A 111,551-nucleotide genomic window follows, 5' to 3' on the forward strand; every position below is an offset into this window, starting at 1 on the left:
TCTGCAAGGCCTGCCACCGCCTCAAACACCAATCCAGCTTCACCACCCGCCAAGGCCCCGGCGGCGCCCTCACCTGGACCACCCCCGCCGGCAAGACCTACACCTCAGCCCCCACCAACACCGACCCCACCACCTACGACCCCGCCAGCTACGTCACCGCCCGCCACGACAGCCGCACACCGAGACTCGGAATCGACGGCCCTCCCCCGTTTTGACCGCCGCCTCTGGCCGGATTCCGGTGCACGCGCTACAACTAGGGCATGAACGAGCCCGTTGATACCCCGGACGCCACCACCCGATGGATGCAGGGGTACCTCAAGGCCTGGTCCTCGAACGATCCCGATCACATCAACGCACTCTTCACCGAAGATGCCGAGTACTACACCGACCCGTTCGGGGAACCACGGCGCGGACGCCCAGCGATTGTCGCTGGGTGGCTGGATCACGCCGACGAGCCCGACAGTTTCACCTTCGAGTGGTCGCCGCTGATGATCACCCCCGAGATGTCCATCATCGACGGCGTCACGCGCTACGCGGCCGGTCCGGTCTACAGCAACCTCTGGGTGATCCGCTTCGCTCCAGACGGCCGGGCCCGGGAGTTCATCGAGTGGTGGATGGACCAGGCCCGGCCGACCGAAGACAGCTGAGGGCCACGCCCGACTGGAGTCGTGACACTGGTGAATCGTCCCGGCACACGCTACAACAGGGGTGACACAGGAACCCGCCGCAGAAAGGACACCGTCATGGGAATCGTCTCCTCAGGCTTTTTCGGCCGCGGCCGCCGCGACGACCCGACTCTCCCACCCGGCCAGCACCTCACCGACGGGTTCCCGGTGCTTTCAGCCGGCCCCACCCCGCGGATCACTCCGGAGGAGTGGGAGTTCACCATCACCACCGAGACCAGCCAGGTGCACCGCTGGAGTTGGACGGAGTTCCTCGCGCTCCAGCAGGATGACGTGAGCCGCGACATCCACTGCGTCACCAGTTGGTCGAAGCTCGGCACCAGCTGGCGCGGCGTCTCGCTCGACACCCTTTTCGAATCGGTCGAGTCCGACTGCGAATTCACCATGGCGCACTCCTACGGCGGTTACACGACCAACGTTCCGCTCGACGACCTGCTCGACGGCAAGGCCTGGATCGCGCACGAGTTCGACGGTGAGGCACTCGAACCGGCCCATGGCGGCCCTGCCCGCCTGCTGGTTCCGCACCTGTACTTCTGGAAAAGCGCCAAGTGGGTGCGCGGACTCGAGATGCTCCGGCAGGACGAACCCGGTTTCTGGGAGAGCAACGGCTACCACATGTACGGCGACCCCTGGCGCGAAGAGCGCTACTGGTGAGAACCGGTTGGAGAGTGGCGGAGGTGATCGGCGTGACCCCGGAGACCCGGACCGCCCGCACCCTGCGTCTGCGCTTGCCCGGCCTGACCGGGCACCGCGCCGGCCAGCACGTCGACGTGCGCCTCACCGCCACAGACGGGTACACCGCCGTGCGCTCCTACTCGGTCGCGTCGGCGTCACCCGGGGACGAATTCGACCTCACGGTGGAGGAGCTGGCCGACGGTGAGGTGTCGCCCTATCTTGTGCACCAGGTTGCCGTGGGCGACCAGCTGGAGGTGCGGGGCCCGGTCGGCGGCTGGTTCGTCTGGGACCCGGCCGATCCCTCGCCCGTGCAACTCATCGCCGGCGGCTCCGGAGTGGTGCCGCTGATGGCCATGCTCCGCGCCCACGCGGCCGCCGACCCCGCCTCCCCCGGCGCCGCCGCCCCGTTCCGCCTGCTCTACTCGGTGCGCGCACCCGATGCCGTCTACTACGGTGCCGAACTCGACGACCTGGCCCGCTCGCCGCTCGCCGATGTCTCCGTCGTGTACACCCGCCAGGCACCGGCCGGCAGTGGCCGGCCACCCCGGCGCCTGGATGCGGCGACCCTGGTGGAGAGCGTGCTACCGGCCGCCGACAACCCCGCCGTGTTCGTCTGCGGCGCCACCGCCTTCGTCGAAAGCGTCGCCGACTGGCTCGTGCAGGCCGGCCATTCCCCCGATCGGATCAAAACCGAACGCTACGGCGGCACCGGGACCAGACCGTGACCGACAACCTCGACGACCTCGACTACCTGGACGGCAACGCCGCCGCCGGTCCGCTCAGCGAGTTCTTCGCCATCGACGTCGTCAGCGCCCGCGGCCGCTGCGCCTCCTGCGGCCGCATCGATGCCCTGGCCACCGCCCGGTTGTACCCCAACTCCCACGGACTGCTGTTGCGCTGCCCAGGCTGCGCCGAGATCCTGATGCGGCTCGTCGACACCGGCGACAGCGTCTGCCTCGACCTGCACGGCCTGAGCTTCATCGAGCTGCGCCGCGGCTGACGGGCTTCCCAGCTAATACCCGCTTCCACCCGCTTAGGCTGAGTTCGGCGGTTCCTCCGCCCTTCGAGCTGGAGTGTGCATGCAGGGATCGGTCATTCTCGACGTCATTCTGGTCGTGCTGCTCGTCGCCAGTCTGGGCGCCGGCTACCGCAGCGGCCTGATCGGCAGCCTGAGCGGCGTGCTGGGCCTCGTCGCCGGCGCCGTCGCGGCGTACTTCGTGGTGCCGCTGGTGCCCACCTGGGTGTCCGCCGCCGAGTGGCGCACTCCGGCCTCCATCGCCGCGGCGCTGCTGCTGGTGATTGCCGGGCTCACCATCGGTGAGTCGATCGGTCTGGCCCTCCGCCGCCGCACCCCGCGCAAGCTGCGCGGCGTCGACAGGCTCTTCGGCGCCGTGATCGGCGTGGCCGCCGCCGCCGCCGTGATGTCGATGGTCGCGTTCAGCGTCGGCGCCCTGGGCATTCCCCCGCTCACCTCCGCCATCGCCTCGTCGGGGGTCGTGCGCACCATCGACTCGGTCACCCCCGATCCAGTGAAGAGCTTCCTCGCACAGCTGCGTTCCACCGTCGTCGACGACGGCCTGCCCCTTATCGCGGATGCCTTCGGCGGCCAGAGCCCGACCCTGCCAGAGGCCCAGCTCGACAGCGCCGCGCTCGACACTGCCGCGGCATCCGTGCTGCGTATCACCGGCAACGCCGTCGCCTGCGGCCAGAGTCAGTCCGGGTCGGGTTTCGTGATCGCCCCCGAACGCGTGATGACCAACGCCCACGTTGTGGCCGGGGTCACCGAAGCCGTCGTGGAGGTGCCGGGAGCCGGTGCCTTGACCGGCGAGATCGTCTACTTCGACCCCGTCGACGACCTCGCGATCATCGCCGTACCCGGTCTGGCCGCCGCACCGCTGACCCTGCAGGGTGACCTGGCCGTCGACAGCGAGGGCGTCAGCCTGGGCTACCCGTTCGGCGGGCCGTTCGACTCCGATCCGGCCAGGGTCATGTCGGTGGGTTCGGTGCTCGTCGCCGACATCTACGGCCAGTCCCCCACCGCCCGGGCCGTGTACACGCTCGCCGCGGACGTGCAGCAGGGCGAGTCGGGCGGGCCGCTGCTCAGCGCCGACGGCCGGGTGGCCGGCGTGATCTTCGCCAAGGCGGCCAATACCGCCAACGTGGGCTACGCCCTGGCTATGTCCGAGGTTGCCCCGGTCGTCGACCAGGCCGACGGCCTCTCCGCTATGGTCAGTTCCGGTACCTGCATCCAGGGCTAGGTCCACCGGAAGCGGGGGTATGGTGACCGCATGACTTTTCGGCCAGAGGACTACCGGGCCCCGCTCGAGCAGGCGGTTCGGTCCGCCGCCGAGTGGTTGGATTCGCTGCCGTCCCGGCCCGTGAAACCGGCGGCGCCGGTCGACCAGCTGGCGGCGGCCTTCGCTCGCGCCCTTCCAGAGGAACCTGCCGATCCCGCCGCGGTGGTGGCCGAGCTGGCCACGCTGGCCGAACCCGGACTGATGGCCATCGGCTCCGGCCGCTTCTTCGGCTGGGTGATGGGCGGCACCCTGCCCGCGGCCCTGTCGGCGGACTGGCTGGTGAGCGCGTGGGACCAGAACGGCGGACTGCGCTATGCGACACCGGCGACCGCGGCGATCGAGGAACGAGCCGGTGCCTGGATTCTCGACCTGCTGCATCTGCCAGCCTCGAGCGCAGTGGGCTTCACCACCGGCGGCACGATGGCTAACTTCGTCGGCTTGGCCGCCGGCCGAGGCGCGGTGCTCCGCGCGGTCGGCTGGGACGTCAACCGGGATGGCCTGACCGGCGCACCACGGGTGAGCGTACTGGCCGGCGCCGAGGTGCACAGTTCGGTGATCCTCGCCCTGCGCTACCTGGGCTTGGGCGAACCGACCCTCGTCGCCGCCGACCCGCAGGGGCGCATCCGTCCCGACGCCCTGGCGGACGCACTGGCGACGGTCACCGGTCCCAGCCTGGTCGTCCTTCAGGCCGGCAATCTGCACTCGGGCAGCTTCGACCGGATGCGCGAGTCGATTCGGTTGGCCCACGATGCCGGGGCCTGGGTGCACGTCGACGGCGCCTTCGGGCTGTGGGCGGCAGCGAGCCCCCGCTGGGCTCCCGCCCTGGCCGGACTGGACACCGCCGATTCGTGGGCGACGGATGCCCATAAGACCCTCAACGTTCCCTACGATTGCGGCATCGCCATCGTCGCCGACCCGGCCGCCGCGCGGTCCGCGTTCGCGGCACACACCAGCTACTTCGTGCGGGACGACGCCGGCACCGCCGACCCGATGGATCTGGTGCCCGAGCTGTCCCGACGCGCGCGCGGCGTTCCGGTGTGGGCGGCGATGCGCTCCCTCGGTCGCAGCGGCACGGTGGCCCTCGTCGAGGGACTCGCCGACAACGCCAGCGCCCTCGCCACAGGGTTGGCGGCGCTGCCCGGTGTCGAGGTGCTCAACGACGTGGTCTTCACCCAGGTGTCGGTCTCGTTCGGCACCGATGACCGCACGGTCCGGGTGACGCAGGCCCTCATCGCGGACGGGGCGGTCTGGATGTCCGGGTCGGTCTGGTCGGGGCGGGCGGTGTTGCGCATCTCGGTCAGCAACTGGTCCACGGATGCCGCCGATGTGGCTGTGGCCGTCGACGCCGTCGCGCGCGCCCTGGCCACGGTCACCACCGCCGACCGGGAGTGACCCCACTCGCCCAGCTGGCAGACTGGATTCATGACTATCACCGCCGCCGCAGACGGCTCGGCCCTTGGCAACCCCGGACCGGCCGGCTGGGCCTGGTACATCGACGACAACAACTGGGCCGCCGGCGGCTGGAAGCACGCCACCAACAATCAAGGCGAGCTCAAGGCCGTCCTCGAACTGTTCCGCGCCACCGCGCATGTGGACGACGACCTGCTCGTGCTCTGCGACAGCCAGTACGTCATCAACGCCATCACCAAGTGGATGCGCGGCTGGAAGGCCAAGGGCTGGCGAAAGGCCGACGGCAAGCCCGTGATGAACCTCGACCTGTTGCAGGAGCTCGACGAGGCCCTGGTGGGCCGCAAGTACCGGTTCGAGTGGGTCAAGGGCCACGCGAACCACCCGCTCAACGAGGCCGCCGACTCCCGCGCCCGTGCCGTCTCCGAGGCGTACCAACGGAATGCCACGATCCCCACCGGGCCGGGCTTCGTGGCCGGCGGGCCGGTGCCGGCTGCCGCGGTTGTGAAGACGGCCCCAGCAACGACCCCGGCTGCGAAGACCGCGCCGGCGAAATTTGCCGCACCACGTGCATCCGCCGACCTCGGCCTGTTCGACTTCGAGGTCGAGCGCCCGCACACCGTGCAGGTCTCGCTGAGCGCAGAGGAACTCGGCCGGCTCAAGCGCCGGGCGAGCGGCCGCGGAGTCAGCCCGGAAGAGCTGCTCCGCGACCTGATCTGACTAGCGCCGCGGCTTGACCTTCGGCTTCGCGGCGTTCTTGTTCGGCAGCAGCGTATTGGCCTCGTCCAGCGACATCCCGTTGGTCTCCGGCACCTTGGTGAGCACGAATAAGAAGGACAGGCCGGCGAACAGGGCGTACATGCCGTAGGTGAGCGGCAGCGACCAGGCCGACATCGGCGGGAACGTCACGGTGATGAGGAAGTTCGCGATCCACTGCGCGGCCGCGGCCAGGCCGAGAGCCTTGGCGCGGATGGTGTTCGGGAAGATCTCCCCGAGCAGCACCCAGACCACCGGTCCCCAGGAGGCACCGAAGGAGATCACGAAGACGTTCGCAGCCACGAGGGCGATCGGTCCCCACGCACCCTGCAGCGCGAGCTCGCCATCGACCATGACCGATTGGCTGAACGCCACGGCCATAGTCGCCAGCGACACCGTCATGCCGATGGAACCGGTCAGCAGGATGGGCCGGCGGCCGACCCGGTCGACCAGCGCGATCGCCACCAGGGTGACCAGAATGTTCGTCACGGACGTCGCGACCGAGATGGCCAGCGAACTGGACTCTTCGAAGCCCACCGCGCTCCAGAGCGTGGTCGAGTAGTAGAAGATCACGTTGATGCCCACGAACTGCTGGAACACCGACAGGATGATGCCCACCCAGACGATGGGCTTGAGACCGAGCATCGGGCCGCGCAGCGACCCGGTGCGCTTGGCGCGGGTGTCGTCCTCGATCGAGGCCTTCATGTCGCGCAGCTCACGGTCCACGTCGCCGTGCGGCCACACCTTGTGCAGCACCTCGCGCGCCTTCTCCTCCTTGTCGTGCAGCACCAGGAAGCGCGGCGATTCGGGCAGCAGCAGCGCGATCACGCCGTACACGACCGCGGGGATGGCCGCGACCAGGAACATCCAGCGCCAGGCCTCCAGCCCCCACCAGAACATCTCGCTGGCGCCGCCGGCCGTCGACGCGAACACGGCGTCGGAGAGCAGGGCGGCGAAAATACCGATGGTGATCGAGAGCTGCTGCAGGGAGCCCAACCGGCCACGCATCTGCCGTGGCGAGATCTCGGCGATGTAGGCGGGGGCGACCACCGAGGCGAGCCCGATACCGATACCCCCGACGACGCGCCAGACGATCAGATCGACCACCCCGAACGCGAGTCCGGAGCCGATCGAGCTGGCGAAGAACACGATCGCGCCCACGAGCATCACCGGGATGCGCCCGAACTTGTCCGCGAACCGTCCGCCGAGGAAGGCGCCGGTGGCCGCGCCGAGCAGGGCACTGGCCACGGCGAACCCGGTAATGGCCTCGGTGAGGCCGAACTGCCCCTGGATGGCCTCGACCGCACCGTTGATCACCGAAGAGTCGAACCCGAAGAGGAACCCTCCGAACGCGCCGGCGATGGCCAGCGCGATGACCTTACGATTTGTCGCTGGTTTGCCATCCCCGCCAGCCGATGTGCCGGCCGGCGTCCGGTCCTTCTTCGGTTCTGTCCTGTTAGTCATCGCCACTTCCCCCGCATTCGCTGGTGTCTTCGCCGTCTGGGCAACCCGAAAATCCTACGCCTGCCTCGCACCAGCGGATGACACACAGCGGGATGCCGCCGTTCCGACGATCACCCGACTAACGCCGCAGCACCGGCTTCGCCTTCGTCGCTGCCTTCGGCTTTGCGGAGTTCTTATTCGGCAACAGAGTGTTTGCCTCGTCCAGCGACATCCCGTTGGTCTCGGGCACCTTCGTGAGCACGAACACGAACGACAGCCCGGCGAACAGGGCGTACACGCCGTAGGTGAGCGGCAGTGACAGCCCTGCCATCGGCGGGAATGTCACGGTGACGAGGAAGTTCGCGACCCACTGGGCGGCGGCAGCCAGGCCGAGGGCCTTAGCACGGATGGTGTTCGGGAAGATCTCCCCGAGCAGAACCCAGACCACCGGTCCCCAGGAGGCACCGAACGACATGACGAAGACGTTCGCCGCGACGAGGGCGATCGGTCCCCAGGCGCCGTGCAGGGCGAGTTCGCCGTCGATCATGACCGACCGGCTGAACGCCATCGCCATGGTGGCCAGCGACACCGTCATGCCGATGGAACCGGCCAGCAGGATGGGGCGGCGGCCGATCCGGTCGACCAGGGCGATCGCCACCAGGGTGACCAGGATGTTCGTCACCGACGTGACCACCGAGATGGTCAGCGAGCTGGACTCCTCGAAGCCCACCGCGCTCCACAGCGTGGTCGAGTAGTAGAAGATCACGTTGATGCCCACGAACTGCTGGAACACCGACAGCAGAATGCCCACCCACACGATGGGCTTGAGGCCGAAGACCGGGCCACGGAGCGAGCCGGTGCGCCTGGCCCGCACATCGTCCTGGATCGAGGCCTTCATCTCGCGCATCTCACGGTCGACATCTCCGTGCGGCAGCACCCGTTCGAGCACCTCGCGGGCCTTGTGCTCCTTGTCGTGCAGCACCAGATAGCGCGGCGACTCGGGTAGCAGCAGAGCGACGACTCCGTAGATGAGGGCCGGTACCGCGCTGACCAGGAACATCCAGCGCCAGGCCTCCAGGCCCCACCAGAACATCTGGCCGGCGCCGCCGGCGGTAGCGGCGAAGATGGCGTCGGAGAGCAATGCGGCGAAGATACCGATGGTGATGGAGAGCTGCTGCAGCGAGCCCAACCGGCCACGCATCTGCCGTGGTGAGATCTCGGCGATGTACGCGGGCGCCACGACCGAAGCGAGCCCGATGCCGATGCCGCCGACGACCCGCCAGAGGATGAGGTCGACGACGCCGAAGGCGAGCCCGGATCCGATAGAGCTGGCGAAGAAGATGATCGCGCCGACGAGCATGACCGGGATACGGCCGAACTTGTCCGCGAAACCGCCGCCGAGGTAGGCGCCCGTCGCAGCTCCGAGCAGGGCGCTGGCGACAGCGAACCCCGTGATGGCTTCGGAGAGGCCGAATTGACCCTGAATGGCCTCGACCGCCCCGTTGATCACGGAGGAGTCGAACCCGAAAAGGAACCCTCCGAACGCCCCGGCGATGGCCAGCGCGATGACCTTACGATTTGTCGCCGGCGTGACCGTCGGTGTCGCTTCTCTCGTCAATTCCGTCGTGGCTTGCATAGAAACTTCCTCGTTTTCGCTGGTCATCGCCGTCTGGGCAATCCGTGAAGACTACGCCTGGCCCGCACTCGGGGGGACCAAGAGATGGAGTCAAACGCCCTAAATGTTGCGGGAGCCGCTATATTCGGTCATCTTTCGCGGGCGCACCGAGCGTGGTAGGTATGGCCCATGACGCGATTCCTCGGGGTGGATCTGGCTTGGGCAGAAGGCACGGCCGCGAAACCGGCCAATGAGAGCGGGCTCGCCTGCATCGACGAGACCGGCCGGGTGATCGAGGCAGGGTGGGCCCGCGGCATCGACGAGGTCGTCGACTGGATCCAGCGGCTAGGCGAGCCGGGCGCAGTCCTCGCCATCGACGCACCGCTCGTGGTGAACAACCCCACCGGAATGCGGGAGTGCGAACGGGAAACCGGGTCTCGCTACGGTCGCTGGCACGTGGCGGCCAACACCTCAAATCAGGCCCTGCCGCGTCTCGGCGGGGTCACCCTGCGCGGCCGGCTGGAGCAGCTCGGCTGGGCCTACACCGATGGCCTTGCCCCCGTCGGTGCACAGATGTGCAGTTTCCTGGAGTGCTACCCCTACACCACCCTGGTTGGCGCGCCGGAGTTCGGCTACGACGACAAACGGCCCCGATACAAGCGGATGGGGTCTGCCCTCCCGGTCCTCGAACGTCGCGCCGAGCGTGCCCTGGTCTGCGACGACCTCATCGAGCGGATGTGGCGACTGCACGCGGCCTCGCCGCCACTGGACCTGGCCACCCACGCGGCATCCGACAGCCTGGTCACCGAGCCGACACCGTTGGCCGATGCCGCCTACAAGCACCGCGAGGATCTCATCGACGCGCTGCTCTGTGCCTGGACGGCGTCGCTCTGGCACCGCTACGGCACCGCACGCAGCCAGGTCCTCGGTGCCGCTGACCCGCTGGTCGTGGACGGTCGCCGGGGCACCATCATCGCGCCGGCCCGCCTTGAGCAGCGTCGCGGCGACGACCGTGTCCGGGCCGCCGCACTCGCTGCCGCCGCGTTCAGCGCACCGGCAGCCAGCGCCCCTTCACACGTTCGGTGACCAGCCAGCTCACCGGGGCGGCGACCCGCCGGGTCTTCGCAACGACGTGGTCGCCGATGGCCAATGCGGCGGTGCCGTCGTCGGCGGTGAAACGCACCGTGGCGCGGGCCGACCCGGCCACCACGGCCAGGTCGGAGGCCTCCACGGTGGTGAGCTCCGCGGCGGCGCCGGCGGCGGCGGGCAGTACGGCCTCCGGTCGCACCCCAGGCTGCCGGGCGCCGATAGACATGATCACGCGGTAGGACGGCATTGCCCCAGAGTACGGGGCCTCACTCAGGCGGCGGCAGCTGCTGCAACGACCAGGTGTTGCCGTCGGGGTCGGAAAAGTACACGAATCGACCCCAGTCCTGCTCGTCCACCTCGCTGGCCTCCACGCCCGCGGCCACCAGCTGGGCCCTCGCGGCATCGGCGTCGGCGACGACCATCTGCACGCCCCGCTGCGAGCCGGGCGGCATATCGGTCATGCCCTCGCCGAGCACGATCGAGCACGCGGATCCCGGCGGGGTCAGTTGCACGAACCGCATGGCCTCGTTGACCCTCTGGTCGTAGTCGGCGTTGAAGCCGACCTGGTCGACGTAGAACGCCTTGGCCCTGTCGACGTCGGTGACCGGGATACTGACGAGTTCGATCTTCATGTCCATGGCGAACCTCCGGTGATGGGCTGAGTGTCACTCGAACGGCGCCAGCCTACGACGGAGCGGGTGCCGCCGCTAGAAGCGGATGTCGCTGCGCGACCGGGTGACCTCGGCCAGCACGTCGGGCAGCACCTGCACCCCGGTGCCCGGGCCGGTCGGCACCCGCAGGTGCCCGTCCTCGAGTACGAACGGGGCGGTGAGGTCCTGGGCGTAGTAGCGGTCAGAGGCCGAGGTGTCCCCCGGCAGCACGAAGTTGGGCAGGCCGGCGAGGGCCACATTGGCGGCCCGGCCGATTCCCGTCTCGAGCATCCCGCCGCACCAGACCGGCACCCCGTGCGCGGCGGCCACGTCGTGGATGCGGCGGGCCTCGAGGTAGCCGCCCACCCGCGACGGCTTGACGTTGATAATGCTGCACGCGCCCAGGCTGATCGCCGCAGCGGCGTCCTGCGCCGACTCGATCGACTCGTCCAAGCACACCGGGGTGCCAATCAGCCGGGCCAGCGCCGCGTGCCCGAGCAGGTCCCGCTCGCCCAGCGGCTGCTCGATCAGGAGCAGGTCGAACGGGTCGAGCCGGGCGAGGTGCCGGGCATCCGTCAGCGTGTATGCGGTGTTCGCATCGACCTGCAGCAGCAGGTCGGGGCCGAACCTCTCGCGCACGGCACGCACCGGGGCGAGGTCCCAGCCCGGTTCGATCTTGAGCTTGATGCGCAGGTAACCCTGGGCGAGGTAGCCGGCCACGGCCTCGAGCAGCTCGTCGACGGTGTCCATGATGCCCACCGAGACGCCGGCCGGCACCGTGTCGTGCACTGCGCCGAGGTAGCCGCCGAAGGATTGGCCGCTCTGGCGCAGCTGGGCGTCGAGGATGGCCGCCTCCAACACGGCCTTGGACATCTGGTGGCCCTTGACCGGGGCGAGGGCGGAGCCCACCCGCTCGGCGGTGAGGTCGTCACCGAGGGCCTGCAGCCGCGGGATGAGGTGGTCGCGGATCACCAGGTCGCTGGCATCGATGAACTCCGAGCTGTACAGCGGCCGCACCTCGGCGGCACACTCCGCCCAGCCCTCGGCGTGGGCGGTCGACACGTGCACCAGGGTGATTTCCCGTTCGGTGATGGTGCCGAACGAGGTGCGGAACGGCCGCACCAGCGGCAGGCTCACCCGGCGCAGCTCGATGTTCTCGATTCTCATGTGCCGGCGCTTTTCATGAACGGAGTCTAGCCACACCGGATTTCGGAGCGCATGCCCAGCCATCCGCACGGGATCGTCGATTAGGGTTCGAAGAATGAGCAGCCTCGTTGATGGATTCGTGAGCAGTTGGCGTTCGCACCTGCTTGTCACCCTCTCGGGCAACGACGAGGGCCGACCGGCTTGGGTCGGCACCATGGAGCTGGGCGACGATGCCGGCTTCTTCGGCCCGGGTTCGGCGTCCTGGGCGGTGCACGGCGGCATGGCCACCATGGTCGCGGGCATCCGGGCGCTGCTCATGCAGACCCTGCACCCTGGCGCGATGGCCGGCGTGCACGACTGGTCCAGGTACCGGGAGGATCCGCTCGGCCGGCTCAGCGGCACCATCCAGTGGCTGGTCACGGTGACGTTCGCCGCCACGGAACAGGCCGAGCGTGAGTCGGGCCGGGTGGGCCGGTTCCACGAACGGGTCGTGGGTAGCTACGTCGACGCGCAGGGTGTTCAGCGGCCATACTCTGCCGGCGACCCCGAGCTGCTGTCCTGGGTGCACGTGGTGTTCACGGATGCCTTCCTGGCCAGCCACAGGCTCTGGGGCGGCCCGATCCCCGGCGGCGCCGACAGATACGTGCGGGAGTGGGCCAAGGCCGGCGAACTCGTCGGCGTGCAGGACCCGCCCCGGACGGACGCCGAGCTCGCTTCGCAACTGCGGGCGTTTTCCGACGCGGGTGTGCTGATGGGCGGCGACCGGGTCGCGGAGGCCGTGCGGTTCATCAGGCACCCGCCGCTCCGGCGCGGCATGCTGCCGTTCTACCGCATCATGTTCGCCGGCGCCGTGGCATCGATCCCGGTCGAATACCGACGGATGCTGGGCCTTCGCCGCAGCCCCCTACCCGTGGTCTGGGCCACCGGCGCTGTGCTCGGCCTGGTGCGGCTGCTGCTCGGCGCGTCCTCCACCTCGGAGGACGCGGCCCGGGCCCGTATCGCCCGCCTCGCCGTGTCCTAGCCGCGCGCCCGGCGGGATTCTCGGAGGAGGGTGCGGGTGATGGCTCCGGCGGTGGCGGCGACCAGGGCCGCCGCGATGGCCAGGACCGGCGCACTCGGCTGCACGATCGACTGGCCGGCGAGGGCCTGGCCGGTCACCAGGGCCAGCACGCCCAGGTAGAGGCCGACCAGGGCGCGCAGAATGCCGCGGCGCGCGAGCGGACGGGCGAGGGCGGGCATCCGTCGGGCGAGGGCTTCGAGCAGCAGGGCCGCCAGCGGCAGCACCTGCAGGGCGTGCATACCCACGAAGTGCGGGATGCGCAGGTCGCCGGCCACGGTGCTCCAGCCCAGCAACGGCAGGCTCGGACCGCCGTCGGCGACTCCGACGGTGTGCGCGCCCACGATGCCCTGGTAGTCGTCGAGCTGGGCCGCGGTGGGTCCGGTCATCAGGAACGCCAGGCCCATGCCAACCAGGGCGATGAGCAGCCCGGAGCGGATCGCGAGGGCCCGGCCCGCGTCGCCGAGGTCGGCGCGGAGCAACAGGATGGCGATGGGCACGGCGGCGACCCAGACCGTGACGATGGATGCCGCCATGACCGACCAGAGGGCAGCGTGGAACCCCGTCGACACGTTGAAGTGGCTGGTCAGGCCGGCCGCGGCCGCTCCCACGATGATCACCATCTCCACGACCAGGAACACGGCCGCGACGGTGCCGGCCCACCAGGCCAGTCGACGAGACCGAGCCTTAGCCGCTGGCAACAGCCCGATCAGCCAGGACAGGGTCACGGCGTAGACGCCCACCGAGATGGCGAACTTGAGCGGCTTGGCCCAGAGGGGCGCCCCGGTGACGGTGCGGGGATCGACAGCGAGGCCCACCAGAGCGCCGGCGGCGACCACGGCCATCGTGAGAGCGAGCCAGAGCAGCGTTCGGTGCCACCTGATGGTGGGCGGGGCGCCGGACGCGGGGCCGGTGAGCAGGGTGCTGCGAAACGCGGTTCTGGTTCCGGTGCGAGTACTGGCCATGATGACGAACTCCTGACGGGATGGGGGGGAACTTACGGGTTGGGCGGTGCTGGATACCGGCGGGCGGAGACGTGCTCCTGCGCCGCTCGGCGGAGGGCGGCAAAGAGGGCATCGCCGAGCACTGTGCCCACGACCACCATCTCCGTCTTGGATTCGCGGTCGGTGCGGGCGTCGATCTCGTCGAGGTCGGCCTCGGCCACGGCGAGCGCCGCGGCCGCGTAGCCGGGCACCCAGCCGCTGAGGTCGGGCTGGCCGAGCTCGGCGAAGGTCTGCAGCACCCGGGCCGCGGCCAGGCGGCCGGGATTGTCCGGCGACACGTGCCATCCGCTCAGCACCGCATCGACCTGGGCCACGGCCTCGGGCGACAGCGCCGCACCGTCGATCTGGGGCGAGACCGTGCGCTGGGCGATGTCGAATGTGTGGGACAGGCCCAGGTCCGAGTCGATGGCATCGATCACCTGGTGGGCGGCGGCGATGCTGAGTCCGCCCACCTCCAGCAGGCCACGGATGACGCGCAGCCGGCGCAGGTGCTCCGGCCCGTACAACGACTGGTTCGGACCCTGCCGCTCCCCCGCCGGCAGCAGGCCCTCCCGCAGGTAGTACTTGATCGTCGCCACCGGGATCCCACTGGTCGTGCTCAGCTGCGCCATCCTCATGCAGATAGTTTAGCTATCGGATAGTGACACTGTCTATACCTGGGAGCTGCGGCGCGATCACAGTTACACCGCGATTACAGTTGCACAGTGTCCCAACGCCCCGCCATCCCCATCCCGCCGACAGTGCGCGCCACCCTACGTCGGCCGAAGGCCCTCAGCGTCGAGGTGCTCGCCGGAGTGGTCACCACCCTGGCGCTGATCCCCGAGGTGATCTCGTTCTCGATCATCGCCGGTGTCGACCCGAAGGTGAGCCTGATCGCCTCGGTGGTTCTGGCCATCTCGATGTCGTTCCTCGGCGGCCGCTCCGCCATGATCACCGCAGCCGCGGGCGCCGTGGCCCTGGTGGTGGCGCCGCTCGTGAAGGACCACGGGGTGGAATACCTGCTGCCCGCGGTGTTGTTGGCCGGGATCGTGCAGATCCTCTTCGGTGTCACGGGCCTGGCCCGGCTGATGCGGTTCATCCCGCGGTCGGTGATGATCGGCTTCGTCAACGCGCTGGGCATCCTGATCTTCGTCGCCCAGGTGCCGCACCTTCTGGATGTTCCGTGGCTGGTCTACCCGCTGTTCGCCCTCACCATCCTCATCGTGCTCGGGCTGCCCCGATTCACCAGGGTGGTGCCCGCCCCGCTGGTGGCCATCGTGGTGGTCACCGCGATCGCCATGACCTGGCACCTGGCCGTGCCCACCGTCGGCGACCAGGGCGACGTGTCCGGCGGCCTGCCCGGCATCACCCCGCTGCTCGTACCGCTGAACCTGGAGACCCTGCAGATCATCTGGCCCACCGCGCTGAGCGTGGCCTTCGTGGGGCTCGTGGAGACCCTGCTCACCGCCAAGCTCGTCGACGACATCACCGACACCCGCTCCCCCAAGGGCCGCGAGGCGTGGGCGCTGGGGATCGCGAACATGCTCGCGGGCCTCTACGGCGGCATCGCCGGCTGCGCGATGATCGGCCAGACCGTCGTGAACGTGAAGCTCGGCCGGGCCCGCACCCGCATCTCCACCTTCGTGGCCGGGGCCTTCCTGCTGTTGCTGGTCACCGCGCTCAGCGGCCTGATGGAGCAGATCCCCATGGTGGCCCTGGCCGCCGTGATGATGGTCGTGGCCATCACCACCGTCAACTGGCACAGTGTGCGTCCGGGCACGCTGCGCCGGATGCCCGTGCCCGAGACCGTCGTGATGCTCACCACGGTCGCCGTGGTCGTGGCCACCCACAACCTGGCCATCGGCATCGGCGCCGGCGTCGTGCTGGCCATGGTGCTGTTCGCGCGGCGGGTGGCGCACGTGGTGCGTGTGGACCGGGTGCTCGCCGACGACGGCCAGTCGGTGCGCTACGCGGTAAGCGGACCGCTGTTCTTCGGCAGCAGCAACGACCTCGTCGAGCAGTTCTCCTACGGGGTCGACCCCGCCGTCATCGAGGTGGACCTGTCCCAAGCGCAGATCTGGGATGCGTCCACCGTCGCGGTGCTCGACTCCGTCGAAACGAAGTACCGCCAGCACGGCGCCACGGTCACCTTCCACGGCCTGGACGAGCGTAGCCGGGCCATGCACGGGCGACTCACCGGGCAGTTGTAGCCCGGCCAGGTTGCCGCCACCCGCTCGTGACATGTGACGTGCGCGGCGGCACGTGTTGTGCGTCGCGGCACACGTTGTGCGCGGCGGCACATGTTCTAGCGCGTGCCGCCGGAACTAAGGTGTGCCGCGGGAGCCAACGCGTGCCGCGAGCCGCCCCTATGCCCCGGCGAAGAACGCGCCGATCGCGGCGGACAGCGAGAACGGGTCGTTCACATGGGCAAGCTCCCGCGCCGAGTGCATCGACAGCAGCGGGATGCCCACGTCCACGGTGCGGATGCCCAGCCGGGTGGCCGTGAGCGGCCCGATCGTGGAGCCGCAGGGCACCGTGTTGTTCGACACGAACTCCTGAAACGGCACGCCGGCAGCGGCACTGCAGCGAGCCCAGAGGGCCGCACCGGCCGCATCCGTCGCGTAGCGCTGGTTACCGTTGATCTTGAGCAGCGGGCCCCGGCCGGCCAACGGCACGTTGGCCGGGTCGTGCCGCTCCGGGTAGTTCGGGTGCACGGAATGGCCGGCGTCGGCCGAGACGCACCAGGAGTCGGCGTAGGCGCGCTTCCGCTCCGACATCGTGGCACCGAGGTCATCGCCGATACGGCTGAGGATGTCGTCGAGCATCGGCCCGCTCGCCCCCGACCTGGACTGCGACCCCAGCTCCTCGTGGTCGAACGCGGCGAGCACGTTGATGGTCTCCTCGCTGCCCGAGGACCGGATCAGCGCCACCAGGCCGGCGTGCACCGAGGAAAGGTTGTCCATCCGGCCCGCGGCGAAGAGCTCGTTGTGCAGGCCGAACCGGGCCGGCGGGTTGGTGTCGGCGGTGAGGATGTCGTAGCCGGCGACGTCCTCAGGCGCCACCCCGGCGAGCGCGGCCAGATGCCCGACCAGGTCGGCCTGGCGGAGGTCACCCACCCCGAACACCGGGTTGAGGTGCCGCTGCCGGTCGAGGCTGAGAGCCTCGTTGGCGGTGCGGTCCAGGTGCACGGCCAGCTGCGGGATGCGCAGGAACGGGCCGGTGCGCACCAGGTGCGCCACCCCGTCGGTGCTGACCAGCCGGCCGGCGAGCTCGAGCTCACGGTCGAGCCAGGAGTTGGCCAGCGGACCGCCGTACACCTCGACGCCGGCCTGCAGCCAGCCGTAGGACCCGGTGGTGGGCTTGGGCTTGAGCTTGAAGCCCGGTGAGTCGGTGTGCGACCCGAGGATCCGGAACGGAGTGGTCGGCGTGGCCCCGGCCGGTTGCACCCACGCGACGATGGCGCCGTCCCGCACGACGTAGAAGCGGCCGGCGCTCGTGCCGGCCGTCCAGTCATCCGCCTCGTCGCGGCGCTCGAATCCGGCGTCGTCGAGCCGCCGGGCGGCCTCGGCTGCCGCGTGGTACGACGACGGCGACGCGGTGATGAAGCTGGCGAAGTCGTCGATGTATGCCGAGAGTGAAGTCATGACTCCATCCAACCACCCGCACCTCGACAAGCGCGGCCAGCGGTGCGACTCTCGGGACCAGACGAGGAGGCCACCGTGACCGAGACCGAGGACGAGAACGACAACCCGGTCGACCCGTGGCTGCTGCGCTTCGACGGGTTCGACCCGGAGGCGGAGGGCTACCGCGAGGCGCTGTGCACCCTCGGAAACGGCTACTGGGGCACCCGCGGCGCCGCTCCGGAGGCGCGCACGGATGCCGTGCACTACCCGGGCACCTACCTCGCCGGGGTCTACAACCCGTTGAGCACCGAGGTACACGTGGGCGAAGCCATCGGCGAGACCGTGGCCGCCGGCGAGCCCGGTATCCGCACCCCGTTCGAGCCCTCGCCCGGCGCGCCGACGGCGGGGGTTCCCGGTGAGCACGTGCGCGACGACGAACACCTGGTGAACGCCCCCAACTGGCTCTCCCTCTGGTTCCGCACCGGCGGCGGCAGCAGCAGTGTGGGCGACTTCACCGCCCCCGACACCGGCTGGTTCCATCCGGAGACCGCGGACCTGCTCGACTACAACCAGGAACTCGACCTGCGCCGTGGTCTGCTCACCCGGCTGATGCGGTTCCGTGACGCGCGCGGCCGTGTCACCCGGGTGCAGAGCCGGCGGTTCGTGTCCCAGGCGTCGCCTCACGTTGCGGTGCTCGAGACCACCTTCGTCGCCGAGGACTGGTCGGGGCCGCTGACCGTGCGTTCGGCCATCGATGGCCGGGTGGCCAACCGCAACGTGGCCACCGACAGACTGCTCGCCCACCTGCACCTGATGCCTCGCACCACGCGGGAGCTGAGGGGGGACGCGGTGCTGCTCGAGGTGGAGACCACCCGGTCGGGCATCCACATCGCCATGGCCGCCCGCACCCGCGCCTATTCCGGCGACACCCTGCTCGAACCCGAGAGACGATTTCTCACCGACTCCAGCCGCTGGGTCGCCCACGAGTTCGACCTCACCCTCGAGAGGGGCGTCCCCCTCCGGGTTGAGAAGGTCGTCGTCGTGAGCACCTCCAGGGACCGTGCGATCCTCTCCCCCTCGATGGCGGTGGCCACCTGGCTCGGCCGGCTTCCGGAGACCGCCGAGCTCCTCGCCGCGCACGAGCGGGAATGGGAGATTCTCTGGGACGAATTCGCGGTGCACCTGCACGATGGTTCGCGGCAGTCGCTCGCGCTCAACGTCAACACCTTCCACGTTCTGCAAACCGTGGCCGCTGTGGATGCCGACCTCGACGCCGGTGTGCCCGCCCGCGGACTGCACGGTGAGGGGTACCGCGGCCACGTCTTCTGGGATGAGATGTTCGTCTACCCGGTGCTCACCCTGCGCCGGCCCGACCTCAGCCGCATCCTGCTGGGCTACCGGTACCGTCGGTTGGGCGAAGCCAGGGCCGCCGCGACTGCCGCCGGCCACGAGGGCGCCAGGTTTCCCTGGCAGAGCGGCATCGATGGCCGCGAGGTCACCCCCACCGAGCTCTTCAACCCGCGCACCAACCGGTGGATGCCGGACCACTCGGGCCTGCAGCACCACGTGGGCCTGGCGATCGCCTACAGCGTGTGGGGCTACTACCAGGCCACCGGAGATGTCGAGTACCTGATCGAGCAGGGCGCCGAGCTGCTGCTGGAGATCGCCAGGTTCTTCGCGTCCCTCACCGACTACGACGACGTGTTCGACAGGTTCGACATCGGCGGGACGATGGGGCCCGACGAGTTCCACGACGGGCTCCCCGGCCACCCCGGCGGGGGTGTGCGCACCAACGCGTACACCAATGTGATGGTCGCCTGGCTGATGCGTCGCGCCGTCGACACCGTCGCCGTGCTCGAGGGCCGGGCCTGCCGGCCGTTGTGGAACCGGCTGCGGCTCGGGCCCGACGAGGTGGACACCTGGGAAAGGATCGGCCGGCGCCTGCGGCTGGCCTTCCATGCCGACGGGGTGATCAGCCAATTCGACGGGTACGAGGCCCTGCCCGAGCTGGACTGGGCGCACTACCGGGACACCTACGGCAGCACTGACCGTTCGTTGGGCCGCCTGGACCTGATCCTCAATGCCGAGGGTGACAGCAGCAACAACTACAGGGTCGCCAAGCAGGCCGACGTACTGATGCTGCTCTACCTGTTCTCGGCCGAGGAGCTGCGCGACCTGGTCGAGGAGCTGGGCTACTCGCTCTCCCCCGACCAGATCCGGCGCACGGTCGAGTTCTATCGCACCAGGTCGACGCACGGCTCGACGCTGAGCAATGTGGTGCATTCCTGGGTGGATGCCCGCGCCGACCGCGAACGCTCCTGGGACTCGCTCTGCCGGGCGCTGACCAGCGACCTCGACAACGGCCGGGGCGGCACCACCCACGAGGGCATCCACCTGGGCGCGATGGCGGGGTCCGTCGACATGGTCGTGCGCTGCTACACCGGCCTGGAGATCCGCGACGACATGCTCTGGCTGCACCCCGTGCTGCCGGCCCGGCTCGAGAAGATCGCCTTCAGCATCAACTACCGAGACCAATCGGTGCACGTCGAGGTCACGCCGACCACCCTCAGGCTTCAGCTGCCCAGCGGCGGGGCCACGCCCATCCGGGTGCGCGTCGAGGGGCGGGAGGCGCAGCTGTATCCGGGGCAGACCCACGATTTTGTACTCGGCACGGCGTGAAGCGTGTCAGGGGGTCCCGTTAGCCTGAGGGAATGGCCAGAAACGTCGCAACCAGCACCACCGTCTCCCTGCCCGACCTGCTCGATTTTGTGCGGCCGCGGCACCGGATGCTGCTCGCCACCACCCGCAGCGACGGCCGGCCGCAGATGTCGCCGGTCTCCGGCGGCGTCGACGATGCGGGCCGCCTGGTGATCTCCTCCTACCCGTCGCGGGCAAAGACCCGAAACGCCGAACGCGACCCGCAGACGTCAGTGCTCGTGCTCTCGGACGAGTGGGACGGCGCCTGGGTGCAGGTCGACGGCACCGCCGAGATCCTGCACATGCCGGCCGCCGGCGACGGACTGGTCGATTACTACCGCTGCATCGCCGGCGAACACCCGAACTGGGTGGAGTACCGCCGGGCCATGGCCCTGCAGGACAAGTCCTTGATCCGGATCACGCCCACCCGGTGGAGCCCAATCGCGACCGGCGGGTTCCCCGCCGATGTGGCCGCCAGGCTCGACGCGCTGTGACGCCGAATACCCGCGAGGCCGCCCTCGAGATCCTGCGCACCCTGGTGGGCCGGCCCGACGCCGACTTCCACGAGGGCCAGTATGAGGCCATCGAAACCCTCGTCGACCAGCGCCGCCGGGCCCTCGTGGTGCAGCGCACCGGCTGGGGCAAGTCGGCGGTCTACTTCGTCGCGACCCTGCTGCTGCGCCGCCAGGGTGCCGGCCCCACCATCCTGGTGTCCCCGCTGCTGGCCCTGATGCGTGACCAGGTGGCCGCCGCTGCCCGCGCCGGCGTGCGGGCCGTGTCGATCAACTCTGCCAACGCCCACGAGTGGACCGACGTGCTCGCTGCGCTCCGCGCGGACGAGGTCGACGTTCTGCTGGTCTCCCCCGAACGCCTGAACAACCCGTCCTTCCGCGACGAGCAGCTGCCCGCGCTGCTCGAGCGGGTGGGGCTGCTCGTGGTCGACGAGGCGCACTGCATCTCGGACTGGGGCCACGACTTCCGGCCGGACTACCGGCGCCTGCGGGACCTGATCGCGGCGATGCCGGCCGGGGTGCCGGTGCTGGCCACCACGGCCACGGCCAACAGCCGGGTGGTGACGGATGTGGCGGAGCAGGTAGCGGTCGGGGGCAGTGACGTCGTCACCATCCGCGGCCCCCTCGCCCGCGCGTCACTGCGCCTGGGCGTGTTGCGCCTGCCGGACTCCCGCGCCCGGTTGGCCTGGCTGCTCAGCCACCTCGCCGAGTTGCCCGGCAGTGGCATCATCTACACCCTCACGGTCTCGGCCGCAGAGGACACCGCCCGGCTGCTGCGGGATGCCGGCCACGCCGTCCGTGCGTACACCGGCCAGACCGACACCACCGAACGCGAGGAGTCCGAGGGGCTGCTCAAGGCCAACCAGGTGAAGGCCCTCGTGGCCACCAGCGCCTTGGGCATGGGCTTCGACAAGCCCGACCTGGGCTTTGTGCTGCATCTCGGCGCCCCCAGCAGCCCGGTCGCCTACTACCAGCAGGTCGGCCGTGCCGGCCGTGCCACCGAGAATGCCGACGTGTTGCTGCTGCCGGGTGTCGAAGACGAGGCCATCTGGCAGTACTTCGCCACCTCGTCGATGCCCAGCCAGCACAAGGCCGAGGCCGTGCTGCAGGCGCTACACGCCAACGGTGGCGCCCCGCTGTCCACGCCCGCCCTGGAGTCCCGGGTCGACCTCCGGCGTTCCCCGCTGGAACTGCTGCTCAAGGTGCTCGACGTCGACGGCGCCGTGCGCCGGGTGACCGGCGGCTGGCTGGCCACCGGACAGCCCTGGGTCTACGACAGCGATCGCTACGAGCGCATCGGCGCGGCAAGGGTGGCCGAGCAGAACGCCATGCTCGACTACGAACGCATCGCCGGCTGCCGGATGGAGTTCCTCCAGCGCGCTCTCGACGACGACACCGCCGTGCCCTGCGGCCGCTGCGACAACTGCACGGCCCCCTGGTACCCCACCGACGTTCAGGCCGATGCGGCGAGCACCGCGGCCTCGGCCCTGGACCGGGTGGGCGTGGCCCTGGAACCCCGCGCCCAATGGCCCACCGGCGCCGACAGGCTCGGCGTGAGCGCCAAGGGCCGCATCGACGCCGGCGACAGGGTGCTGCCCGGTCGCGCTCTGGCCCGACTCACCGACCTGGGCTGGGGCAACACCCTGCGCGATACTTTCGCGCCCAACACCCCGGATGCGCCCGCCTCGCCGGCGCTGCTGGCCGCCTGCGTGCGGGTGCTCGCCGAGTGGGGCTGGGCCGAACGGCCCGTGGGGGTGGTGGCCATGCCGTCCCGCCGGCATCCGCTACTGGTGGCTTCGGTGGCCGCCGAACTCAGCCGGGTGGGGCGGCTGCCGCAACTGGGCACGCTGAGCCTGGTGGGCGCAGGGCCCACCGGCGAATCCGGCGGCAACAGCGCCTATCGGCTCTCCAGCGTCTGGGGTGCCTTCGAGGTCGGCCCGGAGCTGGCCGCCAACCTGGCCGGAGCCGACGGGCCGGTGCTGCTGGTCGACGACCTCGGCGACAGCCGGTGGACCCTCACCGTCGCCGGCCGGCTGCTCCGCCGCGCGGGCGCGCCGGGCGTGCTGCCGTTCACGCTGGCGCTGCGGTCGTAGCCGAGCTACTTCACGGCGTGGAGCCGAAAACTCTCCCGCTCGCCGGCCTCGTTAGTGTCCTGGCTGTGCGCGGCGAGCACCGACAGACGTACCAGGTCGGCTCCGCGCAGGCCGGGCCAGCCCTGCACCAGTCGGCGCCATTCGCTGGGCACCGCGGCCAGGCCCCACTGGGCGGCGAGCAGCGCACCGGCTATGCCGGCCACAGCGTCGGTGTTACCGCCACCGCGCACGGCCGCCTCGATGCCCAGACGGTACTGGCCGGCATCCGCTGTCGCGCCGGGCTCGTCACGGGTGTGTACGATGGCCGACCAGGCACCCTGCACCGCCTGCACGACCCAGCCGTTGCGCGTGAAATCGCGGGGCTGGCGGCGCTCGGCGTGGTTGATGCGCGCCGACCAGAGTTCACGCCGGCCCGGCGACAGGGTGCCCAGACCCACCCGCAGGTCGAGTTCTCCGGTCAGGACGGTGTGGCGGATGGCCAGCCCCCAGAGCACGCAGGCGTCCCCGGCGTCGGTCTCGCAGTGGGTGAGCTCGCTCAGCCGGCGTGCGGCGTCGGCCAGGCCGTCGGGATCGTGCAGGAACGCCAAGGCCACCGGGGCGGTGCGGAGCAGGCAACCGTTGCCGGCGCTTCGGCCCACTCTGTCGTGCCGAGCGCGGGCGGCGGCTCGTACGGCGGCGGCCGTCCGGTCCGGTCCGGACAACGCGGCGTCGAGCTGGTTGCCGGCGTACGGCGCGGTGTCGGCCCAGTCCACCCACTCCGCGGTGATGAGGTCGAGAGTGGACTCCTGGCGCAGATCGAGTCCGTCGGCCACGGCGCGCGCCACCGGGACGGCCAGGGCCGTGTAGTCGGTCCACTCCCCTCGGGCCCAGGTCGTGCCGGCTCCGCCGCGCACCCCCACCACCGCGGTGGGCGGTAGCGGACCCGCGTAGGCGTATCCGGCACCGAGGGCATCCCCACAGGCCATGCCGAGCAAAACAGCGGCCGAACGATCGTGCTGAGCCGACGACAATTTCATGCGTACTCCTTCGGGTTGAGTGCGACGGCGGCAGCATATGCCGAAAGCCCCGGAGCCGACAGGTTCTCGAACGGGGGGGGCACGGGAGTCGTCACAGCGTCATCCGGCGTCATCGGAATATTCAGAACCGGGCCGGGCTTGTTAACCTGGTACGTACGCCCGCATCTTGATCAGCACATTGGATGAACACATACATGAAGCGCCACCTCGTCTCCGCCACCGTCCTCACCATTGCCGCCGCGGTGGCCCTGACCGGGTGCAGCGCTTCCGCCGGTGATTCCGGCAGCGACGGCGCCGCGGCCGGCACCGACGAGTCGTTGAGTTCGGTCCTCGAATCCGGCACCCTGACCATCGGCACCGAGGGCACCTACCGGCCGTTCTCGTACCACGCCGACGGTTCCGGCGAGCTCACCGGTTATGACGTCGAGGTGGCCCGCGCTGTCGCCGACCAGCTGGGCGTTCTGGCCGAATTCGAAGAGACCCAGTGGGACGCGATCTTCGCCGGCCTCGAAGCCGGCCGTTTCGACACCATCGCCAACCAGGTGTCGATCACCCCGGAGCGCGTGGAGGCTTACACGTTCTCCACCCCGTACACCTACTCCACCGGCGTCATCGTGGTACCGGAGGACAACACCTCCATCGCGTCGTTCGCCGACCTGGCCGGCAAGACCACCGCCCAGTCGCTCACCAGCAACTGGTACACGCTGGCCACCGAGAGTGGCGCCACCGTGCAGTCCGTCGAGGGCTGGGCCCAGTCCGTCGCCCTCGTGGAGCAGGGCCGCGTCGACGCCACCGTCAACGACAAGCTGACCTACCTCGACTACAAGAAGCAGACCGGCGCCGCGGGCCTGAAGATCGCCGCGGAAACCGAGGAGCGCTCCGAGAGTGCCTTCGCTTTCGCCCCCGAGGGCACCGCTCTGGCCGAGGCCGTGTCGGATGCCCTCGCCACGCTCAGCGAGGACGGTACCCTGGCCGCCATTTCCGACACCTACTTCGGAGCTGACGTCTCGCAGTGAGCGAGTCCACCTGGCAACTCCTGCTGGATTCGCTGTGGCCCCTGATCCACGGTGCCATCACCGGAACGATCCCGTTGGCCCTGGCGTCGTTCGCGATCGGACTCGTGCTGGCCCTGGGCCTGGCGTTGATGCGTCTGTCGAAGCGCCGGTGGCTGTCCTCGATCGCACAGGTCTATATCTCCATCGTGCGTGGCACCCCGCTGTTGGTGCAGTTGTTCGTGATCTTCTACGGCCTGCCCTCGCTGGGCATCGTCATCGACCCGTGGCCCAGCGCCATCGTCGCGTTCTCGATCAACGTCGGCGGCTACGCAGCCGAGGTGATCCGAGCCGCCATCCTCTCGGTGCCCAAGGGCCAGTGGGAGGCCGCGTACATGATCGGCATGTCGCACCGGCGTGCCCTCACCCGCATCATCCTGCCGCAGGCGGCCCGGGTGTCCGTGCCGCCGCTCTCCAACACCTTCATCAGCCTGGTCAAGGACACCTCCCTGGCCTCGCTGATCCTGGTCACCGAGCTGTTCCGCGAGGCCCAGCAGGTGGCGGCCTTCAGCCAGCAGTTCATGGCCCTGTACCTCGAGGCCGCCCTGCTCTACTGGGTCATCTGCCTGGTGCTCTCCAGCGGCCAGGGCGTGCTTGAAAAGCGATTGGACCGCTATGTCGCCCACTGACCAGAAGCTGCTCACGGTTCGAGGCCTGCAGAAGAGCTTCGGGGACAACCAGGTCTTGAAATCCATCGACCTCACCGTCGCGCGCGGCGAGGTGCTCGCGCTGATCGGGCCGTCAGGCTCGGGCAAGACCACCGTGCTCCGCTGCCTGAACGGCCTGGAGATCGCCGACGGCGGCACCATCGAGATCATCGGAGCGGATGACGCGACTCACGCACCCGTGACCATCGACTTCGCCGCTGCCCACGGATCCCGCGCCGGCGTTCCGAAGAAGACCCTCGGCACATTGCGGGACCGCTCGGCGATGGTCTTTCAGCACTACAACCTATTTCCGCACAAGACCGTGCTCGAAAATGTGATGGAAGGACCCGTCGTCGTGCAGCGGCGCCCCCGCGCCGAGGTCGAGACCGAGGCCCTGGCGCTGCTGGAGAGGGTCGGCCTGGGTGAGAAGCGCGACAGCTACCCGTTCGAACTGTCCGGTGGGCAACAGCAGCGGGTGGGCATCGTCCGGGCCCTGGCCCTCCGACCTACCCTGCTGCTCTTTGACGAGCCGACCAGTGCCCTGGACCCCGAGCTTGTCGGCGACGTGCTGCGCCTGATCAAGGAGCTCGCCGCCGAGGGCTGGACGATGGTGATCGTCACCCACGAACTCGAATTCGCCCGGGAGGTGGCCACCGAGGTGGCTTTCGTCGACGGCGGCACCATCGTGGAGCACGGCGATCCGAAGGAGATGCTGCGGAACCCCCAGCACGAGCGCACCCGCCAGTTCCTGCACCGGCTGCTGTTCCCCTTCTGATCTGCACGTGCATTTTTGGGCCCTGCACTAACCTGATCAGGTGAATTCCGCTGCTGTGCCCGCCGGGCTCGACGACTCCCCGACCCCTTTCCGACGCGCTGTGGGGGTGCTGCGCATCTTGCTCGCCACGCTCGTGCTGGCCGCTATCGTGACCCAGATCACCGACCAACTCCTGAACGACGCGTTCGACCCTGCCGCGTACTTCGGTTTCTTCACGATTCAGTCCAGCCTGATGAACGTGGTGGTGCTCTTCGTCGGCGGTGTTCTCGCGCTGCGCCTGGCTGCCGAACCCGAGCTGCTGGCGCGGGTGCGGATGTCGACGCTCGCGTACGCCGTGATCACCGGGGTGGTCTACAACCTTTTGCTGCGCAACCAGCCCGCCGACGGCACCTTCGAGGGGCTCACCTGGCCCAACGAGGTCCTGCACGTGTGGGCGCCGGCCCTGATCCTGCTCGACTGGCTGCTGGCACCGGGCCGCCCGGCGCTGGCCTGGAAACGGATCTGGTTCGCGCTGATCTACCCGCTGGTGTGGCTGGCCTATGCGTTGTTGCGCGGCACGTTCACCGACTGGTGGACCTACCCGTTCCTCAACCCCGACGAGCCGGGTGGCTGGCCGTCGGTGTTCCTCTACGTGCTGGTGATCGCCGTCGTCATCGCGGGCATCTCGGCCATCGCGATCGGGCTGAGCCGGCTGGGTCGGCGCACCTCGCCGGATCTGGAGCCGGGATTGGCCTGAGCGTCACCTGCCGTTCACCTCGGCGACGGAGACTGCAGCATGACTAATCCCGTCACGCAGCGAGTACAGGACTACACCGACCTGGTCGCCCATGGCGGCCGTGAGCTGACCGATGCCGTGGCCGTTCTCGCTGCGGGCGACGGGCCGCTCGTGGCGCACGGCCCCGGCGGTGAACATCCGGCCGGCCTGGTTCTCGCGTTGACCCTGCTCGCCGCGGGACTGCCGCACGACGAGGCCGTGGCCGCCGCGCTGCTCGCCGAGCCGCAGCCGGACGCCCTGCGGGCTGCCCTGGCCACCATCGACGCTCTCGGCGGTGCCGAACCGTACCTACTCCGGCACGGACTGACCGTGTCGCACTTCCACGCCCTGCGGGAACGGTTCGCGGGTGACGACGCCGGCCTCGCGGCCGGCGATGTGAGCTGAAGGCTCAGGTCGTCATCACCAGCCGGCGCTGCCGCATGGCCAGGAACAACGGGAACGTGAACGCGAACGCCGTGATCAACCCGAATACGACGTAGGCCCAGCCTGCGCGCATGCCGAGCCGGCGGGCCTCCACGATGATGAAGACGCTGCCGGCGATCGCCGCCACGAGGAGGTCGGTGGTCAGCGACGACACCGCCGGTCCGCTCATGGTCCAGTCGCCGATGAAGTCGCTGGCCTGCATGATCGCCTGGATGTTCCAGGTCCAGGTGCCGATGAGTCCCACGATGGCCAGGGCCAGGTAGACGAACGTCAGGGTCGTCCAGCCCGCGGCGGCGGACGAGGAGGCGGGTTGCGCGGTGGGCTCGGAAGGGGTGCGGCTCATGAACACAGTGTGCCGCGATCCGCTCGATCGGGGCGTGCCTACGGGATTATTTCGCTGTAGCCCTGCGCGGTCACCCTGATCGCGAGCTTCGCCGGGATCTGCTCCTTCATCGACTCGACGTGGCTGATCAGGCCGATGGTGCGGCCGCCGGCCCGCAGGCTGTCGAGGGTACTCATGGCCGTCTCGAGGGTCTCGGCGTCCAGCGACCCGAATCCCTCGTCCACGAAGAGGGTGTCCAGCGCGATGCCGCCGGCCTGGTTGGAGACCACCTCGGCGAGCCCGAGTGCCAGGGCGAGCGACGCGAGGAAGGTCTCGCCGCCGGACAGCGAGTGAGTCGCCCGGGCCCGGCCGGTGTGCTCGTCCCGGATCGCCAGCCCGAGTCCGGCCTGGCTGCCACGGTATTGCAGTGCGTCGTCGTGTTCGAGCGCGTACCGGCCGCCGGTCATGGTGCGCAGCCGGTTGTTCGCCGCGGCGATGATCTCCTCGAGCTGCGCGGCCAGCACGTAGGTCTCCAGCTTCATGCGCTTGGTGTTCGGGTCGTCGCCGTGCACCACGGCGGCGAGCTGACGCACCTGGGCCTGGGTGGTGAGCAGGTCCGCGGCGAGGGCGAACCGGGCCCGGGCATCCCCCACCAGGGCGGTGAGCGCGGTGGCACGTTCACGCAGCGATTCCCGGCGGGCTAGGGCGTCGTCGCGGGCGGCGCCGGCGGCCTGAAGGGCGAGCCGGGTCGGGTCGAGGTCGATGGGGTTCTCGGGCAGCCCGGCCAGGTCGGTCTCGGCCAGCACCCCGCGGGCGCCGGCGAGGTCGTCGTCGTAGGCGCGGATGGCGGCCTGACCAGCCTGCATCTCGGCCGGGCTGAGCCGGGCGAGTCCGGCGGCGGCCTCGTCGGCGAAGCCCTCCTCGTGCAGCTGCGCCGCCAGCGCCTCGGTGCGTGCCTCGGCCGCCCGCCGGGCCGACGCGGAGGTGGCCAGCGCGTCGGCCAGTGCGCGGGCGGCGTCGAGCTCGCTGTGCAGCCGGCCGGCCCGCTCGGTGACGCTGTCGAACCCGGCCCGCTGGGCCTGGACGCGGCTGGCGATGCCGTCGCGCTCGGTCCGGCGTTCCGCCAGGTGCACGGTGGCTTCGTCGCGCGCCAGCTGCAGCGGGGCCAGGGCGGCCTGGGCCTCGGCCTGGTCGACGCGCAGGCGGGACAGCTCGGCCTCGAGGGCGGGCAGCCTGGCGCGGTGGTCGGCAGCCACGGCGAGGGCATCCTCTGCCTGCCGGAGTGCCGAATCGAGCGTGTCGGCATCATCGTCGCCGGCCCGGGTGCGGGCGGCGGTGAGTAGGGTATCGACGTCCCGGGACTGAGTGCGGGCGGCGTCGACGGCCCCCTGCCGGCGACTCATCAGGTCGCGGGCGTCGTCGAGGTCGTCCTCGGTGACGGGTGCGGCGTCGCCGGTCATGGGCGCCGGGTGTTCGGTGGCCCCGCAGACCGCGCAGGGCTCGCCGTCGACGAGACCGGCGGCGAGCTCAACGGCGAAACCGCCGAGCCGGGCGTCCACGAGCTGCTGATAGTGCAGGGCGGCCGCGGTGTTCTCCGCCACGGCCTCCCGTTCGGCGCGGTGTACCCCCACCAGTTCGGTTTCCAGCCGGCGCACGTCGTCGGCCGCGGCCAGTGCAGCCTCGGCCCGGGCCAGTGTCGCTTCGGCCTCCGGGGCGCGGGCGGCGCCGAGGGTCGCCGCGGCGAGGGCATCCGTTGCCGCGTCGATGCGCTCGGGCAGCGCGAGCAGCAGCAGCTTGGCGGCGTCGAGCGCCTCGATCTGGGCGGCCGTGCGGCGCTCGAGATCGGTGATCTGCTGGTCGAGGGCGGGCAGCCTGCGTTCCTCGACGAGCAGGTCGTCGAGGCTTCCGAGCTGGCGCAGCCTGTCGTCGATCAGGGTGCTGAGGCCGGCGGCATCTGCTGAGTCTGCGTCGTCGTCGACAAGCCGCTTCCAGGCGGCCCGGGCGGCGGTCGCTGTGGCCTCGGCCGTGCCGACCGCGGCGTCGGCGTCGATGCGGGCGCGCACCTGCGGCCAGACCCTGGCGGCGTGCTCGGCCAGGCGCAGGGCTTCCCGGCTGCCGAGCATCTCGTTCCCGCGCTCCTCGAGAGCGGTCAGCGTGCGGGCCGCCGCATCCCGGCGGTCCTGGCGTCGGCGCCGGTCCTCGGCGGCCTGGTACTCGGCGGTGGCCGCTGTCAGGGCCGCGGAGGCGGTTTCGGCGTGCCGGGTGGCGGCCGCCAGCCGGGAATCGAGGGTGTCGAGCGCCGCGTCGAACCAGCCGAGGTGGGGGTCGGCCGGGGACTCGGGTCGGGTGTCTTCGTCGTCGTCGCGCCACAGCTGGCGCAGGGTCGCGGCCACGATCCCGTCGATCTCGTGCCGCACCAGCGTCAGCTCGTCGTCGAGCACCTTGCGCCGGGTGAGCAGCTCGGTCTCCAGCTGCTGGAACCGCAGGGTGCCGAACAGGGTGCGGAGCACGGTGAGTCTGTCGTCGGTCTTGGCCAGCAGGAAGCGTTGGAACCGATTCTGGGCCAGCAGGATCACCTGCAGGAACTGGTCCTGCTTCAACGGCAGGATCCGGCTGAGCTCGGTGCCCACATCCACCGGGCGGGCGGCGATGCCCACCCAGTCGCCGGTGCCGTCGGTGCCGGCGCTGAACCGCTCGAGGCGCGCATCCGGCTGCGCCGTGGTGGTGCCCACGCCGCGCTTCTTGGCCTTCTCATAGCGCGGGGTGCGGTAGACCCTGTAGGTGTCGCCCTTGAGGGTGAACTCGAGCTCGACGAAGCTCGGGTCGGCCGGGTCGCAGTGGTCGCTGCGCAGCCGCAGTTCGCTGCCGTCGAACCGGGGCACCGAGCCGTACAGGGCGAAGCAGATGGCGTCCAGGATGCTGGACTTGCCCGCGCCGGTCTTGCCGGTGATCAGGAAGATTCCGTCGGCGTCGAAGCGGGTGAAGTCCACCTCCTGCTCGGTCTTGTACGGGCCGAAGCCGGCGATGCGCAGCCGGGTGATCTTCATACGGTGGCCTCGGTGGTATCGCCCAGGACCTCGGCGACCAGCTCTCGCTCGAAGGCGCTCAGGCCCACACCGTTGCGCACGAACTCCAGGAAACCGGCCACGATTTCGGGGTCGCTCTTGTGCTTGACCCGGTCGGAATAAGTGGACTCCTCGGTCGCCTGCGTGATGGTCGGGCGGTGCTCGAGGGCCACACAGTGCGGAAAGCGCTTCTGCAGGGTACGCATGCCGTCCAGCGGCCGCACCCGGTCCGTCAGCACCGCGGCGATCCAGTCGTTCTCGAACGAGGTGAAGGCGTCGTCGTGAGCGAGGGACTCGAGCTCCCCCGTGAGCACCCGCAGGCGCCGGGGAATCGGCAGGTCGACCCACTCGGTCTCGGCCAGTCCGTTCGCATCGAGATCGACGAGCCAGCCGCCGCGGGGCTTGTCGGCCTCGGCGAAGGAGTAGTGCAGCGGGGCTCCCGAGTAGCGCACCCTGTCGGTGATCTGCGCGCGACCGTGGATGTGGCCCAGCGCGACGTAGTCGGGGCCGTCGAAGACGCTCACCGGAACGAGGTCCAGGCCGCCGGCGCTGATGTCGCGCTCCACATCGCTGGCGGCGACTCCCGCTGCGAAGCAGTGCGAGAGCACCACCGAGCGGCCGCCGCGGTCGGCGAGGTCGGCGCGCACCTGCCGCATGGCCAGGCCCAGCACCTGTTCGTGGGTCTTGAGGAGCTCGTCGGGGTAGTGGTGGCGCACCAGGGCCGGTTCGAGGAAGGGGATGCCGTAGAAGTGCACGGGGCCGTGTTCGTCGTCGATCGAGATCGGGGTGCGGTACTGGTCGAACCCGGTGACCACGTGGATGCCGGCGAGCCCCGCCCACTCCGACTGGAAGCCGAGCCGGGTGGCCGAGTCGTGGTTGCCGCTGGTCATCACCACCCGGGCGCCGGTGGCGTGAAGGCGCGACAGGGTGCCGCTGAGCAGGGCGTAACTGTCGGCGGACGGTGTGGCCGAATCGAAGATGTCACCGGCCACGGCGACCACGTCGACCCCGCGTTCGCGCACGATGCCCACGAGGGCGTCGAACACGAGCGCCAAGTGGTCAAGGGTCGAGTGGGTGTGGAAGGTGCGCCCGATGTGCCAGTCACTCGTGTGCAGGATCTTCATATCACTCACGCTACCGTCGGCCACCGACAGTGCTGGCCAGAGCCCCGCGCGTGTACATTCCCCGTCGAACTCGTTTGTCGAAGGTCGACTCGAATGGAAGAAACACCATGGCACGTGTCAGCGGCAAGGTCGCACTCATCAGTGGTGGAGCACGGGGACTCGGTGCCGCGATGGCCCGTCGCCTCGTCGAGGAGGGCGCGCAAGTGGTCATCGGGGATCTGCTCGATGAGGACGGCAAGGCTCTCGTCGCCGAACTGGGCGAGGCCTGCCGGTACGTGCACCTCGACGTGACCCGCGCCCAACACTGGGACGCCGCCGTCGCCGTCGCCGTGGACGACTTCGGCGGACTCGACGTGCTCGTGAACAACGCCGGGATCGTGAACTTCGGTCCCATCGAGGAGTACACCCTGGAGTCCTGGAACACCATCATCGCGGTCAACCTCACCGGGGTGTTCCTCGGCATCAAGGCGGCGGTGCCGATGATCATCCGGTCGAAGGCGGGCTCGATCATCAACGTGTCCTCGACCGCCGGCCTGCAGGGCTACGAGGCGCTCCCCGGCTACGTGGCGGCGAAGTTCGGGGTGCGCGGGCTCACCAAGTCCGTCGCGCTGGACCTCGGCAAGTACAACGTGCGGGTCAACTCGGTGCATCCGGGCGCCATCGCCACCCCGATGACCGCCGGGCTCGATGTGCCGCAGAACCACGTGGCGCTGCACCGCATCGGCCAGGCCACCGAGGTGGCGAACCTGGTGCTGTTCCTGGCCAGTGACGAGTCGAGCTTCTCCACCGGAGCCGAGTTCCTCACCGACGGCGGCGAGCTGAGCGGCCTGTCGCACTATCAATAAGACTCACCATCCCCGGGCCCGCAACCGCCGCGTGATCCGCGCCACCAGGGCGGCCGGGTCCAGCAGGTCGTCGTCGGTGAACTGCAACAGCGGGTACTCGGGGTAGACCAGGTCACCCCTGGCCAGGAACCGGCCGTTCTCGTCGAACACGTTGTCATCGCATTCGGGTTCCGGAAGCCCGGCGAGCACGATGATCACCCGGAGCATCGATTCCCGCGGCGATTCCGAGCGCGTGCGAAAAAGCGGGAGTGCGGCTCTGGCGCGCTGTAAACCCCTGCGACCCGAATAGCCCTCAAATGCAGCCGAGAACCAGTACACCGCGCTCGACGAGGTCGTCCGGCGCGAGCCGGAGCCGATGCCCCAGAACGGCCGGTCGAGGTCGCCACGGACATCCCGCCTTCATTTCGTCTGCGAAAGCGGGAAGTCCGCCACTCACCCCGGGAACTGTCGGCTTGCATTCAGGGATCTTTGTTTATCTGTGTTTATGTTGACAAGCAAAAACAAACGGGTCTAAAGTCAGGAATACAAACTTTTGCGCGACTCCCCCGGGCCGCGTTCTCACCGTCGAGGAGGCCCGATGTTCGCCGAAGAGCGTCAGTCGATGATCGCCGAGATGGTGTCCGACCGCAGCCGGGTCACCGTGAACGAACTGGCCGTGCGGTTCGACATCACCCCGGAGACCGTGCGCCGCGACCTCTCCGCCCTCGAACTGAGCCGGCACCTGCGCCGCGTGCATGGTGGCGCCGTGGCCATCGACCGGCTGAGCATGTCCGAGGCCAGCCTCGAAGAGCGCCAGACCCAGCGCCACGACGAGAAGGCCCGCATCGCCGACGCCGCCCTGGCCATGATCCCTGCGAGCACAACGGGCTCGATCATCCTGGACTCCGGCACCACCACCGAACTGCTGGCCGACCGGCTTCTCGAGTGGACGCCGGCCAACCCCGGCGACCAGCTCCTGGTGATCACCAACGCCCTTCCCATCGCCTACAAGCTGGCCGGCAACGAGGCCATCTCGCTGCAGATCCTCGGCGGCCGGGTGCGCGGCCTCACCCGGGCCATCGTAGGCACCCGCACCACCCAGATGCTCGACGCCATGCGCCCCGACATCGCCTTCGTCGGCGCCAACGGCGTGGCCGCCGACTTCGGCTTCAGCACCCCCGACTCGGTCGAGGCCGCCGTGAAGACCGCGATCGTGCGCTCCGCCCGCCGAGTTGTCGCGCTGGCCGACTCCTCCAAGCTCGACCAGGAAACCCTGGTCAGGTTCGCTGCTCTGAGCGACATCGACGCGCTCATCACCGATGCTCCCCCTTCCGCTGAACTTGCCGCAGCCCTGGCCGCGGCGGATGTCGAGGTCGTAATCGCATGATCGTCACACTCACCCCCAACCCCAGCCTGGACCGCACCATCGAACTCGCCGGCCCGCTCGCGCGCGGCGACGTACAGCGCGCCCTGGACGCCCATCAGGAACCCGGCGGCAAGGGTGTCAACATCTGCCGTGCCCTGGCAGCCTCGGGCATCGAGAGCCTCGCGATCCTGCCCGGAGACGCGGATGACCCGGTGCTGCTCGCGCTGACCGCTCAGGGCATCCCGCACCTCGGCCTGCCGATCGGCGCGACCCTGCGAAGCAACATCGCGATCACCGAACCGGACGGCACCACCACCAAGGTGAACGAACCCGGTCCGGTGTTGACCAACGAGCAGCAGTCCGCCCTGGTGGAGCTCGTCCTCGAGAAGGCCGAGGGCGCCAGCTGGCTGGTGCTGGCCGGTTCGCTGCCACCCGGGGTGCCGGACACCTTCTACGCCGACCTCACCCGGGAGCTCAAGACCCGCTTCGGCGCCGCGGCCCCCAAAGTCGCCATCGACTCCTCAGGTGCCCCCCTGGCCGCGGCCATCAGCGCCGGCCCCGACCTGCTCAAGCCCAACGCCGACGAACTCGCCGAGCTCACCGGCATCTCAGACCCGGACAGCCTCGAGGCCGACCCGCACCTGGCCGCGCGCGCCGCGCAGACCCTGATCACCGCGGGAGTCGGCGCCGTGCTGGCCACCCTCGGTTCCCAGGGCGCCCTGCTGGTCACCGCGGAGGGCTACTGGCTTGCCACTCGTCCCCCGATCGTCGCGGTTTCGACCGTCGGCGCCGGAGATTCTTCGCTGGCAGGTTTTCTGCTCAGCGACCTGGCCGGAGCATCCGCCCCGGACTGCCTGCGTCAGGCCGTCGCCCACGGCGCCGCTGCCGCATCCCTGCCCGGCTCAACCGTGCCGGCCGTGACCCAAACCGACCCCAGCGCCGTCACAGTGACGGCATTTGCTACACATCCAAAGGAGGATGACCAGTGAGTGCACTGATTACCCCAGAGCTCGTTGCTTTGGACCAGAACCTCGGTGCCGCGCCGGCGACCGTGATTCGGCACCTCGCCGAGCTCGTCGTCGGAGCCGGCCGAGCCACCGAGATCGACGGGCTGTACGCCGACGCCCTCGCCCGCGAAGCCAAGACCTCCACCGGCATCCCCGGCGGACTCGCCATCCCGCACTGCCGTTCGAGCGCGGTCACCGAGCCGACGCTGGCCGTTGCCCGTCTGTCCCAGCCGGTCGACTTCGGCTCGGCCGACGGACCCGCCGACCTGATCTTCATGATCGCCGCCCCCGAAGGCGCCGACCAGGACCACCTGAAGATCCTGTCGAAGCTGGCCCGGTCGCTGATGAAGGCCGACTTCACCGCAGCCCTCCGCGCCGCGAAGACCCCTGAGGAGATCGTGACCCTGGTCACCGACATCGTCGCACCGGTCACCGCGGCGACCACAGCCGGAGCGCACTCCACCTCCGCCGCCCCGAGCGTCACCGCGGCGCCCACCGGAGCCGGCACCGAGGGCACCCCGGCCAACGGGGCCCGCCGTCTCGTCGCCGTCACCGCCTGCCCCACCGGCATCGCCCACACCTACATGGCAGCGGACGCGCTCGTCGCAGCCGCCAAGGAGATGGGCATCGACCTGCAGGTCGAGACCCAGGGTTCCGCCGGAGCGACCCCGCTGGCCGCCTCGGTCATCGACTCCGCCGACGCCGTCATCTTCGCCGTTGACGTCGATGTGCGCGACAAGGGCCGGTTCGCCGGCAAGCCCCTCGTGCAGTCCCCCGTCAAGCGCGCCATCGACGACCCGAAGAAGATGATCCAGGAGGCTCTCGCCGCCGTGGACAACCCGAACGCCCGCCGCGTCAGCGGTGGCGGCGCGGCGGCATCCGACTCGGTGTCCGAGAACGAGCACATGGGCCAGAAGATCAAGCGTGCCCTGCTCACCGGTGTCAGCTACATGATCCCGTTCGTCGCCGGTGGAGGCCTGCTCATCGCCCTGGGCTTCCTGCTCGGCGGCTACGACGTCACCGGCGTCGCCGACGACGTGGTGCTGCAGAACAGCCTGTGGAACCTGCCCGAGGGAGGCCTGGCCATCTACCTGGGCGCGGTCTTCTTCAAGATCGGTGCCCTGTCGATGGGCTTCCTGGTTCCGGCCCTGGCCGGATACATCGCCTACGGCATCGCCGACCGCCCCGGCATCGCTCCTGGCTTCGTCGCCGGTGCGGTCTCGGGCTTCATGGGTGCCGGCTTCCTCGGCGGCATCGTCGGTGGTCTTCTCGCCGGTGTTGCGGCGGCCTGGATCGGTTCGTTCGATGTTCCGCGCTGGCTCCGTAGCCTGATGCCCGTCGTGATCATCCCGCTGCTGGCCTCGATCTTCGCCTCCGGACTGATGTTCCTGGTGCTCGGTGGACCGATCGCCTGGCTGACCGTCGCCCTGAACGACTGGCTCAGCGGTATGACCGGCGCGTCGGTTGTCATCCTCGGCATGATCCTCGGTCTGATGATGGCGTTCGACCTCGGTGGCCCGGTCAACAAGGTGGCCTACTCCTTCGCCGTCGCCGGCCTGGGTGCCGCAACGCTGGCCAACCAGGCGCCGTGGCAGATCATGGCCGCGGTCATGGCCGCCGGCATGGTGCCGCCGCTCGCGATGGCCCTGGCCACCGTGCTCGACCGCAAGCTGTTCAGCCCTGTCGAACGCGACAACGGCAAGGCAGCTTGGCTGCTGGGTGCGTCGTTCATCTCCGAGGGCGCGATCCCGTTCGCCGCGGCCGACCCGCTGCGTGTGATCCCGGCGAGCATGCTCGGTGCGGCCACCACCGGTGCGCTGACCATGGCCTGGGGTGTCACGTCGAAGGCGCCGCACGGTGGAATCTTCGTATTCTTCGCCATCGAGAACGTTTTGGGCTTCATCCTGGCGATCCTGATCGGCACCGTCATCTCGGCCATAGCGGTAATCGTGCTCAAGCGCTACGTCCGAAAGACCCCGACTTCGGGGTCCATCCAGCAGAACAACACCCTGGTGACCGCCTAACATTAGTGGGCACCATTAACGCCGAAGAATAGAGGAAGTTCCGTGCAGAGTTTCACAGGAGTAGGGGTCAGCCCCGGACGAATCGTAGGATCCGTCCGGCAGATGCCCAAAGCCGTGAGCGAGCCGCCAGCAGGAGAACAGCTGGCCTCGTCGACGACGGCAGAGGATGCCGCTGTCACACTGCGCGCGGCCGCGAAGGCGGTGCAGGCCGAGCTCAAGCAGCGCTCGGTCAGCGCCACCGGAGCGGGTAAGTCGGTTCTCGAGGCCACCGCACTGATGGCCGCGGACCCCATGCTCATCAAGGGCGCCGTGAAGTTGATCAACACCGGCACCTCCGCTGAGCGGGCAATCTGGGAGTCCGCGGCATCCGTGGCCGAAATGCTGCACAACCTCGGCGGCTACATGGCCGAGCGGGCCACGGACGTCCTCGACGTGCGCTCCCGGATCGTCGCGGAACTGCGTGGGGTGCCCGCACCGGGCATCCCCGCCTCCGACGAACCATTCATCCTCGTCGCCGACGACCTGGCGCCGGCCGACACGGCCACGCTGAACCCGGCCGTCGTGCTGGCCTTGGTCACCTCCGGCGGCGGACCGCAGTCGCACACCGCGATCATCGCCCGCGCCCTCGGCCTGCCGGCCGTCGTCGCCGCGGTCGGTGTGGAAGCCATCGCTGACGGCACCCAGGTCTACGTCGACGGCGCCGCCGGCAGCATCACCGTCGACCCCGACGCCGACCAGCTCGAGGCCGCCACGGCTTGGGCCGCCAACGCCGCCACCCTCGCGGTGTTCTCCGGCGAGGGCGTCATGGCCGACGGTCACCTCGTGCCGCTGCTTGCCAACGTTGGCGGTGCAGCGGATGCCGTCAAGGCCGCCGCCGCCGGCGCCCAGGGCGTTGGCCTGCTGCGCACCGAGTTCTGCTTCCTCGACCGCGACGAAGAACCCACCCTCGACGAGCAGGTCACCGCGTACCGCGGTGTCTTCGACGCGTTCCCCGGCAAGAAGGTCGTCGTACGCACGCTCGACGCCGGCGCCGACAAGCCGCTCCCCTTCCTCACCGACGCGTCCGAGCCGAACCCGGCTCTCGGCGTGCGCGGCTACCGCACCGACTTCACCTCGCCCGGCGTGCTCAAGCGCCAGCTGGCCGCCGTCGCGACCGCCGCAGAGGGCACCGAAGCGGATGTCTGGGTCATGGCCCCGATGATCTCCACCGCCGAAGAGGCCGCAGACTTCGCCCGCATGTGCGGCGAGGCCGGGCTGAAGAACCCGGGTGTCATGGTCGAGGTTCCCTCCGCCGCGTTGACGGCCGAGACCATCCTCGGCGAGGTGAACTTCGCGAGCCTCGGCACCAACGACCTCACCCAGTACGCCATGGCCGCCGACCGCCAGCTCGGCCCGCTCGCCGCGCTGAACACGCCGTGGCAGCCCGCCGTGCTGCGCCTGATCCAGCTCACCGTGGCCGGCTCCGTCGCCGAGGGCAACAACAAGCCCGTCGGTGTCTGCGGCGAGGCCGCGGCCGACCCGGCTCTGGCCGTGGTGCTCGTCGGCCTGGGCGTGAACACCCTGTCGATGACCGCTCGCGCCCTCGCCGCTGTCGCTGCAGTGCTGGCGAAGGTCACCGTCGAAGAGGCCCAGCGCCTCGCCGGCATCGCCCTGGCTGCCCCGAGTGCCCTGGAGGCACGTGCCCGGGTTCGCGCCGAGCTGCCCATTCTCGACGAACTGGGGCTCTAAGCCCCACACGTCAACCGTGCGATGTGCTGCCGCCTCATGGCGTGTGCACATCGCGCGGGCAATACAGTTGTAATCCGTACAGTTTCAGGAGGAACCATGTCAGAACGTACCGCCACCATCGCCAGCCGCGTCGGCCTGCACGCCCGTCCCGCAGCGATCTTCGCTGAGGCCGTCGGCGCACTGCCGATCGAGGTCACCATCGCGCTCGAGGGCGACCCGGCCGACGACGCGATGGACGCGTCGAGCATCCTGTCGCTCATGAGCCTGGGTGCCGCAAACGGCCAGGTCGTCGTGCTGCGCGCAGAGGGCGACGGAGCGGATGAGGCCCTCGAAGGCCTCGTCAAGATCCTCGAGACTGACCTCGACGCCGAGTAGAACCCGCGTCACCGAAAACAGCTCGCTCGCCTCCGGCGGGCGGGCTGTTTTCACATGTGCTGCCAGGTGCGCCGTGATTTAGGCAGATACCCAGTTCCGCGCCGCCGGCCCCGGCTATCGTGTCCCCTATCCTCAACGACGAGCGAATAGGACCTGCCTCATGACCGATCTGCAGAATGACCCCGCGCCGGCCTCTGGACCAGACGCACACAGCATCCAGGACTGGACCGACCTGGGCAAGGAAATGTGGTCGTACCTGACCGGCAAGAGTGCCGTCATCGACTACAGCTTCATCGACATGACGGTCGAGGTTCCCCGCGATATCGGGCCAGACGCGCCACGGGCAATCTGGAAGCTCAATGGCACCCTGAGGGTGACCACGAGCGAGAACCCGGCCGACTAGACCCATGGGCAGCACCCGGCTCGATATCGATCTGGTCTTCTCGATCGACCCGGCCGACGGTGAACCGGCCGAGGACCAGGCCCACGGCACCATTCGTGCGAACGGCCTGGAGATCGAGGTGTTCCTCAGCGATCCCGAACGATTCGTGCGTGCTCGGATGTCATCGCTGCCGGCCCTCCGCAGCCTCGCCGCCGATCTGGCCGAACGCGGACTCGTGGTCTCGGTGAGCGGGCCCGACGGGGTGATCGCACGGATGGGCGCCGTGCAGGCACCGCTTGCCCAGCGTCTGGTCACGAAGTCTCCGCACCTCATAGTGGGCAGCACCGCCGCGGTAAGCCCGTTGCTGCGGCGCTGGCGGCAGCCCACCGCACCGGAGCGGACGCTGCCGCTTCCTCCCCCGACCCCGTTCCCGCTGGTGCCCACCCTGGCCCGGCGCATCCGGCGGCGCGTCACAACCACGCACTACGCCCCCGGAGCCGGCCGGCCGCGCCTGATCTTCGTGGTGGGGTCGGAGTACTGGAATGGCCAGCCGCCGCGGGAATTCGACCTTTTGCCCGGCGTGACCCGGATCGGCAGCGCTGAAGACGCAGACCTGCGTCTGGAGGGGCTGGACGCGTTGCACGCCGAGATCCGGCACGACGAGAACGACGAGTATCTCCTCGTGGCACTCGGCCCTGTGGGCGGCGGCGCCCGAACGGATGACCCGTCGTCGGGCCAGATTCTGCGCACCGGCGCCCGCCTCGAGATGGGTAGCTGGCGCATGGGGTTCTTCCGGGAGGAATACGCCGACCACGGCCGGCCGTTCGGTGGCCGACTCGGCGGGGAGCTCTCGGTACAGAAACCGCAGCCGCCCCGGGACCGGACTACCCGGCGACCTCCGCCGTGACCGGCAATTCTTCGCGTTCGAGGGGCCTGCCCGTCAGCCGCAGGCTGGCGAGAAGCCCCACAACCAGGAACCCGGCGGCCGCGTACGCCGAGTAACGGGTGCCTTCGCTGAATGCCTCGCGGGCCGCGTCGGCCACTGCCGGGCTCTGGGCATCCAGCGACGGGATGGCTGCTCCCGCGCTGTCGACGACGACATCGACGATCTGCGCGCTCGTCGCCGCCGGCACCTAGAGTTCGTCGAGCCTGGCGTCCAGGGACAGCCCGACCGAGGTGAACAGCACGGTGCCGAGCACGGCGATGCCGAGAGCCGAGCCGATCTGCCTGGCCGTGCTCGAGGTTCCGGAGCCTTGGCCGCTCTGGTCGACCGGCACGTCGCCGAGCACCACGCCGGTGAGTTGGGCCGTGGCCAGGCCGACGCCCATGCCGTAGACGAACAGGAACGGCACGATCGACAGCCACGTCGCGTCCACCGTGATGACGGTGCCGAGGCCCGCCACCCCGAGGATCTCGGCGACGATGCCCACCCGCACGATGGTGAGCGGCGAGACCCGGTTGCCCAAGGCCCCAGCGACGCCGCTGGCCACGAACGATCCGATGGCCAGGGCCAGCAGCACGAACCCGGTCTGCAGGGCGTCGTAGCCGAGCACGTTCTGCAGCCAGAGCGGCAGTGACAGGATGATGCCGAATTCGCCGAGCGACACGATCAGCGCGGCGATGTTGCCGTTGCGGAACGACGGGATGCGGAAGAGCGAGAACGCCAGCAGGGTGGATTTGCCCTGCCGTTGCCGGCGGAGGCCCCACCGGATGAAGGCGGTGCCTGACACCAGGGTGACGAGGAAGGCGACCGGGATGATCGACAGGTCGAACGGCCAGGTCCAATCGCCCAGGGTCGGTGCCGTCTCGGTGAGCCACCAGCCGTAGGTGCGGCCCTCGATGAGGCCGAACACCAGGGTGGCGCTGGTGATCACCGAGAGCACCGCGCCGACACCGTCGATCCGGCGTGGTTCGCCGGCGTCGCGCGATTCGGAGACGAAGACCAGGATCCCGGCAACGATGAGGATGCCCAGCGGCACGTTGATGCCGAAAGCCCAGCGCCAGGAGAAGTAGGTGGTGAGCCAACCGCCCAGCAGCGGGCCGACGGCGACCATACCGCCGATCGTGGAGCCCCAGATGGCGAAGGCGATGCCGCGGTCCCGACCGCGGAAGGTGGCGTTGATCAGCGACAGGGTGGTGGGCAGCACCATGGCGCCGCCGATGCCCTGCACCAGCCTGGCGGCGATGAGCAGGTTGCCGGTCTGGGCCATCGCGGCCAGCACCGACGCCAATGCGAAGATCACTACTCCGGTGAGGAGGATGCGCCGGCGCCCGTAGCGGTCAGCGAGGGTGCCGAAGACCAGCAGGAGGGCGGCGAACACCAGGGTGTAACTCTCCTGCACCCACTGCACTTGGGTGGAGGTGATGTCGAGGTCGTCGATGATCGAGGGGATCGCGACGTTGACGATGGTGGAATCGACGATGATCAGTGCGACGGCGATGCTGATGAAGACCAGGCCCAACCAGCGGCGGCGTGCCCCGGTCATGCGGTGGCCGATGCGGTGGTGTTCAGCCGGCGCGGCGCGCGGATGCGGAGGACCAGCGTGACGACGAGCACCACGACGACCGCCACGATCGCGGTGATCGCTGTGGGGGTGGAGAGCAGGTCGCCGCTGAGCCTCGCGAACGCCACCCAGCCCAGGCCCCAACAGAGGGCGAGGGTGGGGGTGAGCCTGCCGCGGCCGACCACGGCCAGGAGCACGCCGACGAGCCCGGCCACCGCGACGATCAGGACACCCCAGGCATCGGCGGCCAGGCCGAACCCGTCGAAGCCGGCGGCGACGAGGGCTGCCGTGATGTTGGCGGCGGTGGCCACGCACACCCAACCGAGGTAGAGGCCCATGGTGCCGTCGACCAGAACGGTCTCCAGCAGGGACCGCGGGCGGGTGTGAAGGATGATGAGGAAGGCCCAGACCAGCACGGCCAGAAGCAGGACTATCACCGGAACGCTCAGCCAGAGCAGGTCGAACTGCACGCTGAGGATCCAGGCCGCGTTCAGCAGCAGCGAGGCGGCCACGGGGTAGCCGAGGCGGCGCTGGCGGGGGTCGGTCTTCTGCCTCGGCAGGAACTGCCAGATGGCGTAGAGCACCAGCCCGGCGTAGATCGGCGTCCAGATGGCGAAGGCCGGTCCGCCCGGGGCGATCGGAGTGGCATCGGCGGCCAGCGCTCCCCCGGAGGCGTTCTGGATGGGCGTGCCGCCCGCGGCGCCCGAGCCGATGAACGATCCGACGAGGGCGAGGATCGCACTGATCAGGACGGTGCTCTGGCGGAGCAGATCGCGAGATGTGGACATGGGGTTCTCCTCCGTCGCGGCGAATTGGTCAGCTAGCTGACTAACTCACGGTAGCAGTACATTGAGGGGGTGACCACTCCCGATGCCATGGCCCAGTGGCCGAACGGTCGACTGCTTTCCACGGCTGCCCGGCTGGTGGAGCATGCCTGGGTCGAAGCCCTCGCTTCCCTCGGCCTCACCCATGCCGGCCTGATTGTGCTGCACCTGCTCGGCGACGGAGCCCGAAGTCAGACCGAACTGGCCCGGCAGGCACGGGTGCAGACTCAGACTATGTCGCGCACCCTGGACAGGCTGGAGCGGGAGGGTCTGGTGGCACGCATCCGGGACGAGCGCGACGCCCGGCGCCACCTGGTGACCCGCACCGACGCGGGCACCGCCGCGTGGCAGCAGGCCCGCACCCTCGAGGCCGACGTGTTTCCGCCGCTCGAGAACGCCGACGAGCTGCGCGCAGCCCTGCTGCAGATCATCACAGCGTCGTCCGCAGAGCGCTGGTAGTCCGGCTCGCTCTGTCCCTGCTGGCTCAGAGCCCGCCGACGAGTCGCTTGAGCTGCTGCACCGATCGAGCAGTGTCGTCGAGGACAACGGGGACCGTGGCGTCGCTGCGCTCGGACCGGGCTACGAGCAAGCCGTAGACCAGGGTGTTCTCACCGCTTTCGTGGGCCGCCCGCGCGGCCTGGCCGAGCTCCTCGATGTAGAGCAGCCTGTCGTGCCGGTCGCCGAGCCGCTTCACCAGCGGTTTGGCCGCCCGGGCGACGTGCGCGTAGCGCCGACGGAGCTTCGCGAATCGGGCGGCAGCGTGGGCGCGCTTCGCGGCCGCTTTCTTCGCTGCCGTCCTGGCCGACTTCTTGGCGGCCGACTTCTTTGTGGGTGGCTTCGTCGCCGTCGCCTCGGCCACGGGGGCGGCTGACGCCACGGCGGCAGCGGCGTAACGCAGCCGGCGGGCGGCCTTGCGCACCTCGTGCAATGCCGGCTCGGGCTCATCCGCGTCGGACACCGTGGCGGTGCGCTGCTCAAGCGCGGCGACGGCCCTGCCGAGGTCCCGCTTGATCTCGGCGGCGGCGGGACGCTCCGCCTTCGGGGTGATCGGCGGCCAGGCCGTGAAGCTCTCGAGGGCATCAAGAAGCCGGTAGTAACGCGTACTCAGGAGATACTCCCGCACCGCGGCGAGGCCCTCCGCGTAGTCCCGGCGGGCTCCACCGACGAGCCGGGTTCGCGCATCCTCGGTGGGGTATTCGGCGACGCCGGCAAGTTCGTCGACCAACCGGGCGGCGCGCACTTCGGCGTCGCGGGCTCGACCCAGCTCGACTCCGAGGTGCTTGAGCTCGAAACGCAGCTCCTTCACCGGGGCCTTGTCGAACAACCTCGCGTAGACCGCGAGGACGCTGCGCAGGCGGCGCACCGTGGTCCGCATGTGATGGATCGCGTCCGGGGCATCCGCTCGCGCCCGGGGATCGGCGTCGACGAGGGTCGCGGTCAGGTCGCGGAGCGCTCCGACAACGACGGCACCAGCGGAGTCCGGCTGCTGCAGGGCGGGGGCGGGGAGCAGCCCCGGCAGCACCTCGGCGCCGTCGAGCTCGGTCAGGGACTCCACGCCCACGGCACGAGCGATCTTGGCCGCACTCGTGGACGGGGTGGCTCCGGCGGTGAGCAACACCTGTTCGACCGAATCGAGCAGTCTGGTGCGCTTCTTGCGGGTGTCGGGAGCGCCATCCAGAAGTTCGAGCTCCCATTCGCGCCACTTGCGGTACGTTCCACCGCGCACATCGGAGGCGGAGACGAGGTCGTCGGCGATCTCGGCGAGAGCCTGACCGTCGGTGTCGGTGAGTCGCACCGTGGTGCGCACAGTGCTCACCCGGGCCAGCGGGGTGAGCGGCCGGTCGCGCACAATCGCGCGAACGGGCTCGAGTACCTCGTCGGGGATGTGTTCAGTACCGTCGGCGTCGCCGATGTCCAGTGGCCAGTGCACCTCGATGCGCCCCTCGGCAGCCGGCATCTTGAGGTGCCAGCCGGCATCGCCGCCACCCTCACGGCGCCGCAGAACAATGCGGTGGCGGGCCAGGTCATGATCGGCAGTGTCGTAGTACACGGCCGTGAGCACAAAAGGCACCTCGGCCGGGTCGGCGGTGATGCCGTCGAGCCCCTGCAGCGACGGAACGGGCCGCAACCCCTCGACGTCGTACTTGCGCTCGATCTCGGTCTGCTCTCGCCCTGTCATGTGTCCTGTCTACTCCCTCGGCTCGGTCTGGAGAACAAAGACCACGCCGTGATCGTGCAGTTCGATGCTCAGGCGGTCGAGGCTGGACACAACGAGGTCGGCGTCCAGTTCGTCGGCCGAGTGAGTGCCGACAACGCCGATGGTTGCGCAGCCGGCTGCGCGACCCGCGGCGAGTCCGGCGGGAGCGTCTTCGACGACCACGCACTGGCGGGCGTCGAGGCCGAGCCTGTCGGCGGCCTCGAGGAACGGATCGGGCGCCGGCTTTCCCTTGACCGTGTCTTCGACGGTCACCACCGTGGCCGGGGCCGTGAATCCGGCGGATGCGAGACGGGTGCGGCACAGCTCCCGAGGACAGGACGTCACGATCGCTCGGCGTTCTTCGGGGATGACGGCCATCAGCTCGGCAGCACCGGGCAGGATGGTGATGTCGTCGGTGTCGCTGAGTTCGAGCTCGTTGACCCGGGCGAACGACGTCTCAACCTGGTGAGCCGGGACCAGATCGGCGATCATCTCGCGGCCCGGACGGCCATGCTGCACGCCGGCGAAGAGCGCACCCAGACCCATTTCGTCGGCCCACTGCTGCCAGGACCGGTTCACGGCCTTGGTCGAGTCGACCAGGGTGCCGTCCATGTCGAAAAGTACACCCTGAAAAACCCGCCCGAGCACGGCGTGCGCCTCACTCTCGGCAGCAGGCTCCGGAACCGCCTGCAAAATGCTCTGGAGATCGGCCTCGATATCAGCGCCGGCCATCCTTTCGCCAATGGTGCCGGCCGAGTTTTCGGAGGTCGTCATGGTGATTCCTTTTTCCGAAGCACCTTCGTGGTCACAGTCATGCTTCTCCTTCGACCCTAACGAAGCCGGTTGGCGGGCGGTAATTGCACGAGTGCCGACAGGCTCACGCGACCGGCGGACTCTCAGGCGGTGCTCTACTCGTTCTGTCGTCGGGTTTTCGGGTCGTGGGCGCGGTGTTGGGGTGGTTTTCGCCAGGTTCCGGTGGGGTCGATCCAGTGGGGTGCTTTGACTTCGGGCATGCCCAGGACCATCCGGATTTTCCAGCCGCCGGCGTTGTCGATGCCGTGATGGTGGCGCCAGCACAGCAGCACCCCGTTCGAGACGTTGGTCGGGCCGCCGTGCTGCCACGGTGTCACATGGTGCACCTCGGTCCATTGCGGTGGGCAGGTACAGCCCGGAATGATGCAACCACCATCTCGGGCGGTGATCGCCCTACGTTGCAGCGGCGTGAAGCAGCGGACTGTGTCGCCGAGGGCGAGGACGGCGCCGGTGCCGCCGAAGAAGACCGGCCGGAAGCCGCCGTTGTCGACCATCTGGTTGATCGTCTTCATCGAGATCGGCCCCTCGACGCCGTCGATCCAGCCGACCCCGACCCCGGTGTGCAGGTCGTGCGCGTTCACGTGCACCATCACCGTCGGCGGTATCCCGCCCATGGTCGGGGTGCGGGGGTCTTGGGCGACCTGGACGAGGATGCCGCGAAGGATGTCGGCACGTTTCTGGCCGCCGTCGCGTTCGTCGAGGATCTCGCCGGGCACGAGTTCGCCGGCCTCGATGCGCTGCTGCTCGTCCGTGGACGGGAACGCGGGGGCGCTGCGGGCGGACTGGAAGGTGTTGAACAGGGTCTGCATGATGCCCTTGAGCTCCGGCGTCACCCCGCCGCGCAGCGGGTGCAACCCTTGGCTGAGTTTGCCGAACGAGAATGTGGATTTGGCTTCGAGGATCTCCGCGGTGGGCGCGGCCCCGTCCGGGTTCAACACCGCCTGCCACGTCGCCGCCATCTCCCGGATCCGGTCCGCCGGGAACGTGAACCCGGCCGAGTCGCCCAGGCGAGCGATCGGTCCCGTGCAGGCAGGCCCGGCACCGTCGGTGTCGGTGTGAGTGGCGGTGTTGGTGGCGGTGTTGGTGTCGCCGGGGCCGGGGGTGCGGCCGAATACCGACCCGGTCGCGGATTCCACCAGCTCGGCCTCACCGCCGTCCACCAGCGACTGGTCCGCGTCGAAGCGGCCGTGCACTTTGTAGTCAGCCAGGCCCTTCACGATGTTCTCGGCCGCGTCGATGCCGATCTCGCCGGCGGTCATTGCTGCGGCCACGAACGGGAACTCGGGCTCCAGGACCGTGCCGCCCAGCATCCGCGGGGAGACCTTCTCACCCAGGGCCACGCGTCGTTTCATCTCCGGCACCGACGTGCCGGTCAGCCCGATCAGCAGATCATTCTGGTGCGACGCCCCCAACCGCCAGGCCAACGACTCCGCGCCCAGCCCACTGCGGGACCGGTAACCCACCACGGTCGCGGTGGCCACCCGGGCGGCATCCACCGGCCGGCCGGTGCGCTCGACCATCTGTGTCAATGCGACCACCTCCGGGTCACTCAACGCGTTCACGTCGATGGAATCCATCACCGCCATCACCGTCCGGGCAGCATCATCCAACGCCTGGAGCTTCTGACCGAACGCACCGGTATGCGCGCGCTGCACCCCCGGCAGCTCGGCCGGATCCCGCCACTCGGGCCGCGGCTTGGAGCGGCCCCGACCAATCTGGCCGGGACGGGGCGAGCCTTTGGTGGGGCCAGCCGCAGTGTTCGTGGAAGTGTCGGTCGTGTCGGTGAAAATGGTGGCATCCAGTGCCGGGAGGGGATCCGGACCGGCCAGACCGGTGTTCCAGTCGTGCAGGTTCGACCCGGTGGGAGTCGTTCCCGTCGGTGCGGTGGAGCCATTATCCAGCTCGTCGTCCATACCCCCATTCTCTCACGAATCGCACCTATATGCGAGGAAATGTCAGAAAGTTCCGAAACGGATATCAAAAACATTTCCTAACTGCAGAGGATGGCTCGCGGGGTCTCGACAGGCTCGACCGACGGGGATGGGCGCGTTGTCGGGGACGGGTTGCGGGGTCTCGACACGCTCGACCGACGGGGATGGCGCGTTGTCGGGGACGGGGTGCGGGGTCTCGGCAAGCTCGACCGACGGGATGGGTGCGTTGTCGGGGACGGGTGCGGGGCTGGTTCGACGAGGCCAGCACGGCGTCGACGGCGGTTCAGGGCACCCCCCGAACAGGAATCCCGCGCGCGGCGGCTGCTGCGGAGTTCCACGGGACATGGTCGGACGAGATGGCTACGCTGAGTTCATGAACCTTCCTCCCGTCGCCGCCCGGAAGCCCACGCGGCGTATCCACCACAACGATGTGTTCGTCGACAATTACGAGTGGATGCGCGACAAGGACGCCCCGGAGGTCATCGCGCACCTCACTGCCGAGAACGCATACACGGATTCCCGCACCAGCCATCTTGAGCTGCTGCAGGAGCAGATCTTCGAGGAGATCAAGGACCGCACCCAGGAGACCGACCTCAGCGTTCCGGTGCGCCGTGGGCAGTGGTGGCACTACACCCGCTCGGTGGAGGGACAGGAATACGGCATCCACTGCCGCGCGCCCATCTCGGGTCCGGATGACTGGACTCCCCCGGTCATCGAACCGGCGACCGGCACAGACGCGACCGGCACCGACTCGACCGGCGCACACACGGGTGACGCCGCCCCCGGCCTGCCCGGCGAGCAGGTGCTGCTTGACGACAACGCCGAGGCCGCGGGCCACGACTTCTACTCCCTCGGCAGCTTCGACGTGAGCGACGACGGCAGCACCCTGCTCTACGCCGTCGATATCGAGGGCGACGAGCGCTACACGGTGCGGATACGCACCATCGCCACGGGCGAGAACCTGGCCGACGAAATCCCGAACACCAGCGCCGGCGCGCTCTTCGACCCGAGCGGCCGATACGTGTTCTACACGACCGTCGATGACGCCTGGCGCCCCGATACGGTTTGGCGCCACGAGGTCGGCACCTCGGTCGAGGCTGACGTGACGGTGTTCACCGAGCCCGACGAGCGTTTCTGGGTGGGCGTCGGCCGTTCGCGCAGCAACCGATACCTCATGATCGAGGCCGGCTCCAGCGTCACCAGCGAGACCTTCCTTCTTGACGCCGCCGACCCCACCGGCGAGTTCACGGTGGTCTGGCCGCGGCGCGACAACGTGGAGTACGACGTGGAGCACGCCGTCATCGACGGCGAAGACCGCCTGCTGATCGTGCACAACCACAACGCTGTGAACTTCGAGCTCGTCAGCGTGCCGGCCGCCGATCCGAAGGACCCGGGCCGGGTGGTGCTGCCGCACAGCGAGCGCATCCGCCTGGAAAGCGTCGACGCGTTCCGCGACTTCGTGGTGGTCGAATACCGCAAAGACGGCCTCACCCGGGTGGCCTACGCCACCAAACGCGGCGGCGGCCTCACCGAGATCACCTTTGACGAGGAACTCTTCTCGGTGGGCACCGGCGGCAACCCCGAATGGAACCAGCCGACCATCCGTCTGGGCTACACAAGCTTTGTGACCCCTTCGACGGTCTACGACTACGTGGTCGCCACCGGCGAGCTGCGCCTGCTCAAGCAGCAGCCGGTGCTCGGCCACTACGACCCGACCCTGTTCGAACAGCGCCGCGAATGGGCCGTTGCCGCCGACGGCACCCGGGTACCCATCTCCATCGTCTACCGTTCCGACCTCGTCGAGCCCGGCGTCCCGGCCCCCACCCTGCTCTACGGCTACGGCTCCTACGAGATCAGCATCGACCCGTCCTTCAGCATCTCCAGGCTCAGCCTGCTTGACCGCGGCATGATCTTCGCGGTCGCCCACGTGCGCGGCGGCGGCGAGCTCGGCCGGCTCTGGTACGAAAACGGCAAGACCCACCAGAAGCGCAACTCGTTCACCGACTTCGTCGCCTGCGCCGAGCACCTCATCGACTGCGGCTACACCTCGCCGGACAAGCTCGTCGCCGAGGGCCGCAGCGCCGGCGGACTACTGATGGGCGCCGTGGCGAACATGGCGCCGTCCCTGTTCTCCGGCATCCTCGCCGGGGTGCCGTTCGTCGATCCGCTCACCTCGATCCTCGACCCGAGCCTGCCGCTCACCGTGATCGAGTGGGACGAGTGGGGCGACCCGCTGCACGACGCCGAGGTGTACGCCTACATGAAGACCTACTCACCGCTGGAGAACGTGCACCAGACGCACTACCCGCGGATCCTCGCCGTCACCAGCCTCAACGACACCCGGGTGCTCTACGTGGAGCCGGCCAAGTGGGTGGCGAGACTCCGCGAGGTGGGGGCGGATGCACTGCTGAAGACCGAGATGTCCGCCGGCCACGGCGGCGTCTCGGGTCGCTACGCCGGCTGGCGCGAGCGGGCCTTCGACTACGCCTGGCTGATTGACGCGGCCGGGGCGCATCCGTCTGGTGAGGGCGAATTCGCCTCCCTCAGCGGCGCAGACGGCGGTACTGCATAGCCTGCCGATGGCCGAATGGGGGGAACCTGGTCGGCGACGGTGTGTGACCCAGTAAAGTGAGCAGGTCGCGGCAGTGTGTCCGCAAGCTACTTGGTCTCGGAGGGGGGACTCGACAGTGACGTCTGTGTCGGCCATCCCGCGTCCTCGACCGCGGCTGTCGCGTGCCGATTACGTCGTGTTCGGTGGCATCGGCGTGGTGCTGCTCGTCAACCTCATCGACCTGGTTTTCCACGGCGTCGGATCCAACCCGCTCGTTGACGGCTGGTTGGCCGTGCTCAGCAACTGGGCAGCCGTGGTTCTGGTCTGGCTGGCCGTCAACCGGGTACGCCTCACCCGGCCCGACATCCTCCTCGCCGCGGCAGCGGTGACCGCACTGGCCGTGGGTGACACCGCGTACAGGCTGCTGCCCGACGATGCCGGCGCCGAACTCATACCCTCGCTCGCGGACACCTGCTATCTGATGTTCTACGTCTTCATGGTGGGCGTGCTCGCCGTGATCGCCCACCGTGGGTTGCGCGCTCAGGCCTGGCCGGTGCTCCTTGACAGCGCCGTCGGCGCGTTGGGCGCCGCCTCGGTGCTCGCCGTGCTGCTCTCCCCCGCCCTGGAAACCGGCGGCCCGTTTTCGGTGACCGTCTTCCTCAGCATGGCGTTCCCGGTGCTGGACCTGCTGCTCATCGCGGCCCTCGCCGGCGTCGCTGCGATCCCGGGCCGGGTGTTAGGTCGCTCCGGGCTACTGTTGACCGCCGGTCTGCTGCTCTTCGCGGGGGCCGACACCGTCTACGCCGGGCAGGCGCAGGTCGAGTCGGTGCTCATCGGATCGGCCCTTACCGGCGCATGGGCGATCGGCTTCGCTCTCATCACAGCGTGGGTGCTCGCCTCGGTGCGCCGCCGCACCCTGCCGGAGCACTCGTCGATCACCGCCGTCGCCGACGGCACCGTCTACGCCGCCACCTCGGTGGCGGCCCCGATGTCGGCCACGGCCGCCGCCCTGACCGTGCTGCTGCTGGCCAGCCAGACCCACGTCTCGGTACTGGCCGTCGGCCTCGCCGGCGGCACTCTGGCACTGGCCGCGATCCCGCTCGCCTTCAGGCAGCGCCAGCTGCACTCGCTCTCACGTACCGACGACCTGACCGGCCTGCCCAACCGCCGCGCCCTGGCGGTGGATGTCGCCGCCCGGCTGCATGACGTCGACGCCCGGCCGAGCGCCCTGCTGGTGCTGGACCTGGACAGGTTCAAGGAAGTGAACGACAGCCTCGGCCACGAAGCGGGCGACCAGCTGCTCGGCCAGATCGGCGCCCGGCTCTCCGCCGCCCTCCAGGCCGGTGATCTGCTCGCCAGGCTCGGCGGCGACGAATTCGCTGTTCACCTGCACCACGCCGACCGCAAACGCGCCACGGCCATGGCTCGCCGGTTACGCCTGGTGACCGCACGGCCCATCGTCATCGGCGGCCTCAGCCTCGAGGTCGGGCTGAGCATCGGCATCGCTCTGGCACCTGAGCACGGTTCAGACCTGAGCGGGCTGATGCGCAAGGCCGACATGGCCATGTACACGGCGAAGTCCAGCCGGGTAGGCCAGCACGTCTACTCCCCCGGCGACGACAGCAACGACGAGGCCCGCCTGCGCACCCTGCACGAACTGCGCATCGCGCTGGCCGAGAACCAGCTCGTGCTGCATTACCAACCCAAGGTGCACCTGGCCACCGACACCGTGCCGGGCGTCGAGGCACTGGTGCGCTGGAACCACCCCACGCGAGGACTGTTGTACCCCGCCGCGTTCCTGGATGTGGCCGAAAACGGTGGCCTGATGCGCACCCTCACCCGGGTGGTCCTCGAACTCGCCCTCGACCAGGCCGTGCTCTGGCAGGCCCAGGGGCGCACGGTGACAGTGGCCGTGAACCTGTCGTCGCGGTCGCTGGCCGACTACCAGCTCGCCGGGGTGGTCACCTCGATGCTCACCGACCGGGGGCTGCCCGGCTCCGCCCTCATGCTCGAGGTCACCGAGGAATTCCTGCTGGTGGACCGCGACCGCGCCCGCAACATCCTGCTGCGCCTGCGGAACGCCGGCGTACTGATCGCCGTCGACGACTTTGGCACCGGCTACAGCTCGCTCGCCTACCTGCGGGACTTGCCGATCGACGAGCTCAAGCTCGACCAGTCCTTCGTCATCCCGATGCTCGACGACGACAGGGCGTCGGCGTTGGTCGCGTCCTCGATCCACCTCGGCCACAGCCTGGGCATGCGCATCGTGGCCGAGGGCGTGGAGACCGCGGAGGTGCTCCACCAACTGGAACGCTTCGGCTGTGACGTGGCCCAGGGCTATCAGCTGTCCCGCCCGATTCCCGCGGCGGAGCTGGAACGCTGGCTCGACGCTCGCACGGCGCTGCCTGCCGGGATGCGGGCCATCCGGTAGCCGTCCGCTGCGGGTGTGCCCGGCGCGCGAGTGGGAATAGAGTGACCCCGAGCGAAGGAGCACACCATGCAGATCGACAGGGTCGAACTTGAACCGCGCACCCTGCTGGGGGTACACGAGAACGTGAAAATGGCTGACCTCACCGAGTACTTCGGGCGGGCCTTCGAGGTGTCCGCCGCAGCCATGGCCGCCCAGGGGCTGACGCCCGCCGGGCCGCCGCTGGCGCTGTATCACGGCATGCCCACCGACACCGTCGACGTCACGGCGGGCTTCCCCATCGCCGGGCCCGCCCACGGCACGGCCGATGTCGTCGTGACCGAGCTGCCGGCCGGATCAGCCATCGCGAGCGTCTACACGGGGCCGTACGACGGGATGACCCGCACCTACGACGAGATCGCCGCCTGGTTGCGGGAGCAGCACCTCACCCCCGGCATGGACATGTGGGAGGAATACCTCAGCGATCCCGAGACGAATCCCGACCCCGCGACCTGGCAGACCCGGATCGTTTTCCCGCTGACCTGAGCGGACGCCCCGGCCCGGCTGTCGGCGGGTGCGTGAGACCATTGAGCCATGCCGCCCACCCCGCCGTCGCCTGGCGCCGCCGACTGGAAGTCGGCCGTTGAGGCCCTGACCGGCCCGGCCGCGGCGGAGCCGACCCTGCCGCCCGTCGCCGAGCCCGGCGACGGCGCCCGCACGGCCATGGGCCTGCTCTTCGAGTTGCGCGAGCAGACCCCGCGCAGCAACGACCGCTGGCGCGGGGCCACCGCCGTGCGTGCCTCGGCCGGCCGGGCCAGGACCGGCGCCATCCGGCTCGGCGTGCGTCCGGTCCTCCGCAGCGACTCCGGCAAGTGGGTGAAGTCCACGATCACCTGGAGCAACGTGGGCTACCAGCTCAATCGGCAGAACCTCAACGTGGCGCAGCACCGCTGGTTCTGCCAGTTCGTGCCGCTGCACAGGGTCGACCGGCCGGTCTACAACGGCCAGGACACCGAGTGGCTCTACCTCGACGAGTTCGAGAGCCCCCTGCTCTGGCACCTGCTCGCCGAGGCCCAGCGGCTGGGCATCGGCCTCACCGGCAGCCACAAGGACGCCGCCGTGACGGTGGCCGCCACGGCGAGTGTGCTGCTCGATGCGGTGCAGACTACTGAGGCCCTGACCCTCTCCCCCGTGCTCAGCATCGACGGGCACCGGCATCCGGTCGGCGACGCCGGCGCACTCGGCGACCACGGCGTCTACGCGTACAGGCTCGGCGCCGACCCCGCCATCGTGCTGGCCCCGAGCCTCGAGCCGCTCAGCGCCGAACAGCGCCGGCTCCTCGGCGGCACCGGCGACCGGGCCGCGGTGCAGCCCGGCCTGGTGGTGCCGGCCGGCGAGGTCGACGAGTTCTTGCGCGAGTATTACCCCACCCTGCGCCGCAGCCTGCCGATCGTCAGCACGGATGCCTCCATCGAGTTCCCGCCGCCGCCCCCGCCGGTGCTCGTGCACACCGTGAGCTTCGAGCCGAAGCAGGCGGTGCGGCTGGATTGGCAGTGGCAGGGCGACCGCGACGAGCAGGCCGAGACCGAGGTGCTGGACCGGGTGACGACCGCCGTGCCCGACCTGTCGGCGCCGGCCGATCCTGACGCACCAACCGTGACCCTCAAGGGCCTCCCCGCCGCTGAGTACACCGACCGAACCCTGCCCAGGCTCGAGACGATCGCGGGGGTGCGGGTGCAGCTGGTGGGCGACAAGCCGGACTACCGCGAGCTCACCGGAGCCCCGCAGCTGATCGTGACGACGGTGGAGACCGAGAAGCGCGACTGGTTCGACCTCGGCGTGATCGTGCGGATCGACGGCCGCAGCATCCCGTTCAACCCGATCTTCACGGCGCTCGCGAAGGGGCGCAAAAAACTGCTCCTGGTGGACAACAGTTACCTCTCGCTCACCCAGCCGGTGTTCGACAGGCTGCGGGAGCTCATCGAGGAGGCCAGGGCGCTGTCGGAATGGGAAACCGGGCTGCGCATCAATCGGCACCAGGCCAGCCTGTGGTCGGACTTCGAGGACCTCGCGGACGAGACCGAGCAGGCCGTGTCATGGCGGGCCGCTGTGGGCGGGCTGCTTGCCCTCGACCGCGGTGCCGCGGATGCCGCGGCCCTGCCCAGGGCCACGCCGCTGCCGGCCGGGCTGACCGCCACCTTGCGCCCGTACCAGCTGGCCGGATTCGAGTGGCTGGTCTTCCTCTGGGAGCACGGCCTGGGCGGCATCCTTGCCGACGACATGGGGCTGGGCAAGACTCTGCAGGTGCTGGCGCTGCTCAGCCACGCCGTGCAGACCCCGGCCGACGAGCCTGCGGAGACTGCGGAGCCCCGCCGGCCGTTCCTGGTCGTGGCGCCCACCTCCGTGGTCTCCAACTGGCTCGCCGAAGCGGCCCGGTTCACGCCGGGCCTCCGCGTGCGCTCGGTGACCAGCACCCAGGCCACCAGCGGCCGCAGCCTGGCCGACCAGGCCGAGGGCGTCGACGTTCTCGTCACCTCCTACGCGCTGCTCCGCCTCGACTTCGACGCCTACCAGGCGCACGGTTGGTCGGGGCTGATCCTCGACGAGGCCCAGTTCGTGAAGAACCGCACCTCTCAGCTGCACCGCGCGGCCCGCGACCTGAACGTGCCCTTCAAGCTGGCCGTCACCGGCACACCCCTGGAGAACAACCTGCTCGAACTCTGGGCGCAGTTCGCCATCGTGGCGCCGGGCCTGTTCCCCTCGGCCCGCCGCTTCACCGAGGAGTACCTGCGCCCGGCCGAACGCAAGGTGCGCTCCCAGCGCGAGCTGATCGACCGGCTGCGGCGGCGCATCCGCCCACTGATGCTGCGGCGCACCAAGGATGTCGTGGCCAGGGACCTGCCGGCCAAGCAGGAACAGGTGCTGCGCATCGACCTCGACCCCGAACACCGCGAGATCTACGACACCTTCCTGCAGCGCGAGCGGCAGAAGCTGCTGGGACTGATGGACGACCTCGAGGCCAACCGGTTCATCGTGTTCCGCTCGATCACCCTGCTGCGGATGCTGAGCCTGGATGCCTCGCTGGTCGACGACCAGTACGCCGGAGTGCCCTCGAGCAAGCTCGACGCGCTGTTCGAGCAGCTCGACGAGGTGATCGCCGAGGGGCACCGGGCCCTGATCTTCAGCCAGTTCACCTCTTACCTCGCCCTGGCGGCCGCCCGTCTGGACGCCCGCGGGGTGCGGTACAGCTACCTCGACGGCTCGACCGCCGACCGGCCCGGCGTCATCGACCAGTTCAAGGCCGGGGACGCACCGGTGTTCCTGATCAGCCTCAAGGCCGGCGGCTTCGGTCTGAACCTCACCGAGGCCGACTACGTGTTCCTGCTCGACCCCTGGTGGAACCCGGCCAGCGAGAACCAGGCCATCGACCGCACCCACCGCATCGGCCAGACCCGCAACGTGATGGTCTACCGGCTGGTGGCCGCCGACACCATCGAGGAGAAGGTGATGGCGCTCAAGGAGTCCAAGGCCAAGCTGGTCGAGGCGGTCCTCGACGACGACGCGGTCTTCGCACAGTCCCTCACCCCCGAAGACATCCGGGGCTTACTCGAATAGGGTCCTCGGGGTTACTTGACGAGGGCGAAGCCGCCGGTCCAGCCGATGGAGGAGCCGGCCGCGAGGGTCAGCTGCAGGAAGCCGAGGGCTTCGAGCTCACGGGCGCGCTTGAGGGCGCCGGCGTCGAGGGCGAGTACACCACCGGCGATCAGCAGGGCGATCAGGGCGTCCTTGGCGGATGCGTCGTCGCCGGCGACGAGCACCGTGGTGGGGGCGACGCCGTTGACACCATTGGTGGCCAGGGTGGCGGCGAAGGTGGTGTTGAAGGCCTTGAGCACCCGGGCGCCGGGAACGGTCTCGGCGATCACCTGCGCGGCCGAGCCATCCGCCGGCACGACGAGCGAGTCGAAGGTGGCGAAGTCCAGCGGGTTGCTGATGTCGACCAGGATCTTGCCGTCCAGCTGGCCGGCGTACTGTGCCAGCACCCCGGCGACCGCCGGGTACGGCAGGGCCAGAACGACGATTTCACCGGTGAGGGCATCACCGGCGACTCCCGACGTGACGGATTCGCCGGCCAGAGCCGCCGCCGCCGCGGTCTTCTCGGCGTCCTGTGCCAGCAGCTGAACCGAAGCGCCGCCCTTCGCCGCGATCGTCGCGATGGCGGTTCCCATGTTGCCGGCTCCGATGATGCTGATGCTCGTCATGACATACTCCCTCTCGCCTTGCGGCGGATAATTAGTTGTTGATACAAGTAACGTACCGGCTTTTAGTTGTCGCGTCAACCAAAGCGGGACCTGCTTGATAAGCTATCCCCATGGACACGAACGAAACGCCCGCCGTGCAGGGACTCAACCAGGCCCAGCTGCACGCCTGGCTGCGCTTCGTTGCGGTGGTGGAGCTGGTGCCCGGGCTGCTCGACTCCCAGTTGCAGCGCGACTCCGACCTGAGCCACTTCGAGTACTACGTGCTCGCGATGCTCTCCGAAGCGCCCGACCACACCCTGCGAATGACCGGGCTGTCCTCGATGACCAATTCCAGCCTGCCCCGGCTCTCGCACGTGGTGCGCCGGCTCGAAGACCGTGGCCTGGTCAAGCGCACACCGTGTCCGAGCGACCGGCGCGCGACGAACGCCAGTCTCACCGAGGAGGGCTGGACCGTCGTGCAGGCCGCGGCGCCCGGGCACGTGCGCACCGTGCGGGAGAACGTGATCGACCCACTCACCGACGAGCAGGTGGCGCAGCTGGACGCGATCTCGAACCAGCTGCTGATGAAGCTCGACCCCACCAACCGTCTCAACCCCGGGGCCCCGAAAGGAGTCTGAGCCATGCGGATCACCCGACTCGAACCCGGCGAGGTCTTCGTCTTCGGGTCCAACGCGACCGGGCTGCACGCGGCCGGTGCCGCCGCCCTGGCGCACGAGAGGTTCGGCGCGGTTTGGGGCCAGGGCCACGGGCTGCACGGTCAGTCGTATGCGATCGACAGCATGAGCGGGTTGGCGGTACTGCAGCACGAGGTGACCGGGTTCGTTCGGTTCGCGGCCGAGCATCCGGAGCTCAGGTTTCTGGTGACCGAGATCGGCTGCGGCATCGCCGGCTACACGCCCACCGAGGTCGCCCCGTTTTTCGCGGAGGTCGGCGCCAATGTCGTGCTGCCGGAGCGGTTCGCGGCTGAGCTCGAGCGTTAGACGGCGGGCCCCTCGACGAGGTCGATGAAGGCACTCAGCTGCGCGAGAGTGCCCGCGTTGTGGGGCAGGGCATCCGTGAGCGCGGGCGAATAGAGCAGGTACGCCGCCCACTGCGCGCGGGAGATGGCCACGTTGAGCCGGTTGGCAAGGAGCAAAAACTCGAGCCCGCGCGGCACCTCCTCGGCGCTGGATGCGGCGAGCGACACGATGGCCACGGCCGCCTCCCGGCCCTGGAACTTGTCGACGGTGCCCACGCTGACCTCGTGCCAGCCGTCCCTGGCCAGCCGCTGCCGGATCACCTCGACCTGCGCGTTGTACGGGGCGACGACGATGAGGTCGTGCTGGCCGAGCGGGGTGCTCTCACCGTTCACGGTCCAGGGGCGGCCCAGCAGCGAGCCGATCAGCTCGGCCACGGCGTCGGCCTCTTCGGATGACGAGGTGGAATTGAGGGTGTGCGGCACGGGCAGCGGATGCAGGCCGGGCTCGACGCCGTCGAGGTGCCGGGCGGCGGCCCGGGACTCGAGTTTGCCCTCGTAGGAGAGCCTGGAGACGGGCGCACACACCGCGGGGTGCATGCGCCAGCTCTTAGCCAGGAAGTAGCCGAACTCGGCCGGCAGCACATCGTGCCCGTGGGTGAGCCAGCCGAGCGCGGATACGTCGACGGGCTCCGGATGCGAACCCTGGCTCACTTGCGGCAGCTGCTGAGGGTCGCCGAGCAGCAGCAGGCGCCGCGCAGACACCGCGGAGGCGATGGTGCTGGCCAGCGAGAACTGGCCGGCCTCGTCGATCACGAGCAGGTCGAGCGAGCCCGGTTCGATGCGGGTGGCGTTGCTGAAGTCCCAGGCGGTGCCGCCGAGCACGAAGCCGCCGGCCTGACCGGTGAACTCGGCGAAGCCGGTGGGTGCGAGCGCGGTCCAGCCGTTCTCCCGCGGTTCCTCCCCCGCCTTGGCCTTCTTTCCCACGTGCCCGGATGCGAGCCCGGCCTTGAGCACGGCGCTGAGCATGTTCTCCACTGTCGCGTGCGACTGGGCGACCACGCCGATCTTCCAGCCGTGATCGCGTACGAGCTCGGCGATCACCCGAGAGCCTGTGTAGGTCTTGCCAGTGCCGGGCGGGCCCTGCACCGCCAGGTAGGACCTGTCGATGCTGAGCAGGCTGTCGCGGATGGCGGTGGTGATGTCGCCGTTCACCGGTGGAAGCGATTCGTTGGTCGAGCTTGTCGACGCCGTGCTGAGCCTGTCGAAGTAGACCGAGCGCCGCGGCGGCACCCTCCGCAGAACGTCCAGGGCCGCATCCGGCAGCATGGCCGGCAGGGCGTCGAGCACCCGCTGCCCCCACTCGGCGATCGCCGGCACCTGCGTGCCGGGCGGTGGCGGCGTGGCCGGGGACAGCGCCATCGGCAGCTGGTCGTAGGCGTCGACGCCGCGGCCGAGCTTCTCGGTGACGTAGAGCACCTCTTCACCGGTGGCCTCATCGACCAGGCCGGTGATCTCGGTGCGCTCGTGCGCCAGCCGGGAGCCGGGCTCGCCGGTCTGCGCGAGCGGCGGGTAGGGCGCGTCATAGAGCAGGAACGGTTTCTGGCCGAGCTTGAGCGAACTGCCCGGCGCCGGCTCGCCCTCGATGCGCAGCAGCCTGGACAGGTTGCGGTCCCGGCCCACCAGCGCCCAGTCACGCTCGACCGTGACCTGCGCCACGATCAACACGTCCCGGGTCGCCGACCACTCGTCGACGGGGTTGCGCAGCCTGTCGAAGTGCTCCTGCCAGAACTTCTTGCCCTCCCGGCGGTGGTAGTCGATGGCGGCGGAGGCCAGGGCGATCGCGGTCTGGTCGGCCGTGCGGTCGCCGGGCGGAGCATCCGCCACCTCGGCCGCCAGCGCCAGGTAGACCGGGCTGGGCTCCCGCACCGGGATGGCCAGCTCCAGGTCGCGGGCGGCGGCGCGAGGGATGCCGGCCTCGTCGGCGCGGGCGAGCAGCCAGTCGCGCAGGCGCAGCGTGGAGAGGCAGTCGTATTCGTTGTAGTCGGCGATGGCGTCGAGCTTGGTCTGGGCGGCATCCGTCTGTCCGGCCCGGAACAGGTCGCGGGAGTCGGCGTATTCGGTGATCGAGTCGGCGGCGTTGTCGACGCCCTCGCGGTGGTCGTCACCCATGTAGAGCGGTTCGAGCTTCTTGATCGAATAGCTGCGGGAGCCCACCCGCAGGCTCTTCTTGACCACGGGGTAGAGGTCCACGAGCACATTGCTCTGGAGCAGATCGTCGACGGCGTCTTCGCCGACCCCGTGCCGGGCGGCCAGGGCGAGCAGGTGGGTACGTTCGTAGGCGGCGTAGTGGTAGATGTGCAGGGCCGGGTGCTGGACGCGGCGCTCGGTCACGTAGGCCAGGAAGTCCATCAGCGCCTGGCGTTCCTCGGCATAGTCGTGCGCCCAGAACGCACGGAAGGTGCCGTCGGTCTCGATCAGGCCGAAGAGGTAGTCCAGGCCCCAATCCGGGCTGTCGGTGCCCGCGGCGGTCTCGCTGTAGAGCGGGTCACCCTCGAAGTCGAAAAAGATGTCACCGGGGTCGGGCTCCGGCAGGGCGCCGAGCGCCACCGGGTTGTAGACCTCGACCGCGGGGGCGTCGGCGTGGCCTGGCTGCCCGGTGGCGAGCTGGCGGGACTGCAGCTGCAGCCGGGCCTGGGCGCGCAGAGCCACCACGGTGGCGTCGACCAGTCCGTCGACCGGCCCGGTGCTCGCCGCCAGGGCCTCGATCGTGGTCAGGCCGGCCTCCAGCAGGTGCCGGCGCTGGGTGAGCCGCATGCCGGCTACGAGCAGCACGTCCCGGTGCGCCTCCACCTCCACGGAGCAGGCCGCGCAGCGCCCGCAGGCCGTGTAGCGCGGGTCACCCCACGGGGTGGGCTCCGGGTCGGCGATTCGTTCGTCGATGAGGCGTTCGAGCCGCGCACGGCGCTTGCGGTACACCGGCAGGATGTCGCGCAGCCGGTGCGAGCTCGTGCGTCCGTCGCCGAGCAGCAGGTGCACCTGCTCGCCGGTGCGGATGCCGAGCCTGTCCAGCTGGTCGCTGTACGCGGCCACCTGCAGCAGCGCGGTGATCTTCGCGGAGCGCGCCAGCTTGGTGTCGTAGACCTCGTAGGCGCCGTCGTCTGTGCGCATGATGAAGTCGGCGAACCCGACGAAGCGGCCGTCGAAGAAGGTGGCCTGAAAGAGCACATCGGACCCGGCCCGGAACGCGTCGGCCGTGACGGCGGCCGCCTCCGGCAGTTCCCTCATCGACGGGCGGGCGAACTCGACCACATCGCGGCTTTGCCGCAGCCGTTCCAGGTAGCGCAGCTCGTGTGCGTCGCCGAGCGCGCCGGCACGGCGCAGCATGGCGTCACCCTCGTCGGGCACGGTGTCGATGCGGCCGAGTTTGCCGTCGAGCTTGCGCATCAGCGCCCACTCGCAGCCCGCGGCGGCGCCGAGGTCGCTCGCACTGAAGATGACTGTTTTGTCGAGCGTCGAATCGAGCAAGAACACTGGTGCGCCTCCACCTGCTGGGATCTGGTCAGGTTACCGGAGGCCACCGACACCGGCCCGCACCCCGCAGCGCGCCCGCCGGTCTACGCTTATCTGGTGACCACAGTTCTCGTGCACGAACCGGATGCCTCCCGCTACGCTCTCTACATCGACGGCGAGCTCGCCGCCCTGGCCGACTACCTCGTGCGGGGCGACACCGTGTCGTTCAACCACACATTCACCGATCCTCGCCGCCGCGGGCAGGGCCTGGCCGGGCAAGTTGTGTCCTTCGCGATGGACGACGTGGAGGCGACGAGCACCCGGGCTGTGTCCCCAGACTGCTGGTACGTGGGCAAGTGGTTCGCGAAGCATCCGGAGCGGGCGAACCTGCTGCGGGTGCGCGGCTAACGGACCTGTTCGCCGCCGTCGCCACGCTGCCGCGCTCGAGGCGCATCCGCGCGCCTCGCGGCACCCCTTATGCGTCGCGGCACACCCTGTGCCTCGCGGCACACGAAACAACCTGTGCCGCCGGGACTAACCTGTGCCGCCGGGACCTAACCGTGCCGCGCGACCCGGCCAGCGCCGCCGAAACCGGCGCGGCCGGCGCGTAGTCGAGCGGATCAGGCCCCGGCGAAGCGGGCGCTGGACAGCCGGGCGAGGGTGGCCTCGTCGACGATGGGAATGCCGTAGTCGCGGGCCTTGCGGGCCTTGCCGGAGAGTGAATCGGCGTCGGCCGCCACGAGCAGCTTGACCTTCTTGGTCACCGCCCGCCACGGCACCAGGCCGAGCTCGCGCAGCTCCCGCTCCAGTTCGCTGCGAGTGCGGCTCATCTCGCCCGTCAGCACGACCAGATCGCCGGCCACCAGCACGAAGTCGGCGCCGGCCGGCGCCGCGACGGCCGGAGCCGGGGTCTGCTGTCGGGTCTCGTCGAGCGCCGCGGCGATGGTCGCGGTGGGAATCGCGAGGAGCATTCCCACGCTCACCAGGTCGGCGAGCTCGGCGCCGGTGAGGATGCCGTCCGACCAGGCGAGCGCGGTCAGCGCGGCGAAGTACTGCCGGTGCAGCGCCTCGCAGGTGGCCCGGTTCAGGCCGAGCTCGCCGGCCAGCCGCACCAGCGACTGGGCCTCGTGCACCGACAACGCCCGGTCGAGCAGGCACCGATCGAGCAGGGCCAGATAGTCGACGTATTCGGCCGGGCCGGCCACATCCGGCAACCGGGTGGTGATGCGCTCGAGGAAGGAGTCCGCGGTCATCGGGTGCGACGAGACAGTGCGGGCGCACCACGCCGTGGACGATACCGCGCCGGCCGGCCAGGCCGCGGCGGCGGCGGCGGCGGCGAGGTGCGCGAACCAGAACTCCGGCGCATCCGCCGCCTCGATGTACGCGGCGAGCAGCCGGGCGGTGGCGAGAGCGTCGACGGAGGCCCGGTGGGCGCCGTCCAGATCGATGTCGAGGGCCGCGCAGCAATCGGCGAGGGAGCGCCCCGCGCCGGGCAGGAAGTCCCGGGCCAACTGCATGGTGCACAGGCTGACGATCTCGGCGGGCGCGCCATGGCCGGCGCGGCTCAGCTCGGCCAGCAGAAACCGGATGTCGAAGCTCGCGTTGTGCGCCACGAGCACGCGGCCGCGCAGCAGCTCGATGAGCCGCGGGGCGATCTCGGCGAAGGAGGGGGCGTCGAGCACGTCGGCCGCGCGGATGCCGTGGATGTCCTGCCGGCCGAGGTCCCGGCCCGGATTGACCAGCGTCTCCCAGCGGCCCTCGATGCGGCCCCGGTCGCTGACGTGCACCACGGCGAGCTCGATGACCCTGTCGTGGTGAGCGGGAAAGAGGCCGGTGGTTTCGAAATCGATCACGGCGAAACCAGGACCGGCCATGGGGCTCCTTCGCAATCTGTATGCCTGACTCTAGCCCGCGGGCAGGGTCGAGTGCGCCGCGGATGCGCGGCAGTGGACCGGCCGGTGACCGGACGGGGTGTGGCGGGTGCCGGTTAGATCGAGAACTCGCCGTCGACGGGGGCCACGGTGGCCTCCTGTGAACGCTCGGTCGGTTCGTTGGAGTACGACGAGGTGACCAGGATCGGCATGTGGTCGGAGGTGCCGCGGGGCAGAGTCTCCACGTTGTCGATGGTGAGTCCCACCGAGGTGGCCAGGTCGAAGTGGCCGCGGAAGAACTTATACCGCGTGTAGGTACGGCTGTCGCTCAGGGTGAGGTCGTAGCCGGACTCCTTGACCTCTCTGCTGAGGTGCTTCTTGAAGATCGGGTAGTTGTAGTCGCCCACCATCAGGGTCGGCAGGTTGGGGCCGAGCACCGCCAGTTCCTCGTGTGCCGAGCGGATCTGGTTGCGCCGCAGCGAGTTCAGCGCCGTCAGCGGTGCGGCGTGGAATGACGCCACGACGAGCTCCCGCTGCGCGGCCATGTCGAACAGGCGCGTGCCGATCAGGCGTTCGTGCGCCGGCGTGAGCACCAGGTCGTGCAGCGACTTCTTGAGCGCGAAGGTCTGCGTCTTCTGGGCGGTGAACCGGTCCCGCCGGTAATACACGGCCAGTCCCAGCCGGTTGCGGGTGGTGGAATCCGCCAGGTGCAGCAGCCCGACCTCTGCCGGCAGGGCCAAGGTGTCGCACTCCTGCAGACACAGCAGGTCGGGGTCGTACTCTTCGGCCAGGGCGATGAGTTCCCCGCTGGCACTGTTCTTGCGCAGGTTGTAGCTGATGACCTTCACGTCAGACCTATCTCTGAATCGGTGGTAGACATCCAGCCTACTTTCGCTCGGCGGCGAATACCGCATCGAGCGACCGTGCTGGGGCACGCTGCTACCGTGTAGTCAGGCCGGCGCCCGAAACTCCGACCGCCACAGAATGGACTTACCCATGAAATCCTGGTCGTTCACCACCTATACGGTCGCCGCGTTCGCGTGCAGCGGTTTCGCCGTAGCCCTCATGATCGTCAACGCCGCCACCGGCAACACCATGCTGACGACGCTGCTTCCCGTGGCGATCGGTGCGCTCGTGCTCGGCGGCATCCTCTCGGTTCGGGCCCGCGTGCTCCGCTACCGCGGCAGGGACATCACCAAGCGCTGACTCTGCGGCCATATCGAGGCGCCCGCAACCCTGCTACCGTCCCGAGCACGGATGCCTCGCGCGGCAGTTCGGCGCGCCCGGCGCCGTTGACCCGGGGAGCCTGCCATGACCGATACCTCAGCAGCGCCGACGCCACCGCCGACGCCACCGGCCGGGAAGAGCCCGACTCCCCGGTGGCGCACCCTGCTGTACATCCTGATCCCGATCGTGGGGGCGCTGCTGCTTATCGCGGCGTTCGTGGCAGCTCTGTGGGGCCGCAGCGGTCCGGTCGACCAGAGCGCCGACCTCGAAGCGGGCACCAGCCTGAGCGTGGAGTTGCCCAACGCCGTGATCATCCTCGAACCGAGCGCCGACGACGAGGTGCACGTGCGCATGACGGGGTCCTACTTCGGCAACGAGCCCACCCTCTCCGCTCGCACCGACGGCGGCGTGACCGAGGTACGCGGCGGCTGCCGCGCCCAGTTCTTCTCCAGATGCTCCGTGACCGTGACCGTGCAACTGCCCACGGCGCTGCCGGTCACCGCGGCGGGTGAGAACGGCCGCATCGCGGCATCCGGGCTCACCGGCCGGGTCACGCTGACCACGACCAACGGTGACATCGAGACCGACGGCACCGTGGGGCCGGTCGATCTGCAGAGCACCAACGGCGACATCCGGGTGACGGATGCCGTCTCCAAGTCCGTGGCCGCCGCCACCACCAACGGATCGGTCTCGCTGCAGTTCGTCGATGCCCCGGAGTCGGTCGAGGCCGGCAGCACGAACGGGGAGATCACCGTGTTGGTTCCCGGCGGCGGAGTCACCTACCGAGTCACCGCGCAGACCACCAACGGCACCGTGACCGACGACACCGTTCCCACCGACAGCACCTCGCGGCGCTCCATCACCGCGCGGACCACCAACGGCAGCATCACCGTCGAGGGCACCCGCTAGTGCGGTCGCCGGGCCGGATCTGGCAGGATGGCGGCATGAGCGAGCAGGCGGGCACGGCCCAGCGGGATGGCGGCACGAGCGAGCAGCAGACCGGCACGGTTGTCGCGGTGAGCCGGGATGACAGGCACCGGTTCAGCAAGCCGGTGGTGCCCAGCATCCGTCTGGTGGCCGGCTACGGCATCGAGGGAGACTCGCACGCCGGGGCCACCACCCAGCACCGGTACCTGATCCGCACCGACCCGACGCGGCCCAATCTCACCCAGGTGCACCTGGTGCGCTCAGAGCTGTTCGCCGAGCTCGCCGCCGAGGGGTTCGACGTCTCCCCCGGCCAGCTCGGCGAGAACGTCACCACCGCCGGCATCGATCTGCTGGCGCTGCCGTTGGGCACCCGGCTGCACCTCGGCTCCGACGCCGTGGTCGAGGTCACCGGCATGCGCGACCCGTGCTCGATGATCGACAAGTTCCAGTCGGGCCTCAAGAAGACGCTCAAGCACACTGATGAAGCGGGCCGGATCCTGCGCAGAGCCGGAATCATGGGCGTCGTCGTCGCCGACGGCAGCGTGGCTGCCGGTGACGAGCTGCGCGTGGAGCTGCCGGCCGGCGAGCCGCTTCCCCTGGGCGTCGTCTAGCGCCGGTTCCCCGCGCGCCGAGTTGCCGGAAAGTGCCGCTTCACCGCTCCCGAAAGGGCGATGTGCGGCAACTCACGAGGGAACCCCGGGCGGCTAGAGCTCTTCGGTGGGGTGGAACCACGGCGGGTACACGGCGACCTTGGGCTTGTGACTCAGGGTGGCCAGGATCGGCTTGACCGCATCGCGCACGCGGTCGTTGGCCACGCCGATCAGCGTGATCAGGCCGAACGGGACCTCGCCGGGTACGAGCAGCTCGGCCTTGAGGATCGCGTCGGAGTCGAGGTCGGCGCGGAGCATCTGCAGCATCCGGTCGGCCGACTCGGCCGTGGCACCGAAGCGGGTGGCGGTGAACGCGGCGTCGCCATCCGTCACGGCGAAGTGGCTGGCGGTCGGGTCGGCCGCGGCGTCGACCTGCGCGTCGAGCACCTTCTTGACCGTCGAGACCAGGATCACGAAGTCGTACGCGGCGGCGTCGTGGGCGTCGTCGGACAGGCGCGGGTCGAGCGACTGCGCGCGGATGTTCTCCCAGACCAAGGCGTTCGGCGACAGGAAGAAGGGCACGTGGTCGGCAACGGCGAGGCTGTCGGCGCCGGAGACGCGGACGTCGCGTCGGGCACTGCGGTTTTCCGGCGACGAGATGTCGACGACGGGACGGTCGGTCCAGTCGGCACTGGTGTCGGCCAGAAGCCGGCCGGTGGCGAGAATACCGGGCAGGTTGCGGATGTGGGTGAGGTGGTAGATCCGCTGCTCACCGACCTTGTCGTCGTGGCGCTTGGTGCGAGCGGTGCCCGTGGTGATCGGGGCGACGATGGTACGCAACGCCGTCGGCGCTTCGGGGGTGCGGGCTCGGCTGGCACGCGGGGCGCGGGCAGCGGGCACGGTCGGTGCGACGGGGGCGGCGGGTGGGAAACACAGGGCGCACAGCTCCCCGTCCAGTCCGTGGATGCATTCCTCGTTCACAACTCAACCTTTCGTGTGCGCAGGCTCGACCACGTCGGGTTCGACGGACATGTTCCTACCTATCTAAGTTACGGTCATTTCGGCGGTCTCGGTGACACATCAAGGGCCATCCGGGGGTGATCCGGTGTCGATCCGGAACCAATCGGGTCACTGACGCCCTGACGAGGGCGCAGAACGGCTGTGCCGGCCCGGATCATCCCACCGGTGCAGGGAATCGTCCCTCCGACCGACGCGAGCGGGATCGGGCTCTCCCTACCGTGAGGACATGCCTGTTTTTGATGCCCTCAACGACCTGGTCCTCACCCTTGCCGGGTCGGCTTGGGTCTACCCTGTCGTGTTCGTCTTTGTGGTCATCGACGGCTTCTTCCCCCCGTTTCCCAGCGAGACGGTGGTCGTGGCGCTCGGCGCCCTGGCCGTCTCCACCGGCACACCGCACCCCGTCGGGCTCATCGGCGTGGCCATGGTGGGCGCGGTGCTCGGTGACAGCATCGCCTACCTGATCGGCCGCCGGATCGGCCTGACCCGCTTCGGCTGGCAGCGGCGTCCCGGCGCGGCGCGGATCGCCGACAGGGCGCGCGCGGCCCTGCTGAGCCGACCGGCATCGCTGCTGCTCACGGCCCGGTATATCCCGGTCGGTCGGGTGGCCGTGAACATGACCGCGGGCGCCACGGGCTTTCCGCCGCGCCGGTTCGTCTCGTTCGCGGCTCTCGGCGGGCTCTGCTGGGCCACATACTCGGTGCTGGTCGGAATGATCGCCGGAGCCTGGCTGCGGCACAACCCGCTGTTGGGAGCACTGCTGGCCGTGGCCGCCGCCCTGCTTCTGGGCGTTGTCATCGACGCCATCGTGCTGCGGATCGTGCGTCGGCGCACCGACCGGCGGGCCGGCATCCGCAGCTGGGGAACGCCGGCGCCGACACCACATCGGGAGCTACTCCATCGAGAAGTCGGCGAAGTCGAAGCCGGGTGACACCAGGCAACTCACCAGGGCGTCCTCCTCGCTCGGCACTGTGCGCTGCCAGACATCCGCCGGGATGATCACCTGGCTGTGTTCGCCGCGCAGCAGCCGGCCGCCCAGGACCGGGCTCGACTCGGCATCCGGCTCATCGCCGTCGCCGCCGAGTTCCAGCTGCACGGCGCCCTGGCCGTTCCAGATCCAGATTTCGCTGGAGGACAGCTGGTGCCAAGCGGAGAACTCCCCTGCCGGCAGCAGGAAGTGGATGAGCGTGGCCGCCGGCCGCACCCGTTCGGAGCCGTCGGCATCCGTGAGCGTCACCGGCACCGGCGACGTCCAGGTACGCCGGTACCAGCCGCCCTCCGGATGTGGTTCCAGACCAAGTTCGATCGCCAGCGCCGGGCGCTCCAGACGTTCGATGAACTCCCCGGCGGCCGTGCGGCGGGTGGCAAGTCGGCTGTTTCGGTCCTGTGCGGCCATCAGAAGTCTCCCTGGTGTCGAGGGTGCGGAGGATGCATAACTCCTGCAATTCTCCCCGCCCGTCGACCTCCGCCGCGTCAGTCCACTGATGCCGGGTCGGCGCCTGGAATCCAGCAGGAGTTATGCTCAGCGCAGCAGCTGGCCGGCATACTCGCTGAGTCCGGCCAGCACCAGGAACACGCCCAGCAGCAACACCGTGATCACCGTGATCACCGGCATGTTGCGCACCAACCAGCCGCGCAGGCGCACCAGCTTCTCCCGCACCGCGGGGCCACCGAACGCGTACGCCAGCACCGGGCTGAGCATAGTGATGGACGCCAGCGCGGTGAACAGGGCCACCGAGACCACGATGCCGGTGGGGTCGCTGTGGGCGCCCAGGATCACCACCCCGGCGGCAGCCGCCATGACCAGGTTCTTCGGCCGGAACGCGGCGTAGCCGACCCCGATGATGGTCGCCCGTGCCGGGGTCAGCCGGTCCAGCGCGCTCAGCCAGCGCGGCAGCGGCACCTCCGCGTCGCGCCGCGGCCGGTCGTGCCACTGCACCAGGCCCAGCACGATCAGGGCGATACCGAGCAGCAGCGGCACCGCCACCTGCAGGGTGCGGGTGCCGGCCGACCTGTCGTGCGGCAGCAGCGATGACAGCAGCGCCAGCAGGGTGGCCGAGAACAGCACCCCGAGAAACCAGCCGATGCTGAACCCCGCAGCCGCCTTGAACCCGTCGGGGGCGAGCAGGATCAGCAGCAGCCCCGCCAGCGGCAGCGGGCTGAGCGCGATGGTCAACGCCAGCGGCAAGAGCTGTGTCCACTCGTTCACCCGCGCTCCTCCCCTACTCCAGCTATTGCAGTGACGAGGTCAGCCGGGCCAGGTTGTCGAGCACCTTGGCGCCGGCCGGCCGGTGGAGCCAGTCGGCCAGCTCGACCTTGCTGCTGTTGGCCCGGTAGCCGTCCTGCACCACCCGCATCCGCTTCACGAATTCGGTGCCGTGCACCAGAACCGAGACCTCCATGTTCAGGCTGAACGAGCGGATGTCCATATTGCTGGATCCCACCACCGACACGTCGTCGTCGATGGTGAAGTGCTTCGCATGCAACACCGTGGGCTCCGCGTAGAGGTAGATCGACACTCCCGCCCGTAGCAGTTCCTCGTAGTAGGACCGCTGCGCGTGGTAGACCAGCGCCTGATCGCCGATGTGCGAGGCGAACAGCTCCACCTCCACCCCGCGCGATGCCGCCGTGACGATGGCCAGCATCGTCGATTCCTCGGGCACAAAATAGGGGCTGGTGATGCTCACCCGGCGCTCGGCCTTCTGGATGAGCATCGCGTAGAGCTTGAGGTTGTTGTCATTCTCGAAGCTCGGACCGCTCGGCAGCACTTGGGCGTCGAGCAGATCCGGGGCGGGGTCGAGCACGATGGGCGACGTGTCGAAGGGCAGCATCTCGTCGGTCTCGCTGAACCAGTCGGCGAGGAACACGGCGTTCAGCTCGCGCACCGCTGGCCCCTCGATGCGCATCATCAGCTCGTGCCAGCGCAGTCCGCGCTTGAGGTTGCCGGGCTTGAGGTAGGTGGCGTCGATCATGTTCTGCGAGCCGCTGAAGCCCAGCCGCCCGTCGACGACGAGGAGTTTGCGGTGGTTGCGCATGTCGGGCCGGCGCCACTGGCCCTTCCAGAACCGCAGGGGCAGCAGCGCATGCCACTCGGCGCCCATCGACGCAAACGCCGCGATGGTCTCCTTACGGCGCGGCAGCATCAGGCAGGCGAGGTAGTCCGAGAGCACCCTGACCTGCACGCCGCGCTGGATGGCCCGGGCCAGGGCGTCGAAGAACGGCTGCGTGACGGTATCGAGCACCAGGATGTAGAACTGCACGTGCACGAACTCGGTGGCCTCGTCGACGGCCTCCACCATCCGCTCGATCGAGCCCTCATAGTCCGGCAGCAGCTCCACCCGGTTGCCGCCCACCATGGGCAGCGCCCCGAGGTTGCGGTTCAGCTGCACGGCCGAGCCGAGCCAGGGCGGCCACTCGTCGCGGTGGCTCACCAGGTGCAGGCCCTCGGTGCGGGCCAGGATCAGCTCGTTCACCTCGCGTTGCTTCTCCCGCCTCCGCCGCGGCAGCCGCCCCACACCCACCAACAGAAAGATCAGCACGCCGAGGTAAGGGATGAAGATGATCGCCAGCACCCAGGCGATGGCCGCGGATGGCCGCCGGTTGGCGGAGACGTACACCGTGGCGATGAGCACGAGAAGGGCGTGCAGCGCCACCAGTAGCCAGGCACCGAGCTGAAAATCCACCATCGTTCTCCCTTGACCTCGTCGTGAACGTACACCGGCATCGCCGGTGGCGGTTGGCGCAGCTTGCCGGAGCCACCGTGACGCACTACATTGCGGTGTGCGGCGAGCATCGCATCATCGTCAGCTGCGCCGCACGCTGCACAGCATTCGCCAGGTCGAGAGGTGACACGCATGGCAACCCATCCCCCCACCCGATTCCTGGTGGCCTCCGCTGCGGTGCTACTGCTCGTCCTCGCCGGCTGCAGCATCCAGACGCCGAACTCGGCCTCCAGCTCGGGCACCGTTCAGGCCGGCGCCCTCGTGGGCACCTGGGTTCTCGAGGAGACCTTCGACAGCCCCGAGCAGCCGTACATCTCCTTCGTGCAGGACAACACCTGGAGCGCCTCCGACGGCTGCAACCGGGTGCAGGGCACCTGGGAGGTCGACTCGGACGGCACCCTCACCACGACCTCCGGCCCGCAGACCATGATGGCCTGCCCCGGCGCGCAGCTGCCGCTGGCGGTCACCCGCGGCACCCGGGTGGAGGTCGACGGTGACACCCTGGTCATCCACAGTTCGTTCGACTCGACGGCGACAACCCTGGTGCGGTCCACCGACAGCACCGTCGGCCCGCAGGGTCTCCCGATCGGCTATTGGGTGGAGTCGAATACTCCGACGGCGCCGTTCCTGTCGATCGAGGCCGACGGCACTTACTCCGGCAACGACGGTTGCAACGTGCTCACCGGATCGTGGGAGCAGGCCGATGACGAGGCGATCCTCTTCACCGGCGGCGTTACCACGCTGATTGCCTGCGAGGGCGTGGATCAGTGGCTGAACCAAGCCGCCCAGGGCCGGGTGCAGGCCGGCGTGATGACCCTGCAAGCCGCCGACGGCACCGTGCTCGGCCAACTGACGGCCCGCTAGGGAAGAGGCGACGCATGGGCACCTATCCGCTCACCATCGTGCTCATCGTGGGAGTCGCGATCGCGCTGGTCTTCCTGCTGCGGTTCGGCATCCGCCAGAACGCCGCCGCGGCCGCCGTCGACCCGGACCCGGATGCGACGGGCGCCCTGGCCGTGCTCAGTTTCATCCTGGCGCTGATCCTGCCGGTGATCGGGGTGGTGCTTGGCCATGTCACGCTGTCCCGCATCGCGCGCGGCCAGGCCAGCGGGCGCACCTTCGCCTATGCGGCGCTGTGGGTGGGCTACCTGTTGCTGGCCCTGGAACTGGGTGTGATCATTTTCCTGTACCAGAACAACTACTGGGCTTGACCGGCGCCGGGGCGCGGGCTGATCAGTACCAGTTCATCGCCTGCGAGTGCGACCAGGCTGCGCAGGGGGTGCCGTAGGAGCCGTTGATGTACTCGAGTCCCCAGGCGATCTGGGTGCTGGCGTTCGTGGCCCAGTCCGAGCCGGCCGAGGCCATCTTGCTGCCGGGGAGCGCCTGCGGGATGCCGGTGGCCCCGCCGTTGTCGTTGTAGGCCGTGTACTTCCACTCGGATTCCTTCTGCCACAGCTGTGCCAGGCAGGAGAACTGGGATTCGCCCCAGCCGTAGCGCGACGAGGCAAGGCTCGCGGCGGTGGCCTTCGCACCGGCGGGGGTGTTGCCGGCGGCCACGGCGTCGGCGGCGGCCTGTGCTTCGGCGGCGGCCTGAGCGTCGGCGGCGGCCTGAGCGGCTGCGGCCTCCACGGCCACCCGGTCGGCTTCCACGGCGGCGGCCTGCACTGTCGCGGTCTGCTCCTTGGCCTGGGTGGTGAGCTCGCTGACCTCGGACAGCGGCATCGAGTAGTAGCCGGCCAGCGTGCTGGACGTGGCCGACAGGGCCGACGCGTCCACCTTGTTCGCGGCGGCTTCGAGCGCGGTGTCGGCGTCGACGAGGGCCACGGATGCGGCGAGGTGCGTCTTGCTGATGGCCGCGGCCTTGGCAGCGGCACGGTCGTCGCGCTCCTGCTCGGCCTGCTGCTGCTGGTCGGCGACGGCGGACTGCACGGTGAAACCGGTGCCGGTCACGACCCCGGCGAGCACGAGGCCTCCGGCGAGGAGGGTGAGGCGTTTGCTGCGCGAGCGGCGGTTCTTGCGCCCAGCGCGGGTGCTGGTGCTGCTGGTGGTGCTGGTGCTGGGAATTTCGGGCGTGGCGTTCTGGGTGTTTTCGGGGCGCATAGACTTCCAGGTCGTGTCGGGGTGCGCTCCATCGGGCACGCTCACTGATGGGTGGGCCCACGCGCGCAGGATCGGCGCGGGCAAGCGGCCTAGCCTGCCTAAACTCCCTGAACGGAACCTCAGTTTTTCCTGCCAAAGCCATGTGAACGGGCGCCACACCGCCACGTGAAGGTGCCCAGGTGGCGACCAGAATGCCCGGCCAGACGGTTATTCGCACCGCGCATTGCGGCGAGCGCAGGTTGTCCTGTGGGGTAGCGTAAAAAGATGCCCACCACAGACCCCGCTTCGCAGGCCGCCGCCGCCGATCACTCCTCAGCTCCAACCGGGGCTCCCACCAGCGCCGACCGTCTCATCGCGGCAATCGAGAGCATCAACGACGTCGACGTCGCCAACTCCCCCGAACCCGACCGGGCGGCCGTCCTCGAGCTCATCGACATCATCAACGATGAGCAGCGCTCCAGCTTGCTGTTCGCCCTGCTCCTGGAGCGCATCCGCACCGGTGCCTGACCTCTCCCGGACGCCCGTCGAGCAGCGCGCCCTCGACCTGGAGAAGACCGCCGACTGGTACCGGCGCTTCCGACTGTTCGAGACTCCGGGCCAGTCCGGGCTCTACGCCGACTGGGCCGGCGGGGTCGAGGACGATGCCGAGGTTCTGGCGCTGATCATCACTCTGCCCCGGCCCAAGCGCCAGCCCAACCTGGTCTTCGCCTGCGCACGTCTGCTCGGCGCACCGCTGGCGGGCTATCCGGTCTTCCGCCGCTGGCTTCTCGAGCACTGGCCGGCGGTCGCCGCCGAGGCGCTGGTGCGCGCCACCCAGACCAACGAGCCCCGCCGCCTCACCGCGGTCATGCCGATCCTCGCCTCGATCGGCCCGCGGGTGGCCCTGATCGAGGTCGGCGCCAGCGCGGGACTCTGTCTCTATCCGGACCGGTACAGCTACGACTACTCGGGTCGGCGGGTGGATCCCGCCGACGGACCCAGCCCGGTGCTGCTCTCAGCCGAGACCACCGGGCCGGTGCCGTTGCCGGAGCATCCGCCCGAGGTACTCTGGCGCGCCGGCCTCGATCTGAACCCGCTGCACGTGCACGACCCTGAGGACGTTCGCTGGCTCGACACACTCGTCTGGCCCGAGCAGGCCGCGCGCCGCCGGCGACTGGATGCGGCGATCTCGATCGTGCGCCGGGACCCACCGCTGCTGGTGCGCGGGGACGCCGCCCACGACCTCGAGGCGCTGGTCGCCCGCGCGCCGGCGGGGGTGCCGCTGGTCATCGTCAGTCCCGCGGTCCTGGTCTACCTGGCCCCCGAGCAGCGGGCGGCCTTCGCGGATGCCGTGACCGGCTTCGGCCGCTGGATCTCGCTGGACGGCGTCGGGGTGCTGCCCCGGGTGGACGCGTTGCTGCCCGAGACGCCGGTGCCGGGCGACTTCACAGTTTCCCTCGACGGCCGGCCCCTCGCCCGGTGCGGTGCGCACGGACAGAGCCTCGACTGGTTCGTCGGCTAGGTCTCCCCCCGGGGGGCGCTTCTAAGATGGCTGGATGCGTGCACTCGTGGTCCACACCCCAGGCGGCCCGGACGCCCTCACCCTCGATACCGTCCCCGACCTGGTCGTCGGCGCCGGCGACATCCGTATCGCGGTAGCCGCGGCCGGCGTGAACCGGGCCGATGTGCAGCAACGGATGGGCCTGTACCCGTCGCCGGCCGACGCGCCCCAGTGGCCGGGCCTGGAGGTCTCCGGCACCGTCACCGAGATCGGAGTCGCCGTCACCCGCTTCGCCGTGGGCGACAGGGTCTGCGCCCTGCTGGCCGGCGGCGGCTACGCCACCGAGGCCGTGGTTCATCAGGACCTGGCCCTGCCGGTTCCCGACGCCGTGGACCTGATCGACGCCGCCGCGCTGCCGGAGGCGCTGGCCACGGTGTGGTCCAACGTCTTCATGAGCGCGGGACTCACGACCGGCCAGACCCTGCTCGTGCACGGCGGCGCCAGCGGCATCGGCACCACCGCGATCCAGCTGGCCCGGCTGGCCGGGGCCCGCGTCCTGGTCACGGCCGGCTCCGCCGAGAAGTTGGCGGTGTGCGGGCAACTCGGCGCAGACGTGCTGATCAACTACCGCGAGCAGGACTTCGTGGCCGAGGTGCTCGCCGCGACCGGAGGGCACGGCGCCGACGTGATCCTGGACATCATGGGCGGCTCGTACGCGGCCCGCAATGTGGCGGCGCTCGCCCTGGGTGGAACCATCATGGTGATCGCCAACCAGAGCGGTGAGGACGCCGTCTTCAACCCGTTCCACCTCATGCAGAAGCGCGGACGCTACTGGGGCACCACGCTGCGCGCCCGGCCCGCCGTGGAGAAGGCGGCCATCATGGCCGACCTGCTCAGCCGGGTGTGGCCGTGGCTGGACTCCGGCGCACTCAAACCGGTGATCGACAGCAGGTTCTCGTTCGCCGCCGCGGCGGAGGCGCATCGCCGGCTGGAGGCATCCGCGCACGTGGGCAAGATCGTGCTGGTGCCCTGACCCGACGCCCGGTTCGGGTGGGGCTTATCGTCAGGTCCGGGCCGCGGCGAGCTCGACCCGGTTGCGGCCGGCGGCCTTGGCCTCGTACAGGGCGGCATCGGCACGGCCGAGCCAGCGGGAGACGCTCTCCCCCTGTTTGAGCAGAGCGACCCCCACGCTGGCGGTGCAGCGAAGCCCCTCGGTGACCGCGCCCCAGGGATGGTTGCGCACCTCGCCGAGCAGGCGCTCACAAATCTGCGCGGCCTGGTCGAGGGTGGTGTCGCCGAGCACCAGCAGGAACTCTTCGCCGCCGACCCGCACCGCGAGATCACTGTCGCGGGTGGACTCGCCGAGGATCTCGGCCATGGTGGTGAGCACCCGGTCGCCGGCCGCGTGGCCGTGATCGTCGTTGACCCGCTTGAAGTGATCCATGTCGACCATCACCGCGCACAGTGGTTCCGCACGTTCCCGGGCGAGGCGCATCATCTCGGGCAGCTGCCGGTCGAGGGCCCGGCGGTTGGGCAGCCGGGTGAGCGGGTCGGTGTGTGCCTGCTGGTCAAGCTCCTCGGCACGGATGCGCTGCATCTCCGCTTCCAGCTGCGAACGCTGCGCCTCGTGGCGGGCCTGTTCGATTTCCAGCGAGTTGATCAGCATCCGCGACTGCAACCCGGCGGTCTGCCTGGTGAGTCCGAGAATCAGCACGTGCAGCCGTTCGTGATGGTGCAGGGCCTGCTCGAACCGGCCGGCGCCCCGGTGCATCTCGTAGAGCGACCTGTGCAGCTTCACGTTCAGGGCCGCGTCCTCGGCCACCGACGGGTCGGCGAGCTGGGCGTCCATCATGGCGCAGGCCAGGTCGACGCGGCCCTCGGCCTGGGCCACCTCGGCCAGCTGGGAGTCGTTGTTCACGGCCAGGTTGCGGTAGCCGTTGGTGACGGCGATGGTCTTGGACCGGCCGGCCTGCCGGCGCGCTTCGGCGTATTCGCCGCGCTCCATAAGAAACCCGACAAGGTTGGTGCGCGCGATGGTCTCGTCGAACGCGTGCCCCTGCTCGACCGCCCGCGCCACGGCGGCACGGATGATGGCGATCCCGTCGGTCAAGGCCACGTGGGCGTCTTCGCCCCTGGCCCGCCGCGCCCGGGCGATTTCCAGGTAGCTGTCGCCCAGATTGTTGCGCGCCGCGAACTCGGCCTGAGAGTCACCGAGGGTGTCGGCCAGGGCGAGCGCCTGCCGGCCCAGCTCGATGCTGCGATCGGCGTCGCCGAGGGCCTGGTGCACCATCGACGAACGCGACAGCGCCCAGAACTCCGCCGTGCGGCTACCGCAGAGCCGCGCGGCTTCGAGGGCGCCGAGCACGTGGCCGAGCGCTGGTTCCTCCAGCGCTGTCTCGTGGAACGCGAGCGCGAGGGTGCAGTGCACCATCGACTGGCCGAGCAGGTCACCGCTGGCGGTGAGGTACTCCAGGGCGAGCAGACCGTGCCGCACGGATGCCTCGAACTCGCCCAACCGCAGCCGGTGGCCGGAGAGCAGCTGTCGGGCGCGGGCCTCCTGGCCGGGGGTGATGAACGGGTCGGCGAGCACCTGTTCGGCCTGTGCGGCGCCGGCATGGTGTTGGCCGTCCTGATTGGCCTGGGCGCTCTCGGCGAGCAGCCTCTCGATCGTGGACCGACGGGCGAGCGAGGCCGGCAGACCGGCCGTCTGCGGCGTCTGGTGCAGCTCATCGTCGGAGGCCGGGTTCGGCAGGTCGACGAGCTCCACAAATCCGCCGGGCAGGGTCGTGTCGCGCCCACCGTCGGCCAGACTCAGGTCGGCGATGCCATCGGCCACCGAATCCACGGAGGCCAGAAGGGCGTCGGATGCCGGCTGTCCGGACGGCACCGTGGCGCCGGCCGGAAGCGGGGCCACCAGGTCATCGAAGGTCGTCATGACGACTCACAGGCCCGGAAATTACCTGGAGACAGGCCGAGCGTCCTGCCCGCTCGTCTCAGCGGGAAGTGCTGTGTTGGTACGCCAGGTGCCTGCACGGCTCAGTCCCCAAACTGCTCGTATCTCCGAACCTAGCAGCGCCGCACCGGCCGCCGGGGCTGTGTTGCGCTGTCCTGAGCCCCCGTTCGCGGGTGATTTCACCGCGAATGATCGCGCTCTCACGAATGTTGACACACGAGGCGGTGCGTGGACCGGAGCCGCGCTCCGGTCACCGCCAGCCCAGGCCGGGTGCCACGAAGCGCAGCACAGAATCGAGCAGCTGCGCGTTGTAGTCCACACCCAACTGGTTGGGCACGGTCAGCAACACGGTGTCGGCCGCCGCCACCGCCGCATCCTGCGCCAGCTGCTCGACGAGCAGGTCGGGTTCGCCGATGTAGCTCTTGCCGAACCGGGCGAGGCCACCATCGAGGTGGCCGACCTGGTCGCGGTTGTCGGCCTGCGCGCGCAGACCGAAGAAGCGGCGGTCCTGCTCGGTGACCAGCGGCATGATGCTGCGACTCACCGACACCCGTGGGGTACCGGGGTGCCCGGCGTCCGCCCAGGCCTGGCGGAAGATTCCGATCTGTTCGGCCTGCAGGTCGCCGAAGTCGGCGCCGGTGTCCTCGGTGAGCAGGGTGGAGCTCATCAGGTTCATGCCCTGTTCGCCGGTCCACTTCGCGGTGGCGCGGCTGCCCGAGCCCCACCAGATGCGCTCGGACAGTCCGGGCGACTGCGGTTCGATGGCAAGCAGGTTGCTGTGCCCGGTGAACTGCGGGTTCGCGGCAGCGATGCCGGCCCCGCGGATGGCGCGGCGGAATTGTGCGGTGCGCTCGCGGGCGTCATCCGCGTCGCTGTGGCCGGGGCCGGGCACATGCCCGAATGCCTCGGCGCCGCGCAGGGCGGTCTCGGGTGAGCCGCGGCTGAGGCCGAGCTGCAGCCGTCCGTTGCTGATCAGGTCGGTGATCGCGGCCTCTTCGGCCATGTAGAGCGGGTTCTCGTAGCGCATGTCGATCACGCCGGTGCCCAGCTCGATCCGGCTCGTGCGGGCGGCCATCGCGGCCAGCAGCGGGAACGGCGAGGCGAGCTGCCGTGCGAAGTGGTGCACCCGCACCGACGCGCCGTCCACACCGAGCTCCTCGGCCGCCACCGCGAGCTCCACGGTCTGCAGGAGGGCATCGCGTGCGGTCCGCACGAGCGATCCCGGCACCGCCTGGTAGTGGCCGAAGGACAAGAACCCGATCTTCTTCATGGTTCGTGCAGCGTTCCCCGGCTGTGACGTATTCCCGATCTCATCCGCAGTTCTGTGCCGCGGGGACGCAGCTGTGCGGGGTAGGCGCCGGTGTGCGGGTGGCGCGCCACCCGCATACCGGCGCGTGACCCGCAGAACGGCGCCGGGTCGTTAGCCGGACGATGCCCCGCACCCTGCCAAGCTGAGGACATGCGGCATCTGTTCCTCGACTTCTTCGGCACCCTGGTCAACTACGCGGACTCCCGCGCGGGCCAGGGCTACGCCGACACGCACGCGAGCATGCGGGCCTTCGGCGCACGCGGCACCGAGCAGGAGACCGCCGATGCCTGGCTGGCTGCCTTCCACCAGCTCAACACCGAGTCCGACGTCGACCACCGCGAGTTCACCATGGAAGAACTGTCGCGGCGCGCGTTCGTGCGGCTGCTCGGCCGGGAACCCGACGCAACCGAGATCGCCGCCGGAGCGGCGAGCAACATGGCGGACTGGGAGCGCGGGGTGGTGCTGATCCCCGGCATGGCCCAGACGCTCCGGGAACTGGGCCAGAGCTTCACGCTGACCATCGTCTCGAACACGCACAGCGCATCCGTCGTGCCCCGCCAGCTGGCGGCCATGGGGGCCACCGACCTCATCGCCAACATTGTGACGTCGCTCGAGGTGGGTTTTCGGAAGCCCCATTCGGCGATCTACCAGGCGGCCCTCGACACGGCGGAGGCCGATCCGGCCCGGGTGATCTTCGTCGGCGACACCTGGGATGCCGACTTCGACGGCCCGCGGGCGCACGGTATGGAGGCCGTGCTCGTGGCGCCCGCCCCGCGCGACGGGGTGCCGGAGACCCGTCGGGTCACCTCGGTGCTCGACCTGCCCGACCTGCTCTCGTTCCGCTACCCGAGCACCCGCCCCATCAGCACCCGCGGGGTGGCCTAACTCCGGCGGTTCCCGGCGCCGCGTCCACCCGCGCAGCGGGGCCGCTCGGCGTAATCGGCGAGCAGGGTGTCGTAGAAAAGGTGGGCCCGCCACGTCATCCAGGCCGTGAACCACAGGACCGCGGCGTGCGCAAGGCCCCCGGGCGGCGACCTGCGCGCGTGACTGGGTAAGCTCGGCGAATGACTACCGAGGGGTTCAGCATCCGCGCCACACGGGTGGACGACTGGCGTGAGGTGCGCTCGCTGCGCCTGGAGATGCTGCAGGACACCCCGATCGCGTTCGGCGAGACCCTGCAGGACGCCCTCGGCCACACCGACAGTGAATGGCGGATGCGCGCCGCCCGCGGCACCGCCGAACGCGGCACGGTTTTGGTCGCGATCGACCCCGCCGGTCGCTGGGTGGGCACCATGGGCGGGTACGTGCCCGACGCGACCACCGGCGCGTTGCTCGTGGGCGTGTACGTGTCGCCGGACCACCGCGGCCGCGACTCCGGGGTCTTCGATGCCCTGCTCGTCGCGATCCAGGAGTGGGCCCGTGGCGAGGGCGACCGGCTGACCCTGCACGTGCACGAGGACAATGCCCGCGCCCGCGCCGCCTACCTGCGCCGGGGATTCACCGAGACCGGGCACCGGGTGAAGTACGTCCTGGACTCCAGCGCCATGGAGATCGAGATGGTCAAGCCGCTCTAGCGGCCACCGCCGCCACCGCCACCGCCACCACCGCCGGAGAAGCCGCCGCCACCGGATCCGCCGGAGAAGCTGCCGCCACCGCTGCTCGACCACGAGGACGTGGGCGTCTGGGTGGCGTTCATCGAGTTGACCATGCCGCCGAGGGCCGTGGCCAGGTGGATGCCACTGAACGCGTTCTGCGAGAGGAACCAGTCCGGCGCGGTCGTGGCCTGCTCGTAGTACACCTCGAGCTCAGCGGCCCACTCCTTCTCCACACCCCAGAGCACCGCGAACGGCAGGAGCTTTTCGTAGAGTTTCACCAGTTCCACGGTGTCGAGGGTGGATGCGGCGGGTTCCATCCCGGGCACGGTACGGGGCACGGTCACTCGCAGGGCGCCATCCGGGCTCTGCAGCATGCGGAACCTGTCCGCCTCGGCCAGGTCGAGATACATCTTCATGCCGGCGAGGTAGTCGCGCCGTTCCAGGCCGGCCGCGGTGAGCAGCAGCGGCCGACTCCCCGCGACGATGCCCACGATCACGGCGGACGCGGCGAGCAGCAGCAACGGAGACCACCAGATCGCGGGCGGGTCGCCGATCACGAGAACTGCCACGACCAGGGCGACCAGCGCGCCGAGACCGACGAGCAGACGGATCCTTGCCCGGGTCAGGGCCGGCCGAGCGCGCCAGCCGCGGGCGGTGTTGCGAACCGTCGCATCTGCTGTGGCGGCCTTGAGCCCGCGGGCGAGCGGGTCGTTGGTGACCCCGAGTTCGCACACCGCACCAGCCGGCAGCCCGGGGAAGAAGGTGGCGAGCACGGCGAGCTCCTGATCGTCGACGCCGTCGGTGCGGAGAAGCTGCAGCGTGTAGTCGCCGCCGTCGGCGCTGACCGGGTAGTCCAGGATGCGCACGTTACCGCGCACCGCAAAGCTCACGATTTGCGCGGCCATGGCCGACTTCGGCCGACCGATGAGGTCGGCTGCCTCGAGGAGGTTGTAGCCGTCCGGAACGCTGTACTGGGCGATGATGGTGCCGCCCTTCGGGTCGCGGGGGCGCGCGAAGGTCCGGGCGAGAACGAACACCCCGCCGAGCATGGCCATGCCCAGCAGCCCGAACGGGAACCCGCCGAAGCCGGACGAGTTGTCGGCGTCGGACCTCGCCTCGGCGGGCACCTGCACGAAGGTGCCGAGCGTGAAACCGATGGCAATGGTGAGATTCTCGCCCGGGCCCAGATCGGCGGCCTCGGCGGTGAACATCTGGCCGGCCGGGGCGGCGGCATCCGGGTCAGCTTCCTGCACGATCTGGCAATCGCCGCTCTCCCCCTGAGCCCCGGTGTAGCAGGCGTTGTTGCCGGTCAGGAAGGGAGCGATCACCGGATCGACGTGCACCCGGGCGGCGACGGTACCGAACTGCTGGTCGAAACCGGTGCCATTGGTGTCCCAGTAGAACTCGTCGTCGTTGGTGTCAGCGAACGCGCGCACCACGTTCTGCTGGGTGTAGCTGATGACGTAGGTCTGGGTGCCGCGCACGAACTCGTCGGTTCCGAGCGCAAGCTCGGTGAAACCACCGTTGATCTCGGTCTCGAAGTACACCGGCTCGCCCTGAGCATCGGTGACGGACTCTACCGTCGTGTTCAGCGGCACACCGTCATAGTCGTTGGGGATGGCGCGGATGATGCCGCGGTTCTGGTCGAAGTCGGGGAACTCGGCCACGAAGGTCTCGACAGTGCGCAGGGTGGAGTGCCCGGCATCGTCGCGGCCCAGGTAGTACTCCCCCGCATACAGCGCGAAGGTGAAGTCCGAGGTGTCGCCGGGCACAGCCGCGCGCACGCTCCCGACCACGTTCGAATGCGCAGCCGGAGCTGCCGATGCCGCCGTTACCGGGCTCAGCGCAGTGGCGTTCGCCGCCAGCGGGGCACCGAGCGCCAGCACAGCAGCAACGACAACAGCGGACAGGACCTTCAGAAGACGCGTCACGCCCCCGAGCCTAGTGACCACCTCACATTGAGATCGAAGGCATGCCGCTCCACGACTGTCCCCTCGGGCAGGTCCCCGGCCACGGCTAACAGCCAATCGACGAAGTCAGCCACCGGAAAGCCGCTGCAGTCCGGGCACCATCCCCTGAGCTCGAGTCCCGCCATCGACGCGGCCAGGTACTCCTGCCGAGTGAGCCCGGGGATGTCCCGCACCAAGGCTGTGGTCGTGTGCCTGGTAGAGCTCAGGCCGGAGAACGAGCGTCCGCACCCGCACGCTCCGGACGAGTTGCGCTCGCTCGCCGAACACACCCCATGCAGCCAAACAAGCTCGCCCTCGATGCAATACGCAAAATCCGTTGCCCGCGCGCCCTGGGTTGCCGATGTCGCCACGAGTACCCTCATGATCTGCTCCGTTTACTCGGCACGAGGGTGAGTGAGTAGGTGCCGTCAGGCTAGACGGAGCCACCGACATCCGAGGGCCTAGAAGCCCTCGGGCGTGTGCGGCCGGTAGGGGGCGGCCAACCGGACCAGCTCGTCGGCGCTGAGGGTGAGGTCCACGGACGCGACGGCATCCAGGAGGTGGTGTGCCTGGGTGACGCCCACGATGGGCGAGGACACGGCCGGCTGCTGGCGCACCCAGGCCAGCGCCACCTGGGCGCGGGGCACCCCGCGCTCTGCGGCCACCTGGGCCACGGCGCCCGCGATCTCGCGGTCGCCCTCCTCCTGCTGTTTGTACAGGGTCTGGCCGAAGGTGTCGGTTTCGGAGCGGTCGGTGGTCTCATGCCAATCGCGGGTGAGCTTGCCGCGGGCCAGCGGGCTCCACGGCAACACGCCAACGCCCTGATCGAGACAGAACGGCAGCATCTCGCGTTCCTCCTCGCGGTTGAGCAGGTTGTACTGGTCCTGCATCGACACGAAGCGGGTGAAACCATGGAGATCGGCGGTGTACTGAGCCTTCGCGAACTGCCACGCGTACATCGACGAAGCGCCGATGTACCGGGCCTTTCCGGCCCTGACCACGTCATGCAGCGCCTCCATGGTCTCTTCGATCGGCGTCAGCGGGTCCCAGCGATGGATCTGATAGAGGTCGACGTGATCGGTGCCCAGCCTGGTGAGACTGTGGTCGATCTCGGCCAGGATGGCGCGGCGCGAGAGTCCGGCACCGTTGGGGCCCGGCCGCATCCGCCCGTGCACCTTCGTGGCGAGCACGTACCGGTCCCGCGAGCTGAAGTCCCGCAGCGCCCGGCCGAGGATCTCCTCGCTGCTGCCGTCGGAGTACACGTTGGCGGTGTCGAAGGTGGTGATGCCGGCTTCCAGCGCCTGCCAGATCAGCGGGCGACTGGTCTCCTCCGGCAGCGTCCAGGAATGATTGCCGCGCATCGGATTGCCGAAGCTCATACAGCCCAGCGTGATCGCCGACACCTCGAGTCCGGTGCTGCCCAGTCGCACGTATTTCATGGCGTTCCCTTCGTTGCGAAGCCGAGCCGCTTAGAGGCCGGCGCCCCTGCCGGTGTTCCGAATCTTCGGGCTCTGGGCCGCTTCGGTCTCGCTGCGGGAGTCGTGCTCGGCGCGCTCCTGGGCGGAGAGCGGAGCTGAGCGAGGGCGGCGGGAGATCACGTAGAGGAACACGGAGACGGCGATCGCCACCACCAGGATGAGGATCCCCAGGATCAGGCTGAACGTTTCGGACACTAGGTCCTCCAAGCGTTGCGGATGGGTCACTCGGGCCGGTTGGGCCTTCACAAAGGTCTACCGTCTGGGCGCGCCGGCGTCAATTGTGCCGTCGCGGATGACCCCACGGTGCCGGCACTCCCGCGGTACGCTCCGTTCATGGTCGATCGTTATCGCTCAGTGGAGGAGTACCTCGCCGCGCAGCCCGCAGAACGACTGCCCGTGATCCAGGCGCTGCGGCAGCTCGTTCTGGAGGCCAACCCGGCCGCAGAGGAACACATCAAGTGGAATTCCCCCAGTTTTGTACTCGCCGGGGTCGACCAAGCCACGATCAGCGCTCAGGGCAAAAACGGGGTGCGGCTGGTGCTGCACCGGGGCGCGACCACCGCCGAGAACCCGGATGCCGCATCTGCTTTCATCGGTGACCCGAACGGCCTGCTCACCTGGCACTCTGATATCCGGGCGAGCCTGCTCGTCACCGATCTCGCCGATCTGGAGCACATACGTGCAGCGGCCGTCGAAGTCGTGCGCGCTTGGCTCGCCGAGGGCACCGACTCCCCGTGACCGGAGGTCCCGGTGCCGTTCCGGGCTGGGTTGGATAATCCAACCAAAGGTAGACTACGCACATGACAACGGGACCCTCCGATGCTCGTGCGCACCCCGTCTCGTCGAAACGCTCCGGCGACGACCTGCGTTGCTCCATCGCGCGCACTATGCAGGTGCTCGGCGACCGGTGGACGATCCTGATCGTGCGGGAGGGTTTCCGCGGACACACCCGGTTCAGCGACTTCCGACGGGTGCTCGGCATCCCCACCGACATCCTCACCTCCCGGCTGTGCTCGCTCGTGGCCGCCGGGGTGTTCGAACGCCGCGGCTACCGCGAGCCGGGCGCCCGTGAACGTTTCGATTACCACCTCACCGCCGCCGGCGACGCGCTGCTCCCGGTGCTCGGCGCGCTTGCCCAGTGGGGTGACGACTACCGGCCGTCCGGTCACGGCCCCAGCCGGCTCTACCAGTACGCCGACACCAGCGAACCCACCTCGGTCGCGTTCGTCACCGCCGCCGGCGTCGTGGTGCCGTTGGCCGACATCGCCATCGTGCCGGGGCCGGGCGAGAACGACCCTGACATCGGCCCCACCCGCCCCCTCGCCGCCGCGCACCCCTGATCGCCGGGCTCGGCTGGGCCGCCGGCGGCCGGCGCTGCGGTCAGTTCGGCGGAAGGTTGACCGTGTCACCCTCGGAGGTGAGGTCGGCGCCCTCCCGCAGCTCCAGGACCTCGATCGTGGGATCGGCGACCAGCGCGCCCACGAGCGCCCGGGTGCCGGCGATCACCGTGGAGTCGAAGTCGATCTCGCTCACCAGCACCCAGGCGTGGTCGTCCGGCCAGATCAGGTTCGGCGACTGCGGCCACGTCGAATCGGTCCATGGCGCATCCGTCAGCCAGGCCGGGTCGACGAACCGGCGGATGCCCGCGTCGAACAAGACATAGTCCCGCCCGGGCAGTCGCAGCCGAGCACCGGACGACACCTCGGCGGGCAGCAGGCCGGGGCCCCTCGAATCGTCGGGCTCGGCCATCGCGGCGAGCGCCGCCTGCCGGAGCCTCGCCTCGCCGGCCTCAGTCTCACGATCGGCCGCACGATCGGATGCGCGGTCGGCCGCCTCTTCGTCGCGCACCATGATCACGGAGACCCCGGTACCGCGGACGAGTCCACCCCAGCCCTCCCACACGGCCGCGATTCCGGCATCCGGGGTGCCGGTGTGGGCGGCCAGGTGCAGGGCCACGGCGGCGAGTACGGCCACGTCGAGGGTGCCCACGGCGGGTTCGGAGTACCGCCAGCCGTCGGCATCCACCAGTTCGTTGTACTCGTTGGGCACCCCGCGGTTCAGCCGGCCGAACTGCGCCAGCGGATGCATGGTGGCACCCCCGACCTCGGCCACCCGCGCCCACGGCACGCTCCGGTAGTCGATGCCGGACGCAAACCCCCGGTTGGGGCCCGACCAGGTGCCGGTGCCGGCTGGCCGGTCAATCGTGACGGGGTGGAACACCCGCGCGTACGCTTCGAAACCACGCGGCACCGCAGAGTGCATGTTTCGCCACCGCACGTCCAGCCGCTCGCGCAGCCACTCACCGCGCCCCACGTCGCCCACCCAGTCCATACCTCACCGTAGGACCTGCCCGGCCAGAACACACTCCCCCGATCAGCCGCGGGATGCACAACTCCTGCTATTTCTTCCGGCCGGCCGGTGGCGCCCCGGATGTCAGCGGACGCCCCGCCGCCGTCCCATGGCTCTGCAGGAGTTATACCCCCGATCGGGTGGTTTCGCTGGGGGTGTGGGCGCAACTCCCGGGCACCTTCCCCGGTCCCGGCCGCGGCAGTACCGTGTCGGGCATGAGGCGGATGTGCCCCTCGCCGATGACACTGAATGGAGGCCTACCTTGAGCAGCACGCCCACCCGCCGCCGCGGTTACCTGCCGCCCAGCCGCTTCATGCGGCACGTCGTCAACCCGGTCGCCCGGGCCTGCGGCACCCCCACCCTCATCGTGCGTGGTCGCATCAGCGGCCGGGAGATCAGCACCCCGGTGGCACCGTTCCGGTTCGAGGGCGACCGATATGTCATCGCCGGCCGCGGCGAGACCCAGTGGGTGCGCAACCTCCGGGTCGCCGGTCGCTGCGAGCTGCGCATCCGGTGGCGCCGACACCCGTACCGGGCCACCGAGCTGCGGGGCCTCGAACACGACCAGGTCGCCGCCGACTACCTCGAGAAACTGGGCCGTCGGGCCAGGCCGTTCCTGGCCGAGCTGCCGGATCTGGTCGACCATCCGATCTTCAGGCTGGAACTCTGCGAGGCACCGGTGCGCAGCTAGACCCGCCGCTCACCGCACGGGCAGCCCCACCAGGCGCAGCCACGCGGCGAGGTGCGGTTCGTCGAGCACCGGAGCCCGCAGCCCGACGTAGCCGTCCGGTCGCACGACGAGGATGCCGGTGCCGGGCCTGTCGTCGAGCCGGTAACTGTGCACCAGCGGGCTCAGCATCCGGTCGGGCACCGGTCGCGCGTTCGCCTGCAACAGGATGTGCACCCCCGGCCGCGCGAGCAACGCGTGCAGGCGCACCCGACGGCCCTCGCAGCGCACCAGGGTGTCGGGCACCCGCGAGCCCGGCCGCAGCACCCGCCGGGCCAGCCCGCCGCGCACCGGGGTGAGTGACGCGCGCACGTCCATCGACAGCGGGCTGTGCGGGTACCGCAGCCGGAACTGCGAGAGGGTGCGGAGGCCCACCGCGGTCAGCCGGCGTTGCCGGGCGAGCCAGGGCAGCACCGGCCAGGCCACAGGCACCAGCACCGCCCGGCCGAGCTGGGCCAGCGGATGCAGACTCGCCTCGGCCCAATACATGGTGTGCGTCAGCCGCAGCACGGCCCGGTCGGCGGGGCGACGCTCCAGCGCGTACGAGTCCAGCAGCGCCGACCCGGGCCGGGCGGCCAGGGAGCCGCCCGGCCGCGTGTCACCCGGGGTGTCCGCCGTCTCGGGCAGCCGCCGGACGGCCGCGGCTGCGAACGCCAGCTTCCAGCCGAGGTTCACGGCGTCGTGGATGCCGGCGTTCATGCCCTGCGCGCCCGCCGGCGAATGCACGTGGGCGGCATCGCCGGCCACGAACAGCGGACCCCGGCTGAACCGGCTGGCGATCCGGTGTTGCAGCCGCACCTGGGCCGACCAGGCCACCTCGGTGATCTGCGCCGGCAGCCCGGCCTCGTCGACCAGCCGCTGCAGTTGCTCCTGCGGTACGGGCGGACCCGGCTGGCCGAACGGCTGCCGGTCGTCGCCGGCCCGTCGGGTGGCGAGCATCCGCCAGGTGGCCCGTTCACCGATGTTGAACAGGAATACCAGCCCCTGCCGCCCGACGACCACATGCGCGACCCCGGTCTCGAGCATCACCGGCGCCACCGCCCGCGATCCGGCGCCGGCGGGGCCCAGCTCCACGTCCGCGAGCACCACCTCCTGGTCGTAGTCGCCGCCGAGGAATCCGCCGACCGACCGGCGCACCAGGCTCGCCGGCCCGTCACAGCCGGCCAGGTAGCGGCACAGCACGTCCTCGTCCGGCTCGTCGTCCGCGGTGCGCAGCACGGCCCGGGCGCCGCCCTGACGCAGCCGCGCCAGCCGCACCACCTCCGCACCGCGCTGCACCAGCACGCCGCGTTCGGCGAGCGCGGCGGCCAGCACGGCCTCCACGTCGGACTGCCGCACCAGCAGCGGGTGCGGGAACGCGGTGCCGGGCAGATCAAGCTTCTCGATCGACACCGACACCACCCGCGAGGGCAGGTGCAGCCGCACCGACGGTGCGGAGTCGCCGAGCGCGAGCAGGGCATCCGTCACCCCCAGCGGACGTAAGAGTTCGAGGGTGCGCGGATGCATCACCATCGCCCGCGACGGCCGGAACGCTTCCGGCCGGCGTTCGACGACACGCACCCGGGCGCCGTGGTCGACGGCCTGCAGCGCAAGGGTGAGGCCGGTCGTGCCGGCACCCACAATCAGAAGATCGGTGTCGAAATCGGTCATGCGGGTTCGCGCACCCGGCGCTTGGCCGACATCGGCTCGGCCGGACGCCACCAGTCCCCCACAATGCCGACGGCCCCGGCCGAAAACCGGTACGGATCGCGCAGGAACTCGTCCCGGTGCACCCCGGGCAGCACCGCGTAGTGGATCGATCCGGGTTCGCTGCCCAGCGCGAGCACCCGCCACAGGGTGCGGGCGTAGGTTTCGGCGAGCTCCGGGCCGTCCCACTCGTAGATGCCCCGGTACAACCCGTTGATGTCGTGGGTCAGCCACAGCTTCGACACGTAGCCGGGAAAGCCGACGAACAGCGGGGTGTTCATGATGCTCTGCACCCGAAACCAGCGGTGCGCCCGGCCGCGCAGCAGCCGCAGGCGGAACCCCACCACCAACACCGTGGGGGTGTGGGCCGCCGCGCGGTCCACCACTGTTTCGCGGTAGACCACCGCGCGGCTGCCGTCGGCGAACGACAGTCGCTTGCCGGCGTTGCCCCGCGGCAAGTGGATGCGCCGCTGCACGAGCAGCAGACCGGTGCGCGCCACGCAGGCGGCCAGGCCCCGCACCGCCGGGCCCAGCGGAAGAGGCGGTTTCTCGCTCATCATGGTCGCTCCTCCCGATATCAGCGGCGGCCACCGTCGCCGGCGGCCGGTCCCCCGACGGTGCCAGCATAGGCAGCCGGTCCGTTTCGGGGAAGGCCCGGCCGGGGCACCTGGATGGGTACCGGTTGTGGCGCGGGAATCGCCGGGTAAGCAGATGCGCCTGCACAGTTGCGCCTCTTCGTGGGTCCGGGTGACCGGAGGCGTCCACGGGGCCGACGTCGGTGCACGATTGAGCGAACTCCGGAAAAGTCCTCGAGAAACCCGGGCGCTGAGCGGTAGCCTCAGGTGCGCGCGCTCGGAGCGGCCACGGCCGCCGTCGATACCGCGTTCGCCGCCCGAACCACCAGGTGGCCCGTCCACCATCAGTCCCACCCGGAACGGCCCCGAAGGACCCATGATCTCTACCTCCTCGCTCGACGACCCGTGGCCATCCACCGTGGCGCCCACCGTGCACCTCGTGCAGTTGAGCCAGGTCACCATCGATGCCCTCGCCGAGGAGGACCTCGACCTGGCCAACGAGCAGGCAGCGGTGGAACTGAGTCCCTTCTTCGTGCAGGCGGCCAGCGCCAACACCTGGCGGTACCGCAGCCGGCAGCTCGCCGCCTCGCCGGGCGACGCCAGCTGGATCACCCGAGTCATCTTCGACCCCGCCCGGCGGCTCGCCGTCGGTCAGTCCGGCTACCACGGCCCGCCGGACGACACCGGCATGGTCGAGGTGGGCTACGCCGTGGATGCCGCATACCGGCGGCAGGGCTATGCCCGCGCCGCACTCACCGCGCTGCTGGAACGCGCCCGCATCGAGCCGGCCGTCACGGTGGTCCGGGCCACCATCAGTCCCGACAACCTGCCGTCTCGGGCTCTTATCGCCCAGTTCGGCTTCGTCGAGGTGGGCGAGCAATGGGACGACGAGGACGGCCTCGAAACCATCTTCGAGCTAACCCTCGACTGAGCCGGGCCACCCAGGCACCGCCGCGAGGCACTCTCGCGGCATACCTTCGTTCTCGCGGCACACTTTGATTCTCGCGGCACACCTTTGTTGTCGCGGCACGTGCTCTAACCAGTGCCGCCGTGAACAATACCTGCCACGACGCACAACACCTGCCGCCGCACCGGATGCCCGCCGCAGCCACCCGGGTGCGGCGCCACCGGCATCCGTGCCAAGCTTGAAACCCGTGCCTCGCGCTCACCAACGGGACCCGCACGACCACTCACCACCACCAGAAAGTCCGCTGACGCAATGACGCCTCCCGCCCGCTCCGCAGAACGCACCGCTGCCCGCCCCGACGTGGCCGTGCGCCGCGCTCGCTTCGCCGTTGCCATGCTGTTCTTCACGAACGGCGCCCTGTTCGCCAACCTGATCCCCCGGTATCCCGCGATCAAGTCCGAGCTCGGGCTCAGCAACGCCGAATTCGGTTTCGCGGTCGCGGCGTTCCCGCTCGGCGCCCTCCTCGCCGGGCTCGCCGCAGGCATGCTGATCCGCCGGTTCCGGTCGTCGCGGGTCGCCGTGGTCTCGACGATGCTCACCGCGGTGGGCCTGATCCTGGCCGGAATCGCCCCCAGCTGGGCTGCCCTGGCCGCCGGTATCTTCCTGGCCGGAGCGATGGACTCCATCACCGACGTGGCCCAGAACTCGCACGGCCTGCGCGTTCAGCGGCTCTACAAACGCTCCATCCTCAACTCCTTCCACGCCGTGTGGAGCATCGGCGCGGTCACCGGTGGCCTCCTCGGCGCCGCCGCCGCCCAGCTCGACATTCCGCGCGGCCAGCACCTCATCGTGTCCGCCGTCACCTTCAGCCTGTTCGCGCTGTACAGCTACAGGTTCCTCCTCGCCGGCCCCGAGCCCCTCGAACCCGAAGCAACCGCCCCGGAACCGCACGCCGACGCACCCACCCGCTCGGCCGGCCGCTGGGGCAAGTGGCTGGTGCTCGGCGCGCTCGTGGTGATCGCCGCCTCCGGCGCCGTCGTCGAGGACGCCGGCGCGTCCTGGTCGGCCATCTATCTCTCCGACGCTCTCGGCGCATCCGCCCTGGTGGCCGGGCTCGGCTTCATCGCTTTGCAGGGCATGCAGTTCATCGGCCGGCTGCTCGGCGACGGCCTCGTCGACAGGTTCGGCCAGCGGGCTGTGGCCCGCACCGGCGGCACGATCGTGTTCCTGGGTATGGGCACGGCGCTCGCGTTTCCGTCGATCCCGGGCACCGTCGTGGGCTTCGGCCTGGCCGGCTTCGGCGTCGCCACGCTGATCCCGGCCGCGATGCACGCCGCAGACGAGCTGCCCGGCTTCCGCGCCGGCACCGGACTCACCATCGTCGCCTGGCTGCTGCGCCTGGGTTTCCTGTTCTCGCCGCCCATCATCGGCGCCATCGCCGACCTCTCCCAGTTGCGCTACGGGCTGCTCCTCGTGCCGCTGGCGGGCCTGCTCGTGGTGTTCTTCGCACCGGTGCTGGCCACCCGGGTACGCACTCGGTCCGCGGATGCCGCCGCAGCGGATGAACCGGACCTCACCGCAGCGCCCGCACCGACGGCGCCCTGAGCACACTCTGAACGGTCGCCGGGTCGCCGGGGCCGGTCGGCCCAGCTGGGCGTGCGGGTGGGCTAGGCGCGCGGTGTCTCGTCGTCGGCCGGCATCTGGTCGCGCATCGGCTCAGCGGGCCGCAACACCAAACCGAGGAACACCGCCAGGCCCAGCACGCCGGCGAGCAGTCCGCCGCCGCCCAGGTAGATCTCGGCCGGCGTGGCGAAACCGCTCGGCGCATCCGGTTGGAGGCCCACGTAGATCAGGTACCCGGTGAACCCGACACAAAATCCGGCACTGACGACCAGACCGATCACGGCGGCGCTCGGGCGCTTCATGGGGTACTCCTTCGGGTGGATCCTAAGCTGAGTCAACCACAGTTTCGCTCTGATCAGCGTATTATTTCGCACGGGGACTCGTGCGGGGTCTCCGCGACCCCCGGCACCCGGCATCCACTCAGCCGACACCCGCCTAAACTCGACGGATGACCGCACCTACCGCATCCGCCGCCGCCACCATCACCATGTTCGGCGCCGAGTGGTGCCGCGACTGCCGTCGCTCGAAGAAGCTGCTCGACGGCCTCGGTGTGGTCTACGACTACGTCGACCTTGAGGCCGTGGCCGACGGCGCCGACCGGGCCAAGGCCATCAGCGGCCGCACCCAGATCCCCGTGATCGTGTTCTCCGACGACACCCACATGGTCGAGCCCAGCGACGCCGACGTGCGCGCCAAGCTCTCCGAGCTCGGCACCATCTAGCCTCCGGGCCGGAGGGCGTTCGGGCAGCACGCGGGGGTCTCACCGTCGAGGCACCCCGAGCATTCCCGCCAGCGTCTTCAGCGCCGCGGCCACCTCCCCGCTTCCCCGCCTGCCCCTGGCACCCGGCGGCGCACCCTCCGTGGCGGTGCGCGCCACGTGCTCGGCCACCCGGAACAGCCAGGCCCGGAAGGCCGAGTCCATCGTCGGCGCCTGCGCCTCGACCAAGGCCAACGCCCGGGCCAGCTCGCCCAGCACCCGGGCCTGGTCATCGGCGGCGCCGTCGATCACGCCGAGGTCGCGGGCGAGTACCTCGGCCACCAGGTCCGCGTCGATTTCCTTGACGATGGGCAGCGCGTCCGGGTGATGCGCCTCGCGCGTCACGGCCTTCTCCGCGGCAAGCATCTCCGTTACGACCACCATCGGCCCTCTGGGCGACGCCCCCACCATGTACAGTCCCACGAGAAACGGTGCGGCCCCCACGGCCTGCCATTCCTCGGCGGTGAAGGCCTCCCTGACGGCCATCTCAGTTCCTCCTCGAGCGCCGACCCCCGCGAGAGGTGCCCGAGCGGCACCAACCGCGCCCGGCCCGAGGCGCCTCTGTTTCGTCCCACCGTCCCGCTACGCCCACGCCGCGCCCGCGCTTCGGCCCGGCTAGCGCTGCGCCAGGCCTCCCGGTCCACGCTACGCCTGCGCCGCCGGCGCCCGCTACGCCTGCCGGGCAGGATGCGGTCGACCGAGGTGTGCGGGCAGGATGCCGTCGGCCGAGGTGCGCGGGCAACGCGCCGTTATGCGGGTGGCGCGCCACCCGCATAACGGCGCCTGACCCGCGTAACGCATCTCCCCGCCGCACACCCGCACCCGCCCCGCGTCACCACCCGGCCCATCCGCCCCCACGCGCCGGCGCACCCCCTCACCTGCCCGGCGCATCAGCCCCGTTGCACCCCACCCCTGCCGGGGGTACCGTAAACGCAACATCGCACCCGGCCCCGACCGTGGCCGGCTGACCTCCGTTGCCGCATGGAGCGGTAGCCGACAGCGCAACCTGAAAGCCAACCCGCCGCGCATCCCCGGCCCCGGGTCACTCGTAACGACGTCCGCACCACTCCACGCACCGGTAGTCTTCCCCCCGGGGGTACAGATGGACACGACACAGCACAACACCGCAGAGCGGAACGCGCCGGAGGCCGACGGGCTGACGATCTTCGACGACGTGCACGAGGTGCGTGACGAGCCCGTCGCTTTTGTGGGATTGCAGCTGATGGCCGTGGTTCTCAGCTACTCCTTCGCGCTGGGCGTCCTGGTGATCATCCTGGTCCCGGTCGTGCTGGCCCTCACCCTGTTCTGGCCGTACCTGCCTGGAATGCTGTTCCCGGAGCTGGCGGGCCTGTAACCGCCCTCGGCTCCGAACGCCGGGCCCACCCGGTCGGCATCCGGGCGCATCCGCCTATTTGACCAGCGCCGCCCGGTACCGCTCGTACCGTGACCTGCCCACGAGCCGCCAGAGCAGCCGCACCGGAGCGGGCAGGTGCTCGTGTTGCCAGTCGTCGCCGCCGTCCGGTTGCGCGGCGAGGATCGTGCCGAGCTGAACGAACACCTTGCCCTTGGGGGTGGCCTTCCGACCGTGTTCGGAGAACGCGTCGATCTCCCTCGGCGTGATGACGGTCTCCATCACGGGCACGATGTGGGTCTCCTCGTCGGGCAGGTGCACGGCGAGCGCCGCATTGATGCCGGCCAGCGCTGTGGCAACGGATGCCGCATCCGTTGCCCGGCCGCTCGCCCGCCAGGCCGGCAGGGCCGCATCGAGTTCGTTGAGGTGCACGAGCATCAGCGCGTGCTGCTCCTTCATGCGCGTCACGTGGGCCGCGCAGGAGGGAGCCCGGCTCTCCAGCCGGCCCCACAGCATGGTGTCTTCGCCTTCGTGGTGTGCGTGCAGCCCGGTGGAGAGCATCGCGAGGTAGTCGCCGACGAGGTCGGCCTGCTCGGCGTCGCTGTCGGGCACCGCACCGACCAGCGCCGGGGCCTCACCGAACCCGGCCCGGAACATCCGATGGATCTCGACCATGCCGCGGCCGTCGCAAATCTTGACGGCACCGGCGCCGTCGTCAGGGTTGTCGCCGCTGGAGGGCAAGGCGGTGGCTGGCATGGGGCCTCCTTCGTGAGATGTGCACGCTGGAACCGTATCCGCGTGGCTGTGCCCCTTCAAGGGGTTGCCACGGTCGGACTCGCCAAGTGGATGTGGGAGCGCAGCGCGGGTTTGTGGGAGCGACGCGGGGTTAGCGCATCCGCCGAATCTGCCCGGCCCCGCATCCGCCGATCGGTGCCACACTCGCGACAGCCGCCGCGGTGCACGCTGACGCGGCGACAGCACCGCCCCTACGATCGAGACAGCGCCCCACCCCACACCGAAGGAGATCACCATGGAGCTAACCGGTCGAGACGTCGACGAGTTCCTCGCGACCCTGGACGGCCCCTTTGTCGACTCGATGCGGGCCCTCGACGCCATCATCTCCGAGGTCTTCGCCGGGGTCACCCGCGAGCTGTGGGAGGGCGTCTTCTGGGGCGGCACCGAGCAGCAGAACATCGGCTACGGCCACACCGTGATCGCCCGGCCGGGCAAGCCCACCGTGGAGTGGTTCGTGGTGGGACTGGCCAGGCAGAAGAACCACCTCAGCGTGTACGTGAATGCGGCCGACGAGAACGGTTCCCTCGTTCAGCAGTACAAGGGCCGGCTCGGCAAGGTCAAGGTCAGCTCCGCCGCGATCACGTTCGCGTCGATCGACGCCCTCGAGCTGGACGAGTTCCGGGCCCTGCTCCAGGATGCCGCGCGGCTCACGCCCGACGCCACCTGAGCCAGCGCGCAGCCACATGGCCTCGGCCCGGGCGTGGCCGCCGAGGTATGCGGGCAAGGCGCCGTTATGCGGGTGGCGCGCCACCCGCATAACGGCGCCTGACCCGCCTAACGCCCCGAAGGCCACGCCGGCCGCTCCTCCACCGGCGGCCGGACCCGTCCCTCCGTAGGATGAGCCCATGCCTGCAACCCCCGAACTCGAAACCCCGTCAGCGGATGACCGCGAACTCATCGAGCTCGCTCGTGCGACCATCGACGCCAACACGGATGCCGGCCCCGACGAGGACGGCGCCCACACCATGGGCGCGGCCGTCCGGGCCGCCGACGGCCGCATGTTCGCCGGCGTGAACCTGTTCCACTTCACCGGCGGTCCGTGCGCCGAGCTCGTCGCCCTGGGCACCGCCCGCGCCGGTGGTGCGCGGGAAATCACGACGATAGTTGCCGTGGGCAATCACGGTCGCGGCGTGGTCGGCCCGTGCGGGCGGGACCGCCAGGTGCTCTTCGACTACCACCCCGGCATCCGGGTGTTGCTGCCCACCGCCGAGGGGGTGCGGGTGGCCCGGATCGAGACCCTGATGCCGTTCGCCGCGGCGTGGAGCCTGGCGGATGGCGTGCAGCCGTTCGACGACGACCGATTCCGCTGACGCCGGGCAGTCCCCCGCTGCCCAATGTTCGGCAACTGTTGCCGATCCGGACAATTGCGCCCGGTGTGCCGGGCACAGTTGTCCGCACGGGCAACAGTTGGTCCGGTTGCGGGCGACCGGCACCCGATCCGCCCTCGTCGGTGCCCCTGAGGGTGGCCGCGAGGGTGGCCGCGGATGGCTCGATCGGCGGGAGAGAATTGCGGTATGACCGCGCGGAGGTCGCCGCCCGGCGGCCCCGGCAGGTGGCCCGCTGAACCCCTGCGGTCCCTGATGCTCCGCGCCCGACCGACCGGAATTCGCGTTATGCGGGGTAGGCGCCATTGTGCGGGTGCCACGCCACCCGCATAACGGCGCCTTGCCCGCGCAGCACCCCGGAGCAGGCATCCGGCACCCGAACCACCCATCCCGCGGCCGAGCCGACACCAGGCCCAGGGGCCGAACCGCTACCGAGCCAGCCGTCCCCGACCCCTCAGCAGCTCCACCAGGGCATCGAGAACCGGCACCTGCCCGCGCACCAGCTGCACCCGGGCCTGCTCCAGACCCACCCATCGGGCATCGTCCACCTCGGGGAACGACCGCAACCGGCCGGACCCCTTCGGCCACTCCAGCTCAAACGTGTTGCTCACCACGGTGTCGACCGCGAGGTCGGCCTCCGCCGCGAACACCGTCACCACCTTGCCCGACGGCTGCCGAAACTCACCCAGCTCGACATACTCCACCGCTGGTGCCGGCACCCCGATCTCCTCCTCGAACTCCCGCCGCGCAGCCGCGAACGGGTCTTCCCCGAGCCCGTACTCGCCCTTGGGGATCGACCAGGCCGCGGCATCCTTGCGCGCCCAGAACGGGCCGCCCATGTGCGCGATCCACACCTCGGGCTCCGCCGCATCCGTGAACCGATAGAGCAGGATGCCCGCGCTCAACACCACCATCGACCCACCCCTCAGGACGCGGCCAGCCTGGCCCGCTCGGCGGCCACGTCGAAGTCGGCAGGCGGCCAGGTGAGCACCATGTCGTTCAACGCCTTGAGCAGAAGCTCCCGCACCGCGAGGTGGGCGAACCATTTGCGGTCGGCGGGCACGACGTACCAGGGCGCGAACGCCGTGGAGGTGCGCTCGAGCGCGGTCTGGTACGCCGCTTGGTAGCCGGGCCAGAGCATGCGCTCGTCGATGTCACCCGGGTTGAATTTCCAGTATTTGTCGGGTCGGTCGAGCCGCTCGAGCAGGCGCTTCTTCTGCTCGCCGGCGCTGATGTGCAGCATCACCTTGATCACGGTGGTGTCATCGTCGACGAGCTCCTGTTCGAAGGCATTGATCAGGTCGTAGCGTTCCTCGATCTCCTCGGGCGGCGCGAGCTGCCTGACCCGGCCGATCAACACGTCTTCGTAGTGCGACCGGTCGAAGACACCGATCATGCCGGCGGTCGGCAGTTCTCGACGGATGCGCCAGAGAAAGTCGTGCCGCAGCTCGGCCGGGGTGGGCGCCTTGAACGCCACGTGGCTGACGCCCTGGGGGTCGACGGCGCCCACCACGTGGCGCACGATGCCACCCTTACCGGAGGTGTCCATCCCCTGCAGGATGAGCAGGATCTTGCGCGGGTCGCCCTCCCGGCTGTTGGCGAAGAGCATCTCCTGCTGGTGCGAGAGCGCCTCAGCGGCGGCGGCGCCGGCGGTCTGGGCATCCGTTTTGTTGCCGCTGAAGCCGGGCGTTGAGCCGGGATCGACGGCGCCGAGGACGAACCCGCGGGTGACCTTGAGCAGGTTGCTGGATGCGTCCGTCCAGGCGGAAGCGGATGTCGAGGCCACGGCGGCTCCCTTCGTCGGATGCTGCCATTCTGCTCCGCCGGCTGCCGAAAACGGTGGATTCCGTGACGAATTGCCGGTTTCACGCCACTCATAGGTGGGGCGAGTCATCCGCTCGGCACCGTAGCCGGTCAGCTCGGCCGTACCCGGCCCGGGCTCGGACGCCTCGCCTCAGTCCCCAACCAGAAAGCAGGCCACCATGACCGCACTTCGTCTTCTCCTCGCCGCCGCCGTGGCCTTCGCGTTCTACCTCATCGGCGCCAAGGCCGGCCGAGGCCGGTACAAGCAGATCCGCCGCAACGCCAAGAAGGCGTGGAACGACCCGACCGTGAAGAAGGCCCGCGCCGGCACGAAGAAGCTCGCCCGCCGCAACACGAAGAAGATCACCAAGGCCGTTCACCGCTAAGCCAGCACCCCCTTCGAAAGGAATCTCATGACCGACAACACCGCACAGCAGGCCCACGACCTCGTCGAGGACACCGTCGCGAAGGCCGGCGAGCTCGCCGACCAGGCCCGCCACGCCGTCGACGACACCGTCGCCACCGCCACCGCGGCCCTGCGCGACATCGACACCACCGCAGCCCTCGCCTCGGCACGGGAGTTCGCGACCGACACGTTCGGGAAGCTCTCCGACGCCTACAAGCGCAACCCCACCCTGGTCCTCACGCTCGGCTCCGTCGCCGTCGCCGCGGTGACCGGCCTCGGCGCCCTGCTCGCCAAGCGCCGGTAGTCGCGGAGCCGACCCGCGCGGGCGCTACCTGAGCGCCGCCGTCATCCCCTGTCGAGCACCGCCGCGAGCGTGGTGCCGAGCAGTCGGGCCGATTCCGTGTACTTGGCCGTGAGCCGCCGGCTCATCTCGGGCGGCAGCGCGGCCTGACGGACCGGGTTCGCGTTGTGGGCGAGGTCGGCGTGCTTCACGACCAGCGCCAGCGGGTCGGCGGCCACCCGGGCCATCGACTCGGCGAGCGGTTCGCCGGCCCGCTTGGTCAGCGCATCCACCGCCCGCACGACGGGCTCGTCAAAGCCCTGCGCGCGCAGGTCGTCGAGCGTGATGGGGGTGTCCTCCACCACGTCGTGCAGCACCGCCACGGTCTTCTCGGGCACGGTGTTGACCAGGCTCATCACGCCCAGTGGATGCTCGATGTAGGCCACCCCGAGCTTGTCGACCTGCCCGGCGTGCGCCGCCTGTGCCAGCGCGATGGCGGCCGCCAGGCTGCCGGCCGCCGGGCTGCCCTGCCCGGCGGTGTCGTCCTGCTCGGGACCGGCGCCGGACGGCGCGGTGGTGTCTGTCATGGCAACTCCTCGAGGGCGATCAAAACTGAGTCACCTCGACGCTAGCGCACCCCGTGCCGGCCCGCGGTGCCGTCGGCGGTGCTCCTCGACGTACCGCACGCATGCCGTCGAGGCGCCGTCGGCGTGCCGTCGCTGTGCTCGTGGAGGTATGCGGGTCAGGCGCCGTTATGCGGGTGGCGCGCCACCCGCATAGCGGCGCCTGACCCGCACAGCGCGCCGCCTTCGCGGCCACGCGTCACCCGTGCACCAAGGCCCTACGCCCGACGACCTACGCACGGCCGCCACCCAGCGCGGCTACCATCCACAGCATGAGCGAACCCACGAACCCCCGCCCCGCCCCCGGTCCGGCAGCTGCGCCTCGTCGTCGAGACCGAGGACTTCGATGCCGCCCTCGCCTTCTACCGCGACGTGCTCGGGCTGCCAGTGTCGGAGTCCTACGAGGGCGAGGGCGACGCCCGGGTCGTGATCCTCAGCGCCGGGATCGCCACCCTCGAGCTGTCCAATCCCGCCCAGGTGCGGCTGATCGATCGGGTCGAGGCCGACGGCCAGCCCAGCCATCGACTCCGCGTCGCGTTCGAGGTGGACGACACCGCGGCGACCACCGACCGGCTCGTTGACGCCGGCGCGATTCTCACCGCCACGCCCCGCGAAACCCCGTGGCGCTCGATCAACTCGCGAATGGATGCGCCGGCCGGCCTCCAGATCACCCTCTTCCAGGAGCTCGACGCCGGGGAACACCCCTCCGGCGACAGCGACGTCCCGGCCTAGGAGCCCCACACGCCGGCCGCATCCGCGCTCACAGGGGAGGGACGGGGATTGCCCTCATCACGATTGCGGATGAAACTGCCCGTGTGGATGACACCAACTGCCCTCACCCCCTCAGTAAGCGCGATGCTGCCGCTCTCGTCGGCGTGCTGGCCAACCTCGAAGGGCTGGTCTGGATGGCCGGCCTCGACGATCATTCGGTGCAGACCCTTCTGCACCGTCTCGCAAGCGACGGCATCGCCGCGCCGCTGAGCGAGGGCGCCGACCCTCGTTACAACGTGCGCCAGGCGCTCAACGACCTCAACCAACAGCTGCGCTACGCCCTGGGCGAGTACGACAGCCCGCACAGCTCGGCGCCGGTACCTCGCTGAGAGAGTGCGGTTCGAGCGGGACTCGTCGCCGGGTTCGACAGGCGCAACCAACGGATGGGTCGAGCGCGCCACGGCGTTGCACGGCTCAGTGCACCACCCTGTAGACGACGTGGGTGACCAACTCATTCTCCACCGAAGTCACCTGTTCCAACCTCACGTCATCCAGTCCCTCCAGCAAGGGCTCGCCGGTGCCCTGCACCACCTGCGCGATGTGCAGCCGCAATTCGTCGATCAGCCCGGCCGCGAGGTACTGCCGCACAGTGGACGCACCGCCGGCGATGGCCACGCTCAACTCCCCCGCGGCGGCACGCGCCTGCTCCAGCGCCGATTCGATGCCGTCGGTGACAAACGTGAACGTCGTGCCTCCCGCCATGACCAGCGGTGCCCGCGGATAGTGCGTCAACACGAACACCGGCGCGTGGTACGGCGGCTCGTCGCCCCACCAGCCCGTCCATTCGTCGTCCCACTCCCCTCGGCCGGGACCGAACATGTTGCGGCCCATGATGTATGCACCCGCCTCCAGGATGGCCTCCATTTGGGCGGCATTCTCGGCAGGCTGCTCGAGCGCCCAGCGGTGCAGCCGCATTCCCCCTTCACCGAGCGGATTCTCCAGGCTCTGGTTGGGGCCGGCCGCGTAGCCGTCGGTGGAGACGGTGATATCGCAGGTCACTGGCGTCATGGTCGATCGCTCCGTTCGTTCGGTCCCGCCTCGCCGGCCGCCCTCGGGCCGGTCACACCTTCACGGCCGATCACACACTCGCGGCCGCCGGCACAACATTGTGCGGCACCGGGTCGTGCCGCAGGTAGCTGCGGCGGAAGAGACCGCTCCCCGCCGTCAAGGCCCGGAGCTCGATGGCATACCGTAACAGCTCGGCATCCGGGATCTCGGCGCTGATCTCGGTGCGCTCATCACCCACCGATGTGGTGCCGGTCATGTGGCCGCGGCGGGTGGACAGGTCGGTCATCACCGCGCCGACGGAGGCGTCGGGCACCCTGATCGTGACCGCCGAGACCGGTTCGAGCAGCTGGATCCGGGCCTCCGCGGCGGCCTCCCGCAGCGCCAGCGCCCCGGCTGCCTGGAACGCCGCATCCGACGAATCGACGCTGTGCGTCTTGCCGCCCACTAGCGTCACCCGGATGTCCACAACGGGGAACCCGGCCGAGACGCCCTTCTCCATCTGCGCGCGAACGCCCTTCTCCACCGATCCGATGTAGTGCCCGGGGACCACGCCGCCGACGATCTTGTTCACGAACTCGAACCCCGCCCCGCGCTCCCGTGGTTCGACCTCGATCTCGCAGATGGCGTATTGGCCGTGGCCGCCGGACTGCTTCACGTACCTCCCCCGGGCGCCCGCCGGCGTGGCGAAGGTCTCCCGCAGCGGCGTGATCACGTCGACGGTCTCCAGCTTCACGCCCTGGCTGCGCAGCCGGTCCAGCACGACCTCGGCGTGCGCCTCGCCCATGCACCACAGCACCAGCTGGTGGGTCTCAGCGTTGCGCTCCACCCGCAGGGTCGGGTCGACGGCCACGATCTTGCCGAGGTTCTTGGCCAGCGCGTCGTCATCGCTCCGCGCCGCGCCGTGCACCGCCACCGGCATCAGTGGCTCCGGCATCTCCCACGCCTCGACCAGCAACGGCGCCTCCCGATCGGACACGGTGTCCCCGGTCTCCGCGTCGGTCAGCCGGGTCAGCGCGCAGATGTCTCCCGCCACGCAATACGGCACCGGTCGCAGGATGGCGCCCAGCGGGGACTGCAGGTGGGTGACCCGTTCGTCGCTGTCGTGGTCCTGATGGCCCCGGTCGGTGAGGCCGTGGCCGCCGATGTGCACGATGGTGTCCTCCCGCAGCGTGCCGGAGAAGATGCGGACCAGGCAGACCCGGCCCAGAAACGAATCGATGGTGGTGCGCACGACCTCGCCCACCAGCGGCCCGTCCGGATCGCAGGTCAGCGGCCCCACCGGTCGGCCGTCCAGGTCCGTCACCGACGGCAGGGCACGCTCCATCGGCGAGGGGAACGCGCCGGTCAGCAGCTCCAGCAGTTCCGTCATGCCTACCCCGGTCTCGGCGGAGGTCGCCAGCACCGGATAGAAGCTGCCGCGCACCACGGCGATCTCCAGGTCGGCGGTGAGGGTGTGCAGGTCGATCTTGGCGCCGCCGAGATAGCGGTCCATCAGGGTTTCGTCTTCGCTCTCGGCGATGATGCCCTCGATCAGGGTGGCCCGGGCCGGCTCCGCGTCAACGCGTTCGGCCTCGGTGGCCGGCCGTTGGGTGGGCCCGGCGGTGCCCGCGCCGGAGTCCGAGACCGTGCCGGAGAGCAACCCCAGCAGCCCGGTGATGCTCCCGTCGGTGCGGATCGGCACGGCCAGCGGCAACACGGCGCCGAAGTTCTCCTGGCACGCCGCCAGCACCGCCTCGTACGCCGCCCGCGGGTGATCGATCCGGTTGATCACCACCGCCCGGGGCATCCCGATGCGCTCGCACTCCGCCCAGAGAGCGGTGGTGGCCGCGTCGACACCGTCAACGGCCGAGACCACGAACAGCGCCGCATCCGCTGCCCGCAGCCCGGCACGCAGGTCGCCGACAAAATCGGCGTAGCCCGGGGTGTCGAGCAGGTTCACCTTCACCTCGCCGACCGTCAGCGGCAGCACCGACAGCGCCACGGATCGTTGCTGGTGGATCTCGGACGGGTCCGAGTCGCTCACCGTGCTGCCGCCCTCGATCGTGCCCATCCGGGTGAGGGCACCGGTGGCCGCGAGCAGCGCTTCGGCGAGCAGGGTCTTACCGGCGCCGGACCGACCGACCAGGGCGACGTTGCGGATTTTCTCCGGCCGATCTGCCGGAGGGCCCGACGACGTCGCGGCCTTGCGTTGTTCCGCGCCGCCCCGGCCCGTCCCCTTCGACGCATCCTGTTTTCCCGACATGAGCAACTCCCGACGTCGTCGTCCCAACTTTTCCTCACCGCTGCATCCAATTGACACCCAGACCTCACCAAACGGCAAGGGCCGACCGGCACGCTACCCCCTGTGCGCAACCCCCCAGCGATCCCGGCCTGCCAGGCATAGGGTCTCGCCAAGCACACCGTGAGGGAGGTCATCTGATGGGACATCTGGTCTACGACTCGAGCCTCAGAATCGACTTCAACGATCGGATGCTCGCCCATCTTCAGGTTGCCTTCGCGGTGAAGCTGCACTCGAACGAGAGTTTCCAGTTCTCCTGGCGACAGGACAGAGATGGCGACGGCGGTCGAGGTTCGATCTGGATCCACCCCCACATTTCAATCCTCTACAGGTTCACCGATCGATTGAAGCCAACGCTCAATCCCCGCTGGATCGAAGCTCTCGTGCGCTCCGCCGACACACCAGAGGGTATGTCCGCACTGCCCGAACCGAACGCGCTCACCACGGCTGCGGATCCGCACGCCGCACCGTGAACCGCTGAGCGGGGCCATGGTGGCTCGGCGCCCGTTACGCTCGAGCCATGGGTTCCCGAACTGAACGAGTGCACGGCACCTTGACCGCGTGGGACGACGACCGCGGATTCGGCTTCATCACTCCCGCTCAGGGAACCGGCAAAACCTTCGTGCATATCAAGGCGTTCCCGGCCGGCCACACGCGGCCGCAACTCGGCGAGGCGCTCACCTTCGATATCGAGCAGTCGGCAGACGGCAAACGCCGTGCCGCACGGGTGCACCCGGCGGGCAAACGGATGCTGTCGTCGTCGGGTCGCACCCCCGCCCGGCGCACATCCCGCGCCGCACGGTACCTCCCGATCCTGTTCTTCGTGGCCGGCTACCTCGTCGTGAACACACTTTGGCCGATCCCCGTGTGGGTCGCCGGTCTCTACCTCGCCGCCAGCATCGTCTGCTTCTCCCTTTACGCGGTCGACAAGTCGGCGGCCACCGCGGGGCGCTGGCGCGTGTCGGAGACGACTCTTCTTCTGTGGGGCGTCATCGGCGGCTGGCCGGGCGCCATCGTCGCCCAGCAGACGCTGCGGCACAAGACCCAGAAGGCCAGTTTCCGGTCGGCGTTTCGGGGCAGCGTGATCGTCAACCTGATCGTCTTCTTGGTGTTCGCGACGCCGGCTTTCGCACTGTTCGTCGAGTGGACCCGACGCCCCCTGTTCTAGCGGCGGGTCTCCCGGCTCAGGCCGAGTGCGCGCGGCGCACCGCGGCGAAGGTGTCCGGCTTGTCGGGCCGGAGGAATTCGACGATGAGATCCCGGCACAGGTCCGGCTTCTCCACCAGCACACCGTGCGACGCGTGCGGCACCACCGCGAGCTCGCCGGCGGGCAAGGCGCGGTAGAGCTCCACGATGTGCTCCAGCGCCATGTCGTCATCGTCGCCGACGAGCACGAGCACCGGCATCCGTATCGCGGCGAGGTCCGCCGTCGTCAGCGTCGGACCCTGTTGGTGCATCCGGGCCAGCTTCCCGGCCACGACGGCGTAATGCTCCCGGCCATCCGGTGAGACCTCGGCGTAGGCGTCGACCATGAATTCCGGCACGTCGGCATTCAGGGTGCCGGCGGGCCACCCCGCCAGCGAATAGACACCGGAGACGAACACCAACTGCGACACCAGGTCGGGTCGCCGCAGAGCCACGAGCAGCGCCACGACGGCACCGTCGCTGTAGCCCAATAGCGGGGACGGGCCCGCGGTGTGCTGCTCCAGAAAGCGGATGCTGTCGTCCGCCATCCCCTCGAACGTTAGTGGGCCGTCGGTGTCGGGTGTGCGGCCGTGCCCCCGCCGGTCCGGCGCCAGCACTCGATACCGCTCGGCGAAACGCTCAATAATCGGGGCGAGCGCGCGCGCGTCGGTGCCGCCGGGATGCAGCATGGTGAACGCCGGGCCGGAGCCGAGCTCGATGAACTCCAGATCCGTGGTTGGCGTCGGCGACGGCTCCATGGCACCCTCTCGGTCGGTTAGCGCACCCCGCCCATCAGCCGCAGGATCGGCCGGGCGAACAGCGCCAGGATAATCCCGAGCACAATGGCGATGCCACCGAGCACCCCGAAGTACAGGTGTTCGGGGGCCACCGCGTACCACTCGGCCAGCAGACCGGAGATGGCGGTGCCGAGGGCGACCGACAGGAAGAACAGCGCGACCATCTGGGTCTTGAACAGTTCGGGCGCGAGCTTCGTGGAGACGGACAGCCCGACGGGTGAGAGCAGCAGTTCCGCGACGGTGAAGACCAGCAGGATGCCGACCATTGCCAGCAACGGGGTCGAGTTGGCCGCGCCCCCGGCGAACGGCAGGAAGAAAAGGAACCCCACGCCCATGATCGCTGTGCCGAAGGCGAATTTCACCGGCGTGGACGGCTGCTTCGAGCCCCACTTGGTCCACAGCGCAGCGAACACACCCGACAGCACGATGATGAAGACCGGGTTGATTGACTGCACCCACGACACCGGCATCTCCCAGCCGAAGAACACGCGGTCAAGCCGCAGGTCCGAGTAGAGCGTCACGACGGTGAACTGCTGCTGGTAGAGCGACCAGAACGCCACACTCGCCACGAACAGCGGGATGAACGCGTACACGCGCTTCCGTTCCACCGTGGTGATGTTCCGGTTGGTGAGAATCACGACGAAGTACGACACGGATGCGACGATCGTCACGCCGATGACGATGGTCACCAGGTTCGAGGCGGTGATGATCCCCATGAGCACCAGCACCACGATGAGCACGATGAACGCGGCCGCGATCATCGCGTACGGCAGGTACTTGCTGCGCGGCAGCGGGTCGGGCACCTCGCGGGAGGAGTCGGGCAGGCGCTTGCGCCCGAACGAGTACTGGGTCAGACCGATCGCCATTCCCACGGCGGCCAGACCGAATCCGTAGTGGAAGCCGATGGTTGACTGCAGCAGTCCGGTGAGGATCGGGCCGAAGAACGCGCCCAGGTTGATGCCGAGGTAGAACAGGGAGAAACCGGCGTCGCGGCGGGGATCGTCCTTGCGGTACAGCGTGCCGACCACGGAGGTCGCGTTGGCCTTGAGACCACCGCTGCCGAGCGCGATCAGGATCAGGCCGACGATGACTCCGGCGACGCCCGGGATCAGGGCCAGGGCGATGTGCCCGACCATGATGACGACCGCACTGACGTAGAGCACCCGTTCGGAACCGGCCAGCCGGTCGGCGATCCAGGCGCCCAGGATGGTGGAGAGGTAAACCGCTCCGCCGTACGCCCCGACGATGCCCGCGGCCGTGGCCTGCGGGATATCGAGGCCGCCCTCCGCCGCCGAGTAGTACAAATAGAGCAGCAGGATGCCCTGCATCCCGTAGAACGAGAAGCGTTCCCACATCTCGACACCGAAAATGCTGGCCAGCGCCCGAGGCTGACCAAAGAACCGATGGTCGTCCTGTGGGGTGCCTGCCGCTGACTCCGCAATGTTTGTCATTGTTCCGACGATACTACGGAGGCGAAACTCCGAATACCGTGGGTCGGCTGACGCGGGCGGCATAGGCTATGGCGCTCCGCGGCATCCGTGATGTCGAATTCGCGAGTCATCGAGCCTCGAACCACACCTGGGTGAACCCGCCGGCGGCGATGAACACCGTGCCGCCGCGCTTGTCGCCCTTGCCCTTGTGCGCGTCGGGGATCGGCTGGCCGGCAGCGTCGAAGGCCTGCTGCACCAGCTGCTGCCCGCGCGGCACGTCGATGCGGCGCTTCGTGTCAGCGACGTCGGCGCTCACGAACAGCGTCGAGTAGCCGTCCGGCCCGGTCACCGCGACCGTGGAGATCAGCGGCTGGATCAGCAGCGCGTCCAGCTGCACCGAAGCATCCGTCGTGCCGACGACCTCGCTGGCCTTGCCCGGCAGGGTGTTGGCCAGTGGCAGCGGCAGTAGCTGGCCGGGCACCTCGGTGACGCCTTGCTCGCCGGCGCCGCCGTTGGCTGTGCTGCCCAACAGCGGGGCCTTGCCCTTGCCCGGCTGCTTGCTGCCGACGGTCCACGTGGTCGTGCCAGCGGGGTCGACGACCTGGTTCACGATCGGGTGCACCCGGCGCGCCTGGTCGTCGGTCGGGACGGTGATGCGCAGGGTGCCGCCCGCCGCCAGGTCCACGTAGGCGCCGCCGGACCAGTTGGCCTCACCGGTCCAGGCCGAGGCCGGGGTGGTCACGGTGCCGCCGGTGATCGTCCCGGACTCGGCCTCCACCACACTGAGCCCGTCGGTGGCCACCGTGGCGGTGATTCCCAGGGCCGCGGCCTTGAGGTCGGGGTTGGCGTCCAGGGTGAGCATCGAGAACAGCGCGTGGATGGTCGACTCGGCGCCGGAGTTGGGGTTCACCCCGCCGTCCGGCTCGATGCCGTCGATGGCGGTGCCCGTGGCCGGGTCGTACGCCGGCAGGCCACTGGGGTTCGCGCCGAAGTACCAGCCGGCGGTGATCGCGGCGAGGTTCAGCAGCCCGGGGGCGTCGGCGGCCTCAGCGGTGGCCACCAGGCTCTGTAGCCGGGAATCGACGCCGTAGGCGATCTGCGCCTCGCCGGGGGTCGGCGACCAGGCGTTGTCAGGTCCGCCCGCGGCGAGCAGCTGCGGGGTGAACTGTGCGGTGTCCTGAACCGCGGCCGCGAGCAGGGTCGGGTCGTCGAGCACCCCGGATGCCGTCGCCACGGCCGCCGGGGCCAGCCCGCCCCAGGCGTGCCACAGGCTGGGCGACTTCGTCCACGGCATGATCGCGCCGAACGGCCAGTCGCCGCTGGCGCCCTCATCCGTCGACATCGCCGCGATGCCCTCGCTCAGCTGGCTGAGCGCGGTTTCGGCCACGGCCACGGTGGGGCCGGCGGGCTCGGCCTGCAGGTAGGCGGCGAGGCCGAGCACGGCCTCGGCCGACGCATCCGCGCCGTCGGCGATCAGCCAGGCCGGCACCGGGTCGCCGTCGGCGACGTCGTAGCTGGGGTAGTCGCCGAGCGACCCGGCGTTGAGCGCGGCCAGGCTGAGGTTGAGCCGCTCCTCGAGGAACGCGGCGAACTCCGGGTCCTCGTCGGCGAACGCGGCGTAGCCCTCGCCGAGCGCCCACACCGTGCGGGCCAGCCAGTAGGACTCGTCCGAGTCGCTCGGGTCGGGCAGCTCGACGGGCTTGGCGCTGGGGTTCAGGGTGCCGTCCACCTGCTGCCAGAGCACCACGTTGCCGGCGTTGGGTCCCTCAGTGGTCTGCAAGTAGGTGAGCGAGCGCAGGGTCTGGAAGGCGTGGTCCCGGCTCGTCGTGTCGCCGGTCTGTTGCCAATGCCGCAGGTACACCACGGCAGCGCGGGAGGTGTCGTCGGCGTTGAACGCGCCCTGGCTGTAGTAGCCGGTGGCCGGGTCGAGGACACCGCCGCCGATCGGGCTGTAACTGCCGTCGTCGTTCTTGTCGGCATAGGTCCAGGGTGCCTCGACCACCGGGTTCTCCGCGGCCTGGTAGGTGGTGTGCCCGGCGATCACCGGCAGGGGCACCTCGGCGAGCAGGAAGTTGAGGTGGCTGAGGTTGGTGAGCGGGGCGGATGCTTCGGCGGCCGGGAGAGCCGCCGGGGTGCTTTTTGTGGTGGTGCCGGTAGTGGTGGTGGCCGCCGACGCTGGCACGGCGGCCAGGGCGCCGGTGCCGACGAGGGCGACCGACAGGGTGGCGGCCAGGGCGAAACGGCCCGGCCGTGAGTGAGCGGATGAACAGGAGCTTGATCGAACATCGTTGTACGTCATTCGTCAACTAAACCGGTTAAGTTCCGTCGCGTCAAGAGTTATCCTCAGTTCTCTCCACAGGTCCGTCCGCCCTCCACCTCGTCAGTTACGCCTCGGCACCAAGGCCGGCCGGGGTTCATACGAGCGGGTGGAGCGTGGGCCCGGAAAGTCTGGAACGGGCCGGAGGCCAAGAAGGGTCGCGCCCATCTGCAGAAGCTGGCCACACACAACGCGAAGAAGATCGCCAAGGCGCAACACCACTAGACGCTCCCCCAGGCTGTCCTTTTGGGCCTGACTCCCCCGCGGTCGCGCCAGAGTCATGCGCCAGCCAAGGCATGCGGGTCATACGCCGTTATGCGGGTGGCGTGCCACCCGCACAACGGCGCTTGACCCGCAGAGTTCGGGATGCGCGTCCGGCGCCGCAGCGCCCCCACCGACACCTCTCGCCCTGCCGAGAATGCACAACGAGTGTTGCGCAATGATCGTTGTTCTTATATCGTCGGGGCATGACTCCCCGCGATACCCGCCGAACCACGCTCACGTCGGCCGCCTCAATGCGGGTGCTCGCGCATCCGACCCGTCTGCGTCTGCTGGGACTGCTGCGCGAACTCGGACCGCAGACCGCGGCGCAGCTCGGCGACATCGTGGACGAGGCCCCGGGCACCATCAGCTACCACCTCGGCAAGCTGGCCTCCATCGCGTTGATCGAGCCCGCCGAGGCGCAGAGCAGCGACCAGCGCGAACACTGGTGGCAGGCCACCACCGCGCTCACCAGCTGGGAGCCCGCCGATCTGCTCGACGATCCCGACCAGCTCGCCGCCTCGGCGAGCCTGCAGAAGTCGATCGCCCAGGCCTACGCCGCCCGGTACACCGACTACATCGACGCAACACCGAACCTCCCCCGCGACTGGGTCGGCGCCGCCGCCAGCGGTGACCGCAGCCTGCGCCTGACCGTCGAGGAGCTCACCGCCATGCGCGCCGAACTCGAGGCGCTCGTGGACCGCTGGGTCGAGACCGGGGCCGCCCACGACCCCGCCGGCAGCGACGGCGCCGAACCCGTGGTGCTGGTCTACCAGGCCTATCGCCGACCCTGACCGGCCCACCGATGACCACACCCACCACGGAGGCGCGCCCCCGCGACCGCCGCGCCACCGGTTCCCTCACCGCGCTGCTCACCGCGCACGCCATCTCCCAAACGGGCAACGTCGTGACCGCGTTCGCCATCCCCTTTTACGTGCTCGGCCTCGGCGGCTCCGGGGTCGAGGTGGGCGTCGCCGCGTTCTTCGCCACCGCCCCGGTGGTGATCGGCGGAGCGCTCGGAGGGGTCGTCGTCGACAGGGTCGGCCACCGCCGCGCGGCCATCGTCGCCGACCTGGTCAGCGGAGCGACCGTGCTGACCATCCCGGTGCTCGCCCTCACCGTCGGCCTGCCGTTCTGGGCACTCCTCTTATTGGTGTTCGCCGGCGGCCTGCTGGACACCCCCGGGCAGACCGCCCGGCGGGTGATGCTGCCGAGCCTGACCGCCCGGGCAGGAGTACGCCTCGAGCAGAGCGTCGGCCTGCTCGACGGCTCGGAACGCTTCGCGAGGCTGATCGGCGCCTCCATCGCCGGCCTGCTCGTGGCGCTGGTGGGGCCGATGGCGGCCCTGTTCGTCAACGCCGCCACCTTCGCGGTCTCGGCGCTGCTCACCTGGGCGTTCGTGGCCGTTCTGCCCGCCGACTCCGCCCAAACCACGGCCGTCGACCGCTCCGACGCGCCCCGAACCAGCTACTGGGCCGACCTCGCCGAGGGATTCCAGTTTGTCATCCACGACCCGCTGATGCGGCTGATTGTGGGCCTGGTTCTCATCACGAACCTGTTCGACGCGGCCCGCGGTGCGACCCTGCTGCCCCTCTACGCGAACGATCGCCTGGGCGGCGCGGCCGTGCTGGGTCTGCTGGTCGCGGTCATGGGCGGATGCGCCCTAATCGGCAACGTCGTCTTCGGTTTCGTCGCCCACCGCGTTCCTCGCCGGCTGACGTTTGCGGCGTGCTTCGCCCTGGCCGGCGGGCCCTCGAGCGCAGCCTTCGCCCTCGGCGCTCCACTGCCCGTGCTCGTCGCCATGACCGCCCTGTCCGGCCTGGCCGCCGGGGCGATCAACCCGATCCTGGGCACAGTGGAGCTCGAACGCGTTCCCCCGCACATGCGCGGCCGGGTGTTCGGCATGATCAACGCCGGCGCCTGGGCGGGCGTGCCGTTCGGCGCCCTGCTCGGCGGTATCGCCGCCGACACCATCGGCCTCGCGGCATCCTTCGGCATCATCGCCGTCGCCTACACTCTCGTCACGCTGAGCCCGCTCACCGGTGGCGCCTGGCGCCAGATGGAGCGGCAGCCGGCGCCGACGACCGACACCTGATCCACCGCGGCTGCCCGTGGCTGCCCGCGGCTGCCCTGATGTCGCGCCAGCGGCGCTATGCGGGTGCAGCGCCGCTATGCGGGTGGCGCGCCACCCGCATACCGGCGCCTCGCCCGCACAACGACATCGAGCCAGCCCAGACCGTCCCCGAGCTCGCGCGTTGGCCCAACCACGTCGTTGATCTGCATCGGCCCAGCCCACCTGGCCCCCGGCACGATGGCCGCCGCGCTAGGGTTCGTGCCGACGTCCTCGACAGTCCCTCAGGTGGGCCACCTTAGGCTGAGCCCATGCAGAGCAACGCCGTCATCGTGCCCCGGGACCAGAGCTGGTGATCGCCGACAGCCAAGCGACACGCAGCCGTCGACTATTCATCACCGGGGTCATCCTGATCGACCTGAT

108 protein-coding genes and 2 pseudogenes (1 of these 110 running past the window's edge) are annotated in these 111,551 nt (G+C 69.7%); 64 read left to right on the forward strand and 46 right to left on the reverse strand.

What is annotated here, in order from left to right:
• From E3T22_RS18960 to E3T22_RS19615, 8 genes and pseudogenes are all read left to right on the forward strand, one after another.
• Positions 1 to 215, forward strand: a pseudogene (locus E3T22_RS18960) (hypothetical protein); the annotation flags it as partial.
• A gap of 45 nt (positions 216 to 260) precedes the next feature.
• A complete protein-coding gene (locus tag E3T22_RS02695) occupies positions 261 to 647 on the forward strand; it encodes a nuclear transport factor 2 family protein (RefSeq protein WP_088456768.1) in 387 nt (128 codons plus the stop codon).
• A 96-nt stretch (positions 648 to 743) separates the two neighbouring features.
• Positions 744 to 1,337 carry a sulfite oxidase-like oxidoreductase gene (locus E3T22_RS02700; protein ID WP_134481286.1) on the forward strand — a complete coding sequence of 198 codons (594 nt, stop codon included), beginning with the start codon at positions 744 to 746 and terminating at the stop codon, positions 1,335 to 1,337.
• Between the two features lie 32 nt (positions 1,338 to 1,369).
• Positions 1,370 to 2,083: a ferredoxin reductase gene (locus E3T22_RS02705; protein WP_241983574.1), complete on the forward strand. Its 714-nt coding sequence runs from the start codon at positions 1,370 to 1,372 to the stop codon at positions 2,081 to 2,083.
• Positions 2,080 to 2,358, forward strand: a complete 279-nt coding sequence (locus E3T22_RS02710) for a DUF6510 family protein (RefSeq protein ID WP_088456771.1) — start codon at positions 2,080 to 2,082, stop codon at positions 2,356 to 2,358. Before E3T22_RS02705 ends, E3T22_RS02710 begins: the two co-directional genes overlap by 4 nt.
• A 79-nt stretch (positions 2,359 to 2,437) precedes the next feature.
• Positions 2,438 to 3,616: a MarP family serine protease gene (locus E3T22_RS02715; RefSeq protein WP_088456772.1), complete on the forward strand. Its 1,179-nt coding sequence runs from the start codon at positions 2,438 to 2,440 to the stop codon at positions 3,614 to 3,616.
• 30 nt (positions 3,617 to 3,646) lie between these two features.
• A complete protein-coding gene (locus tag E3T22_RS02720) occupies positions 3,647 to 5,047 on the forward strand; it encodes a pyridoxal-dependent decarboxylase (protein ID WP_134481287.1) in 1,401 nt (466 codons plus the stop codon).
• A 30-nt stretch (positions 5,048 to 5,077) separates the two neighbouring features.
• The gene (locus E3T22_RS19615; RefSeq protein ID WP_088456774.1) at positions 5,078 to 5,782 is read left to right on the forward strand and encodes an RNase H family protein; all 705 of its coding nucleotides are present in this window, start codon (positions 5,078 to 5,080) and stop codon (positions 5,780 to 5,782) included.
• Here E3T22_RS19615 and E3T22_RS02730 read toward each other — a convergent pair whose 3' ends face one another.
• Both E3T22_RS02730 and E3T22_RS02735 read right to left on the reverse strand, forming a co-directional pair.
• The gene (locus tag E3T22_RS02730; protein WP_134408672.1) at positions 5,783 to 7,282 is read right to left on the reverse strand and encodes a sugar porter family MFS transporter; all 1,500 of its coding nucleotides are present in this window, start codon (positions 7,280 to 7,282) and stop codon (positions 5,783 to 5,785) included.
• Between the two features lie 118 nt (positions 7,283 to 7,400).
• Complete coding sequence (locus E3T22_RS02735) at positions 7,401 to 8,897, reverse strand: sugar porter family MFS transporter (protein ID WP_088456776.1); 1,497 nt, start codon at positions 8,895 to 8,897, stop codon at positions 7,401 to 7,403.
• Between the two features lie 168 nt (positions 8,898 to 9,065).
• Between E3T22_RS02735 and E3T22_RS02740 the strand changes: the two genes are divergently transcribed.
• Positions 9,066 to 9,962: a DUF429 domain-containing protein gene (locus E3T22_RS02740; RefSeq protein ID WP_134481288.1), complete on the forward strand. Its 897-nt coding sequence runs from the start codon at positions 9,066 to 9,068 to the stop codon at positions 9,960 to 9,962.
• On the opposite strand, the gene E3T22_RS02745 is transcribed toward E3T22_RS02740, so the two are convergent.
• From E3T22_RS02745 to menC, 3 genes are all read right to left on the reverse strand, one after another.
• Positions 9,922 to 10,212, reverse strand: a complete 291-nt coding sequence (locus E3T22_RS02745) for a hypothetical protein (RefSeq protein ID WP_134481289.1) — start codon at positions 10,210 to 10,212, stop codon at positions 9,922 to 9,924. The genes E3T22_RS02740 and E3T22_RS02745 overlap by 41 nt on opposite strands.
• 19 nt (positions 10,213 to 10,231) lie before the next feature.
• Positions 10,232 to 10,603, reverse strand: coding sequence for a glyoxalase superfamily protein (locus E3T22_RS02750; protein WP_103461632.1), 372 nt, complete (start codon positions 10,601 to 10,603; stop codon positions 10,232 to 10,234).
• Between the two features lie 69 nt (positions 10,604 to 10,672).
• Positions 10,673 to 11,782, reverse strand: a complete 1,110-nt coding sequence (gene menC / locus E3T22_RS02755) for an o-succinylbenzoate synthase (protein ID WP_134481290.1) — start codon at positions 11,780 to 11,782, stop codon at positions 10,673 to 10,675.
• 94 nt (positions 11,783 to 11,876) lie between these two features.
• Between menC and E3T22_RS02760 the strand changes: the two genes are divergently transcribed.
• Positions 11,877 to 12,782 (forward strand): oxygenase MpaB family protein, encoded by a 906-nt coding sequence (locus tag E3T22_RS02760; RefSeq protein ID WP_134408676.1) that lies wholly within the window; start codon positions 11,877 to 11,879, stop codon positions 12,780 to 12,782.
• Here the strand turns inward: E3T22_RS02760 and E3T22_RS02765 are convergent.
• The gene (locus E3T22_RS02765; protein ID WP_134481291.1) at positions 12,779 to 13,783 is read right to left on the reverse strand and encodes a hypothetical protein; all 1,005 of its coding nucleotides are present in this window, start codon (positions 13,781 to 13,783) and stop codon (positions 12,779 to 12,781) included. The genes E3T22_RS02760 and E3T22_RS02765 overlap by 4 nt on opposite strands.
• Before the next feature lie 32 nt (positions 13,784 to 13,815).
• Complete coding sequence (locus E3T22_RS02770) at positions 13,816 to 14,439, reverse strand: MerR family transcriptional regulator (RefSeq protein ID WP_088456783.1); 624 nt, start codon at positions 14,437 to 14,439, stop codon at positions 13,816 to 13,818.
• A gap of 87 nt (positions 14,440 to 14,526) precedes the next feature.
• Here E3T22_RS02770 and E3T22_RS02775 point away from each other — a divergent pair, with 87 nt between their 5' ends.
• The gene (locus E3T22_RS02775) at positions 14,527 to 16,011 is read left to right on the forward strand and encodes a SulP family inorganic anion transporter (RefSeq protein ID WP_134481292.1); all 1,485 of its coding nucleotides are present in this window, start codon (positions 14,527 to 14,529) and stop codon (positions 16,009 to 16,011) included.
• A 156-nt stretch (positions 16,012 to 16,167) separates the two neighbouring features.
• Here the strand turns inward: E3T22_RS02775 and E3T22_RS02780 are convergent, their stop codons facing one another.
• On the reverse strand, positions 16,168 to 17,445 hold the full coding sequence (locus tag E3T22_RS02780) for a M18 family aminopeptidase (protein WP_103461635.1): 1,278 nt from the start codon (positions 17,443 to 17,445) through the stop codon (positions 16,168 to 16,170).
• A 75-nt stretch (positions 17,446 to 17,520) separates the two neighbouring features.
• Between E3T22_RS02780 and E3T22_RS02785 the strand changes: the two genes are divergently transcribed.
• From E3T22_RS02785 to E3T22_RS02795, 3 genes are read left to right on the forward strand one after another with little or no spacing between them, the layout of a single operon-like run.
• Positions 17,521 to 20,103: a glycoside hydrolase family 65 protein gene (locus tag E3T22_RS02785; RefSeq protein ID WP_174776286.1), complete on the forward strand. Its 2,583-nt coding sequence runs from the start codon at positions 17,521 to 17,523 to the stop codon at positions 20,101 to 20,103.
• Positions 20,104 to 20,135: 32 nt separating this feature from the next.
• A complete protein-coding gene (locus E3T22_RS02790; RefSeq protein WP_134481293.1) occupies positions 20,136 to 20,615 on the forward strand; it encodes a PPOX class F420-dependent oxidoreductase in 480 nt (159 codons plus the stop codon).
• Positions 20,612 to 22,726 (forward strand): RecQ family ATP-dependent DNA helicase, encoded by a 2,115-nt coding sequence (locus E3T22_RS02795; protein ID WP_194087745.1) that lies wholly within the window; start codon positions 20,612 to 20,614, stop codon positions 22,724 to 22,726. Before E3T22_RS02790 ends, E3T22_RS02795 begins: the two co-directional genes overlap by 4 nt.
• A 5-nt stretch (positions 22,727 to 22,731) precedes the next feature.
• On the opposite strand, the gene E3T22_RS02800 is transcribed toward E3T22_RS02795, so the two are convergent.
• Positions 22,732 to 23,742, reverse strand: coding sequence for an ADP-ribosylglycohydrolase family protein (locus tag E3T22_RS02800; protein WP_134408682.1), 1,011 nt, complete (start codon positions 23,740 to 23,742; stop codon positions 22,732 to 22,734).
• Positions 23,743 to 23,924: 182 nt separating this feature from the next.
• Between E3T22_RS02800 and E3T22_RS02805 the strand changes: the two genes are divergently transcribed.
• Genes E3T22_RS02805 through E3T22_RS02825 form a run of 5 tightly spaced genes read left to right on the forward strand, consistent with a single transcriptional unit; the run spans position 23,925 to position 27,375 of the window.
• On the forward strand, positions 23,925 to 24,758 hold the full coding sequence (locus E3T22_RS02805; RefSeq protein WP_134481295.1) for an amino acid ABC transporter substrate-binding protein: 834 nt from the start codon (positions 23,925 to 23,927) through the stop codon (positions 24,756 to 24,758).
• On the forward strand, positions 24,755 to 25,423 hold the full coding sequence (locus tag E3T22_RS02810) for an amino acid ABC transporter permease (protein WP_088456791.1): 669 nt from the start codon (positions 24,755 to 24,757) through the stop codon (positions 25,421 to 25,423). Before E3T22_RS02805 ends, E3T22_RS02810 begins: the two co-directional genes overlap by 4 nt.
• A complete protein-coding gene (locus tag E3T22_RS02815) occupies positions 25,410 to 26,216 on the forward strand; it encodes an amino acid ABC transporter ATP-binding protein (protein ID WP_088456792.1) in 807 nt (268 codons plus the stop codon). The genes E3T22_RS02810 and E3T22_RS02815 overlap by 14 nt, the downstream gene beginning before the upstream one ends.
• Before the next feature lie 40 nt (positions 26,217 to 26,256).
• Positions 26,257 to 26,952 (forward strand): Pr6Pr family membrane protein, encoded by a 696-nt coding sequence (locus E3T22_RS02820; RefSeq protein WP_134481296.1) that lies wholly within the window; start codon positions 26,257 to 26,259, stop codon positions 26,950 to 26,952.
• Between the two features lie 39 nt (positions 26,953 to 26,991).
• Positions 26,992 to 27,375, forward strand: a complete 384-nt coding sequence (locus E3T22_RS02825) for a hypothetical protein (RefSeq protein ID WP_103461639.1) — start codon at positions 26,992 to 26,994, stop codon at positions 27,373 to 27,375.
• A gap of 4 nt (positions 27,376 to 27,379) precedes the next feature.
• Here the strand turns inward: E3T22_RS02825 and E3T22_RS02830 are convergent, their stop codons facing one another.
• Genes E3T22_RS02830 through E3T22_RS02840 form a run of 3 tightly spaced genes read right to left on the reverse strand, consistent with a single transcriptional unit; the run spans position 27,380 to position 31,925 of the window.
• Positions 27,380 to 27,757 carry a DUF2834 domain-containing protein gene (locus E3T22_RS02830; RefSeq protein WP_134481297.1) on the reverse strand — a complete coding sequence of 126 codons (378 nt, stop codon included), beginning with the start codon at positions 27,755 to 27,757 and terminating at the stop codon, positions 27,380 to 27,382.
• 38 nt (positions 27,758 to 27,795) lie between these two features.
• Complete coding sequence (locus tag E3T22_RS02835; protein WP_134493525.1) at positions 27,796 to 30,783, reverse strand: AAA family ATPase; 2,988 nt, start codon at positions 30,781 to 30,783, stop codon at positions 27,796 to 27,798.
• Positions 30,780 to 31,925: an exonuclease SbcCD subunit D gene (locus E3T22_RS02840; protein ID WP_134407959.1), complete on the reverse strand. Its 1,146-nt coding sequence runs from the start codon at positions 31,923 to 31,925 to the stop codon at positions 30,780 to 30,782. Before E3T22_RS02840 ends, E3T22_RS02835 begins: the two co-directional genes overlap by 4 nt.
• Before the next feature lie 107 nt (positions 31,926 to 32,032).
• On the opposite strand from E3T22_RS02840, the gene E3T22_RS02845 reads away from it, so the two are divergent.
• Positions 32,033 to 32,770 (forward strand): glucose 1-dehydrogenase, encoded by a 738-nt coding sequence (locus tag E3T22_RS02845; protein WP_088456797.1) that lies wholly within the window; start codon positions 32,033 to 32,035, stop codon positions 32,768 to 32,770.
• Between the two features lie 3 nt (positions 32,771 to 32,773).
• Here the strand turns inward: E3T22_RS02845 and E3T22_RS02850 are convergent, their stop codons facing one another.
• The gene (locus E3T22_RS02850) at positions 32,774 to 32,977 is read right to left on the reverse strand and encodes a hypothetical protein (RefSeq protein ID WP_088456798.1); all 204 of its coding nucleotides are present in this window, start codon (positions 32,975 to 32,977) and stop codon (positions 32,774 to 32,776) included.
• 370 nt (positions 32,978 to 33,347) lie between these two features.
• Between E3T22_RS02850 and E3T22_RS02855 the strand changes: the two genes are divergently transcribed.
• The 7 genes from E3T22_RS02855 (at position 33,348) to E3T22_RS02885 (ending at position 40,538) form a co-directional block, all read left to right on the forward strand.
• Complete coding sequence (locus E3T22_RS02855) at positions 33,348 to 34,136, forward strand: DeoR/GlpR family DNA-binding transcription regulator (protein ID WP_088456799.1); 789 nt, start codon at positions 33,348 to 33,350, stop codon at positions 34,134 to 34,136.
• Complete coding sequence (locus E3T22_RS02860; protein WP_103461643.1) at positions 34,133 to 35,104, forward strand: 1-phosphofructokinase family hexose kinase; 972 nt, start codon at positions 34,133 to 34,135, stop codon at positions 35,102 to 35,104. Before E3T22_RS02855 ends, E3T22_RS02860 begins: the two co-directional genes overlap by 4 nt.
• The gene (locus E3T22_RS02865; protein WP_134407961.1) at positions 35,101 to 37,146 is read left to right on the forward strand and encodes a fructose-specific PTS transporter subunit EIIC; all 2,046 of its coding nucleotides are present in this window, start codon (positions 35,101 to 35,103) and stop codon (positions 37,144 to 37,146) included. The genes E3T22_RS02860 and E3T22_RS02865 overlap by 4 nt, the downstream gene beginning before the upstream one ends.
• Positions 37,147 to 37,188: 42 nt before the next feature.
• Complete coding sequence (ptsP, locus tag E3T22_RS02870) at positions 37,189 to 38,874, forward strand: phosphoenolpyruvate--protein phosphotransferase (RefSeq protein WP_103430019.1); 1,686 nt, start codon at positions 37,189 to 37,191, stop codon at positions 38,872 to 38,874.
• Between the two features lie 96 nt (positions 38,875 to 38,970).
• On the forward strand, positions 38,971 to 39,249 hold the full coding sequence (locus E3T22_RS02875; protein WP_088456803.1) for an HPr family phosphocarrier protein: 279 nt from the start codon (positions 38,971 to 38,973) through the stop codon (positions 39,247 to 39,249).
• A gap of 160 nt (positions 39,250 to 39,409) precedes the next feature.
• Positions 39,410 to 39,652 carry a hypothetical protein gene (locus E3T22_RS02880; RefSeq protein WP_088456804.1) on the forward strand — a complete coding sequence of 81 codons (243 nt, stop codon included), beginning with the start codon at positions 39,410 to 39,412 and terminating at the stop codon, positions 39,650 to 39,652.
• A gap of 4 nt (positions 39,653 to 39,656) precedes the next feature.
• Entirely contained in the window at positions 39,657 to 40,538 is an 882-nt protein-coding gene (locus E3T22_RS02885) for an FHA domain-containing protein (protein WP_088456805.1), read from the forward strand.
• Here E3T22_RS02885 and E3T22_RS02890 read toward each other — a convergent pair.
• Both E3T22_RS02890 and E3T22_RS02895 read right to left on the reverse strand, forming a co-directional pair.
• Positions 40,516 to 42,117: pseudogene (locus E3T22_RS02890) on the reverse strand (MFS transporter). The gene E3T22_RS02885 and the pseudogene E3T22_RS02890 sit on opposite strands and share 23 nt — an antisense overlap.
• Positions 42,114 to 42,923, reverse strand: a complete 810-nt coding sequence (locus E3T22_RS02895; protein WP_088456807.1) for a tryptophan-rich sensory protein — start codon at positions 42,921 to 42,923, stop codon at positions 42,114 to 42,116. Before E3T22_RS02895 ends, E3T22_RS02890 begins: the two are co-directional and overlap by 4 nt.
• Positions 42,924 to 42,992: 69 nt before the next feature.
• On the opposite strand from E3T22_RS02895, the gene E3T22_RS02900 reads away from it, so the two are divergent.
• A complete protein-coding gene (locus E3T22_RS02900) occupies positions 42,993 to 43,418 on the forward strand; it encodes a MarR family winged helix-turn-helix transcriptional regulator (protein WP_240632234.1) in 426 nt (141 codons plus the stop codon).
• Positions 43,419 to 43,443: 25 nt separating this feature from the next.
• Here the strand turns inward: E3T22_RS02900 and E3T22_RS02905 are convergent, their stop codons facing one another.
• The 3 genes from E3T22_RS02905 to E3T22_RS02915 form a co-directional block, all read right to left on the reverse strand.
• On the reverse strand, positions 43,444 to 45,138 hold the full coding sequence (locus E3T22_RS02905) for a CYTH and CHAD domain-containing protein (protein ID WP_088456808.1): 1,695 nt from the start codon (positions 45,136 to 45,138) through the stop codon (positions 43,444 to 43,446).
• 9 nt (positions 45,139 to 45,147) lie between these two features.
• Positions 45,148 to 45,930 carry an HAD-IA family hydrolase gene (locus E3T22_RS02910; RefSeq protein ID WP_198415084.1) on the reverse strand — a complete coding sequence of 261 codons (783 nt, stop codon included), beginning with the start codon at positions 45,928 to 45,930 and terminating at the stop codon, positions 45,148 to 45,150.
• 134 nt (positions 45,931 to 46,064) lie between these two features.
• A complete protein-coding gene (locus E3T22_RS02915) occupies positions 46,065 to 47,882 on the reverse strand; it encodes an HNH endonuclease signature motif containing protein (RefSeq protein WP_134485947.1) in 1,818 nt (605 codons plus the stop codon).
• A gap of 391 nt (positions 47,883 to 48,273) precedes the next feature.
• Between E3T22_RS02915 and E3T22_RS02920 the strand changes: the two genes are divergently transcribed.
• The 4 genes from E3T22_RS02920 (at position 48,274) to E3T22_RS02935 (ending at position 56,473) form a co-directional block, all read left to right on the forward strand.
• Complete coding sequence (locus E3T22_RS02920; protein ID WP_134480241.1) at positions 48,274 to 50,472, forward strand: S9 family peptidase; 2,199 nt, start codon at positions 48,274 to 48,276, stop codon at positions 50,470 to 50,472.
• A 115-nt stretch (positions 50,473 to 50,587) separates the two neighbouring features.
• Entirely contained in the window at positions 50,588 to 52,882 is a 2,295-nt protein-coding gene (locus tag E3T22_RS02925) for a bifunctional diguanylate cyclase/phosphodiesterase (RefSeq protein WP_134485946.1), read from the forward strand.
• A gap of 66 nt (positions 52,883 to 52,948) precedes the next feature.
• Positions 52,949 to 53,404: a GyrI-like domain-containing protein gene (locus tag E3T22_RS02930; RefSeq protein WP_134407969.1), complete on the forward strand. Its 456-nt coding sequence runs from the start codon at positions 52,949 to 52,951 to the stop codon at positions 53,402 to 53,404.
• 48 nt (positions 53,405 to 53,452) lie between these two features.
• On the forward strand, positions 53,453 to 56,473 hold the full coding sequence (locus E3T22_RS02935; protein WP_134480245.1) for an SNF2-related protein: 3,021 nt from the start codon (positions 53,453 to 53,455) through the stop codon (positions 56,471 to 56,473).
• Between the two features lie 11 nt (positions 56,474 to 56,484).
• Here the strand turns inward: E3T22_RS02935 and E3T22_RS02940 are convergent, their stop codons facing one another.
• On the reverse strand, positions 56,485 to 57,117 hold the full coding sequence (locus E3T22_RS02940) for an NADPH-dependent F420 reductase (RefSeq protein ID WP_088456813.1): 633 nt from the start codon (positions 57,115 to 57,117) through the stop codon (positions 56,485 to 56,487).
• 110 nt (positions 57,118 to 57,227) lie between these two features.
• Here E3T22_RS02940 and E3T22_RS02945 point away from each other — a divergent pair, with 110 nt between their 5' ends.
• On the forward strand, positions 57,228 to 57,734 hold the full coding sequence (locus E3T22_RS02945; RefSeq protein ID WP_088456814.1) for a MarR family winged helix-turn-helix transcriptional regulator: 507 nt from the start codon (positions 57,228 to 57,230) through the stop codon (positions 57,732 to 57,734).
• Positions 57,735 to 57,737: 3 nt separating this feature from the next.
• The gene (locus tag E3T22_RS02950; RefSeq protein ID WP_134480247.1) at positions 57,738 to 58,097 is read left to right on the forward strand and encodes a hypothetical protein; all 360 of its coding nucleotides are present in this window, start codon (positions 57,738 to 57,740) and stop codon (positions 58,095 to 58,097) included.
• Here E3T22_RS02950 and E3T22_RS02955 read toward each other — a convergent pair.
• Positions 58,094 to 61,606 (reverse strand): bifunctional RecB family nuclease/DEAD/DEAH box helicase, encoded by a 3,513-nt coding sequence (locus tag E3T22_RS02955; protein ID WP_241983575.1) that lies wholly within the window; start codon positions 61,604 to 61,606, stop codon positions 58,094 to 58,096. The two genes, E3T22_RS02950 and E3T22_RS02955, sit on opposite strands and share 4 nt — an antisense overlap.
• 96 nt (positions 61,607 to 61,702) lie before the next feature.
• Between E3T22_RS02955 and E3T22_RS02960 the strand changes: the two genes are divergently transcribed.
• Positions 61,703 to 61,993: a GNAT family N-acetyltransferase gene (locus tag E3T22_RS02960; protein WP_088456816.1), complete on the forward strand. Its 291-nt coding sequence runs from the start codon at positions 61,703 to 61,705 to the stop codon at positions 61,991 to 61,993.
• 212 nt (positions 61,994 to 62,205) lie between these two features.
• Here the strand turns inward: E3T22_RS02960 and E3T22_RS02965 are convergent, their stop codons facing one another.
• Together E3T22_RS02965 and E3T22_RS02970 are read right to left on the reverse strand one after the other, a co-directional pair.
• Positions 62,206 to 63,459, reverse strand: a complete 1,254-nt coding sequence (locus E3T22_RS02965; protein ID WP_134480249.1) for an exonuclease domain-containing protein — start codon at positions 63,457 to 63,459, stop codon at positions 62,206 to 62,208.
• 113 nt (positions 63,460 to 63,572) lie between these two features.
• Entirely contained in the window at positions 63,573 to 64,304 is a 732-nt protein-coding gene (locus E3T22_RS02970; RefSeq protein ID WP_088456818.1) for an endonuclease/exonuclease/phosphatase family protein, read from the reverse strand.
• Positions 64,305 to 64,452: 148 nt separating this feature from the next.
• Here E3T22_RS02970 and E3T22_RS02975 point away from each other — a divergent pair, with 148 nt between their 5' ends.
• The 3 genes from E3T22_RS02975 (at position 64,453) to E3T22_RS02985 (ending at position 66,221) form a co-directional block, all read left to right on the forward strand.
• On the forward strand, positions 64,453 to 64,662 hold the full coding sequence (locus E3T22_RS02975; protein ID WP_088456819.1) for a hypothetical protein: 210 nt from the start codon (positions 64,453 to 64,455) through the stop codon (positions 64,660 to 64,662).
• A gap of 105 nt (positions 64,663 to 64,767) precedes the next feature.
• Positions 64,768 to 65,592, forward strand: a complete 825-nt coding sequence (locus tag E3T22_RS02980) for a DUF4097 family beta strand repeat-containing protein (RefSeq protein WP_134480251.1) — start codon at positions 64,768 to 64,770, stop codon at positions 65,590 to 65,592.
• A gap of 35 nt (positions 65,593 to 65,627) precedes the next feature.
• Entirely contained in the window at positions 65,628 to 66,221 is a 594-nt protein-coding gene (locus E3T22_RS02985; protein WP_121678489.1) for an MOSC domain-containing protein, read from the forward strand.
• Positions 66,222 to 66,314: 93 nt separating this feature from the next.
• On the opposite strand, the gene E3T22_RS02990 is transcribed toward E3T22_RS02985, so the two are convergent.
• The gene (locus E3T22_RS02990) at positions 66,315 to 67,181 is read right to left on the reverse strand and encodes a DUF4433 domain-containing protein (RefSeq protein WP_088456821.1); all 867 of its coding nucleotides are present in this window, start codon (positions 67,179 to 67,181) and stop codon (positions 66,315 to 66,317) included.
• A gap of 265 nt (positions 67,182 to 67,446) precedes the next feature.
• On the opposite strand from E3T22_RS02990, the gene E3T22_RS02995 reads away from it, so the two are divergent.
• Positions 67,447 to 68,148: a DedA family protein gene (locus E3T22_RS02995; protein WP_134407974.1), complete on the forward strand. Its 702-nt coding sequence runs from the start codon at positions 67,447 to 67,449 to the stop codon at positions 68,146 to 68,148.
• On the opposite strand, the gene E3T22_RS03000 is transcribed toward E3T22_RS02995, so the two are convergent.
• From E3T22_RS03000 to cls, 3 genes are all read right to left on the reverse strand, one after another.
• On the reverse strand, positions 68,110 to 68,613 hold the full coding sequence (locus E3T22_RS03000) for a cupin domain-containing protein (protein WP_134480253.1): 504 nt from the start codon (positions 68,611 to 68,613) through the stop codon (positions 68,110 to 68,112). The two genes, E3T22_RS02995 and E3T22_RS03000, sit on opposite strands and share 39 nt — an antisense overlap.
• 126 nt (positions 68,614 to 68,739) lie before the next feature.
• A complete protein-coding gene (locus E3T22_RS03005) occupies positions 68,740 to 69,426 on the reverse strand; it encodes a GAP family protein (protein ID WP_088456824.1) in 687 nt (228 codons plus the stop codon).
• A gap of 22 nt (positions 69,427 to 69,448) precedes the next feature.
• Positions 69,449 to 70,903, reverse strand: coding sequence for a cardiolipin synthase (cls, locus tag E3T22_RS03010; protein WP_088456825.1), 1,455 nt, complete (start codon positions 70,901 to 70,903; stop codon positions 69,449 to 69,451).
• 168 nt (positions 70,904 to 71,071) lie between these two features.
• On the opposite strand from cls, the gene E3T22_RS03015 reads away from it, so the two are divergent.
• Both E3T22_RS03015 and E3T22_RS03020 read left to right on the forward strand, forming a co-directional pair.
• Positions 71,072 to 71,803, forward strand: a complete 732-nt coding sequence (locus tag E3T22_RS03015; RefSeq protein ID WP_134480255.1) for an META domain-containing protein — start codon at positions 71,072 to 71,074, stop codon at positions 71,801 to 71,803.
• Positions 71,804 to 71,817: 14 nt separating this feature from the next.
• On the forward strand, positions 71,818 to 72,150 hold the full coding sequence (locus E3T22_RS03020) for a DUF4190 domain-containing protein (RefSeq protein WP_088456827.1): 333 nt from the start codon (positions 71,818 to 71,820) through the stop codon (positions 72,148 to 72,150).
• A 22-nt stretch (positions 72,151 to 72,172) separates the two neighbouring features.
• On the opposite strand, the gene E3T22_RS03025 is transcribed toward E3T22_RS03020, so the two are convergent.
• Entirely contained in the window at positions 72,173 to 73,039 is an 867-nt protein-coding gene (locus E3T22_RS03025) for a phospholipase (RefSeq protein ID WP_134480257.1), read from the reverse strand.
• Between the two features lie 264 nt (positions 73,040 to 73,303).
• On the opposite strand from E3T22_RS03025, the gene E3T22_RS03030 reads away from it, so the two are divergent.
• From E3T22_RS03030 to E3T22_RS03040, 3 genes are read left to right on the forward strand one after another with little or no spacing between them, the layout of a single operon-like run.
• Positions 73,304 to 73,546, forward strand: a complete 243-nt coding sequence (locus E3T22_RS03030; protein ID WP_134480259.1) for a hypothetical protein — start codon at positions 73,304 to 73,306, stop codon at positions 73,544 to 73,546.
• Complete coding sequence (locus tag E3T22_RS03035) at positions 73,539 to 74,540, forward strand: DUF2332 domain-containing protein (protein WP_241983576.1); 1,002 nt, start codon at positions 73,539 to 73,541, stop codon at positions 74,538 to 74,540. Before E3T22_RS03030 ends, E3T22_RS03035 begins: the two co-directional genes overlap by 8 nt.
• Positions 74,541 to 74,574: 34 nt before the next feature.
• Positions 74,575 to 75,552, forward strand: a complete 978-nt coding sequence (locus tag E3T22_RS03040) for an NAD(P)H-quinone oxidoreductase (protein WP_134480262.1) — start codon at positions 74,575 to 74,577, stop codon at positions 75,550 to 75,552.
• 30 nt (positions 75,553 to 75,582) lie between these two features.
• On the opposite strand, the gene E3T22_RS03045 is transcribed toward E3T22_RS03040, so the two are convergent.
• Together E3T22_RS03045 and E3T22_RS03050 are read right to left on the reverse strand one after the other, a co-directional pair.
• Positions 75,583 to 77,454 (reverse strand): GGDEF domain-containing protein, encoded by a 1,872-nt coding sequence (locus tag E3T22_RS03045; protein ID WP_134480264.1) that lies wholly within the window; start codon positions 77,452 to 77,454, stop codon positions 75,583 to 75,585.
• Positions 77,455 to 77,722: 268 nt separating this feature from the next.
• Positions 77,723 to 78,742, reverse strand: a complete 1,020-nt coding sequence (locus E3T22_RS03050; RefSeq protein WP_134480266.1) for an LLM class flavin-dependent oxidoreductase — start codon at positions 78,740 to 78,742, stop codon at positions 77,723 to 77,725.
• A 189-nt stretch (positions 78,743 to 78,931) separates the two neighbouring features.
• Here E3T22_RS03050 and E3T22_RS03055 point away from each other — a divergent pair, with 189 nt between their 5' ends.
• Together E3T22_RS03055 and E3T22_RS03060 are read left to right on the forward strand one after the other, a co-directional pair.
• A complete protein-coding gene (locus tag E3T22_RS03055; protein ID WP_134407982.1) occupies positions 78,932 to 79,666 on the forward strand; it encodes an HAD family hydrolase in 735 nt (244 codons plus the stop codon).
• A 179-nt stretch (positions 79,667 to 79,845) separates the two neighbouring features.
• Positions 79,846 to 80,355 carry a GNAT family N-acetyltransferase gene (locus E3T22_RS03060; RefSeq protein WP_088456835.1) on the forward strand — a complete coding sequence of 170 codons (510 nt, stop codon included), beginning with the start codon at positions 79,846 to 79,848 and terminating at the stop codon, positions 80,353 to 80,355.
• Here E3T22_RS03060 and E3T22_RS19205 read toward each other — a convergent pair.
• The 3 genes from E3T22_RS19205 to E3T22_RS03075 all read right to left on the reverse strand — a co-directional run bounded on the left by E3T22_RS19205 (position 80,352) and on the right by E3T22_RS03075 (position 83,998).
• The gene (locus tag E3T22_RS19205; RefSeq protein WP_194087746.1) at positions 80,352 to 82,307 is read right to left on the reverse strand and encodes a DUF2207 domain-containing protein; all 1,956 of its coding nucleotides are present in this window, start codon (positions 82,305 to 82,307) and stop codon (positions 80,352 to 80,354) included. The genes E3T22_RS03060 and E3T22_RS19205 overlap by 4 nt on opposite strands.
• 479 nt (positions 82,308 to 82,786) lie before the next feature.
• Positions 82,787 to 83,764: an aldo/keto reductase gene (locus E3T22_RS03070; RefSeq protein WP_134480268.1), complete on the reverse strand. Its 978-nt coding sequence runs from the start codon at positions 83,762 to 83,764 to the stop codon at positions 82,787 to 82,789.
• Between the two features lie 30 nt (positions 83,765 to 83,794).
• Positions 83,795 to 83,998: a hypothetical protein gene (locus E3T22_RS03075; RefSeq protein WP_134407984.1), complete on the reverse strand. Its 204-nt coding sequence runs from the start codon at positions 83,996 to 83,998 to the stop codon at positions 83,795 to 83,797.
• Positions 83,999 to 84,136: 138 nt separating this feature from the next.
• Between E3T22_RS03075 and E3T22_RS03080 the strand changes: the two genes are divergently transcribed.
• Positions 84,137 to 84,541, forward strand: coding sequence for a DUF1801 domain-containing protein (locus tag E3T22_RS03080; RefSeq protein ID WP_134480270.1), 405 nt, complete (start codon positions 84,137 to 84,139; stop codon positions 84,539 to 84,541).
• A gap of 62 nt (positions 84,542 to 84,603) precedes the next feature.
• Positions 84,604 to 85,143, forward strand: coding sequence for a helix-turn-helix domain-containing protein (locus E3T22_RS03085; RefSeq protein WP_088456840.1), 540 nt, complete (start codon positions 84,604 to 84,606; stop codon positions 85,141 to 85,143).
• A 40-nt stretch (positions 85,144 to 85,183) separates the two neighbouring features.
• On the opposite strand, the gene E3T22_RS03090 is transcribed toward E3T22_RS03085, so the two are convergent.
• Positions 85,184 to 86,134, reverse strand: a complete 951-nt coding sequence (locus E3T22_RS03090; protein WP_166789252.1) for a hypothetical protein — start codon at positions 86,132 to 86,134, stop codon at positions 85,184 to 85,186.
• A 280-nt stretch (positions 86,135 to 86,414) separates the two neighbouring features.
• Between E3T22_RS03090 and E3T22_RS18965 the strand changes: the two genes are divergently transcribed.
• Positions 86,415 to 86,843, forward strand: a complete 429-nt coding sequence (locus E3T22_RS18965) for a nitroreductase/quinone reductase family protein (protein ID WP_103430060.1) — start codon at positions 86,415 to 86,417, stop codon at positions 86,841 to 86,843.
• 9 nt (positions 86,844 to 86,852) lie between these two features.
• Here E3T22_RS18965 and E3T22_RS03100 read toward each other — a convergent pair whose 3' ends face one another.
• Complete coding sequence (locus tag E3T22_RS03100) at positions 86,853 to 88,529, reverse strand: FAD-dependent monooxygenase (RefSeq protein WP_134480275.1); 1,677 nt, start codon at positions 88,527 to 88,529, stop codon at positions 86,853 to 86,855.
• Positions 88,526 to 89,125: a hypothetical protein gene (locus E3T22_RS03105; RefSeq protein WP_134480276.1), complete on the reverse strand. Its 600-nt coding sequence runs from the start codon at positions 89,123 to 89,125 to the stop codon at positions 88,526 to 88,528. Before E3T22_RS03105 ends, E3T22_RS03100 begins: the two co-directional genes overlap by 4 nt.
• Positions 89,126 to 89,516: 391 nt before the next feature.
• Here E3T22_RS03105 and E3T22_RS03110 point away from each other — a divergent pair, with 391 nt between their 5' ends.
• Positions 89,517 to 90,071, forward strand: coding sequence for a GNAT family N-acetyltransferase (locus E3T22_RS03110; RefSeq protein WP_134480278.1), 555 nt, complete (start codon positions 89,517 to 89,519; stop codon positions 90,069 to 90,071).
• A gap of 288 nt (positions 90,072 to 90,359) precedes the next feature.
• On the forward strand, positions 90,360 to 91,652 hold the full coding sequence (locus E3T22_RS03115; protein ID WP_134480279.1) for an MFS transporter: 1,293 nt from the start codon (positions 90,360 to 90,362) through the stop codon (positions 91,650 to 91,652).
• A gap of 62 nt (positions 91,653 to 91,714) precedes the next feature.
• On the opposite strand, the gene E3T22_RS03120 is transcribed toward E3T22_RS03115, so the two are convergent.
• Positions 91,715 to 91,972, reverse strand: a complete 258-nt coding sequence (locus E3T22_RS03120) for a hypothetical protein (protein ID WP_088456846.1) — start codon at positions 91,970 to 91,972, stop codon at positions 91,715 to 91,717.
• A gap of 146 nt (positions 91,973 to 92,118) precedes the next feature.
• On the opposite strand from E3T22_RS03120, the gene E3T22_RS03125 reads away from it, so the two are divergent.
• A complete protein-coding gene (locus tag E3T22_RS03125) occupies positions 92,119 to 92,391 on the forward strand; it encodes a glutaredoxin domain-containing protein (RefSeq protein ID WP_103478698.1) in 273 nt (90 codons plus the stop codon).
• A 39-nt stretch (positions 92,392 to 92,430) separates the two neighbouring features.
• Here E3T22_RS03125 and E3T22_RS03130 read toward each other — a convergent pair whose 3' ends face one another.
• Positions 92,431 to 92,913: a hypothetical protein gene (locus E3T22_RS03130; RefSeq protein WP_103478697.1), complete on the reverse strand. Its 483-nt coding sequence runs from the start codon at positions 92,911 to 92,913 to the stop codon at positions 92,431 to 92,433.
• Positions 92,914 to 93,529: 616 nt separating this feature from the next.
• Here E3T22_RS03130 and E3T22_RS03135 point away from each other — a divergent pair.
• Complete coding sequence (locus E3T22_RS03135) at positions 93,530 to 93,781, forward strand: hypothetical protein (protein WP_103461691.1); 252 nt, start codon at positions 93,530 to 93,532, stop codon at positions 93,779 to 93,781.
• A 54-nt stretch (positions 93,782 to 93,835) separates the two neighbouring features.
• Here E3T22_RS03135 and E3T22_RS03140 read toward each other — a convergent pair whose 3' ends face one another.
• The gene (locus E3T22_RS03140) at positions 93,836 to 94,534 is read right to left on the reverse strand and encodes a hemerythrin domain-containing protein (protein WP_134480281.1); all 699 of its coding nucleotides are present in this window, start codon (positions 94,532 to 94,534) and stop codon (positions 93,836 to 93,838) included.
• A 274-nt stretch (positions 94,535 to 94,808) separates the two neighbouring features.
• On the opposite strand from E3T22_RS03140, the gene E3T22_RS03145 reads away from it, so the two are divergent.
• Together E3T22_RS03145 and E3T22_RS03150 are read left to right on the forward strand one after the other, a co-directional pair.
• Positions 94,809 to 95,240, forward strand: coding sequence for a DUF1801 domain-containing protein (locus E3T22_RS03145; RefSeq protein ID WP_134480283.1), 432 nt, complete (start codon positions 94,809 to 94,811; stop codon positions 95,238 to 95,240).
• 178 nt (positions 95,241 to 95,418) lie between these two features.
• The gene (locus E3T22_RS03150; RefSeq protein WP_198415083.1) at positions 95,419 to 95,883 is read left to right on the forward strand and encodes a cytidine deaminase; all 465 of its coding nucleotides are present in this window, start codon (positions 95,419 to 95,421) and stop codon (positions 95,881 to 95,883) included.
• 443 nt (positions 95,884 to 96,326) lie between these two features.
• On the opposite strand, the gene E3T22_RS03155 is transcribed toward E3T22_RS03150, so the two are convergent.
• Positions 96,327 to 96,812 (reverse strand): NUDIX domain-containing protein, encoded by a 486-nt coding sequence (locus tag E3T22_RS03155; protein ID WP_134480286.1) that lies wholly within the window; start codon positions 96,810 to 96,812, stop codon positions 96,327 to 96,329.
• Positions 96,813 to 96,823: 11 nt separating this feature from the next.
• Positions 96,824 to 97,684 carry a PPK2 family polyphosphate kinase gene (locus E3T22_RS03160; protein WP_241983577.1) on the reverse strand — a complete coding sequence of 287 codons (861 nt, stop codon included), beginning with the start codon at positions 97,682 to 97,684 and terminating at the stop codon, positions 96,824 to 96,826.
• A 196-nt stretch (positions 97,685 to 97,880) separates the two neighbouring features.
• On the opposite strand from E3T22_RS03160, the gene E3T22_RS03165 reads away from it, so the two are divergent.
• On the forward strand, positions 97,881 to 98,087 hold the full coding sequence (locus E3T22_RS03165; protein ID WP_103430071.1) for a hypothetical protein: 207 nt from the start codon (positions 97,881 to 97,883) through the stop codon (positions 98,085 to 98,087).
• 27 nt (positions 98,088 to 98,114) lie between these two features.
• Positions 98,115 to 98,411, forward strand: a complete 297-nt coding sequence (locus E3T22_RS03170) for a hypothetical protein (RefSeq protein ID WP_134480290.1) — start codon at positions 98,115 to 98,117, stop codon at positions 98,409 to 98,411.
• A gap of 41 nt (positions 98,412 to 98,452) precedes the next feature.
• On the opposite strand, the gene E3T22_RS03175 is transcribed toward E3T22_RS03170, so the two are convergent.
• Positions 98,453 to 98,974 (reverse strand): HD domain-containing protein, encoded by a 522-nt coding sequence (locus E3T22_RS03175; RefSeq protein ID WP_103461697.1) that lies wholly within the window; start codon positions 98,972 to 98,974, stop codon positions 98,453 to 98,455.
• A gap of 408 nt (positions 98,975 to 99,382) precedes the next feature.
• Here E3T22_RS03175 and E3T22_RS03180 point away from each other — a divergent pair, with 408 nt between their 5' ends.
• Together E3T22_RS03180 and E3T22_RS03185 are read left to right on the forward strand one after the other, a co-directional pair.
• Entirely contained in the window at positions 99,383 to 99,742 is a 360-nt protein-coding gene (locus tag E3T22_RS03180; protein ID WP_241983578.1) for a VOC family protein, read from the forward strand.
• A gap of 83 nt (positions 99,743 to 99,825) precedes the next feature.
• Positions 99,826 to 100,110 carry a hypothetical protein gene (locus E3T22_RS03185; RefSeq protein ID WP_088456858.1) on the forward strand — a complete coding sequence of 95 codons (285 nt, stop codon included), beginning with the start codon at positions 99,826 to 99,828 and terminating at the stop codon, positions 100,108 to 100,110.
• A gap of 85 nt (positions 100,111 to 100,195) precedes the next feature.
• On the opposite strand, the gene E3T22_RS03190 is transcribed toward E3T22_RS03185, so the two are convergent.
• Complete coding sequence (locus E3T22_RS03190) at positions 100,196 to 100,789, reverse strand: dihydrofolate reductase family protein (RefSeq protein ID WP_134480294.1); 594 nt, start codon at positions 100,787 to 100,789, stop codon at positions 100,196 to 100,198.
• 70 nt (positions 100,790 to 100,859) lie between these two features.
• Positions 100,860 to 103,031, reverse strand: a complete 2,172-nt coding sequence (locus E3T22_RS03195; protein WP_134480296.1) for an elongation factor G-like protein EF-G2 — start codon at positions 103,029 to 103,031, stop codon at positions 100,860 to 100,862.
• A 176-nt stretch (positions 103,032 to 103,207) separates the two neighbouring features.
• Between E3T22_RS03195 and E3T22_RS03200 the strand changes: the two genes are divergently transcribed.
• Positions 103,208 to 103,540, forward strand: a complete 333-nt coding sequence (locus E3T22_RS03200; protein ID WP_134480297.1) for an ATP-dependent DNA ligase — start codon at positions 103,208 to 103,210, stop codon at positions 103,538 to 103,540.
• A 47-nt stretch (positions 103,541 to 103,587) separates the two neighbouring features.
• A complete protein-coding gene (locus E3T22_RS03205; protein ID WP_134480299.1) occupies positions 103,588 to 104,235 on the forward strand; it encodes a cold shock and DUF1294 domain-containing protein in 648 nt (215 codons plus the stop codon).
• A gap of 16 nt (positions 104,236 to 104,251) precedes the next feature.
• On the opposite strand, the gene E3T22_RS03210 is transcribed toward E3T22_RS03205, so the two are convergent.
• The 3 genes from E3T22_RS03210 to E3T22_RS03220 form a co-directional block, all read right to left on the reverse strand.
• The gene (locus E3T22_RS03210; RefSeq protein WP_134480301.1) at positions 104,252 to 105,010 is read right to left on the reverse strand and encodes an alpha/beta fold hydrolase; all 759 of its coding nucleotides are present in this window, start codon (positions 105,008 to 105,010) and stop codon (positions 104,252 to 104,254) included.
• A gap of 17 nt (positions 105,011 to 105,027) precedes the next feature.
• On the reverse strand, positions 105,028 to 106,500 hold the full coding sequence (locus E3T22_RS03215; RefSeq protein WP_088456864.1) for a peptide MFS transporter: 1,473 nt from the start codon (positions 106,498 to 106,500) through the stop codon (positions 105,028 to 105,030).
• A 106-nt stretch (positions 106,501 to 106,606) separates the two neighbouring features.
• A complete protein-coding gene (locus tag E3T22_RS03220; RefSeq protein WP_134480303.1) occupies positions 106,607 to 108,778 on the reverse strand; it encodes a hypothetical protein in 2,172 nt (723 codons plus the stop codon).
• 485 nt (positions 108,779 to 109,263) lie between these two features.
• Here E3T22_RS03220 and E3T22_RS03225 point away from each other — a divergent pair, with 485 nt between their 5' ends.
• The 3 genes from E3T22_RS03225 to E3T22_RS03235 all read left to right on the forward strand — a co-directional run.
• Positions 109,264 to 109,851 carry a helix-turn-helix domain-containing protein gene (locus tag E3T22_RS03225; protein ID WP_103461706.1) on the forward strand — a complete coding sequence of 196 codons (588 nt, stop codon included), beginning with the start codon at positions 109,264 to 109,266 and terminating at the stop codon, positions 109,849 to 109,851.
• Between the two features lie 11 nt (positions 109,852 to 109,862).
• Positions 109,863 to 111,152 carry an MFS transporter gene (locus E3T22_RS03230; RefSeq protein ID WP_134480305.1) on the forward strand — a complete coding sequence of 430 codons (1,290 nt, stop codon included), beginning with the start codon at positions 109,863 to 109,865 and terminating at the stop codon, positions 111,150 to 111,152.
• A 328-nt stretch (positions 111,153 to 111,480) separates the two neighbouring features.
• On the forward strand, positions 111,481 to 111,551 hold the 5' end (the start) of the coding sequence (locus E3T22_RS03235; RefSeq protein ID WP_134480307.1) for a hypothetical protein. Its footprint extends 289 nt past the window's final position; 71 of the gene's 360 nt are visible here — the first part of the coding sequence; its start codon is at positions 111,481 to 111,483; its stop codon lies off the right edge, out of view.

Origin of the sequence: Cryobacterium sp. TMB3-10 (assembly GCF_004402305.1) — a bacterium.
Classification (GTDB): domain Bacteria; phylum Actinomycetota; class Actinomycetes; order Actinomycetales; family Microbacteriaceae; genus Cryobacterium; species Cryobacterium zongtaii.

Coding starts and splice junctions, on each gene's coding strand:
- E3T22_RS02760 (WP_134408676.1), top strand. CDS start 11,877: ATGAGCAGCCTCGTTGATGGATTCGTGAGCAGTTGGCGTTCGCACCTG.
- E3T22_RS03050 (WP_134480266.1), bottom strand. CDS start 78,742: ATGAAGAAGATCGGGTTCTTGTCCTTCGGCCACTACCAGGCGGTGCCG.
- E3T22_RS03210 (WP_134480301.1), bottom strand. CDS start 105,010: ATGGAGCCGTCGCCGACGCCAACCACGGATCTGGAGTTCATCGAGCTC.
- E3T22_RS03115 (WP_134480279.1), top strand. CDS start 90,360: ATGACGCCTCCCGCCCGCTCCGCAGAACGCACCGCTGCCCGCCCCGAC.
- E3T22_RS03200 (WP_134480297.1), top strand. CDS start 103,208: ATGGGACATCTGGTCTACGACTCGAGCCTCAGAATCGACTTCAACGAT.
- E3T22_RS02940 (WP_088456813.1), bottom strand. CDS start 57,117: ATGACGAGCATCAGCATCATCGGAGCCGGCAACATGGGAACCGCCATC.
- E3T22_RS02985 (WP_121678489.1), top strand. CDS start 65,628: ATGAGCGAGCAGGCGGGCACGGCCCAGCGGGATGGCGGCACGAGCGAG.
- E3T22_RS02770 (WP_088456783.1), bottom strand. CDS start 14,439: ATGAGGATGGCGCAGCTGAGCACGACCAGTGGGATCCCGGTGGCGACG.
- E3T22_RS02995 (WP_134407974.1), top strand. CDS start 67,447: ATGCCTGTTTTTGATGCCCTCAACGACCTGGTCCTCACCCTTGCCGGG.
- E3T22_RS03175 (WP_103461697.1), bottom strand. CDS start 98,974: ATGACAGACACCACCGCGCCGTCCGGCGCCGGTCCCGAGCAGGACGAC.
- E3T22_RS03110 (WP_134480278.1), top strand. CDS start 89,517: ATGATCTCTACCTCCTCGCTCGACGACCCGTGGCCATCCACCGTGGCG.
- E3T22_RS02965 (WP_134480249.1), bottom strand. CDS start 63,459: ATGGCCGGTCCTGGTTTCGCCGTGATCGATTTCGAAACCACCGGCCTC.
- E3T22_RS02695 (WP_088456768.1), top strand. CDS start 261: ATGAACGAGCCCGTTGATACCCCGGACGCCACCACCCGATGGATGCAG.
- E3T22_RS02975 (WP_088456819.1), top strand. CDS start 64,453: ATGAAATCCTGGTCGTTCACCACCTATACGGTCGCCGCGTTCGCGTGC.
- E3T22_RS02780 (WP_103461635.1), bottom strand. CDS start 17,445: ATGACTTCACTCTCGGCATACATCGACGACTTCGCCAGCTTCATCACC.
- E3T22_RS03015 (WP_134480255.1), top strand. CDS start 71,072: ATGGCAACCCATCCCCCCACCCGATTCCTGGTGGCCTCCGCTGCGGTG.
- E3T22_RS02920 (WP_134480241.1), top strand. CDS start 48,274: ATGAACCTTCCTCCCGTCGCCGCCCGGAAGCCCACGCGGCGTATCCAC.
- E3T22_RS02790 (WP_134481293.1), top strand. CDS start 20,136: ATGGCCAGAAACGTCGCAACCAGCACCACCGTCTCCCTGCCCGACCTG.
- E3T22_RS02700 (WP_134481286.1), top strand. CDS start 744: ATGGGAATCGTCTCCTCAGGCTTTTTCGGCCGCGGCCGCCGCGACGAC.
- E3T22_RS02745 (WP_134481289.1), bottom strand. CDS start 10,212: ATGCCGTCCTACCGCGTGATCATGTCTATCGGCGCCCGGCAGCCTGGG.
- E3T22_RS03040 (WP_134480262.1), top strand. CDS start 74,575: ATGCGTGCACTCGTGGTCCACACCCCAGGCGGCCCGGACGCCCTCACC.
- E3T22_RS19615 (WP_088456774.1), top strand. CDS start 5,078: ATGACTATCACCGCCGCCGCAGACGGCTCGGCCCTTGGCAACCCCGGA.
- E3T22_RS03190 (WP_134480294.1), bottom strand. CDS start 100,789: ATGACGCCAGTGACCTGCGATATCACCGTCTCCACCGACGGCTACGCG.
- E3T22_RS02885 (WP_088456805.1), top strand. CDS start 39,657: ATGGGCAGCACCCGGCTCGATATCGATCTGGTCTTCTCGATCGACCCG.
- E3T22_RS02835 (WP_134493525.1), bottom strand. CDS start 30,783: ATGAAGATCACCCGGCTGCGCATCGCCGGCTTCGGCCCGTACAAGACC.
- E3T22_RS03085 (WP_088456840.1), top strand. CDS start 84,604: ATGACAACGGGACCCTCCGATGCTCGTGCGCACCCCGTCTCGTCGAAA.
- E3T22_RS03140 (WP_134480281.1), bottom strand. CDS start 94,534: ATGCCAGCCACCGCCTTGCCCTCCAGCGGCGACAACCCTGACGACGGC.
- E3T22_RS02905 (WP_088456808.1), bottom strand. CDS start 45,138: ATGACAGGGCGAGAGCAGACCGAGATCGAGCGCAAGTACGACGTCGAG.
- E3T22_RS02875 (WP_088456803.1), top strand. CDS start 38,971: ATGTCAGAACGTACCGCCACCATCGCCAGCCGCGTCGGCCTGCACGCC.
- E3T22_RS02730 (WP_134408672.1), bottom strand. CDS start 7,282: ATGACTAACAGGACAGAACCGAAGAAGGACCGGACGCCGGCCGGCACA.
- E3T22_RS02805 (WP_134481295.1), top strand. CDS start 23,925: ATGAACACATACATGAAGCGCCACCTCGTCTCCGCCACCGTCCTCACC.
- E3T22_RS03045 (WP_134480264.1), bottom strand. CDS start 77,454: ATGACGACCTTCGATGACCTGGTGGCCCCGCTTCCGGCCGGCGCCACG.
- E3T22_RS03150 (WP_198415083.1), top strand. CDS start 95,419: ATGCCTGCAACCCCCGAACTCGAAACCCCGTCAGCGGATGACCGCGAA.
- E3T22_RS02830 (WP_134481297.1), bottom strand. CDS start 27,757: ATGAGCCGCACCCCTTCCGAGCCCACCGCGCAACCCGCCTCCTCGTCC.
- E3T22_RS02980 (WP_134480251.1), top strand. CDS start 64,768: ATGACCGATACCTCAGCAGCGCCGACGCCACCGCCGACGCCACCGGCC.
- E3T22_RS02950 (WP_134480247.1), top strand. CDS start 57,738: ATGCGGATCACCCGACTCGAACCCGGCGAGGTCTTCGTCTTCGGGTCC.
- E3T22_RS02720 (WP_134481287.1), top strand. CDS start 3,647: ATGACTTTTCGGCCAGAGGACTACCGGGCCCCGCTCGAGCAGGCGGTT.
- E3T22_RS03170 (WP_134480290.1), top strand. CDS start 98,115: ATGACCGACAACACCGCACAGCAGGCCCACGACCTCGTCGAGGACACC.
- E3T22_RS03000 (WP_134480253.1), bottom strand. CDS start 68,613: ATGGCCGCACAGGACCGAAACAGCCGACTTGCCACCCGCCGCACGGCC.
- E3T22_RS03135 (WP_103461691.1), top strand. CDS start 93,530: ATGGACACGACACAGCACAACACCGCAGAGCGGAACGCGCCGGAGGCC.
- E3T22_RS02945 (WP_088456814.1), top strand. CDS start 57,228: ATGGACACGAACGAAACGCCCGCCGTGCAGGGACTCAACCAGGCCCAG.
- E3T22_RS03090 (WP_166789252.1), bottom strand. CDS start 86,134: ATGGACTGGGTGGGCGACGTGGGGCGCGGTGAGTGGCTGCGCGAGCGG.
- E3T22_RS02860 (WP_103461643.1), top strand. CDS start 34,133: ATGATCGTCACACTCACCCCCAACCCCAGCCTGGACCGCACCATCGAA.
- E3T22_RS02915 (WP_134485947.1), bottom strand. CDS start 47,882: ATGGACGACGAGCTGGATAATGGCTCCACCGCACCGACGGGAACGACT.
- E3T22_RS03125 (WP_103478698.1), top strand. CDS start 92,119: ATGACCGCACCTACCGCATCCGCCGCCGCCACCATCACCATGTTCGGC.
- E3T22_RS02880 (WP_088456804.1), top strand. CDS start 39,410: ATGACCGATCTGCAGAATGACCCCGCGCCGGCCTCTGGACCAGACGCA.
- E3T22_RS02935 (WP_134480245.1), top strand. CDS start 53,453: ATGCCGCCCACCCCGCCGTCGCCTGGCGCCGCCGACTGGAAGTCGGCC.
- E3T22_RS03220 (WP_134480303.1), bottom strand. CDS start 108,778: ATGACGTACAACGATGTTCGATCAAGCTCCTGTTCATCCGCTCACTCA.
- E3T22_RS03060 (WP_088456835.1), top strand. CDS start 79,846: ATGACTACCGAGGGGTTCAGCATCCGCGCCACACGGGTGGACGACTGG.
- E3T22_RS02850 (WP_088456798.1), bottom strand. CDS start 32,977: ATGCTCCGGGTGATCATCGTGCTCGCCGGGCTTCCGGAACCCGAATGC.
- E3T22_RS03120 (WP_088456846.1), bottom strand. CDS start 91,972: ATGAAGCGCCCGAGCGCCGCCGTGATCGGTCTGGTCGTCAGTGCCGGA.
- E3T22_RS02855 (WP_088456799.1), top strand. CDS start 33,348: ATGTTCGCCGAAGAGCGTCAGTCGATGATCGCCGAGATGGTGTCCGAC.
- E3T22_RS02715 (WP_088456772.1), top strand. CDS start 2,438: ATGCAGGGATCGGTCATTCTCGACGTCATTCTGGTCGTGCTGCTCGTC.
- E3T22_RS03205 (WP_134480299.1), top strand. CDS start 103,588: ATGGGTTCCCGAACTGAACGAGTGCACGGCACCTTGACCGCGTGGGAC.
- E3T22_RS02895 (WP_088456807.1), bottom strand. CDS start 42,923: ATGTCCACATCTCGCGATCTGCTCCGCCAGAGCACCGTCCTGATCAGT.
- E3T22_RS03055 (WP_134407982.1), top strand. CDS start 78,932: ATGCGGCATCTGTTCCTCGACTTCTTCGGCACCCTGGTCAACTACGCG.
- E3T22_RS03100 (WP_134480275.1), bottom strand. CDS start 88,529: ATGACCGATTTCGACACCGATCTTCTGATTGTGGGTGCCGGCACGACC.
- E3T22_RS03195 (WP_134480296.1), bottom strand. CDS start 103,031: ATGTCGGGAAAACAGGATGCGTCGAAGGGGACGGGCCGGGGCGGCGCG.
- E3T22_RS02930 (WP_134407969.1), top strand. CDS start 52,949: ATGCAGATCGACAGGGTCGAACTTGAACCGCGCACCCTGCTGGGGGTA.
- E3T22_RS03165 (WP_103430071.1), top strand. CDS start 97,881: ATGACCGCACTTCGTCTTCTCCTCGCCGCCGCCGTGGCCTTCGCGTTC.
- E3T22_RS02845 (WP_088456797.1), top strand. CDS start 32,033: ATGGCACGTGTCAGCGGCAAGGTCGCACTCATCAGTGGTGGAGCACGG.
- E3T22_RS03025 (WP_134480257.1), bottom strand. CDS start 73,039: ATGCGCCCCGAAAACACCCAGAACGCCACGCCCGAAATTCCCAGCACC.
- E3T22_RS02815 (WP_088456792.1), top strand. CDS start 25,410: ATGTCGCCCACTGACCAGAAGCTGCTCACGGTTCGAGGCCTGCAGAAG.
- E3T22_RS03130 (WP_103478697.1), bottom strand. CDS start 92,913: ATGGCCGTCAGGGAGGCCTTCACCGCCGAGGAATGGCAGGCCGTGGGG.
- E3T22_RS03215 (WP_088456864.1), bottom strand. CDS start 106,500: ATGACAAACATTGCGGAGTCAGCGGCAGGCACCCCACAGGACGACCAT.
- E3T22_RS02740 (WP_134481288.1), top strand. CDS start 9,066: ATGACGCGATTCCTCGGGGTGGATCTGGCTTGGGCAGAAGGCACGGCC.
- E3T22_RS02840 (WP_134407959.1), bottom strand. CDS start 31,925: ATGAAGATCCTGCACACGAGTGACTGGCACATCGGGCGCACCTTCCAC.
- E3T22_RS03105 (WP_134480276.1), bottom strand. CDS start 89,125: ATGATGAGCGAGAAACCGCCTCTTCCGCTGGGCCCGGCGGTGCGGGGC.
- E3T22_RS03080 (WP_134480270.1), top strand. CDS start 84,137: ATGGTCGATCGTTATCGCTCAGTGGAGGAGTACCTCGCCGCGCAGCCC.
- E3T22_RS02825 (WP_103461639.1), top strand. CDS start 26,992: ATGACTAATCCCGTCACGCAGCGAGTACAGGACTACACCGACCTGGTC.
- E3T22_RS03020 (WP_088456827.1), top strand. CDS start 71,818: ATGGGCACCTATCCGCTCACCATCGTGCTCATCGTGGGAGTCGCGATC.
- E3T22_RS02765 (WP_134481291.1), bottom strand. CDS start 13,783: ATGGCCAGTACTCGCACCGGAACCAGAACCGCGTTTCGCAGCACCCTG.
- E3T22_RS03030 (WP_134480259.1), top strand. CDS start 73,304: ATGCCCACCACAGACCCCGCTTCGCAGGCCGCCGCCGCCGATCACTCC.
- E3T22_RS02735 (WP_088456776.1), bottom strand. CDS start 8,897: ATGCAAGCCACGACGGAATTGACGAGAGAAGCGACACCGACGGTCACG.
- menC (WP_134481290.1), bottom strand. CDS start 11,782: ATGAGAATCGAGAACATCGAGCTGCGCCGGGTGAGCCTGCCGCTGGTG.
- E3T22_RS02910 (WP_198415084.1), bottom strand. CDS start 45,930: ATGACGACCTCCGAAAACTCGGCCGGCACCATTGGCGAAAGGATGGCC.
- E3T22_RS03155 (WP_134480286.1), bottom strand. CDS start 96,812: ATGGTGGTGTTGAGCGCGGGCATCCTGCTCTATCGGTTCACGGATGCG.
- E3T22_RS02750 (WP_103461632.1), bottom strand. CDS start 10,603: ATGGACATGAAGATCGAACTCGTCAGTATCCCGGTCACCGACGTCGAC.
- E3T22_RS03145 (WP_134480283.1), top strand. CDS start 94,809: ATGGAGCTAACCGGTCGAGACGTCGACGAGTTCCTCGCGACCCTGGAC.
- E3T22_RS02800 (WP_134408682.1), bottom strand. CDS start 23,742: ATGAAATTGTCGTCGGCTCAGCACGATCGTTCGGCCGCTGTTTTGCTC.
- E3T22_RS03070 (WP_134480268.1), bottom strand. CDS start 83,764: ATGAAATACGTGCGACTGGGCAGCACCGGACTCGAGGTGTCGGCGATC.
- E3T22_RS03230 (WP_134480305.1), top strand. CDS start 109,863: ATGACCACACCCACCACGGAGGCGCGCCCCCGCGACCGCCGCGCCACC.
- cls (WP_088456825.1), bottom strand. CDS start 70,903: ATGGTGGATTTTCAGCTCGGTGCCTGGCTACTGGTGGCGCTGCACGCC.
- E3T22_RS03225 (WP_103461706.1), top strand. CDS start 109,264: ATGACTCCCCGCGATACCCGCCGAACCACGCTCACGTCGGCCGCCTCA.